This window comes from Microcoleus sp. AR_TQ3_B6 (assembly GCF_036702785.1).
Lineage (GTDB): Bacteria > Cyanobacteriota > Cyanobacteriia > Cyanobacteriales > Microcoleaceae > Microcoleus.
Genome location: NZ_JAUBVJ010000004.1, coordinates 1 through 94,872, shown reverse-complemented (window position 1 = coordinate 94,872; position 94,872 = coordinate 1). Strand labels below are relative to the sequence as shown.

General features: G+C 45.4%; 77 protein-coding genes and 2 pseudogenes. 44 read left to right on the top strand and 35 right to left on the bottom strand.

Translation table 11 applies throughout. The features are described from left to right. The first annotated feature begins 485 nt into the window (after window positions 1-485). Both tnpC and QUB56_RS37100 read left to right on the top strand, forming a co-directional pair. Window positions 486-1,964 (top strand): IS66 family transposase, encoded by a 1,479-nt coding sequence (gene tnpC, locus QUB56_RS03645; protein ID WP_332953250.1) that lies wholly within the window; start codon window positions 486-488, stop codon window positions 1,962-1,964. Window positions 1,965-2,344: 380 nt separating this feature from the next. Further along, window positions 2,345-3,790, top strand: a pseudogene (locus QUB56_RS37100) (IS5 family transposase). A gap of 108 nt (window positions 3,791-3,898) precedes the next feature. Here the strand turns inward: QUB56_RS37100 and QUB56_RS03630 are convergent. Beyond that, window positions 3,899-4,099 (bottom strand): mechanosensitive ion channel domain-containing protein, encoded by a 201-nt coding sequence (locus QUB56_RS03630; protein WP_332953245.1) that lies wholly within the window; start codon window positions 4,097-4,099, stop codon window positions 3,899-3,901. Between the two features lie 772 nt (window positions 4,100-4,871). Here QUB56_RS03630 and ahcY point away from each other — a divergent pair. From ahcY to QUB56_RS03610, 4 genes are all read left to right on the top strand, one after another. Beyond that, on the top strand, window positions 4,872-6,149 hold the full coding sequence (gene ahcY, locus QUB56_RS03625; RefSeq protein ID WP_332953244.1) for an adenosylhomocysteinase: 1,278 nt from the start codon (window positions 4,872-4,874) through the stop codon (window positions 6,147-6,149). 200 nt (window positions 6,150-6,349) lie between these two features. After that, complete coding sequence (locus QUB56_RS03620) at window positions 6,350-6,964, top strand: DedA family protein (protein WP_332953243.1); 615 nt, start codon at window positions 6,350-6,352, stop codon at window positions 6,962-6,964. Window positions 6,965-7,407: 443 nt separating this feature from the next. Then, window positions 7,408-8,832 carry an NADP-dependent isocitrate dehydrogenase gene (locus QUB56_RS03615; RefSeq protein WP_332953241.1) on the top strand — a complete coding sequence of 475 codons (1,425 nt, stop codon included), beginning with the start codon at window positions 7,408-7,410 and terminating at the stop codon, window positions 8,830-8,832. A gap of 250 nt (window positions 8,833-9,082) precedes the next feature. Next, window positions 9,083-10,420, top strand: a complete 1,338-nt coding sequence (locus QUB56_RS03610) for a glycosyltransferase family 4 protein (RefSeq protein ID WP_332953240.1) — start codon at window positions 9,083-9,085, stop codon at window positions 10,418-10,420. 20 nt (window positions 10,421-10,440) lie between these two features. On the opposite strand, the gene QUB56_RS03605 is transcribed toward QUB56_RS03610, so the two are convergent. Beyond that, complete coding sequence (locus QUB56_RS03605) at window positions 10,441-11,055, bottom strand: glutathione S-transferase N-terminal domain-containing protein (RefSeq protein ID WP_332953239.1); 615 nt, start codon at window positions 11,053-11,055, stop codon at window positions 10,441-10,443. A 69-nt stretch (window positions 11,056-11,124) separates the two neighbouring features. Here QUB56_RS03605 and QUB56_RS03600 point away from each other — a divergent pair, with 69 nt between their 5' ends. Then, a complete protein-coding gene (locus QUB56_RS03600; protein ID WP_332953238.1) occupies window positions 11,125-11,517 on the top strand; it encodes a DUF2358 domain-containing protein in 393 nt (130 codons plus the stop codon). A gap of 300 nt (window positions 11,518-11,817) precedes the next feature. Continuing rightward, a complete protein-coding gene (locus QUB56_RS03595) occupies window positions 11,818-12,990 on the top strand; it encodes a TRC40/GET3/ArsA family transport-energizing ATPase (protein ID WP_332953235.1) in 1,173 nt (390 codons plus the stop codon). Between the two features lie 336 nt (window positions 12,991-13,326). Here QUB56_RS03595 and QUB56_RS03590 read toward each other — a convergent pair whose 3' ends face one another. The 6 genes from QUB56_RS03590 to QUB56_RS03565 all read right to left on the bottom strand — a co-directional run bounded on the left by QUB56_RS03590 (window position 13,327) and on the right by QUB56_RS03565 (window position 21,667). After that, entirely contained in the window at window positions 13,327-13,620 is a 294-nt protein-coding gene (locus tag QUB56_RS03590; protein ID WP_332953233.1) for a hypothetical protein, read from the bottom strand. Then, window positions 13,610-13,906, bottom strand: coding sequence for a BrnT family toxin (locus tag QUB56_RS03585; RefSeq protein ID WP_332953231.1), 297 nt, complete (start codon window positions 13,904-13,906; stop codon window positions 13,610-13,612). The genes QUB56_RS03590 and QUB56_RS03585 overlap by 11 nt, the downstream gene beginning before the upstream one ends. A 128-nt stretch (window positions 13,907-14,034) precedes the next feature. Then, window positions 14,035-15,099: a hypothetical protein gene (locus tag QUB56_RS03580; RefSeq protein WP_332953230.1), complete on the bottom strand. Its 1,065-nt coding sequence runs from the start codon at window positions 15,097-15,099 to the stop codon at window positions 14,035-14,037. 96 nt (window positions 15,100-15,195) lie between these two features. Further along, window positions 15,196-17,490 carry a DNA phosphorothioation-associated putative methyltransferase gene (locus QUB56_RS03575; RefSeq protein WP_332953228.1) on the bottom strand — a complete coding sequence of 765 codons (2,295 nt, stop codon included), beginning with the start codon at window positions 17,488-17,490 and terminating at the stop codon, window positions 15,196-15,198. A gap of 206 nt (window positions 17,491-17,696) precedes the next feature. Next, a complete protein-coding gene (locus tag QUB56_RS03570; protein WP_332953226.1) occupies window positions 17,697-21,113 on the bottom strand; it encodes a response regulator in 3,417 nt (1,138 codons plus the stop codon). A gap of 122 nt (window positions 21,114-21,235) precedes the next feature. Continuing rightward, window positions 21,236-21,667 (bottom strand): response regulator, encoded by a 432-nt coding sequence (locus tag QUB56_RS03565; RefSeq protein WP_332953224.1) that lies wholly within the window; start codon window positions 21,665-21,667, stop codon window positions 21,236-21,238. 402 nt (window positions 21,668-22,069) lie between these two features. On the opposite strand from QUB56_RS03565, the gene purC reads away from it, so the two are divergent. From purC to fabZ, 7 genes and pseudogenes are all read left to right on the top strand, one after another. Continuing rightward, window positions 22,070-22,807 carry a phosphoribosylaminoimidazolesuccinocarboxamide synthase gene (gene purC, locus QUB56_RS03560; protein WP_332953223.1) on the top strand — a complete coding sequence of 246 codons (738 nt, stop codon included), beginning with the start codon at window positions 22,070-22,072 and terminating at the stop codon, window positions 22,805-22,807. A 216-nt stretch (window positions 22,808-23,023) separates the two neighbouring features. After that, window positions 23,024-23,698: pseudogene (locus tag QUB56_RS37095) on the top strand (hypothetical protein); the annotation flags it as partial. A gap of 107 nt (window positions 23,699-23,805) precedes the next feature. Beyond that, complete coding sequence (locus QUB56_RS03550) at window positions 23,806-25,077, top strand: transposase (protein WP_332953221.1); 1,272 nt, start codon at window positions 23,806-23,808, stop codon at window positions 25,075-25,077. A gap of 43 nt (window positions 25,078-25,120) precedes the next feature. After that, on the top strand, window positions 25,121-25,312 hold the full coding sequence (locus tag QUB56_RS03545; protein ID WP_332953219.1) for a zinc ribbon domain-containing protein: 192 nt from the start codon (window positions 25,121-25,123) through the stop codon (window positions 25,310-25,312). 267 nt (window positions 25,313-25,579) lie between these two features. Then, window positions 25,580-27,961 (top strand): BamA/TamA family outer membrane protein, encoded by a 2,382-nt coding sequence (locus QUB56_RS03540; RefSeq protein WP_332953218.1) that lies wholly within the window; start codon window positions 25,580-25,582, stop codon window positions 27,959-27,961. Window positions 27,962-28,303: 342 nt separating this feature from the next. Then, on the top strand, window positions 28,304-29,158 hold the full coding sequence (gene lpxC, locus QUB56_RS03535; protein WP_332953217.1) for a UDP-3-O-acyl-N-acetylglucosamine deacetylase: 855 nt from the start codon (window positions 28,304-28,306) through the stop codon (window positions 29,156-29,158). Between the two features lie 96 nt (window positions 29,159-29,254). Beyond that, window positions 29,255-29,776, top strand: a complete 522-nt coding sequence (gene fabZ, locus QUB56_RS03530; protein ID WP_332953216.1) for a 3-hydroxyacyl-ACP dehydratase FabZ — start codon at window positions 29,255-29,257, stop codon at window positions 29,774-29,776. Between the two features lie 59 nt (window positions 29,777-29,835). Here fabZ and QUB56_RS03525 read toward each other — a convergent pair whose 3' ends face one another. Beyond that, window positions 29,836-29,973 (bottom strand): hypothetical protein, encoded by a 138-nt coding sequence (locus tag QUB56_RS03525; RefSeq protein WP_332953214.1) that lies wholly within the window; start codon window positions 29,971-29,973, stop codon window positions 29,836-29,838. Here QUB56_RS03525 and lpxA point away from each other — a divergent pair, their 5' ends adjacent. The 4 genes from lpxA to QUB56_RS03505 are packed head-to-tail and all read left to right on the top strand — an operon-like array spanning window position 29,974 to window position 33,880. Continuing rightward, on the top strand, window positions 29,974-30,768 hold the full coding sequence (lpxA, locus tag QUB56_RS03520) for an acyl-ACP--UDP-N-acetylglucosamine O-acyltransferase (RefSeq protein ID WP_332953213.1): 795 nt from the start codon (window positions 29,974-29,976) through the stop codon (window positions 30,766-30,768). A gap of 41 nt (window positions 30,769-30,809) precedes the next feature. Continuing rightward, window positions 30,810-31,412, top strand: a complete 603-nt coding sequence (locus QUB56_RS03515; RefSeq protein WP_332953212.1) for a Uma2 family endonuclease — start codon at window positions 30,810-30,812, stop codon at window positions 31,410-31,412. A gap of 9 nt (window positions 31,413-31,421) precedes the next feature. Further along, entirely contained in the window at window positions 31,422-32,594 is a 1,173-nt protein-coding gene (lpxB, locus tag QUB56_RS03510; protein ID WP_332953211.1) for a lipid-A-disaccharide synthase, read from the top strand. Window positions 32,595-32,617: 23 nt separating this feature from the next. Further along, window positions 32,618-33,880 carry a DNA cytosine methyltransferase gene (locus QUB56_RS03505; RefSeq protein ID WP_332953210.1) on the top strand — a complete coding sequence of 421 codons (1,263 nt, stop codon included), beginning with the start codon at window positions 32,618-32,620 and terminating at the stop codon, window positions 33,878-33,880. Between the two features lie 258 nt (window positions 33,881-34,138). Here the strand turns inward: QUB56_RS03505 and QUB56_RS37090 are convergent, their stop codons facing one another. After that, window positions 34,139-34,234 carry a hypothetical protein gene (locus QUB56_RS37090; protein WP_445243305.1) on the bottom strand — a complete coding sequence of 32 codons (96 nt, stop codon included), beginning with the start codon at window positions 34,232-34,234 and terminating at the stop codon, window positions 34,139-34,141. 368 nt (window positions 34,235-34,602) lie between these two features. On the opposite strand from QUB56_RS37090, the gene QUB56_RS03500 reads away from it, so the two are divergent. Together QUB56_RS03500 and QUB56_RS03495 are read left to right on the top strand one after the other, a co-directional pair. After that, window positions 34,603-34,947 (top strand): phospholipid-binding protein, encoded by a 345-nt coding sequence (locus QUB56_RS03500; RefSeq protein ID WP_332953208.1) that lies wholly within the window; start codon window positions 34,603-34,605, stop codon window positions 34,945-34,947. Window positions 34,948-35,189: 242 nt separating this feature from the next. After that, window positions 35,190-35,561: a DUF4278 domain-containing protein gene (locus QUB56_RS03495; protein ID WP_332953207.1), complete on the top strand. Its 372-nt coding sequence runs from the start codon at window positions 35,190-35,192 to the stop codon at window positions 35,559-35,561. A 110-nt stretch (window positions 35,562-35,671) separates the two neighbouring features. Here QUB56_RS03495 and QUB56_RS03490 read toward each other — a convergent pair whose 3' ends face one another. Continuing rightward, a complete protein-coding gene (locus QUB56_RS03490; RefSeq protein ID WP_332953206.1) occupies window positions 35,672-35,944 on the bottom strand; it encodes a hypothetical protein in 273 nt (90 codons plus the stop codon). A 259-nt stretch (window positions 35,945-36,203) separates the two neighbouring features. Between QUB56_RS03490 and QUB56_RS03485 the strand changes: the two genes are divergently transcribed. Both QUB56_RS03485 and QUB56_RS03480 read left to right on the top strand, forming a co-directional pair. Further along, window positions 36,204-39,251 carry an NACHT C-terminal alpha/beta 1 domain-containing protein gene (locus QUB56_RS03485; protein ID WP_332953205.1) on the top strand — a complete coding sequence of 1,016 codons (3,048 nt, stop codon included), beginning with the start codon at window positions 36,204-36,206 and terminating at the stop codon, window positions 39,249-39,251. 99 nt (window positions 39,252-39,350) lie between these two features. Then, window positions 39,351-39,596, top strand: coding sequence for a DUF433 domain-containing protein (locus tag QUB56_RS03480; RefSeq protein ID WP_445243304.1), 246 nt, complete (start codon window positions 39,351-39,353; stop codon window positions 39,594-39,596). A 12-nt stretch (window positions 39,597-39,608) separates the two neighbouring features. Here QUB56_RS03480 and QUB56_RS03475 read toward each other — a convergent pair whose 3' ends face one another. The 3 genes from QUB56_RS03475 to QUB56_RS03465 form a co-directional block, all read right to left on the bottom strand. After that, window positions 39,609-41,756: an RtcB family protein gene (locus tag QUB56_RS03475; protein ID WP_332953204.1), complete on the bottom strand. Its 2,148-nt coding sequence runs from the start codon at window positions 41,754-41,756 to the stop codon at window positions 39,609-39,611. Window positions 41,757-42,255: 499 nt separating this feature from the next. Further along, window positions 42,256-45,483, bottom strand: a complete 3,228-nt coding sequence (locus QUB56_RS03470; protein WP_332953201.1) for an efflux RND transporter permease subunit — start codon at window positions 45,481-45,483, stop codon at window positions 42,256-42,258. Between the two features lie 384 nt (window positions 45,484-45,867). Further along, window positions 45,868-46,470: a thioredoxin family protein gene (locus QUB56_RS03465; RefSeq protein WP_332953200.1), complete on the bottom strand. Its 603-nt coding sequence runs from the start codon at window positions 46,468-46,470 to the stop codon at window positions 45,868-45,870. Between the two features lie 177 nt (window positions 46,471-46,647). Between QUB56_RS03465 and QUB56_RS03460 the strand changes: the two genes are divergently transcribed. Both QUB56_RS03460 and QUB56_RS03455 read left to right on the top strand, forming a co-directional pair. Then, window positions 46,648-47,052 (top strand): NIL domain-containing protein, encoded by a 405-nt coding sequence (locus tag QUB56_RS03460; RefSeq protein ID WP_332953198.1) that lies wholly within the window; start codon window positions 46,648-46,650, stop codon window positions 47,050-47,052. Window positions 47,053-47,115: 63 nt separating this feature from the next. After that, window positions 47,116-47,559: a hypothetical protein gene (locus QUB56_RS03455; RefSeq protein ID WP_332953196.1), complete on the top strand. Its 444-nt coding sequence runs from the start codon at window positions 47,116-47,118 to the stop codon at window positions 47,557-47,559. A 938-nt stretch (window positions 47,560-48,497) separates the two neighbouring features. Here QUB56_RS03455 and QUB56_RS03450 read toward each other — a convergent pair. From QUB56_RS03450 to QUB56_RS03430, 5 genes are all read right to left on the bottom strand, one after another. Continuing rightward, complete coding sequence (locus tag QUB56_RS03450) at window positions 48,498-49,049, bottom strand: shikimate kinase (protein WP_332953195.1); 552 nt, start codon at window positions 49,047-49,049, stop codon at window positions 48,498-48,500. Window positions 49,050-49,071: 22 nt separating this feature from the next. After that, on the bottom strand, window positions 49,072-49,956 hold the full coding sequence (locus tag QUB56_RS03445) for a LapA family protein (protein ID WP_332953194.1): 885 nt from the start codon (window positions 49,954-49,956) through the stop codon (window positions 49,072-49,074). Window positions 49,957-50,014: 58 nt separating this feature from the next. After that, entirely contained in the window at window positions 50,015-50,632 is a 618-nt protein-coding gene (locus QUB56_RS03440; RefSeq protein ID WP_332953192.1) for a flavin prenyltransferase UbiX, read from the bottom strand. 404 nt (window positions 50,633-51,036) lie between these two features. Continuing rightward, the gene (locus QUB56_RS03435) at window positions 51,037-53,403 is read right to left on the bottom strand and encodes a ribonuclease R family protein (protein ID WP_332953190.1); all 2,367 of its coding nucleotides are present in this window, start codon (window positions 53,401-53,403) and stop codon (window positions 51,037-51,039) included. A 499-nt stretch (window positions 53,404-53,902) separates the two neighbouring features. Then, a complete protein-coding gene (locus QUB56_RS03430; RefSeq protein ID WP_332953189.1) occupies window positions 53,903-54,079 on the bottom strand; it encodes a hypothetical protein in 177 nt (58 codons plus the stop codon). A gap of 200 nt (window positions 54,080-54,279) precedes the next feature. Here QUB56_RS03430 and QUB56_RS03425 point away from each other — a divergent pair, with 200 nt between their 5' ends. Then, window positions 54,280-55,251 (top strand): hypothetical protein, encoded by a 972-nt coding sequence (locus tag QUB56_RS03425; protein ID WP_332953188.1) that lies wholly within the window; start codon window positions 54,280-54,282, stop codon window positions 55,249-55,251. Window positions 55,252-55,498: 247 nt separating this feature from the next. Here QUB56_RS03425 and clpP read toward each other — a convergent pair whose 3' ends face one another. Next, a complete protein-coding gene (gene clpP / locus QUB56_RS03420; RefSeq protein ID WP_332953187.1) occupies window positions 55,499-56,107 on the bottom strand; it encodes an ATP-dependent Clp endopeptidase proteolytic subunit ClpP in 609 nt (202 codons plus the stop codon). 130 nt (window positions 56,108-56,237) lie between these two features. Between clpP and QUB56_RS03415 the strand changes: the two genes are divergently transcribed. Then, on the top strand, window positions 56,238-56,372 hold the full coding sequence (locus QUB56_RS03415) for a hypothetical protein (RefSeq protein WP_332953185.1): 135 nt from the start codon (window positions 56,238-56,240) through the stop codon (window positions 56,370-56,372). Between the two features lie 2 nt (window positions 56,373-56,374). Here the strand turns inward: QUB56_RS03415 and QUB56_RS37085 are convergent, their stop codons facing one another. Both QUB56_RS37085 and QUB56_RS03410 read right to left on the bottom strand, forming a co-directional pair. Then, entirely contained in the window at window positions 56,375-56,482 is a 108-nt protein-coding gene (locus tag QUB56_RS37085; protein WP_445243303.1) for a DUF433 domain-containing protein, read from the bottom strand. Then, window positions 56,479-56,697 (bottom strand): hypothetical protein, encoded by a 219-nt coding sequence (locus QUB56_RS03410; protein WP_332953184.1) that lies wholly within the window; start codon window positions 56,695-56,697, stop codon window positions 56,479-56,481. Before QUB56_RS03410 ends, QUB56_RS37085 begins: the two co-directional genes overlap by 4 nt. A 182-nt stretch (window positions 56,698-56,879) precedes the next feature. Here QUB56_RS03410 and QUB56_RS03405 point away from each other — a divergent pair, with 182 nt between their 5' ends. Both QUB56_RS03405 and QUB56_RS03400 read left to right on the top strand, forming a co-directional pair. Next, window positions 56,880-57,128: a hypothetical protein gene (locus QUB56_RS03405; protein WP_332953182.1), complete on the top strand. Its 249-nt coding sequence runs from the start codon at window positions 56,880-56,882 to the stop codon at window positions 57,126-57,128. An 888-nt stretch (window positions 57,129-58,016) separates the two neighbouring features. After that, window positions 58,017-58,610 (top strand): hypothetical protein, encoded by a 594-nt coding sequence (locus tag QUB56_RS03400; protein WP_332953180.1) that lies wholly within the window; start codon window positions 58,017-58,019, stop codon window positions 58,608-58,610. Between the two features lie 10 nt (window positions 58,611-58,620). Here the strand turns inward: QUB56_RS03400 and QUB56_RS03395 are convergent, their stop codons facing one another. From QUB56_RS03395 to QUB56_RS03380, 4 genes are all read right to left on the bottom strand, one after another. Beyond that, the gene (locus tag QUB56_RS03395) at window positions 58,621-60,186 is read right to left on the bottom strand and encodes a nuclease-related domain-containing protein (RefSeq protein ID WP_332953179.1); all 1,566 of its coding nucleotides are present in this window, start codon (window positions 60,184-60,186) and stop codon (window positions 58,621-58,623) included. Between the two features lie 240 nt (window positions 60,187-60,426). Next, a complete protein-coding gene (locus QUB56_RS03390; protein ID WP_332953178.1) occupies window positions 60,427-61,641 on the bottom strand; it encodes a heparan-alpha-glucosaminide N-acetyltransferase domain-containing protein in 1,215 nt (404 codons plus the stop codon). 96 nt (window positions 61,642-61,737) lie between these two features. Continuing rightward, entirely contained in the window at window positions 61,738-63,150 is a 1,413-nt protein-coding gene (locus QUB56_RS03385) for an adenylate/guanylate cyclase domain-containing protein (protein WP_332953176.1), read from the bottom strand. Between the two features lie 48 nt (window positions 63,151-63,198). Continuing rightward, entirely contained in the window at window positions 63,199-68,712 is a 5,514-nt protein-coding gene (locus QUB56_RS03380) for an ATP-binding sensor histidine kinase (RefSeq protein ID WP_332953174.1), read from the bottom strand. Window positions 68,713-69,225: 513 nt separating this feature from the next. On the opposite strand from QUB56_RS03380, the gene QUB56_RS03375 reads away from it, so the two are divergent. From QUB56_RS03375 to QUB56_RS03360, 4 genes are all read left to right on the top strand, one after another. After that, window positions 69,226-70,107, top strand: coding sequence for a Cof-type HAD-IIB family hydrolase (locus QUB56_RS03375; RefSeq protein WP_332953173.1), 882 nt, complete (start codon window positions 69,226-69,228; stop codon window positions 70,105-70,107). Between the two features lie 468 nt (window positions 70,108-70,575). Continuing rightward, the gene (locus QUB56_RS03370) at window positions 70,576-70,755 is read left to right on the top strand and encodes a hypothetical protein (RefSeq protein ID WP_332953171.1); all 180 of its coding nucleotides are present in this window, start codon (window positions 70,576-70,578) and stop codon (window positions 70,753-70,755) included. A gap of 165 nt (window positions 70,756-70,920) precedes the next feature. Beyond that, window positions 70,921-71,736 (top strand): transposase, encoded by an 816-nt coding sequence (locus QUB56_RS03365; protein WP_332953170.1) that lies wholly within the window; start codon window positions 70,921-70,923, stop codon window positions 71,734-71,736. After that, window positions 71,726-72,082: a transposase gene (locus QUB56_RS03360; protein WP_332953167.1), complete on the top strand. Its 357-nt coding sequence runs from the start codon at window positions 71,726-71,728 to the stop codon at window positions 72,080-72,082. Before QUB56_RS03365 ends, QUB56_RS03360 begins: the two co-directional genes overlap by 11 nt. Window positions 72,083-72,171: 89 nt before the next feature. Here the strand turns inward: QUB56_RS03360 and QUB56_RS03355 are convergent, their stop codons facing one another. The 5 genes from QUB56_RS03355 to QUB56_RS03335 form a co-directional block, all read right to left on the bottom strand. Next, entirely contained in the window at window positions 72,172-73,062 is an 891-nt protein-coding gene (locus QUB56_RS03355) for an alpha/beta fold hydrolase (RefSeq protein ID WP_332953164.1), read from the bottom strand. Between the two features lie 242 nt (window positions 73,063-73,304). Beyond that, window positions 73,305-73,430 (bottom strand): hypothetical protein, encoded by a 126-nt coding sequence (locus QUB56_RS03350; protein ID WP_332953161.1) that lies wholly within the window; start codon window positions 73,428-73,430, stop codon window positions 73,305-73,307. Between the two features lie 17 nt (window positions 73,431-73,447). Further along, the gene (locus QUB56_RS03345; protein ID WP_332953158.1) at window positions 73,448-75,475 is read right to left on the bottom strand and encodes an adenylate/guanylate cyclase domain-containing protein; all 2,028 of its coding nucleotides are present in this window, start codon (window positions 75,473-75,475) and stop codon (window positions 73,448-73,450) included. Next, window positions 75,441-80,138, bottom strand: a complete 4,698-nt coding sequence (locus QUB56_RS03340) for a response regulator (protein ID WP_332953155.1) — start codon at window positions 80,136-80,138, stop codon at window positions 75,441-75,443. Before QUB56_RS03340 ends, QUB56_RS03345 begins: the two co-directional genes overlap by 35 nt. Before the next feature lie 684 nt (window positions 80,139-80,822). Beyond that, on the bottom strand, window positions 80,823-81,332 hold the full coding sequence (locus QUB56_RS03335; protein ID WP_332953154.1) for a hypothetical protein: 510 nt from the start codon (window positions 81,330-81,332) through the stop codon (window positions 80,823-80,825). An 80-nt stretch (window positions 81,333-81,412) separates the two neighbouring features. On the opposite strand from QUB56_RS03335, the gene QUB56_RS03330 reads away from it, so the two are divergent. The 8 genes from QUB56_RS03330 (at window position 81,413) to QUB56_RS03295 (ending at window position 87,300) form a co-directional block, all read left to right on the top strand. After that, window positions 81,413-82,330 carry a histone deacetylase gene (locus QUB56_RS03330; protein ID WP_332953152.1) on the top strand — a complete coding sequence of 306 codons (918 nt, stop codon included), beginning with the start codon at window positions 81,413-81,415 and terminating at the stop codon, window positions 82,328-82,330. A 271-nt stretch (window positions 82,331-82,601) separates the two neighbouring features. Continuing rightward, window positions 82,602-83,747, top strand: a complete 1,146-nt coding sequence (locus QUB56_RS03325) for a glycosyltransferase (RefSeq protein ID WP_332953150.1) — start codon at window positions 82,602-82,604, stop codon at window positions 83,745-83,747. An 86-nt stretch (window positions 83,748-83,833) separates the two neighbouring features. Further along, window positions 83,834-84,844, top strand: coding sequence for a glycosyltransferase family 2 protein (locus tag QUB56_RS03320; protein WP_332953146.1), 1,011 nt, complete (start codon window positions 83,834-83,836; stop codon window positions 84,842-84,844). Between the two features lie 196 nt (window positions 84,845-85,040). Continuing rightward, window positions 85,041-85,622: a serine acetyltransferase gene (locus QUB56_RS03315; RefSeq protein WP_332953144.1), complete on the top strand. Its 582-nt coding sequence runs from the start codon at window positions 85,041-85,043 to the stop codon at window positions 85,620-85,622. Beyond that, window positions 85,615-85,845, top strand: coding sequence for a hypothetical protein (locus QUB56_RS03310; RefSeq protein ID WP_332953142.1), 231 nt, complete (start codon window positions 85,615-85,617; stop codon window positions 85,843-85,845). Before QUB56_RS03315 ends, QUB56_RS03310 begins: the two co-directional genes overlap by 8 nt. A 28-nt stretch (window positions 85,846-85,873) precedes the next feature. Then, on the top strand, window positions 85,874-86,278 hold the full coding sequence (locus QUB56_RS03305; RefSeq protein WP_332953140.1) for a hypothetical protein: 405 nt from the start codon (window positions 85,874-85,876) through the stop codon (window positions 86,276-86,278). Between the two features lie 188 nt (window positions 86,279-86,466). Next, a complete protein-coding gene (locus QUB56_RS03300; protein ID WP_332953137.1) occupies window positions 86,467-86,982 on the top strand; it encodes a serine acetyltransferase in 516 nt (171 codons plus the stop codon). A gap of 99 nt (window positions 86,983-87,081) precedes the next feature. After that, the gene (locus QUB56_RS03295) at window positions 87,082-87,300 is read left to right on the top strand and encodes a hypothetical protein (RefSeq protein WP_332953134.1); all 219 of its coding nucleotides are present in this window, start codon (window positions 87,082-87,084) and stop codon (window positions 87,298-87,300) included. Between the two features lie 300 nt (window positions 87,301-87,600). On the opposite strand, the gene QUB56_RS03290 is transcribed toward QUB56_RS03295, so the two are convergent. Continuing rightward, window positions 87,601-88,026, bottom strand: coding sequence for a glycosyltransferase family 4 protein (locus QUB56_RS03290; RefSeq protein WP_332953132.1), 426 nt, complete (start codon window positions 88,024-88,026; stop codon window positions 87,601-87,603). A gap of 991 nt (window positions 88,027-89,017) precedes the next feature. Here QUB56_RS03290 and QUB56_RS03285 point away from each other — a divergent pair. The 3 genes from QUB56_RS03285 (at window position 89,018) to QUB56_RS03275 (ending at window position 91,534) form a co-directional block, all read left to right on the top strand. After that, window positions 89,018-89,371, top strand: coding sequence for a hypothetical protein (locus tag QUB56_RS03285; RefSeq protein WP_332953131.1), 354 nt, complete (start codon window positions 89,018-89,020; stop codon window positions 89,369-89,371). A gap of 914 nt (window positions 89,372-90,285) precedes the next feature. After that, the gene (locus QUB56_RS03280; RefSeq protein ID WP_332953129.1) at window positions 90,286-91,062 is read left to right on the top strand and encodes a hypothetical protein; all 777 of its coding nucleotides are present in this window, start codon (window positions 90,286-90,288) and stop codon (window positions 91,060-91,062) included. After that, a complete protein-coding gene (locus tag QUB56_RS03275) occupies window positions 91,007-91,534 on the top strand; it encodes a glycosyltransferase family 4 protein (protein ID WP_332953127.1) in 528 nt (175 codons plus the stop codon). The genes QUB56_RS03280 and QUB56_RS03275 overlap by 56 nt, the downstream gene beginning before the upstream one ends. Window positions 91,535-91,693: 159 nt before the next feature. Here QUB56_RS03275 and QUB56_RS03270 read toward each other — a convergent pair whose 3' ends face one another. The 3 genes from QUB56_RS03270 to QUB56_RS03260 form a co-directional block, all read right to left on the bottom strand. Further along, window positions 91,694-92,047 carry a DUF1257 domain-containing protein gene (locus tag QUB56_RS03270; RefSeq protein ID WP_006635781.1) on the bottom strand — a complete coding sequence of 118 codons (354 nt, stop codon included), beginning with the start codon at window positions 92,045-92,047 and terminating at the stop codon, window positions 91,694-91,696. Between the two features lie 130 nt (window positions 92,048-92,177). Beyond that, a complete protein-coding gene (gene ycf46 / locus QUB56_RS03265; protein WP_172188738.1) occupies window positions 92,178-93,698 on the bottom strand; it encodes a stress-responsive protein Ycf46 in 1,521 nt (506 codons plus the stop codon). Window positions 93,699-93,817: 119 nt separating this feature from the next. Further along, a complete protein-coding gene (locus QUB56_RS03260; RefSeq protein ID WP_332953124.1) occupies window positions 93,818-94,168 on the bottom strand; it encodes a hypothetical protein in 351 nt (116 codons plus the stop codon). Window positions 94,169-94,872 lie beyond the last annotated feature (704 nt).

The following is a 94,872-nucleotide window of genomic DNA, read 5'->3' as shown; positions in this document are numbered from 1 at the left end:
CTCTTCCCCTCTTCCCCTCTCCCACTCTCCCACTCTCCCACTCTCCCACTCTCCCACTCTCCCACTCTTCCCCTCTCCCAACTCAAAATTCAAAACTCACTCACGGTCAAGTGTTCGTGAGTACAAAGTCACAGGTACGGGTTGACGAATTTTCATCTCTGCCCGGACGCAGGCTACTTTAATCGCCACCACAGCCCTGGTTTTTGTCCGTCGCACCTGTGGTTGCGGCAGCGTCCAATAGCGAACAATAAGATGCAAAGAACCATCGTTAAGGCCTAAAGTATCAACTTCTGGAGTTGGTTACGAAAAAACGCCTTCGACTTCGGAAATAGCTTTAACCAAGGGTAACTGCTCACCGCAACTGCGTTGCGGTATTGCAAAAGAGACCAATGAGTAAGCGTCAGAATGCTGCGCGATCGAACAGGGAGTAAGTGTACTTTCGGTTTCGATGGCCAAACAGGGAAAGATTAGAGTATATTACTCTCATGGTCACAACTGCCACAGCGATAAGTTCACCAGCCGAAACCACCGTCGCCTGCGCTCGACAGATGGCGGCAACAGTGCTGATGATTGGAGAGTGGTTGTTGAAGCAACAACAGCAGCTCAAAGAGCAACAACGCCTGATTGAAGCACAGCAACAAGAGATTGAACAGTTAAAAGAAGCGCTCTCCAAGCTGAAAAACCGCACCTCATCAAACAGTTCGCTCCCCCCATCAGCAGACCAACTCAAAAAACCCAGCGACAAAAGCAAGCGGAAAAAAGCAAAAAAACGCGGTCCCAAATATAACCATCCTGGAAAGACCCGCAATGGATTTGGTGAGCCTGACAAGATCGTAGAGCTGGCACTAGAAACCTGCCCGATGTGTCATGCCACAGTAGAACCAGCTCGAGCAGCGCCCCGGAAAGTCCAACAAGTGGCCGAATTGGTAGAGCAACCAGTAGAAATCAGAGAATACCGTCGCCCCTTGTGCCAGTGCGCCGATTGCGGTTGGTCAGGATACTCTCAATTACCGCCAGGAGTAAGAGAAGGATTTAGCTACGGCGGCAGGTTATGTAGCGTGGTTGGTTGGTTGGGATATGGGGGTAACTTACCCTGGAGAAAACAAGAATATTTTGTGGAACACGTGTTGGGAGTACCGATGTCTCAAGGCAGTTTAGCCAAAATGCAGCGCTACTTTATCGATTGTTTGCAGCCAATTTATCAGCAGTGGCTGACTTACGTGCAACAGCCTGGTGTGCGTTGCGTTGATGAAACCACATACTGTATCGATGGGATCAAGTATTGGTTGTGGGTAGCCAGCAGCGATCGGGTTTGCGTACTACTATTAGCTCCGACTCGTAGCAGTGCTCAACTCAAACAGTTATGGGGAGAAAACTTTGAAGGTATTCTCAGCAGTGATTGTTTCAGTGCTTACAACCCCCAGTCGGCAGCAGCAAAACAGAAATGTTTAACCCACCTAGAACGAGATTTGGAAGCACTAAAACTGAGTCGTTTTGAGGGCAATCAGCTATTAGCTGAGGCAGTCGGAGAAATTTTAGCTACTGCCAGAACCCGATATCGCCAGTATCATGTTGGTCAATTGAGTCGGGAAGCGATGGCAGCAGAACGTTTGGTACTGGAAGCCAAATTGCTTAAGATCTTGACTGATGCGCCGATTAACGGTTGGCCTGCCGATGCCCAACGATTAGCCAAGCGGATTCAACGTTATTGGACAGAGTGGTTTACTTTTTTAAATTATCCAGAAGTTAAACCTGACAATAATGATGCCGAAAGAGCTTTACGCCCGGTAGTCGTGCATCGGAAAGTAACAGGAGGAGCGCGCAGTGATTGGGGTGGTCAATTAGTAGCTCAAATGTTTAGCTTTCTCGAAACAGTCCGATTGCAAGGAGCAGAAGCTATCGCTCAACTTTATCAATTACTGTGTTTGGCTGGTCGCAGCCCTCCTGGCTTACAGTTCAACTGAACGCTTAATTTCTGGCTGGTGATGCGACTGATTTCACCTGGGTCTCTATTTTTCCTGTGGAAAATTCCTCTCTGCTACCAAACTAGCAAGTGGGGTCATCACCATTGATGGCTGTATTTGCGATACCGCAACGCAGTTGCGGTGAGCAGTTACAACCAAGGTTTAAATTGCTAGGGAAGGTCGGTATCGGACGCTAAAATTAAAGGCAGGTCTGTTCGCCTGTGTGCCATGGCTGTGAGTACCCGCACTGAATTGGTAAATAGCGATTGCTGAATCAGTTGTTCAATTAAACACTCTATGGGTGGTCTGAGCAAAAAAAGGTGTACGAGTGTAAGAAAAACAGCTAAAACAGCTTCGGAACCCTTGCATCACCGCGCGCGGTGTACAGAAAATCTGAGCTTGCTCCCCCTCACCCTCCGACTTTGAACTGCCTTTTGGAGGGAAGTTGTCAGCAGATAACCGTTGGCTAAAGATGGCCCCAGTAATACCGTGGCCAGAATTTGAATCAGAATATGCTGAAAACTTCCCCACAGAAATCGGTGCACCAGCTTTCATCATTTAGGATGGCGTTAGGGGCATTCATCATTAAGGAAAAATTAGAAATGGTCTCAGCAAGAAACAGTATAACAAATCCGGGAAAACCCCTATCAGCAATACTTTATCGGTCAATCAACCTAAAGTAATGAACTCGCATTTGACCCATCACCCCGCTGTTCACTTTCGACAGGCGTTTCAGTGCGAACCTAATTAATAAAGTGAACGAACGAATGGTGAATAAAATGTCCGAAATCACCGCATGCCAACCAAAAAAAGGATTCGGACGCAACAAATGAGTCACACTATCGAGAAAAATTCATTATAGATGCGACCTGCGCCCCAGCATAGCCACCGCTATCCCACCGAGTTAGGACTATTAAACCTTGCCAGACTTGACGCCGAAAAATTTATAGACATCCTCTATAAAAATAGAAAAGCGAAATTTCATAAAAAAATAAGAATCGGCATTAATCTAGCAATAATTGACTACTTAGTAGTAGCAAAACAAAGACTATACTCCCGAAACAAAAGAATAAAATTGATTCACCAACAACTCTAATATATCAAAAGAAACTTAGCTCATATTGAACAGCTACTAGAGTTAAGTGCCACCCGATAAAGTGTGAATAAAAAGCAATATAAACCCCTACTATTCGTCGCCGGAGTCTATCACCAAGAGCAGGAATTTTTTGAAAATAAAAAAAAGAGCATAGAGGATAAAATAGTAAGTTTAAGCCAACCCCACATCCGTTCCTATGTCGCGAGGAAAAGCCGGAAAAACCGTAGAGTTTGGAGTTAAACAAGAGCGCGGTTTGCTCGATCGGGATATGTATTTTTAGACCGGATGAGCTGGGATAATTTTAACGAATCAGGAGACCTAAAAGCACAAATAGAAGCCTCGGAATGCTTTCACGGGATACTATTCAGAGTCAGTTCATGCCGCTCGGATCTATAGGACAAGAAAAAACCGCGTCTAGTGTCAAGAAAGAGGAATTAGGAGCAGTGAGCCACCTTGGAGAGGATGAGGAATGCAATTTGTCAGAAAGTTTGGGTAATGTAAACGCAGATTTAATCTCGATCGCGTGATGGCAAAACTTGATAATACTTCACAAACCTCTATTGCTATTGCTTTTTTTTTAGTCATGAACCTTTCTACCAGGCTGCGCCGGTTTTTTTGTGGGTTTTTATGCCGCTCGGGGAAAACAACACTTGTTTTTGGGTTGACGATCGTCAAAAATTATAAGTGGGGCAACTCGCTGCTGCCAAAACTGATCTTTAACTCTGCTTGAATTAGCCATCGGTCCTGCTTTTGGTTTTCCATAACTTATTCTGCCAGCCCTAAATACGATCGCATTCGGCACGAGACCTCGCTCTCCCCGAGCGGTCAAAATTTGAGTTTAACGCATCGAAATCTTTTCAACAGTAGCTTCAAAGCCTTCTACAAATATCTGATCGGCCAATAGAAACGGTTCGTGCAACAGCAGCAATATTCCCGCTAAAAAGTTTTTGAAGATGTCTTGGAATGCGAAACAAATAGCTACTGAAACCACTCCTAACAAACCGATGATATCTCCCAAACCCAAAGCCGGGAACGCCATCACGGAGGCGCTCGAACTGCCAGCGGCCCAAGTGAGAGTTTGGGCGTTGCTTAATCAGGGTATGAAAAAAATAAGTTGAAAATCCAGAAGCTTTGTGGGTACTGGTTTCTATGACTGGCATATTTAGCCTTTCATACCGTAAATCAGCAACGCCAGAGTTTGAACCTCCCCACCTCTAAAGCCGGGGGATTCTTGCCCACCTTCAAGGCGACAAGGAGAAATTCAAATATCCCTCTACTCACTCAAAGAACTCTCGTTCTCCCGGATCGTATACTTTATTCCTTCCTTCATTTTTAAAGATTGAACGATCCGTACTCTGCCATTATTTGCCCTTTAACTATTGCGACTCAAGTCGGATTAGTCCGTTGCCGGCATTGCTCGCCCTCTAGGATATTTCTATGCGCTCTTATGTTATTCCTACTTAATTAGCACAGTCCTATTTTACCATGCCGCTCTTCCCTTTTACTGTGGCTAAAGGCACCAATCGGCTTATCCCCATGTCGGTAGCTCGGGGCTTGCGTCTCACTTTTAGGTCAAATAATTCCAAAAGGCCACGCTAACACAAAAGATTGAGCTCGATCGCCCGACAAGAATGTTTTACTCTCACTGTGCGGGTAAGTCCATCGACTCGTTCGCAAATTGGTCGAACACAATCTAAATTTAAGATTAGCACCGCGAAGGCCCCCGATCGAGTAAAATCACAGCACTTGCCCGCCGATGACTTAATCTGCTAAAACTAACAAAGTTTGATAATTTCTCAGAAATAACATACATGGTTGCTACACCCGTCAAGATTAAACACGAAGTCAAAGACTTGTCCCTCGCCCCGTTGGGAAAGCAACGCATCGAGTGGGCCGGCCGGGAAATGCCCGTTTTGCGGCAAATTCAAGAACGCTTCGCTAAAGAAAAGCCTTTCGCTGGCATTCGCTTGGCTGCTTGCTGCCACGTAACCACAGAAACCGCTCATTTGGCTATCGCCATCAAACTCGGGGGTGGGGACGCCGTACTGATCGCCAGCAACCCCTTGAGCACTCAAGATGACGTAGCGGCTTGCTTAGTTGAAGACTACGGCATTTCCGTCTTCGCCCTCAAAGGAGAAGACGCGGCTACCTACGAACGTCACGTCTACACAGCCCTAGACCACCGCCCCAATATTATCATCGACGACGGCAGCGACGTGGTAGCGGCCCTGATCCAGCACCGCCCGAACCAAATTTCCGACTTAATCGGAACTACCGAAGAAACTACCACAGGCATCGTCCGCCTGCGGGCAATGTTGAAAGATGGCGTGCTGACTTTCCCCGCAATGAACGTCAACGACGCCGACACCAAGCACTTCTTCGACAACCGCTACGGCACCGGTCAATCTACCCTAGACGGCATTATCCGCGCTACCAATATTTTGTTAGCCGGTAAAAATATTGTGGTTGCCGGTTACGGTTGGTGCGGCAAAGGCACGGCACTACGGGCCCGCGGCATGGGCGCTAACGTAATTGTCACCGAAATCGATCCGATTCGGGCGATCGAAGCAGTGATGGACGGTTTCCGCGTCATGCCGATGGACGAAGCAGCAACAGTCGGAGATGTATTCATTACCGTTACCGGCAACAAACACGTCATTCGTGCCGAACATTTCGAGACCATGAAAGACGGCGCAATTGTTTGCAATTCCGGTCACTTCGACATTGAGATTGACCTCAAATCCCTCGGCGCAAAAAGCACCGACGTGAAAACAGTCCGGTCTTTCACTCAAGAATATCACCTCAATAATGGCAAGTCGGTTATTGTGTTGGGCGAAGGTCGTTTGATCAACTTGGCAGCAGCCGAAGGACACCCCAGCGCCGTGATGGATATGAGCTTTGCTAACCAAGCTTTAGCCTGCGAATATCTAGTTACGAACAAAGGCAAACTAGAGCCTGGTATTCACTCAATCCCCGTGGAAGTTGACAAAGAAATTGCCCGTCTAAAATTGGAAGCAATGGGTATTTACATTGATACCTTGACTGCCGAACAAATTGAGTACACAAACTCTTGGACTTCGGGCACTTAATCATCGTTTTTCGTTCCCGGGCTCTGCCTGGGAATATTCTCGTTTATCATTCCCGGGTTCTGCCTGGGAATGAATACCACGAGGCTCTGCCTCCTGTATTTGGAGTCGAGGCAGAGCCTCTACATATGCCTTCCCAGGCTCTGCCTGAGAACGAGCAAAAACGAGAAAAATACAAAGTAAATATTACCTATTGAATCAAAATGGTTGAATGGATAACTAACACAATGCAGTCGATGGGCTATCTCGGCATTGGGCTGTTGATGTTTTTAGAAAATCTTTTCCCGCCCATACCCTCAGAATTGATTATGCCGCTGGCAGGATTCACGGTATTCAAGGGCGGAATGGAGTTTTTACCTGCGATCGCAGCAGGAGTAATCGGTACAGTTCTGGGGGCACTTCCCTGGTACTATGCCGGTAAATTATTGAGCGAAGAACGCTTGAGGAATTTAGCCGACAAATACGGCAAGTGGATCACTGTATCGGGCGCCGATATTGACAAAGCGAATAGATGGTTTAACAGACACGGCAACAAAGCCGTGTTTTTATGTCGCCTCGTACCGGGAGTTCGCACCCTGATTTCCCTGCCCGCTGGCATCAACAATATGCCTTTAATTCCTTTTTTACTTTACTCAACAGGCGGCACTCTTTTGTGGGTGAGTTTCCTGACTTTTGCCGGATTTAAACTCGGGGAAAATTATCGACTTGTAGAGGAGTATCTGGATCCGGTTTCCAAAATAGTTGTGGTGACTATTGTCATTTGGTTTATTTTATGGGTGGTCAAAAAGAATATGCAGAAGGAAAAATATCGCAAATAAATCCAAATTTTGTGAAAATAATCTGCGTTGCTTCGCGTTCATCTGCAGCGAAAATCACCATTTTGACCCGCCCAAAAACGAATACAAGTTTCCTAGAGGAGTCGTGAGCGGCCCCAAGTTTTAGACCCGAGTTCAAGGTCCCAGATGAATCGGTGGAGTAAATCTCAAAACTCAAATCTTAAATTTCAAATCCACTGACTCGCTTCCAGCATCTTCCCAACATTAGGGCTGAAAGATAGAGATTCATATTTGATAGAAACTTCTGCTATCTTTGCTACTTTTTTAAAGTTACTTTGAAATTTACGATCGCCCAAAAGTCACAGTGACGGCCAGCCTCACGCCCCAAAATCAAACTTAAATTTATACAAATATTTAGGATTTGTTGAGGTTTAGGCAGATAATCGTGGCAAAATAGGGAACATTGCTATCCGCGCTGTTAAGATATGTACGAAAAAATTGTAGCCCCGACAACTGGTTCTAAAATTACTTTCAAAGATGGTTCGCCGATCGTCCCCGATGACCCGATTATTCCCTTCATTCGCGGTGACGGTACCGGTGTGGACTTGTGGCCAGCATCCCAGAAAGTCATGGATGCTGCGGTAGAAACAGCTTACGGCGGCAAGCGGAAAATTAACTGGTTTAAGATTTATGTAGGCGACGAAGCTTGCGATGTCTACGGTACTTACCAATATTTGCCGCAGGATTCCTTAGACGCCATCAAAGAATACGGAGTCGCCATCAAAGGGCCGCTGACAACCCCAATCGGGGGCGGCATTCGATCGCTCAACGTAGCTTTGCGGCAAATCTTTGACCTTTACGCCTGCGTGCGGCCCTGCAAATATTATGCTGGAACACCATCGCTGCACAAAACTCCTGAACTGCTAGACGTAATTATTTACCGGGAAAATACAGAAGATATTTACCTGGGAATTGAATGGCCCAAAGGCAGCGAAATCGGCAACAAATTAATAGAATTACTCAATAATGAGTTAATTCCGGCAACACCAGAACACGGGAAAAAACAAATTCGTCTCGATTCGGGAATAGGAATTAAACCAATTAGCAAAAGCGGTTCTCAACGTTTAGTGCGGCGCGCCCTCGCCCACGCTTTGCGGTTGCCGAAAGACAAGCAGCAAGTGACTTTGGTGCACAAAGGCAACATCATGAAATACACCGAAGGAGCTTTCCGAGATTGGGGTTACGAGCTAGCAACTACCGAATATCGCGATCGGTGCGTGACTGAAAGAGAGTCTTGGATTCTAGGCAACAAAGAACAAAATCCCGACATTAGCTTAGAAGATAATGCCCGCCAAATAGACCCGGGATACGATGCTTTGACTCCCGAAAAACAAGCCAAAATTCGTCAAGAAGTCGCAGACGTTTTGTTTGAAATTTGGGCCACTCACGGCAGCGGTCAGTGGAAAGAAAAAATTATGGTCAACGACAGAATTGCTGATAGTATTTTTCAACAAATTCAAACTCGACCTGGCGAATATTCGATTTTGGCGACCATGAATTTGAACGGGGATTATTTGTCCGATGCGGCGGCAGCAATTGTCGGCGGATTGGGCATGGGTCCCGGCGCGAATATTGGTGATGAATGTGCAGTTTTTGAGGCAACTCACGGCACTGCACCGAAACACGCCGGTTTAGATAAAGTCAATCCTGGCTCTTTGATTTTGTCCGGGGTGATGATGTTAGAATACATGGGATGGCAGGAAGCTGCCGATTTGATTAAGAAGGGTTTGGGAGCGGCAATTTCTAACGGTGAAGTTACCTACGATTTGGCCAGGTTGATGGAGCCCCCGGTACCGGAGTTGAAGTGTTCAGAGTTTGCGGAGGCAATTATTAAGCATTTCGCGGATTGAGTTCCTCGGTCCGCCAAAAATTGCGTGATGGAAGCAGATAAGAAAATCATTCCAATCCTGAATCAGCAGTAGCTTTAAAACAACACCGCGCTCTTCTATGTATTGGTACACTTGCCAAAATAGGGATAGCGGTGTTATAAAGTTCTTGAGTCTCATAGCAATGCTCACTCGGTAACAATTATTTAGGGTAGGCAAGCAAGGGGGCAACCGCAGGGAAGTTCTCCTAAACCTATATATATCATCGCGAATTATGACAAATTGTACAGATACTGGAATTTTTATGAAAAACCCAGAGAAAATTGATAAAATGCGAGTTTTGATTCTGGCGGATGTTTGCAATCCTGAGTGGCCTTCTTTACCAGTGGTTGGATATAAATTTGGGCGTGCGATCAGCCATTATGTTAATGCTACGGTTGTTACTCAAATTAGGAATAAACCAAATATCGATCGAGCCGGAATGGGTAACGCTAAAGTAGTTTATATAGATACAGAAAATATTGCTGCTCCCATTCAAAAGCTATCTGATTTACTTACCGGTGGCTCAGAAAAATCCTGGACTATTAGGGTAGCGCTGGGTTATTTCAGCTATCTCGCCTTTGAATGGGAAGTATGGCAGCGCTACAAGCAAGAGTTGCAAAGCGGGCATTTCGATGTCGTTCACCGGATTACCCCGATGTCGCCCACGCAGCCAAGTCCTATGGCAGCTTGGAGTCCTATTCCTTTTTTGCTAGGGCCTCTCAACGGCGGGCTGCCTTGGCCGAAAGCTTTCACAACTGAGTTGAAGCGGGAACGCGAGTGGTTGACGTATGTGCGAAATGCTTACAGGTTAATGCCTTTTTACCGCTCTACTTATGAACGTTCCGCAGGAATTTTGGCGGCATTCGATCACACGATCGTAGAATTGCCAGCCTCAGCGAGAGCGAAGACAATTAATTATGCCGAAGTTGGCATCGATCCCGAATTGTTTAAGCTGCCCGAACGCTCTAGCAGCGAACAAGTGACGGTACTGTTTGTCGGCAGGCTAGTTCCCTATAAATTGCCAGAAGTTGTCATTCGCGCTTTCGCTAACAGTTCGATTTTGCAGCAGCATAAATTAGCGATTGTTGGCGACGGACCCGAACGTCCTAGACTAGAACAATTAATCGCAGAACAAAATTTAGGCAACTGCGTTAAACTTTTAGGTCAAAAAAACCAAACTGAAGTGGGAGAATTGATGCGCCAAGCTGAGATTTTTGCTTTTCCCTCGATTCGCGAACTGGGTGCTGGCGTTGTGGTTGAGGCAATGGCCTGCGGTATGGCTTGTGTTGTAGTTGACTACGGCGGACCCGGTGCCCTGGTAGGGCCCGATCGGGGGATTAAAGTTCCTCTCGGTAATTTAGACACACTGGTCAAAAATTTTACCGCAGAACTCGAACAGCTGGTCGCCGATCGCGATCGTGTTGCACGGCTGGGCCTTGCAGCCCACAATTACGCCATGAATCACTATTCCTGGGATGTTAAAGCTCAGCAGATCCTGCAAGTTTATCAATGGTTAGCAAGTCATGGCACTGTCAAACCGGATTTTGAGCTACAGTCAAATACCTTGTGACCGCTCCTCAAGTTTAATTCTCAGTTAGGACTTGCGCCAACTGCCATGCCGCGCTCAACGGCGGGACGCTTCTGCAAGGTTTCTACCCAACGTTTGAGGTGGGGGTGGTTGTCGAGGGTTAATCCTTGAAATTCGTAAATAGCAACCCACGGATAGGTAGCAATGTCGGCGATGGAATAGTCGCCGCAGATGTATTCGTGTTTTGCTAGTTGAGTGTCTAATACTCCGTAGAGCCGCAAGGTTTCTTTTTCGTAGCGCCCAATGGCATAGGGAATTTGTTCGGGTGCAAAGCGTTTGAAATGGTTGAGCTGACCAAACATTGGGCCGACGCTGGCCATTTGAAACATCAGCCACTCCATAACTTGAAAGTATTTTTGTTTGTCGGTGGGCAGAAATCTGCCTGCTTTTTCCGCTAGATATATCAGGATGGCCCCTGACTCGAAGACGGTGATGCCGTTATCTCGATCGACTATGGCCGGAATTTTGCTGTTGGGGTTGATGGCTATGAATTCTGGGCTAAATTGCTCGTTTTTTGTGATGTCGATGACGTGCACCCTGTAGGGTAAACCTATTTCTTCGAGCATGATCGAGACTTTGCGGCCGTTCGGTGTGGTAAAAGTGTAGAGGTCGATCATAAGTTGTCCGCCTTTTCTCAAGCAAGTATAAACTATATTATAATGATTTAAGGCAAATAGCTAATCATAATGGATATTATTGAAATTCTCAAACACGATTATCAACGATTTCCTGAAAATCAGACTTACAGCATTTACGCAAAAGAGGTTTATTTTGAAGACCCAGTGAATCGATTTACAGGAGTCGAACGCTACCAACAAATGATCGGGTTTATGGGGACTTTTTTTAAAGAAATTAAACTCGACTTGCACAACATTTCCCAGTCGGGAGATACTATAGAAACTCGCTGGACTCTGAGCTGGATCGCACCGCTACCTTGGAAACCGAAAATGGCGATCGCCGGTAGGAGCGAACTTAAAGTCAACAGTGATGATTTAATTGTTTCTCACATCGATTACTGGAACTGTTCGCGGTTGGATGTGCTCAAACAACTCGTATTTCCCGTGAAAACTAATGTTTGACAATTGTTCTTAGGTTTTTTAGCAATAAAAAATAGTGTTTCAAGAGCGAGATCCCTTTTTAAACCGCAGATATTAGCAGATAAACACAGATGAACGCTGATGGATTTTTAGGTCTCGCAATTGATATCTGAGATAAATAATTTTAACTGATCTTGACATGGCAGCAATTTCCTGGCTCGCGGGAAATGTGCTGGGCTCAGCGGTGGGCGATCGCCCCAATTAATTCCCCCAGTAAATTAATTTTCGTTACATAACGTTACAATATAGGAGTAAACTATTTTCAGGCGAGCTAAACAATCAATGCGCTTAATATTAATGACCGGAAAAGGCGGCGTCGGCAAAACCTCCGTAGCCGCTGCGACTGGGCTGCGGTGTGCCGAATTGGGATACAAAACCCTAGTGTTGAGCACAGATCCCGCTCACTCTTTAGCCGACAGCTTCGATATGGAACTCGGGCACGATTCGCGGCTGGTGAAACCGAATTTGTGGGGAGCAGAATTAGACGCTCTCAGGGAATTAGAAGGCAATTGGGGAGCCGTTAAGCGCTACATTACTCAAGTCTTGCGAGCGCAGGGGCTCGAAGGGGTGCAAGCTGAAGAATTAGCCATCTTGCCAGGAATGGATGAAATCTTCGGTTTAGTGCGAATGAAGCGCCATTACGACGAAGGCGAATTTGATGTTTTAATTATCGATTCTGCTCCGACTGGCACTGCATTGAGACTGCTCAGTTTGCCGGAAGTTGGCGGCTGGTACATGAGAAAATTTTACAAGCCGCTGCAAGGCATATCAGCCGCTCTTAGACCTTTAGTTGAACCTATTTTTAGACCAATTGCGGGTTTTTCTTTACCAGACAAAGAGGTGATGGATGCACCTTACGAGTTTTACGAACAAATCGAAGCTTTGGAAAAGGTTTTAACTGACAATACTGTCACTTCGGTAAGGTTAGTTACTAATCCCGAAAAAATGGTAATTAAAGAGTCTCTGCGCGCTCATGCCTATTTGAGTTTGTACAATGTAGCCACTGATTTAGTAGTAGCTAACCGAATTATTCCCGCAGAAGTAACTGACCCATTTTTTAAACGGTGGAAAGAAAGCCAGGAGCAGTACCGTCAGGAAATTCACTCAGATTTCCTGCCGCTGCCAGTTAAGGAGGTGCCACTTTATTCTGAAGAAATGTGCGGTTTGGCAGCTTTGGAACGGTTGAAAGAAACGCTTTACAAAGACGAAGATCCAAGTCAAGTTTATTACAAAGAAAATACGATTAAGATCGTCCAGGAAAACAATCAATATAGTCTTGAACTGTATTTGCCCGGAATTGCTAAGGATCAGATCCAGTTGAGCAAAACGGGAGATGAGTTGAATGTTCGGATTGGGAATCACCGCCGTAATTTGGTGTTGCCGCAAGCTTTAGCGGCGCTGCAACCTTCGGGGGCGAAGATGGAGGAGGATTATTTGAAGATTAAGTTTGCTTAACAAGACTTACGCACTATCAACCTAAAAAACCCGGTTTCTAGCAAAAATCGTGGATAATCCCTTGAAATATTCACGCAGAAACCGGATTTTTTGCCCCCGTGCAGGTATTGAGCTATTCAGCAGACTTACGCCATTCTTGTCCAAGGCGAACGGCTTCGTCAAAAGTAGGATGGTTGCGTCTGCGTTTATGAGACAGTGACTTTTGTAATGGTATCAATTCCGATTTCTGAATGATTTAACCGCAGAGGGCGCAGAGGGCGCAGAGTCTGCCGAAAAGAGAGATGAATAATTCCAATGTCAACGGATTTGATATGAGATGCTGCTGGCTAGAGACAATTAACAGGACTCAGCACGAAGGACTTCGTTTAATGCCTCATCAATCACTGCTTCGCTGACACCTCGACGCTTCAAACTTGCTACTAAGGCTGTTACTGTCTCGCTCTCAAATCGTTCTAAATCAACGCGCAAACCTTGACCGATATAAGCACGAATTAATGGCTGATAACCCGAAAAACCCAACAATGGTGCCACTTTCTTTAGATCTTCCACAACATCTTCGGGCATACGGATCGTCACGCTAGTCATTGGACGGTTGCGGTCTAATCTCTGCTTTAATGCTTCAACCTTCATACTCTGCCCTCTCCTGACGAGTTGCTTTACGTGCTGAAATAATCCGAATGAGATTCTCTTCACGCTCAATGTGAACCACATAAAGTAGATTCCACCGACTATCTAGTCCAATCACAGCATCACGCGCTTCCTCATTGCGGCTGGCATCAACGACAACTAGAAATGGGTCGAAGAAGACTTCAGCAGCTTGTTGAAAAGTAACCCCATCATGATTTATGGGATTGATCCGCGCTTTTCCGTCATCCCATACAAAGGTAATGCCATTGAACACGAAGTATACATTCATGCTCCCTAGTATAGATAAAATGTATTTATAATGTCAATACGTTATTCACAAAAAACGATCGTTTTCAAATCTAGACGCAAAGACTTTGCACGTCGGCTGCAACCGAATTGTTAGTGCATATACGCATTTTATGATTCTTGGAAACCAATAAATTTCCGCAAATCCTCCAGAATCCCTGGGAGTTTTTCTTGATCTCGCAGTTCCCAATTGCTGACTCGAAACACTTGCCAATTTTCTCTGCGTAGCTTTCTATCCTCCTTTAATCGCTTTGAATAGGATTGTTCGTCGGCGCGCCATATTGATTGCTGCTTTACTGCATAGTGGCTGATATCAGCTACTAGAATCACGTATCTCTTACTATTCCAAAACGCTACAAAATCAACTCGATAAAGTTCATCTCCATGTGTTCCCGCAATAGAACGAAGATTTCTTTTAGGTTGAGAGTGCCATTGAATCCACGCTTGAGGAATTAATACAGGTACATCCTTATTTCCCATGTCAAATCTTTTTGCATATGCTAAAAAAAAATCCTTTTCATATTGAGTTTGATTCATGTCTCTCAGAGCTTTCTTGAATACTTCATTTGTTGAATTATCAAGACCGTAAAATGCCTCTAGCATTCTAAAGCTAAAGTTTGGGTATACCTTTTCTGTCAATAATCCAAGTCCATCCTGTAGCTCATATTTTAATGTTTGTCTTTCCTTTTCAGCAGTAATGGAAAAGTCAGGCTTCAAAATTCCAAATGGCATTCCAGCAGGAAATTGATATGCAAACAAGTCTTCACCAAAAAATGAGCCTATATAGGTAATTTTATTATCTTCTACCACGAATCCAAGTTCTTCACAAAAAGATGAAAGAAGGCTCTTTGATTCAGGCGATAAGTCGTGCAGTTGTAGAACATATTCAAGCAATTTAAAAATTTTTTGAACTGTGTCTACATTCTGCCAATCACCTGAATTATAGAGTTTATCAACTAATCCACGACGTGTTTCATTTGAAACGGTAATCTCATGATTTACAGTAAAACCGAAGCGTGAAAAAATACCTTCAATATCCTTGAGCTTGAAGTGCTCTGCACAGAAATCTTTGAACTGAATTTTGAGAGCTTTTAATAAAACATTGGGATTTTCCAGCATCTGCAAGTCTGTCTGTTGGGAAATCATAGAAATTTTAGCAATATAAAATTCTCCCACTATTGTAGCGTATCTTTGCGAGCGCAACAAGCCTATCTACTCAATTTAATATATCTGAGCATCTTCGCTACGGTTCCCATTTATTTCGGTTCCCTCTTATTTCGCCTCCTCTGCGCCATCTGTGCCCTCTGCGGTTTGTTCAATCTTTCCTGCATTCAGCTCAGTTTTTTTCTGCTGGCGTTCCGACGCTGCTTTTTGCAGCATTTTCAACTTTTCTGGGTCAGAATTCGATCGCCAAAACAACTTATGATCCTTAATTTTAACGCAATTTTCCTCCAAACACTTCACCCATTCTCGATGTTTCTTAACTGCGCCACGATCTAGAATCCCTAACTTTTCTTCTTGGCGGGTGAGTTTTGCAAACTTTTCGTAATGGGGATAACTAGCAGTAACAAAAGCTTCTTTCCTCACTAAAATTGGCGGGTTGTACAAATCAGAATAGTCTTGATAGCTCACAGAAAGGTCGCGCAAATCTATGTGCATAGAAGTGTGAAGGGCTGGATGCGGGTTAGTGTCAAAATCGGGATAAAATAAATAGGAAATTTTAGGTTTGTGAGCGTGAAATTTGATGATTGTAGCGCCGTCAAGCCTGCCAATCGTGCGGTTGGCGCAGCCTTCGTAGAGCCGCAGCAAAGGGTCAAGTTCTTCTAATGCAGAGACGTGCACTGAAAGGGAACCGTGCTGTTTGTAGCCGATCGCACTATCTTCGCAGCAGTCAGCCACAATATCGGGTTTGCTCAGACTGTAAAGCATTAAATCTGCCAAAGTGCAAGCTTTTTGATAATTGTCAAACAAACCTTTGATGTCGTTGCGGATTTGAGCCGGGAGCCGGCGGATTGAAGGCCGATCGCCCAAACCGTTGAGAGCGAGATATACCAGCAAATCTTGGCGGCGCTTGTCGGCGATTTTCTCCCAATCATCCGCATCCGTTGCTTGCAAAATCACCCTCCAAGCGCGATTAAAACTGTGAAATTCCTCCTTAATCGCCGATTCTTCCGCTAGTTCGCCTTTAACCGGAAGGCGGCCTCGATCGCTCACAAAAGCCATCAAAGGAGCCAGCATCTCCGCATAATCCTCAAACCGCTTAACTTGCGATCGCACTCTGGGAGTCGATAAGCGCGATCGAAACCGAGAAGCACGAAAACCTTCACCCTCCGCTGCATCCCGAAATACAAAATAAATCCCCAAAGCTACAGGAATCGCATCAACACTCAAAACTTGGTCGATATAAATCTTTAACTCTTCCTGTTCGTAATACTTCTGAAAAGTATTCCGAGAAGTAATCACCCCATCCCCGTAAGCAATTTGACCTTGTTGGCGCGAGTCAATCAAAACCTGAGCCGCTACAACTAATAATTTTTTAGTCAATCCCCAAGCATTCAGCAAAGCTTCTCGGCGTTCCGCCAAAGATTCAATCACATTAATCACGTAACCAATATTCACAATATCTGCACAAATTCGGGGAGTATCCGGCTGATAGTATGGGTCCCAACCCGAAACCGCATAACCTTCTTGTGCAATATATTTAATATCCCCGCCGTAACCGCAACCGTAATCAAAAAAAGTCGCCCCGTCGAGCGCTAAATCCGCTTCTAAAACCAGACGCAAAGGTTTAGAAAGCGAGTTGCGTACCATCGCAGCTTTGTGTCGCTCGATTTTAGGAAGTGAAAGATCGCTATTGTCTTGTTTCAAACGCTCGACAACAGCATGATCTTGAATTTCCACACCGCAATATCCCAAATATTTGAGCCAACCCTCGCGAGTGCCGATAACGCTAGTATTGTCAAGCAGTCCCCACTTTTCCTCGCAGCGAGTTAGTCTAGCAAACTTTTCGTAATTGGGATAATCCGCAGCTACAAAAGTTTCCTTGCGGTGCAAAACCGGCGGATTTTCGCTGTTGCTGTAATCGAAATATTTAACTTCCCCTGTTTCCAGATTAATTTGGATGCTAGTTTGCAAAGCAGGGTGAGCATCTGTGTCAAAATCAGGGTAAAAAAGATAAGATATTTTAGGTTGATGGAGTGAAAATTTAACTAAAGTTGCTTCATCAATATTTTCGAGAGGGCGTCTGGCACAATTTTCGTAGATTCCGAGGACTGGGTTGAGTGCTTGCAAAGCCGAAACATGAACGTAAAAAGCCGTAGGTAATTTTTTCCCCACCTTGCTTTCTCGACAGCAGCGAGCCACTTTTGCCACCAGATTGTCAACACAAAAATTATTCATTTCCTCGGGTGAGTACGGCACATCCTTTACAGTATCTTGGTCAGAACTAGCCTCGTTTTCATACAATAAAACTTCCCGAGCAAAACTCATCAAAGGCGTTAGCAGTTTTTCATCATTTTCTAATGAATCGCTATCTAAAATAGTGTTTGTACTGGTATCGTAATTCATAGCTAAATTAATTATTTTTTTAATTAACCGCAGAGAACGCAGAGGACACGGAGTGAAGAAACAAACAAAATTTATCTATAATTTCTATATGTAGGATGCATACTCCGTACCGTACCCCTTTATTTCTTAGTTTCTTAGAGAGGGACTTCGTTTTTGTAAGGGCGATTTTAAGGGCAGACTAATATCGACTACGAGCGAGTAAGATATTAACCAAACATTCGAGTTTCCACAAATTCTTGAACCCGAGCTAAATGACGGGACAAACTCACTAATATGTTCTCAACCCTCTCAATCTTTGACAACTCCACCCCTGGTGGTTCAGATTGAAAGCCTCGCGCTTGATTCTCCAATTGTGTGGCCAAATCCGACATCAGAGCAACTCCCACATTAGCAGAAGTTCCCTTGAGACGGTGTGCTTGATATTCCACAGCTTGCCAATCTTTAGCTTCTACGGCTCTTTTGGCAGCAGCCACATCAGTTTGCGCGTCTGCCACAAAAGCTTGCAATAGTCGCTCGGGCAATTTAATATTAACTCGTCCGAGTTGCTCTAATCTGCTCTTGTCGAACAGTCCGTCACAGTCTCTATGTTCCCAAGTTTGAAGTGTGCTCGCCCTTGGTGTCGGCACAGCTACAACCTGCGCTTTTTCCCCAACTTCTGTATAATTTGTTGCTAATTGAGATTTGTTTTCCGAATTAATACTTTTAACTGCATCCTTATTTTCACACTGAACATTCCGGGCTTCATACTTTTTCAGCGCCGCGGCCAAGGCATCTAAATCTACAGGTTTGCTGAGATAATCGTCCATCCCCGCCGCCAGACACTTTTCTCGTTCCCCCGGCATAGCATGAGCAGTTAAAGCCATCACAAAAGTATGGCGATCGCTTCCTTCGATTTCCCTCAACTTTTGCGCCGTTTTGTAACCGTCAAGTACCGGCATTTGACAGTCCATCAGCACTAAATCATAGCTTTTTTTGGCCAGCAAATCCAGCGCTTGTTGACCGTTGACCACGCAGTCAGCCTGATAGCCTAAAACTGCCAACTGTTCGACAAGAACTTGCTGATTGATCGGGTGGTCTTCCGCCAGCAAAATTCTCAGAGATGAGGGCGAATTGGGAGTAACATATTGAGATTTAACTGCTGGCAATTGGCAAGTATTAGCAGCCTCCAAGGTCCCAGAATGTCCCGTTCCCTTAACCGGCGCCAGCATTGCCTCAAGCAGGCGGCTAGGCCGCACCGGCTCGATCACATACCCGTTAAAACCCCGACTGCAAAGCGCTTCCGCCTTCGGCTGTTCCCGCAAAGCAGTCATGGCGATTAACGAGCCAACTGCCGAGGTCGATCGCACTTTTCTCGCAAATTCCTCCGCATCCAACTCTGGCAGCTGCAAGTCCACAAGCACCGCATCGCAGCTTTTTTCCCCCTCCCCCGAATCCTGAGAAATCCCGTCCTGGGCCTTGTTCAACCAACTCAAAGCCTCAGCAGCAGTTTCTGCCTCGTCGCAGCGGGCACCCCAACTTTGAGCGAGCGATCGCACTGCTGCCCTCCTCAAAGCGCTTCCAGAGACTACTAACAGCTTCTTTCCTGCAAGTTCGGGCTCTTGAGGCTCAACTTGCAACTGTTTTTCCAAAGGTACAGTAAACCAAAAAGTCGAACCGCTGCCTAGCAAACTGCGAACCCCAATCTCGCCTCCCATCATGTCCACTAACTGCTTGCAAATAGCCAAACCCAAACCCGTTCCGCCGTAAGGCCTAGTAAGAGAATCGTCTACCTGAGAAAAAGATTGGAACAGCTTGGTTTGCCCTTCTGCGGAAATTCCAATGCCAGTATCCCGCACCGAAAAGAGCAATCTTGCTTCAGGTCTGCCGTCTGCCAGTCGGTTGCCCTGTTTCACAGTTACGTGAACTAGAACTTGACCGCGATCGGTAAATTTTATGGCATTCCCCGCCAAATTCAGCAAAACTTGCTTCAATCTGCCAGAGTCGCCCACCAACTTTCTCGGCACCGAACTGTCAACTAAAATATTCAATTCTATACCTTTTTCCTCTGCCAAATGCGCTATCATTTCTATCACCGATTCAACGCAGCTATCCAAATCAAAATCCGCCTTTTCCAGCCGCATTTCTCCAGCTTCAATCTTAGAGAAATCGAGGATATCATTAATAACGTTCAGCAAATGTTCAGCACTTCGGTAAATAGTCTGAGCGCACTCCTGCTGTTTCGGTTCCAGAGTAGCGCGCAGCAGCAATTGAGCCATTGCCAAAACCCCATTCATCGGAGTGCGAATTTCGTGACTCATGTTCGCCAAGAATTGCGACTTCACCCGGCTGGCTTCTAAGGCTGTTTCCCGCGCTTCCACCAACTCATTAATCTTGTCGGCAACCATCACAATTCCCCCGACTTTTTCGTCGGGACCGTACCAGGGGTGAGCAGCCCACCGCAGGTACAGAACAGATCCGTCTGCTCGTTCCCAGGCATCTTCGCTCACAGATACTACCTGACCTTTGAGCGCTTCTTGGTACATTACTTTCCAGCGATTCGGCGTATCTGGAAACAATTCGTAATGGCTGAGATTGTTGAGGGAGGGCAACTTCAAATTAAATTGACTAACCCATTTTTTAGAGTTAGCCATGTAGCGCATTTGTGTATCGAACATCGCCATTGCTACAGGCACGCAAGTAATAATTTGTCTCAGTTGCTGCCGTTCCCTTTCCAGAGCATATTCCGCCTGTTTGCGCTCAGTAATGTCGCTAATCATACCAGCCATCCGCAGCGGTTCTCCCTGATAATTCCGCTGAGCTTTTCCCTGAGAAGTGCAGTAGCGGTAAAAACCGGAAGAGTGCAGCAGGCGAAATTCTACATTATAGTCTATTTCTTGTTCCAAATGAGCGGCGATCGCCCGGACTATGCCCTCCTTGTCCTCGGGGTGCAGGCGGTCGTAGAGAGCTTCCATAGTCCTGCCAAATTGATCTCGCGACAAACCGATAATTTCCAAAAGGCGATCGTTCCAATAAACCTCATTTTTACTTAAATCCCAATCCCAAATTCCGTCGTTCACTCCCTCTAAAACTAACCTGTACCGTTCCTCACTTTCCTTAAGTTTTTGACTGGTATGAAAAGCCTGAGATTCGGCGCGGTAAATGCGAATGGCATTGTACATACTGCGGGACAAACTCTCGGGAGAAAGCTTGCTTTTAGCGATATAATCAGAAGCTCCAGCCTTCATCAATTCCACAGCAATTTGTTCGTCGCCTTGACCTGTGAGCACAATTAAGGGAACTTTCAGCCCAGCTTCCCGTACATTTTGAACCAAACTCAGTCCGTCTCCGTCCGGCAATCCGTAGTCGAGGAATACGCAGTCAAATTTGCACTCAAATATCTGATTTAATAGCAGCCCCTTTTCTGTCTCCTCAACCTCCCTTAAATGTTGAGATTTATTTTGTTTGCAGAGTTTCGCGATCGGCTGGGTAGAATTTTTGCTGATCGAGAGTTTTGCCAGGGCATCGGCGCAGTCTTCTGCTTCAGTAATTTCTACCGAAACGCCAGCAGACTTTAGCGAGCGTTTGACCGCCATCCGATCGACAGCATCGTCATCAACAATCAGAATTTTGATAAGTTTGTCCATAACAACAGAATTGTGGATTACTCCGAAAAAGCTGCATCCTAGAAAAAGTAATTAAAATAAATGCACCGCTGAAAAATCACCAAAGCCACCTTGAAACTTTTTCTGTTAAATTTTATCTTAATTTAGGGAATTTCGCTCAGCATCCAGTATCTGTTGAGGGTAGCCATAACTTCCACGAAGTTAGAAAAAGTGACAGGTTTAAGAATATAGCCGGCTACATTCAAATTATAAGCATTTACTTTATCTCTATCTTCATTAGAAGTGGTGAGGACGATCACCGGAATCGACCTCAAACATTCATCCAGTCGCAATTCTTGCAAAAACTCGATCCCGCTCATTTTCGGCATATTCAAGTCCAGGAGAATTAACCGGCGCGCTTGAGGCATTGCAGGCTCAATTTTTCCTTCACCACGCAATATAGCTAGAGCTTCTAATCCGTTTGCAGCAATGTAGAGGGGGTTGACGATGTTATTTTTTTTGAACGCTCGCCGGACGTTCATCACATCAACCTCATCATCTTCTACCAAGAGGATATGAATTTTTTTGTCTTCCATAAATCAGCCACTTTGCAGATGTTTTTTAAGCGCCCGTCTCCTTCGCTAGGTTTAATCAGCACCTATCGCGAACCCAGCAGGTTTAATCTCTATTGTCCTTTGTAAAGAATCATTTCTGCCTCACCCGATGGCGGTATCTACCTGCAGGCGTACTGGCCCGTCATTCGATTTTAGATTTTAGATTTTAGATTTTGGATTGACCCCACGGATAAATTCGGGGGCTTGAGGATTTTAGATTTTAGATTTTGGATTGATTCCACGGATAAATCTGGGGGCTTGTACGACCTTTGAAATTCTTGGTCAGGGGCATAAGCGGGACAGCCGAGAGCCAAAAACTCGCCAATAACGCCCTCACAGAGGTACTGTAAAATCTAAAACTCATCTACCTTATTATTCATCGCCATGTCAGCCGATCGCAAACTCTACGAAGGCAAAGCCAAAATCCTCTACTCCACCGAAGACAGCGAAATTTTGCTGACCCACTTCAAAGACGACGCCACAGCCTTTAACGCCCAGAAACGCGGCAGCATCGTCGGCAAAGGCGAAATCAACTGCGCCGTATCCGCCCACCTGTTTCGGATGCTAGAAGCCAAAGGCATTCCCACCCACTTTATCGACACGCCGGCCCCCAACCAAATGCGAGTCTGTCGCGTCCAAATCTTGCCCTTGGAAGTGGTAGTCAGAAATATTGCCGCCGGCAGTCTTTGCAAGCAAACCGGCCTCGCCCTAGGCACAATTGTCAATCCGCCGCTGGTCGAATTTTATTACAAAAACGACGATTTGGGAGACCCGCTGCTGACCCGCGGCCGACTCGAGTTAATGCAGCTAGCCACCCCCGAACAAGTAGACCAACTAGAACTCGCCGCCCGCGAAATTAACGAAATACTCAAAGAATTTTTCACCGAGTGCGGCATCACCCTAGTAGACTTCAAACTAGAATTCGGTATCGACCAACATCAAAATCTGATCCTCGCCGACGAAATCAGTCCCGACACCTGCCGCCTCTGGGACAACGCAGAAACCGACCCCGACGCCCGTGTGATGGACAAAGACCGATTCCGCCGCGACTTGGGATCGGTGGAAACCGCTTACCAACAAGTTCTCCAACGGGTTCTAGCTCATAAAGTTGAGAGGCATTAACAATGCGCTACTAAAAGAATGGAGTCAGAGCCTCGCACTAAGCGGGCGACTTCAATTAATTTATTTATATCCTATGATGATTGGGGTATCATAGGATATCTATAGCAATCCTTGCAGGAGTTGTAAATTTTTTACCCCACCCCAGCCCTTCCCTTAGTAAGGCGAGGGAGTAAGAAATTCACAAATGATTTAGGAGGGCTATAATGACCAAGTAAAATGATTGTATTAGAAGTCAAAAGTTACGCAAAACCTGAGCATTTTAAAGCAGTTGGCGAAGCGCTCAGAATTTGTCAATTCATTCGCCACAAATCGATTCGGTTAGGGATTGAGGGTGATGTGAAGTCTTGGTTCGATCTTTCTAAATACTGTGCTATGGCAATCCTTGCAGGAGTTGTAAATTTTTTACCCCACCCCAGCCCTCCCCGAACTCGCGGTCCGGGAGTAAGAAATTCACAAATGATGCGAGGAGCGCTATATTTGGGTTAAAGAATTTGACGAATGCTAATAAATTAGGTGCAATGGCACGACAAGCCTGTGCAGAAAGAGCATGGGCTTCGATATCGCGATTCTATGAAAATGTTAAAAAAGGAGTTAAAGGTAGAAAAGTAGGTTTCCCGAAATTTCAACAAGAGTGTCGAAGCGTTGAGTATAAAACAAATTCAGGTAAGCTAGCGGACGATCGTAAATCAATAACATTTACCGATAAGTGCGGAATCGGTCGATTAAAAATGAAAGGTACTCGCGACGGGTGATACAATCTTTCGTCAAATCAAGCGGGTGAGATTAGTTAAACGTGCTGATGGATACTCGGCTCAATTCTGCATTTCGGTAGACCCTATAGAAAGTATGCCAGCGACGGGAACCACGATCGGTCTTGACGTGGGATTGAAGGTATTGTGAAACTTCGTTAAGTTTGTAAGCATCAATAAACAATAGTAGTATCATATTATCATAGTAGTCGAGTAAAAAACACATGAGTTAAAGGATGGAAACCTTAAATGCAACTAGCAGAGAGGCACATCATTAAATCTACAGAACATCGTTTCGCGGAAATTGATGAATTAGCTTTTAAATCCAAGAATCTCTACAATGCTGCCACCTACGTCATTCGTCAGAGCTTTATTTATGGATGGGGTTACATCAACTACAATGAAATGAATCGTTTGATGAAATATCATCAAGCATACAAGGCTTTACCAGCTAAAGTCAGCCAACAAATATTGATGATATTGGACAAGAATTGGAAATCGTTTTTTGAAGCAGTCAAAGCTTATAAAGCTGATGACTCTAAATTCACTGGTCGCCCAAAACTGCCGAAGTATAAGGATAAAGCCAAGGGTCGTAATATTCTTATCTATACGATTCAGGCAATTAGCAGAAAGCAATTGAAAAAAGGAATTATCAAGCTTTCGGGTACGGAAATTTTGATAAACACCAAAGTAAATCCCGATCGAATTTGCCAAGTTAGGTTGGTTCCCAAATGTGATTCGTATGTAATTGAGGTAATTTATGATGAACCGGAGTCCACCGTCAGTAACGATATTTTGGCAGCTAGTATTGATTTAGGACTGAATAATTTAGTGGCGTTAACTTCAAATCAGCCGGGTTTCATCCCTCTGTTGATTAACGGGCGACCATTAAAATCGATTAACCAGTTCTACAACAAACGCTCTTCACACTTACAATTTCAGTTAAAAGGAAGTCGCAAAAGTTCGCCCCGCATTCAGCGCTTAACTCGCTGTCGCAACCAAAAAGTCGATAATTACTTGCATCATACCAGTCGCCTGATTGTCGATCATTTGGTCGCCCAAAAAATTGGAATCTTAGTAATTGGCAAAAATGCACAATGGAAAACCGAGATTGATTTAGGAAAGCAAACCAACCAAAACTTCGTCAGTATTCCTCACGCTCGACTGATTGAGATGTTGGAATATAAAGCTCGATTGGTTGGAGTTAAGGTGATCGTGCAAGAGGAATCTTACACATCTAAATCAAATTTTTTGAATCTAGACCCGATTCCTGTGTACGGGCATACTGGCGCTGATGATATGGTATTTAGCGGTAAACGAATCAAGAGAGGTTTGTACAAGACATCGGTCGGTCAATTAATTAACTCCGATGTGAATGGCGCCTACAACATTTTGAGAAAAGCAATCCCAAATGCGTTTAGCAATGGGATAGAGAGCTGCGTAGTTCAGCCGAGGCGGGTCAATCCGCTCAAAGTAAAAGTGAAGGGGGAGGGACTTGATGCCTCCCATGTCATGTCATAAATGACTATGCTTTTGCCAGCTATTTGGTAGAATCACGATCGCCGTGAATCCTGCTTGTACAAGCCCAGAATCTAGTAGTTGTGGGACGATCGTTAATCAGAGGCTGTCCGCCCGATCGCATATATGTAAGTGCGGTTGTGAGATGGACACAGATCAAAACGTCGCAATTAACATCCTCGCATTGCGGGATAGGTACGGTAGGGCATACCGGAACCTTGCTACAACGGTAGCGTAAACGCTTAGGGAGATGGGATAAAGCTAGTTAAGTGCGGCAGCGCTCTTAATTTAAGTCCGGTCGCTGAACTAAGAATCCTCACGCCTTGGGGCCCAGGAGTGTCATAATTGCACAGTTTGTTGCCATTATTCCCGCGTCAGCACTCAGCAGTCAACAGTCATCAGTTAGTGGGAGATAGCTAATTGACCCGACTTAATGACTAATGACTAATGACTGATGACTGATTGACTAATGTGGTGTGTGGATTGCCTAAAAAAGTGAACAAAAATGCGCTTATCTGCTGTATTGGTGGCAGTTTTTACTGCCTCAGCAACATTCGGGTTATCAAATTCTGCTTCCGGCCAAACATCATACTCTGAATCAGCAGAGGAAACTTTGGCCGCCGTTACCCCCGCCCCGCCGATCGAATTACCCGATCGCCCCATTCGAGAATTAACCCAAAATCCTCCTCAAAACCGCAAAGCCGCTAAAACCAGCAAAGGGGAAGCCCTAAAAATAGCGGAGGCACCTGACAGAGGAGAAAACGACCGCAAACCCCGAGACGGATTCACAGACACGCCCTCCCCGGTTTCGCCTTCGGAGCTTCAACTCAAACCCGAGCTAGCATCCAACCCCTCCCCTGCCTCTAGCAGCCAAAACGCCCTGCCAGAGGCGCAAATGGGCAGCCCGCTCCCCCCCGAGCCATCGGCTGTAACGCCCGCCTGGATCGCAGCAGAGCTAGGGAAACCAGATGAATCCGGGGCGATCGCTCAAAACGCCCAAGTTACCCCCAGACCGGCCCCGACGAGACCGCCGGCTAACACCGTTCCCCCATTGCCCCCTGGCACAGCACCGCAGCCCAGACAAACCCCCGCACCCGCCGGGGCGGCAGAACCGCAAGTGCTAGTTGCAGAAGTTACCGTCACCGGGGCGACGGCAGACTTGGAACGCGAGATTTACCGAGTCATCACCACCCAACCGGGACGCACGACCAACCGCAGCCAACTGCAACAAGACATCAACGCCATTTTTGCCACGGGCTTTTTCAGAAACGTGCGGGCAGTACCGGAAGACACCCCGTTGGGCGTCCGGGTGACTTTTATTGTGCAGGCAAATCCGGTGCTGCGGGGAGTGACAATCACCGGCCAGCAAGTGCTGCCCCAAAGCGTAATTGACGAAAGCTTCCGCGATCAGTACGGCAAAATTCTCAACCTCCGCCGCTTTGAGGAGGGTGTGAAAAAAATTAATGCGTGGTATCAAGAGAACGGCTATGTTTTGGGCCAAATCACTGATGCCCCGCAAGTAGCAGACGACGGTACAGTCACCCTGGTAGTGGCAGAAGGCCAGATCGAATCCGTTGATGTCCGCTTCCTGAACAAGGAGGGAGAGTCAACGGATGCCACGGGTCAGCCGATCGGAGGCAACACCCGCCGCTTTGTCATCACCCGTGAAGTAGAACTCAAGCCCGGAGACATCTTTAACCGCACCAAGGCGGAAAGAGATTTGAGACGGGTGTTTGGTTTGGGAATTTTTGAAGACGTGCGGCTTGCCTTGGAACCGGGAACCACGGACCCCCGCAAGGCAAGGGTAATTGTCAACGTCATCGAGAAAAATACTGGTTCTCTGGCTGCAGGTGCGGGTTTGAGTTCCGCGACGGGTTTGTTCGGTACGGTGAGTTACCAGCAACAAAACTTGGGCGGTAGAAACCAGAAATTGGGGGCTGAAGTACAAATCGGGGAACGCCAAACGCTGTTTGACCTGAGTTTTACTGACCCCTGGATTGCCGGCGATCCTTACCGCACTTCTTTCACTGCTAATGTTTTTAGAAGGCGATCGATCAGCGTGATTTTTGACGGCGGCGAACAGGAAGTCAGATTGCCCAACGACGATCGACCCCGCATCGTCCGCACCGGTGCCGGTATCAATTTCACCCGTCCCCTGTCGCGCAATCCTTTTGCCGATTCTGAGTGGACTGCTTCAGTCGGCTTGCAGTACCAGCGAGTCTCCATTACCGATCGCAAAGGGCGTCGGGAATCCCGGGACGAACTAGGCAACCTGTTAAGTTTTAGCGATTCGGGCTCCGACGACTTGACAACACTGCAAGCAGGTGTTGTGCGCGATCGGCGCAACGACCCCCTGCGCCCCACTAGCGGTTCCCTGCTCAGGTTTGGGATGGAACAATCGATTCCTGTAGGTTCCGGCAACATCCTGTTAAACCGCCTGCGGGCCAGCTACAGCTTTTACCTACCAGTCAAGTACACTAACTTTACCCCCGGCCCTCAAACCCTGGCATTCAGTTTTAGAGGCGGCACCGTATTCGGAGATTTGCCTCCCTACGAAGCCTTTGCGTTGGGCGGCGCCAACTCGGTGCGCGGATACGACGAAGGCGACATGGGAGCAGGCCGCAGCTTCCTAGAAGCCAGCGTTGAGTACCGTTTCCCGATTGTTTCTTTTCTCGGCGGAGCGCTATTTTTGGATGCTGGCACCGACTTGGGCACGGGGAAAGATGTCCCGGGCGATCCTGCCGGTATCCGGGGAAAGCCGGGTAGCGGTTACGGTTACGGCCTCGGCGTGCGGATTCAATCTCCTTTAGGACCGATCCGCATCGATTACGGTATCAACGACACCGGCGACAATCAAATTCACTTTGGGATTGGTGAGCGATTCTAATTAAAGTTGACTGTTGACTGTTGACTGTTGACTGTTGACTGTTGAACGTTGACATTAGTTAGGGGGTAATTGGTAATTGGTAATTGGTAATGGGTAATTGCTAATTACTAATTCTCCCAATCTCCCCTCTCCCACTCTTCCCTCAAACCTCTTCCCTCTTCCTTCGGTCAAGTGTCAACCCTTCTCTAAGCGAGCCGGCAAGCTGTCAACAGTCAACAGTCAACTCGGACCTCTTCCTTCTTCCTTCGGTCAAGTGTCAACCCTTCTCTAAGCGAGCCGGCAAGCTGTCAACAGTCAACAGTCAACAGTCAACAGTCAACAGTCAACTGTTCCTTCTTCCAAATGACTCAACATACCTTAAAATCTGAATTTGAACTGTCGGGAATCGGTTTGCACAGCGGCGAACAAACTCGCGTCCGAGTTTTGCCTGCAGAGGTTGGGGAAGGCCGCTATTTTGTCAGAATAGACTTGCCCGGTACTCCGATAATTCCTGCAAAAATTGAGGCGGTTTGTCAGACTGCACTTTCCACTGAACTGGCAGGTATTGATGCTCAAATTCGCACGGTAGAGCATCTATTAGCCGCTTTGGCGGGGATGGGAGCGGATAATGCTCGAATTGAGGTTGATGGGCCGGAAGTGCCGCTGCTGGACGGTTCAGCTCAGGTATGGGTAGAGGCGATCGCCCATACCGGCTTAGTTCCTCAAGAATCGAAGCAAGACCCCACTCCCTCCGGCGTACTAGAACAGCCGATTTGGGTGCGTCACGGGGATGCTTTTGCAGCGGCTTTACCGTCAGCGGAAACTCGGTTTAGTTACGGAATTGATTTTGAGGAACAGGCGATCGGCAATCAATGGTACAGTTGGTCGCCAGAGGCAGAAAGTTTTGCGACGGCGATCGCCCCAGCCCGCACTTTTGGACTTGCTCGCCAAGTTGACCAATTGCGACAAGCAGGTTTGATCAAAGGTGGTACCCTAGAAAACGCCCTAGTCTGCGATCGCTCCGGCTGGCTTAACCCGCCCTTGAGATTTGCAAACGAACCTGTGCGCCATAAAATCCTAGACTTAGTAGGCGACCTCAGTCTGCTAGGAACTTGGCCAAAAGCTCACTACTTGGCTTACAAAGCCAGTCACAATCTGCACGTCCAACTTGCCCAAGTCCTGAAATCGGAAGCTCTAGCTACGCTAGAGAAAAGTTAGGAAAAAACAGGTTATCGGTTAAGATTTCATCTTCCTTCTTCCTTCTTCCTTCTTCCTTCTTCCTTCTACCATACTACACTCAAAAGTCTTCAAGTAATGTCCACGCTGACTGAAGTTAACACCCTCAATACTGCTAATTCTGAATCCGTTCCCACCGAAAACGGTCAGGATTCTCCAGCGGTTAAATCTACTTTTACTCTCGAAGAAATTCAGAAATTATTGCCTCATCGCTATCCTTTTGCACTGGTTGACAAGATTGTTGATTACGTGCAGTCCGAGAAGGCTGTAGGAATTAAAAATGTGACTTTCAACGAACCACATTTTCAAGGGCATTTTCCCGGAAGGCCCATTATGCCTGGCGTATTAATTGTCGAAGCGATGGCTCAAGTTGGCGGTATTGTTCTCGCTCAGTTGCCCGACATCGAGCAAGGATTGTGGATGTTTACCGGAATTGATAAAGTCAAGTTCCGCCGTCAGGTTGTACCGGGCGATCAGTTGCTGATGACTGTAGAATTGCTGTGGGTAAAACGCCGTCGCTTTGCAAAAATCCAGGCTCTGGCGGAAGTAGACGGACAAAAAGTTTGTGAAGGAGAATTGACGTTTTCGATGGTAGATTAAATTGGGGAATTGGTAAGAGTTTGCGGGTAATTGTGAGTTGTGATTTTTGAGTTTTGAACTTAACTGAAAACCGCAAAGCGTTGCGAGGAACCAAGCAATCTTAAAATTAAAAATTTTCCTTCTTCCCTCTTCCTTCTTCCTTCTTCCTTCTTCCTTCTTCCTTCTTCCTTCCCACTTACCAGCAAAAAAACAGACAAATGCTTACTTTGATTCACCCAACTGCTGTGATTCATCCCGGTGCTGAACTTCACCCGACTGTAGAAGTGGGAGCTTATGCTGTAATTGGGGAAAGAGTGAAAATCGGGCCGGAAACTAAGATTGGCGCTCATGCAATTATCGACGGGCTAACAGAAATAGGCGCTCGAAATCAAATTTTCCCCGGTGCGGCGATTGGTTTGGAACCTCAAGATTTGAAATACGAGGGTTCTGCGACTAGGGTGAAAATTGGCGACAGCAATCTGATTCGGGAATACGTGACAATTAACCGCGCTACAGGAGCGGGTGAAAGCACGACAATTGGCAATCATAATCTATTGATGGCTTATGTTCATGTAGGACACAATTGCGCGATCGCCGATCGAGTAATTATCGCCAATGCTGTAGCCTTAGCCGGACACGTTAAAATCGAGTCTCAAGCCCGATTGAGCGGTGTTCTGGGCGTTCACCAGTTTGTCCACATCGGCCGCTTGTCTATGGTGGGCGGCTTGAGCAGGATCGATCGAGACGTACCTCCTTATATGCTAGTCGAGGGGAATCCTTCGAGAGTGCGAGCAATTAACAAAGTAGGTCTCGAACGCGCCGGTTTTACCCCAGAAGATTTGCTAGTTTTGAAGAAAACTTTTCGTATTCTATACCGTTCTGGCTACACTCTCAATCAAGCTTTGGAACACTTGGATTTGTTACCAGAAAACGCCCACTTGCAGCACCTGCGGAGATTTGTGCAGCAGTCTGTAACCACAGGGCGGCGCGGTTTGATTCCAGGCAAGAAATAAATGAGGTAGAATAAACTTATGAACTAAGCGACTGTTGCTCTATGAATGTATATACTTCAGTCAAATCTACATCCCCTGAAACAGAACAAGATGGCTGCATTAGGTTCTCAGGTGTTAGTTGGCAGCAATTTCAAGGGATAGAAGCAGCTTTTAAAGATGTCAGAGGTGTGAAATTTTTCTATCTCGATCGAATACTGCAAATTATCACTGTCTCGCCCGAACACGAAATAATCAAGAAAACTCTCTGTATGCTCTTAGAGGCATATATGAGAGCAAATGGGATTCGATTTTACGGCAAGGGCGGCCCGACTCTGGGTGACAGAGAATTAGGCGGTAGAAAAGAGCCGGATGATTCCTATGATATAGGAACCAAAAAAATAGTCCCAGATATTGCTATTGAAGTGGTAATTACCAGTGGCGGGATAAATACTCTAGAGTTCTACAAAAGATTGGGCGTTCGGGAAGTCTGGTTTTGGCAAAATAGTCAGTTATCTCTCTATTACTTAAGAGGTGAAAATTATGAGCAGGTGGCCCGGAGTACATTCCTTCCCGAGCTCGACTTAGAATTACTCCTACGCTGTGCTAATATGCCAGATCAATATGATGCTGTTACTGAGTTATTAGCAAACATCTCACCTGTTTAAAGTTAGAATATGAAAATTTTTATCAGCACTGGTGAGGTTTCGGGCGATTTGCAAGGAGCTTTGTTAGTTGCAGCCTTAAAACGTCACGCTGTCGCCGCTGGTTTGGAGTTAGAAATAACAGGATTGGGCGGTCACCGTATGGCGGAAGCTGGTGCTACTATTTTAGGCGATACTGTGGGTATTGGTTCTATGGGCATTATAGAATCTATACCCTATATTTTGCCAACGATCAAAGTTCAGGAAAAAGCTAAAAAATATCTCAAAAACTTCCCCCCCGATGCGGTTGTATTGATTGATTATTTGACTCCAAATCTCGGTATTGGCAGCTACATCCGCCGCTGTTTGCCGGGTTTGCCGGTGGTTTGGTACATCGCACCTCAAGAATGGGTTTGGTCTATTTCTCCTCGCAATACTGAGCTGATTGTCAATATTTGCGACAAACTTTTGGCAATTTTCCCGGAAGAAGCTTGTTATTTTCGGGAAAAAGGAGCTGAAGTGAGTTGGGTTGGTCATCCTTTGGTGGATAGAATGCAATCTGCGCCCAGCCGGGAAGTGGCCCGCAAAACTTTGGGAATTGTGCCGGAAAAGGTGTCGATCGCCCTAATTCCCGCTTCCAGACACCAAGAGCTCAAGTACCTGATGCCGGTCATATTTGAGGCCGCTCAAATTATTCAAGCTAAATTGCCGGAAGTTCATTTTTGGATTCCCCTTGCTAATCAAGCTTTCCGCAGCCAAATCGAACAGGCGATCGAGAATTACGGTTTGCGGGCTACTTTGTTAGAAAATCAAACTCTGGAAATCTTGGCTGCTGCCGATCTGGCCATCACTAAATCTGGTACTGTTAATCTGGAGCTAGCTTTGCTCGACGTTCCGCAAGTTGTCGCCTACCGCGTCAGTCCGATTACGGCGATTATTGCTCGCTACGTGCTGAAATTTTCGATTCCTTTTATGTCTCCGCCCAATTTGGTGCAAATGAAGCCGATCGTCCCTGAGTTGCTGCAAGACGACGCTACTGCGGAAAATATAGTGAACCATGCACTGGAATTGCTGCAAAATGCCGATCGGCGCCAGCAAACTTTGGCAGGCTATCGGGAAATGCGCGAAAGTCTCGGAGATGTGGGCGTGTGCGATCGCGCGGCTGCGGAAATAATGAAAAATGTTAAATTAAATAGAGCAAATTAAAGCAACTTTGTTATTGAAATGTTATGCCAAGCAATCGGAAAAAGCGACCGATCGCTGTTGATTTATTTGCAGGCGCGGGCGGCATGACACTGGGCTTTGAACAAGCAGGTTTTGACGTACTTGCCTCAGTCGAAATTGATCCAGTCCACTGCGCGACACACCTGTTTAATTTCCCGATGTGTTCTATTTTGTGCCAAGATGTCGCACAGCTTCGCGGATCGGAAATTCGCAAAAAATCGGCGATCGGGCGGCGCGAGATAGACGTAGTAATCAGCGGTTCGCCCTGTCAAGGATTCTCGATGATGGGCAAGCGCGATGTGGACGACCCGCGAAATTCTCTAATCTTTCACTTTCAGCGCTTAGTTTTGGAGCTAAAACCCAAGTTTTTCGTAATGGAAAATGTGCCGGGAATTGCCTCAGGAGAACACAAAGAACTCCTGAATATTTTAATTAACTCTTTTCTGGAAGCAGGCTATCAAGTAGAAGAAAACTATCAAGTTCTCAACGCCCTTAACTACGGAGTGCCGCAAGCTCGCAAACGATTGTTTCTGATTGGCTGCAAAAAAGATTATGAGCTGCCCAAATACCCTCAGCCAACTACTATACTGCCTAAAACTAAAGTTCCTAAACGCTATAAAAAAGTTAATTTACCTGCTGTCCCGACAGTTTGGGATGCGATTGGAGATTTGCCGGAAGTGGAAAACTACAGCGAGTTGCTGCACCGAGATTGGGTAGTCGCGGAGTACGGAAAGAGCAGCACTTATGCGAGTATAATGCGCGGAATCGAAGGTTTGGATGATGATTATTCCTACGATCGCGAGTACGATCGACAAATCCTCTCTTGTAGTTTGCGAACTAAACATTCTCAGGAATGTATGGAAAGGTTTCAGGCTGCCAAACACGGCGAAAAAGAGCCGATCAGCCGTTTTTACAAGCTGCATCCCGAGGGAGTTTGCAACACTCTCAGGGCCGGAACCGACAGGGCGAGGGGGGCTTATACTTCGCCGAGACCGATTCACCCGATCGCCCCTCGGTGCATTACAGTCAGAGAAGCTGCGCGGCTGCATTCCTATCCTGACTGGTTTAGATTTCACGTCACAAAATGGCACGGTTTTCGCCAAGTCGGAAATTCTGTACCGCCGCGATTGGCGAAAGTTGTAGCAGCGCAGATTATTAGCGCTTTGGGCGTGACAGCAATTAAGCCGAGTCTCAAGCTGACATGGGGAGATGATTCGTTGCTTAAACTGAATTGGTCGGAAGCAGAACAATATTATCTAAAAAGTTAAGAATTAGATTTAATTATCTGTAATTGGGAATTGGTAAATACAGCCAATTCCACGTTGATAAGGTACATCAGTCAAGGGATCGAGCGCTTACGGGAAACGGCACTGCCGTGTCCTCTATCGAAAGCTATGTACCTCACTTACCTAAAAAATGCTGTAAGTAGTGATTTTTGCCTTTCATCTGCTTATACACAGCGGGTTAGATCAAATCGGATCGCTACTTCTACAGGACTACCCCGAAGTAAGCGCGGGCCGCCCTTTCTATATCATTTGGGACAAATCAATGACCGGCACGAGATGTCCCCGGTAGTTAAACAAACCGGAAAGGTATTCCTGCCCGCTGTGCAGTTTTTTCAAGGTGAGAGTGGGAACTACTTTGACCAAGAATTTCAAAGGTGGTACCCGCCACGTGATTTATCCGTGGAATCAATCCCAAATCGCAAATCTAAAATCCTCAAGAAAGAGCATTTATCCGTGGGGTCAATCTAAAATCTAAAATCTAAAATCTAAAATCGATTGACTGCGCGCCTGCTATCTCCGGCGTTGCGATCGTCCTATACATCAAATAGGAACATCAACATCTGGATACCATTAAAAATTTTAGATTGTGAAAGTTTTCCGGCAAAACATTTTGATAAATTTCGCTGAGTTTTGCAACAATTACCAGTCTTGGGGAATTCTAGAGCTATCTTGGAAAAAGTGTATTTTCAGGAGACTCAAATACTATGGGTTGGTTTAAAAGACTGTTCGGACTCGAAAAGCCTCAAGAGCAGGCTCAACCGATGGCACAAGTAGTACAGGAAGCAGCCCAATCGCAATCCATCGATCCTGCTAAAGTCGGCCCCGAGGGAGTTTTTGACGAAAGCGGCTTGGCGAAGCGGGTTGCTTTAGCTTTTGACAGCGATCCAGAAGTTGCGGATATCGATACTGTTTGGGTTGCTCAGCTCAGCAGCACGGTTGTTCTCAAGGGTCAAGTTGCGAGTCAGGAAATTCTCGACAAGTTGGTGGCGATCGCCTCTGCTGAAGAAGGCGCAACCAACGTGCAAACCGATCAGGTGACAGTCGGGTAGTTCTTCCCAAGCGAAGCAGGTTCGCGCAGGGTGCGGCTCGAAGCAGTCAAAAGCTCGATTAAACCCGCTGCGGCGGGTTTTTTCCTGCCGTCTCCCCCTCACAATATTAATTTTTGTAAAAAAAACGGATTCATCTGAAAAAACAGTATAATTGAATACAGAAACTAAAAAAGTTTTAGCTAGGAAAACCCAAGCTGACCTGACTGCCCTTTTTATCTCCATACATATAAGGATCAAAAAATATGAAACTCACTTATCGCGGCGCAAACTACGAGTACGACATTCCGACCGTCGATATGGTTGAAGGCGAAGTTGCGGGCAAATATCGGGGTCAAAACTGGAACTATCGCTATCCGAGACACATTCCCCACCCCAAAAAATACGGCGGCACAAACTATACCAGAAAGGGAGATTCTCAAGCTGGCGATCGGGATGTCGCAGCAGCTAGCGACCCAGCGGCGGTTAAATCTTACCTAACAGGTGTGGAAGTGGCGCAAGTGCACCGGGCGAATATTTGCAATATTCTCGATCGAAGAAAGCAAGCAGCCCAAGCCAATGGCGATGAAAGACTGCTGCGCTTGCTAGAAATTGAGTCGAGACAGATGGTTTGTTAGAGAAAAGCTTCAGAAAACAAAGCGTTTGTCAAGAGGGGGAAATCGAGTTAAGCTCAATTTCCCCCTTTTGATGCTGTTTGTGCGATCGATCTTGCACCCTCGAAGCGCTATCAATCGTCGGGATTTTGGGCTGTGCGCTCTTTTTTAATGCGATCGATCTCATCAAAACTCTTTTGGGTGCGGCGGGTTTTGACGATTAACTCTATAGCTTGAGTAATCATCGACGGGATAACATCGAGGACGGGTTTACCTGAATTCACATCGAGATTGCCCTTGATGCCGATAATGATGGCTTGTGTGACAAATGCGATCTCTATAACTCGCCCCACAAACTTTTGACGATTGTCTTGATTTTTTCCGCTTTTTGTAATCCGGTTAAACATATTTTGTGTATCTCTGAAGGTCATGATTCAGTGATACTGAAGTGTAGAGGTTGAAATTAAGGCAGTTCAGTTCAGATATTAAGTTCCCTGTTCTGATATCTTGCTACGTTCGCCATCAAGTCCGAAATATTTTTAGTCCACTTAAGTGGACTTTCGCTATTAGCCAGGGGTTTAAACCCCTGGCGGGCTTTCAGACTGGCGGGCGATCGGTGCGATCGGTTAATGTATTGATATCTACAATGGTATTGAGCTACTACCGATGAAGGAAACCCGCAAACGTGGTATTCGCGCAACGGAAGAAGGACGAAAAAAACTCACAACGGCCAAAGCTGCTAAACGCAACCATAACGACAAAGTTTGGACTTATTTGGACATCGCCACAGCAGCGGAAGTGAACGAAACAACCGTTAAGCGGTTTTTCCGGGGAGAAGCGGTAGATAGAGAGTCTGCAATTTCGATTTGCAAAGCTTTAGGTTTGGAAGTAACAGATATAGTCGATGCAAACGACTTAAACCCACCTACATCGAAACTCACACCAACAGAAATCGACTGGCGCGATATCTGCGACAAAGTTGTAGCAACTCAACAACTCCGCCGTCAAGCAACAGCACAACAATATGAATTAAATATTTACGTTCCCTTGGGATTAATGGAACGTCCCAAAACACCAAACCCCATACCAAACCCCACAGGCGAAGAGTCACGCCAGAAAGAACCAGAACTGCAAATCGTCCAAACTTATAAAGATGAGGCTTTTTTCCAGAAAGTGATTGCCGAAAATCGCACCGAAAAAGGCAAGCATATCGCGATCGTTGGCGAACCGGGTGCGGGGAAAACTACGCTGTTGGGAGAATTGGCGGAACGGTTGCCGAAAAATTCCCCGGATTTTCCGATTTGTATTCGACTGGCAGATTTACGGGAAAGCACCATTGAAGATTATTTACTCGATAATTGGCTGAAAAAAGCGCTATATTTTATCGATGCTGATGCGGAAAATGTAACGCCAGGAATCAGAAAAGCTCTCAAACAACTTTTCTGTCAAGGTAAAGTGTGGTTGCTGCTTGATGCCGTGGATGAAATGGCGGCGGAATCCCCCGTGCAGGCGTTGGCGAAAATTCGGGAACAACTGACAGACTGGGTGGGTAAGGCGCGGGTGGTGCTAACTTGCCGTTTGAATGTTTGGGATGCGGCGATTAGCAATACCCTGACAAGTTTTGATACTTATAAAACTTTGGAATTTGAACCGGATGATGTGGATGAGTTTATTCGCCAGTGGTTTGAGGAGGCGAGTCAGGATGAGAAACGGCGCAATTCTGACAATGAAAATTTTTGGCGAGAACAGGGAAAACGCTTAACAAGACAGTTAAAAGAACCGGGAAAAGAGCGAATCAAAGAACTGGTACGCAATCCCCTGCGGTTGTCGATGTTGTGTCAGTCTTGGTGCGTACCCGAACAGGAATTGCCCGAAACGAAGGCGGCACTTTACGAGCAGTTTACTACTTATTTTTTTGAGTGGAAACAAGAGGAATTTCAGAAAAAGCACCGAGTATTAAAGGAAACGGATAAAAAACAGATTCAACAAGCTTTGGCAAAGTTGGCTTTAGCGGCAATGGAAAGCGCCAATCGGTTTCGGATTGAGCAAGAATTTGCGATCGAGCAAATGGGGGAAGAGTGGTTTGATTTAGCGGATGAATTGGGATGGTTGGTTTTAGTTGACAGGGATACGCGCACCAAAAAGCCTGTTTATGCTTTCTACCATCCCACGTTTCAGGAATATTTTGCTGCTTGTGCAATTGCGGATTGGCACTTTTTCTTAAATCATGTGCCGGAGAATCCGAAGCAGGGTATTTACCGCATTTTTGAGAAGCAGTGGAAAGAGGTGATTTTGCTGTGGTTGGGGCGAGGCGAGATAGAACCAAAGCCGAAACAGGAATTTATTGATGCTCTGGTCAAGTTTGAGGATGGGTGTGGATGTTTTTATAATTATCAGGCATTTTTAATGGCAGCTAAAGGAATAGCCGAATTTGACAACTATGACTCAGCATTAGAGATTATCAAACAAATTGTTCAGTGGAGCTTTGGTTATTTAAGTGTTGAACTTAATCAATGGCTCACAGATGTTTATCCTCAGATTAGAGATGCTGCGAAGCAAATACTACGAGAAATTAATCATTCTCTTGTAATTCCGCAGTTAATAAACTTACTCAATACTCCGAATGAATATCGTTGTATTGAAGTAGCTGATAGTTTAGGCAAAGTTGTTCCTGGACATCCAAAAGCAGTTGAAAGTTTAATTAACTTAATCAAAACCTGTTCTATTCCAGGTGTTCGTATGAAAGCGGTTATTGTGTTGGCAAATATTGGCAAGGATAATCAGGAAACAATTACCCATCTGGTTGATCTCATACATAGTAGTCCCGATGATCCGCTTGTTCGTAGTATTGCTGCTCAGTGTGTGGGAAAAATTGATTCTAACCATCCCGATGCAATTTTATTGACGGTTACTGTACCTAACTCTTTTGAAGAGTCTTCGGAATCAAAAAAAATGGAAACGAACTCTGAAGATAAAATCAAATCATTAATTAGTCAGATTTGCACGACTTCTGATGAACCAATTAATTTTGAGGTGATTCAAGATTTAAGGCATATAATTAAATTGCATCTAAAATCAGCAGTGTCAGCTTTAAAAGAAGCCCTACCTGTTCAATTGAACGATGAGAAAGATTTTAAGCTTCACAAAATTTGCTGGGAATTCCTCTGGCAATGCTCTGAAAATCTATCTTACCCCGACTTCTATCAAGCTTGGCATCCAGACACCCTTACCGACTCCGCAACAGCAAGCCTCAACTTAGCAAACTTACCCCAAATCCTTGCCGAAGCCATTAACGATCGACCCGATCTATGCAGCAAAGTAAAACTAATTTGCATCGACACTCACCAATTCATCGACCCGGATAACCCCGCCCAAGAAATTTACGATGAAATTCTAAATCAAAATTGTCCAGAGTGGCAGAATGGGTATCCAGATACAATGCAAAAACTCAAACTCTATTGGAATTCCCTGCGCCGCCAAAGCGAAATTCCCCTGTTTTTCATCTGCTACGATTCCACCGCACTCTCAGCCACGCCCACAGGATTTAACGATTCATTTCTGAAAGCTTTAAGCAAATTCGATCGCGCGATTTGTGTGGTGTGCGAACAAGGAAATATTCCCTTGCCAACTTTTTCACCCAGCCAACCCGATTTAGTCGCTGCTGTTGTAGCATGGATTCGGCGAAGTATACTAGAAAATAGACATCCTATTTAAGAGCCGATCGACAAACCAGAAACCAGGACACTTACAAAGACCGAGTATAAATATATAGAACTGAACGAAGACAATGTTCCCATCATAGCCGGAACTACGATGAAAGTCGTTGAATTAGTCGAATCTCAGATAGCTTATGGTGGGAGTCCAGCAGAATTACACCTCAATCATCGCTACTTAACTATGAGCCAAATTCTTTCTGCCTTAGCTTATTATTGGGATGGCAAACAAGAACTCGATGCAGAAATCAAGCGACGAAAAGAGTATGTTAAACAGGCAGAAATTGAAGCTGGCGAATCTCCTTTTGCTGCTAGACTACGTGCTCAAGGGCTATTGCCTTTATAGCTTCCCTTAAATTCAACCCTTGACACAAACCACCTGCTTCAAAGTCGCCACAACTTCCACCAAATCCGACTGCTGACTCATCACCTCATCAATCGGCTTATAAGCCCCCGGAATTTCATCTAAAAATTGCTCATCTTTCCGGCACTCAACCCCCTCAGTCTGCCGCACAAAATCATCGAGAGTGAATACATTCTTCGCTTGAGTGCGAGACATCAAGCGCCCCGCACCGTGAGCACAAGAACAGTAACTTTCAACATTACCTTTACCCTTAACAATGAAAGACTTCGCCCCCATCGAGCCCGGAATAATCCCGTAATCCTCAACATCCGCGCGCACGGCACCCTTGCGAGTCACATACACATCTTCGCCAAAATGCACCTCTTTTTCCGCGTAATTGTGGTGGCAATTCACCTCTAATAACGGCTTAACAGATTTGCCGCCCGCGACGTGCTTTTCCACAATTCGCTTAAACCGATTCATCATTACATCGCGATTAAAACGAGCATAATCTTGCGCCCACTGCAAATCATGCCAGTAAGCCGCAAACTCCCGCGTACCCGCTACAAAATAAGCCAAATCTTTGTCAGCCAGATTAATTTCTGCCAGTTTAGCTAAATCTTTAGCAGTCTCGATGTGCTGCTGTGCGAGCAAATTTCCAATGCCGCGAGAACCGGAATGCAGCATCAGCCAAACAAAGTTTTCAGTATCAACGCAAACCTCAATAAAATGATTGCCGCCGCCGAGGGAGCCCATTTGTTTTAAGGCTTTATTCTTTTGATGCTGCACACCTTGATGAAGTTCCTTAAACTCCCCCCATCCTTGCCAGTTGGTGACTGTTTTTTCTACTTCTTTATTTTCTGCAAATCCCACAGGAATCGCCGCTTCGATATCGAGTCTAATTTGTTTGAGTTTGCCTTCTAATTTGTGGGCGGTGAAAGGCATTTTCACAGCCATCATACCGCAGTTATGGACAAATACTCCTGCAGTTAACGCAAAGTTGCCGTATTCGGGAACTGTTAGGCAATAGACATCTTCCTTTTCAACTAAAGGAATAATATCAACTACTTTGTGGTTGTAGCCGTGCTGATTTTTCCGATGATTGTGAAGCCCGATAGGAGTTTTAATTTGATCTCCACAAGTCTCACAAGTGTATAGCCGATTAGCAATTTCTTTACTCTTTGCTTTCCCCTTTTCACTCTGATTGTAATTAATTAGATACTGCTTTCCTCGTTCGCCATTCCCTGCAACTGACTCTCTGAAGTGTTGGGGATTTTTCTCCATATACTTAAGAATATTTTTCGTGCCGCGTTCTGCATAATATCTGTGTCCGTCTGAGGTTTGAGCTTTATCAGCTAGGGCTTGCTTTCTTTTCTGTTCAAATTCCAGGGATTGCCAATAGGTGTTTCTATCAACCAATGAGCGGTGATAGGCTGAGTGGTCATTATTACCCATGAATTCTAAATTTTCTGGTCTATTATCTGCGGTATCAAAGTTTTTGTGATGAATCACTGTTCTCTGATTGGGGAAAGATGGTATGTCTCCTAACAAACCAGAACGAGCAATCATCCAATGAGCTTTCTGCCATCTACCGGAATAGTTTTGCTGTACTAAGGTATACCCATCCTTATCTAGTTTGGAATAAAAGGGCATCAAAGAGGTTCCAGTTGTCAAATCCCGCGCTTCTCGGTATTCACCATTCCGCAACATGAATTGATGATCGGGAGTGCATTTGATTTCTTCTCCATTATCCAGTACCACTTTAACCAGTGCGGCATTGTTTCTAGTTAATTTGGCTGTAGCCTTAGCAGCAACAATTCGGCCTGTTTCTGTACAGGAGTAGATAAAAAATTCTTTTTGACTCCTAGCCAGTTCTCCGATCGCATAAGATTTGCCATCAACTAGAGGAATTTGTGTATCATCAGTAAAGCAGCCAATATCCACGCCCACCGCAGCCGGAATAATCGCTTCTTTTGTGGCAATTACTGAACCGACTAAAGCACCTTTGCCTAAATGTACGTCGGGCATTAGTGCGACGTGTTTGAATACAAAGGGCAAAGATGCTACGTTTGCGGTCATCTTGGTTTCTTTTTCGCCGAGGGCGTGATTTGCCCAAGATAATACTGGTTTTGGGGCTGATATGTCTAATTTTTCGTAGGGCATTTTTGTTTAAGTTTGTTTTGCCAGTTTTTTGTGTAGTATTTATTGTAACATAAAATGTTTCGGATGTCAAACACACTAATTCTCGTAGGGTGCGTCAGTCGGGAATTTCTTTTGGGAGTCATAGAATGTTTAATGACGCACCTTACCCACTAATTCTTGCCGCGTCAACTTCACCTCAAATGCAGTAGCGGTATTGTTGGTAAATCCGACACTCCGACAGGGAATGAATTCCCTGTCTCATAGCTAAAGTCCTCTGAAAGAGGACTAAAATCGATTGCCCTTCCCGTCAAAATCTACAGTCGGTTTTAACCGACTTTCGCTTTGAGGCAGGGGTTTAAACCCCTGCCTGTCTCATAGCTAAAGTCCTCTGAAAGAGGACTAAAATCGATCGCCCTTCCCGTCAAAATCTACAGTCGGTTTTAACCGACTTTCGCTTTGAGGCAGGGGTTTAAACCCCTGCCGGATTGCGTCGAAGTGCGTAAAAAGCTGACACTACATTTTACAAATTCGGAGTCTTTCTCGCCGCCTTCTGCACGGGAATAGCAACCGTCTGCGGCTTCTTCTTCGCTGCAAACATCCCAAAGAAATCGTGCAGCAAAATATAGAAACAGGGAATAATAAACAGCGTCAGCAGCGTCGCCAGCGACAAACCGGAAAACACCACCACACCCAAAGGTTGCAGAAACTCCGAACCCTCTCCAATTCCCAAAGCTAGGGGAAACAAACCCAAAACTGTAGTAATAGTTGTCATCAAAATCGGTCGCAAGCGCTGAGGTGCCGCCCTGAGAATTGCTGTAGTGCGATCGACCTTTTCCTCTTCCAGAATTTGGTTCGCCAACTCGATCATAATGATGCCGTTATTCACCACAATTCCCACTAGCAAAATTGCACCGATCATCACCGTCGCACCGATCGCAGTTTTGGTCACATAAAGCCCGAATATACCCGCAGCCAATGCCAGCGGCACTGTCAGCAAAATCACCAGCGGGTCAACCAAGGAATTGTACTGCACCGCCATCGCTACAAACACTAAAAAAGTCGCCAACCCGCCCAAAAGTTTTAGAGAAGTTTGCAATTGCTGATTAGTTTCAGCAGCCGAACTCGGCACAATGCTTACTCCTGGCGGCAACTTCATTTCTGATAAAACTGCATCGACTTGCTGGACAGCATCGCCGAGACTTGCACCCTTATTCAAGTTTCCGACAACTAAGAAAACTTGCCGCTGGTTGAGACGCTGAATTTCTCCTGGTGCTTTGCCGATCGTAATATTGGCCACATCGCTTAAACGGACGATGCTGTTATTGCCGCCAGATAAGGGAATTTGTCCGAGTTGGGAAGTATTTTTTACAGAAGTGCGATCGAACTGCACCCGCACATCTACCAAACGGTTTCCCCGCTGCAATTGAGTCGGAACAGCACCTTCAATTGCTGTCTGAATCGTCTCCCCAATGTCTTGGGCCGTCAGCCCGTACACCGCAGCCTTTTCCCAGTCTGGACGAATTTGCACTTCTGACTGCGCCGGGTCTGCCTCCGGCCGAAACCGGGCTAATTTTACCTTCTCATCTAATTCTTTTAATATCTGACTGCCTGCTTGCTGCAATACTTCTTCAGTTGGCCCCTGAACTATCACATCAATTTCGCCGCCCCGCACTGGGGAATTAGTTAAAACTAAACCCCTAATCGATTCTGGAACTAGCCGGAGGCGAGTTCCTTTAGGAACGTCAAGTTTCTTGAATTCCTCAGTCATTCTTTCCGTAAAAGCGATAGTATTCGTACCTGGTTTTAGCGTGATTGTGCTGCTTCCCCTGAGCAAATTTTCCACTGTATTGTTGCCGAAAAGCAGCCCTCCCGCTGTCGTTAAAGTGTAGGCTGTTTCTGGCTGTGCGAGCAGAAGTTTATCGGCGGCGGCAACCACTTTTTGATTTGTTTCCAAGTTAGTACCCGGAGGAAACGAAGCAAATAATCGAGCTTGACTTGTATTAACTCTCGGCAAAATCTCTTGGGGAATTTGACCTGCCATCACCCAAGTGCCGCCGCCTAAAATGACAAAAGCGACTGCAATGATAATTAACCGCAAACCCAGGACTTTTGACAGCATTGAACCGTAGGCACGCGTACCGTTTTCAAAGCCGCGGTTAAAATGTTTTATCGGCCCGAACTGATTGATACCGCTGGAATAAGAGATTCCCATCAAGCGAGAAGTCAGCATCGGCACTACAGTTAAAGCTACTAACAGAGACGCCGCTACTGCAAAGCTAATTGTCAATATTAATTCGTTAAATAGCAGCGAAAAGAAGCCGCCAATCAGCAAAAATGGCAGCACTGATACTAAGTTCGCTGCTGTTGAGGCAACCATTGCTGATTCTACTTCTTCACTCCGCAATACTGACTCTTCTATTGTGCGTTCTTTTCGATCTTTGATTCTGCCTTTTTTCAGATGAGGGTTGCTGTCTAGACCGACTACTATATTTTCTAAAATAACTACGCTGGTGTCGATCGCCTGACCGATTCCTAACGCTAAACCGCCTAAACTAAACAAGTTCAGCGACAAGCCGAACAGCCGCATTAAAATAATGGCTGCTAGAGTACACAGGGGAATAGTCAGAGAGATAATCAGGGTTTGTCTCAGGGAACCTAAAAAGAACAAAACTGCGATCGCGGCGAGGACTGCGCCGGAAACTCCCGAATTGGTCACATCGGCTAAGGAATTGCGGATAAATCGGGATTCGTCTAAGGTCGTAACTACGGTCATGTCTGCCGAAATTAAGCCTGACTCCTGCATTTCTTTGATGCGATTTTTTACTCCGTCTACAACAGTAATGGTGTTGGCGTCCGGCTGTTTCAAGATGCTAATTTTAACGGCTGGTTTTTGATTGAGAAAAACTTTGACTCGCTGTTCTTCTGTACCGTCATTTACTTTTGCAAAATCGCGCAGGTAAACTCGTTTGGGCGGGTTAGAACCAGATACTTGAAAGGAAAGATTGGCGATTTCTGTCGCATTTTTAAAGCGGCCGATTGTGCGCGCCAGCGGTTCGTTTGATTCTTGCCGCAGCCGGCCGCCGGAAGTGTCTAAATTGCGCTCGCGCAAAGCATTAAAAACGTCGTTAAGATTAACTCCTAAACTTTGCAGCCGATTCAGGTCAATATTAACTTGAATTTCTTCTTGAACGCCGCCGGAAATGTCAACGGAAGCTACTCCGGGAATCACGTTTATTTCCCTGGCCAATTCTTCATCGGCAAATACCCGCAAATCTACCCCTTGGCGCGAGTCTGAAGTCAGGGCAAATTCGTAAACCGGCTGTTGAGAAGGGTCAAATTTAAACAGATTTGGCGATTCAACTGTATCGGGAAGTCGGTTGCGAATGCGGTTGACGGAGGCTGTAGCGTCGTTGAGGGCTTGGTCAATATCGCCGCCCGGTTTAAAGAATAAATCGACGCTGACTTGTCCTTCGCGAGTGCGGGAGAAAACTTGCGTGACTCCTTCTGTTGCGGAAAGTCCTTGTTCGAGGGGGCGGGTAATTTCGTCAACGGCGACTTCTGGGGAGACTCCGGGGGCGTCTAAGCGCACGCTGATGCGGGGATAGGTGATGGAGGGCAGCAAGTCAACGGGCAGTTGGGTTATGTAGAAAATGCCCACGACTATAATGGCAAGTGTCAGCATGAGGGTGCCGATGTGGCGGCGAATCGCGGTCGCGCTAATGCTGAATCCGGGTTTATCGGCGGTCATTGGATTTTAGATTTTAGATTTTAGATTTTAGATTTTAGAATTGAAAAGTTTACCCAGTCAGTCAGATTAATTCTTGTAGGGTGCCCAGCGTCTTAAATTTCTCTGGGGGGTGAGAGAATATCTACTGACGCACCTTACGAGGAGTATAATAAATCTTAATAAATTTTCCCAAAAGTTTTTGTGAATATTTCTTTAGAGGTAGTCGATCGCCCAAAATAGACAGCGAGAGAAGTTGCCAGGGGCTTTTGAATCTCTGTAAGTTATCGCAATCAGGAACAGGCAAGATGCCTGTTCCTAAAGTCTTCTTCCCTTTTCCCTCTTCCTTCTTCCTTCTTCCTTCTTTCTTCTTCCTTCTTCCTTCTTCCTTCTTCCTTCTTCCTTCTTTTACTGTACTTGACTGCCGTGGGCGCGGGGGTCGGAGCTACTTGTTTTCACAGGTCCTGTGGGGGGAGTAAAATTAGAAATTTGACCGCCAGCTTGGACGTGGGGCAGAGGTTTTCCTGCAATTAAAGCTTCTAAGTTATCTTCCATAATACTGCGCGGCATTTCGCCCATCGTTTCAGCAACGGCGCTGCCTTTATCGTTCAAATAGACAAAGTGCGGAATGCCGTCTACTCGATATTTTGTGATTTCTGGCAGCCATTTGTCATTGTCTACATTCAGCATTACAAAATTCAGCGGTTCGGCATATTTCTGTTTGATTTCGCTCAGATCGTTAGCCATTGCCTGACAGCTAGTACACCAATTAGCGTAAAATTCCATCAGCGTCGGCTTGCCGTTTGCTAAAGCTGTTTCTAGGGGTGCGGAGGTTTTTGCCATTTCGGTGAGGGTAGTTGTCGGCGTTTGAGTTCGCACCCCGAAGAATAGGGATATTGAAAGGGCGATCGCTGCTAACACGATCAATAAGTTTCTGAGGCGCGTGGCTACTTTTGTTTCGGGATTTTTGGCGGCGGGGGCGACTGTTGAGTTGGGCGAATTCTGGGTCATAAAATAGATTGCTGTTTTATTTCTAGGTTTTTATTGTTAATAATAAATTAAGATTATACCACATTTTGAGATAATCAGACCAATCTCACAAAAATTTTTGAAGAGCCCAGAATTAGACCAAGTGCGCTAAAACATAAGATAACAAAGATTGTTTGTAAATTACCGAGGACTTGCAGGGTGAAAAAACGGGTAACACTGACGTTTCCGCAACGATCGATCCAAATGCCTGTCACCTATCGACTCGCAAAGGATTTTAATGTGGCAGCCAACATTATCCGCGCTCAGGTGGCTCCGAACCAAGTGGGCAAACTGGTGCTAGAGTTATCAGGGGACATCGACCAACTAGAAGCCGCGATCGACTGGATGCGATCGCAAAACATCAGCGTTTCCCTAGCCAGCCGGGAAATACTCATAGACGAAGATATCTGCGTTCACTGCGGTTTGTGTACGGGCGTTTGCCCGACCGAAGCCTTGACCCTTGACGCAGAAAGCTTTAAACTAAGTTTTGCTCGATCGCGGTGTATCGTGTGCGAGCAGTGCATCCCTACCTGTCCCGTGCAAGCTATTTCTACTAACCTCTAGGCCCTGTACAAACTCATCGGGATCGTCATCTTTTTTTCCTGGTTCTCCTAAATTTGCCATCGGATGAAAAAAAACTCTTGGGTTTCCCTAACTCTACTTTTTGTTACTTATTTCACCTTTGGCTGGAAATTATCTGAGTTTGATGTTCCCCCGCACCTGACTTGGTTTTTAGCCCTAGCTTCAATTTTTGTGTTGGCTATCGTTTTGTCATTCCCGATGAGAAACACAAAAGCCTTAGTTAGGGGATGGTTTTCGAGTGATATGGGTGCTTTTCTTTCTATTATTGTAGGAGCTTTTCTGGCAGTGGTAATAGTTGCCTGGCTGCACCTTTTTGCTACTTGTTTACTCTTAATTTCAGCCGCAGCTTTGGCAAGACTCGATATTCAAATATCTGGTGGGAAAAATTGGCGGGCTTTTGTAATATTAACTACCATTTCTTTAGCAGGTGTGGCGTTGGGCGGAGCGATCGAGTTTTGGTTAAAAACCGGCAGGCTGGTATTCTCTTAATTGCGAAGGGGAAATTCACCCAACCAAATTCTACAACTCGCAACGGATATTTAGCAGAAAACTATCAGATCGCCCCTCAATAAATACAGCTCATTTTTTTTCAATCCCCCACCCCCGGATTAATGCCCCGTTCCGCGCCGCAATCATAGCAGTTTTCAAGCCTGGTGAGGTAAAGCTTGTCAATGGTCGATTCCCCGTTGCGCGTTACTAATTCCCAATTACCAATTACCGACAAACCTGGAGTGGAACTAAAAACCGCTATGGCAGTATTGAGGTGTAGCGACTGTTGCTCAAAATGTTATTTGCAAGATCCCGCAACTCAGGCAGCCAAAAACTCGATCGCAATAAAAAAGCAGCTTTAGAGAGCTGCTCGTCAGAATGCATGAGGTATTGTTTTTAGAATAGGACAGGTTGAATTCGATCGGTGCTGGGTTACATTTTTTGATACGGGAAAGTTGATGAGTGAATGGACGATCGTAAAATCGTCACATAGGAGGATAGCATCAATGCTAAATTTCCCGACAATCAAGTTAGCGTTTAACTGTCCTTGCGCCCTACAGCCCGTCAGCGGTGGGGCCATTTTATTTTTAGGGAGAACTCAATAGCCGACTTTAACGCATCAGACGAGTCTGCCATTAGTTTTTGTAGAAAATCTCCGCATCGCCACATCCTCATACTTATAAAACTTACGCATCGCATCCACTCAAACCCGGTTGATTCCCAAACATGGGGCGGTTAAACGGACACACGAGCGGCAAAAACCACTATTTTTAGCGAAGTCCTACGATTTTAGATTTTAGATTTTAGATTTTAGATTTTGGGAATGACTGAGGAAGCTTGTGGTTTGGATCTTGCGTCTGTTTGTATTATTTTTTGGAACTGATATCAAAAGTCCTTAGAAACCTGTTATTTTCTCAGAAACCCGGTTTGTGAATGTATCAATTGAGCTCGGGCGCGGTTTCTGGTTTGATAACTTTTTTGATTTCCTCGATCGCCCGACGCGCCACTTCTTCAGGTTTTTCGCCTCCACGAATGCAAACTCGGACATCTGCTTGAGTGTAGAAACGCTCTCGCTCGTTCAAAAGGCTTTGCAGCTTAGATTTGAGCTCCCCCTCCCGCAGTAGGGGTCGAGCGGTGTCCGAACCGAGTCTAGCGTACAGTTGATCTACAGGGACATCCAGCCAAACCACTACACCGTAGTGCAAGTAACCCCAATTCATCGATCGCCCCACAATGCCGCCGCCGGTAGCCACGACCGAATTTTTATAAGCAGACAACTCACCGAGCACTTTAGTTTCCAGTTCCCGAAAAGCATCTTCCCCTTCTCGATCGAAAATCTCAGCAATTGACTGATTAGCAACTCGAACAATTAGTTCATCAGTATCAAAAAAACGGTATTTTAATGTTTTTGCCAAAAGCCGCCCCACCGTTGTTTTTCCCGCACCCATCATCCCAACGAGATAGATATTCGCTCCCCTCAACAAATCCACCGCCAAATCCTCCCATATTTTTCTATTTTTTCAGGTTAATCGAGCCGCCACTGGAGCTATCGTCCTCCTCAAACTCATCATCCTCATCCAATCCCCAATCATCCTCTGTTTCTGCACTAGGATTTTTCGGTACTCCATCGGCGGGGTTAGGTATCGCCTCTTGCGGGGGAACAATCACCCGATAGTCTGCATCGTATACAGACTCAGTTTGCCCCACCCCAGACTGGTTTGGATCTCGATAGCCGTAAGAGTATACCGAGCCAGCCCAAGACTGGCTTTTGGGTTCCTGTTTAGCTTCGTAATCCCTCGGATTTGCCCCTGCAACGTCATTTACCCCAGGCTCGGCGGAAAAATCGCGATCGTCCCCCCAATCATCATCGCCGTCTTGAGAGCCGGATTTTGAGCCATCAGAAACCCAATCGTCCTCATCATCTGCCGTTTGATAAGTCCCCGATTGAGCGTAATCCTTGACCGCATCCGGGTTCGGAGTTTCTTGGTAGAAAGTCCGGGCACTGTAACCCGCCGACGTGCCGTACTCACTTCGGTAGGAACCAGCAGCCTGAGTTTGACTATTTTCCCTATTCAAAGCCGGGTCAATTTCCTGTTTTCTAGGAGGGGGAGGTGGCGTGTAAGGCGTTCTGCTGTCCTCTGGGAAAGTATCGGGACGGCTGCGACTCGATCGGCCGGTGCGGTCTCGCGTTGCAGATAGATAATTTGAAAAAGCGAGCAAACCAGAAATCAATAAAGATGTGAGAGCTCCCACCGCCATGCTCAGCAAAATCCAGATAGATAAGGGCACAGCAGGCGATCGAACACCCAAAAACACCAGCGATAAAGCCGGCTCCACATTTTGCAGGGCAAAAATAGTTAGCCCTACCACAATCACTAGCAAAAAAACAGGACGCATATCAAATTTTAATTTGTAAATGACTAATGACTAATAACTAATGACTAATGACTAATTATTAATCCTCTTCCTTCCAGCGTTTGAGAGGAACGCAATCAACCCCCAACTGGTCTAAAGCGCGAGCCACCACAAAGTCTACCAAATCTTCAATAGTTTGCGGATTGTGATACCAAGCGGGAATCGCTGGCACAATTCTAGCTCCAGCTTCTGCCAAGGTAGTCAAATTCCGCAAGTGAATCAAGCTAAAAGGCGTTTCCCGAGGCACAAGTACCAATTTTCTCCCTTCCTTGAGTTGAACGTCGGCCGCTCTTTCGAGCAAATCCGAGCTCAAGCCAGCCGCCAACTTGCCTAGTGTACTCATGCTACAGGGAATAATCATCATCCCTTGGGTGCGAAACGAGCCACTAGCAATATTAGCACCGACATCTTGCCACGGATGACACCGGAGTTTACCTGCTGTGGGTACTCCTGCTTGTTCCCGCCAGAATTCCTCTTGCAGAGTCGGTTCTGCAGGCATTCGGATGTTCTGTTCGCTTTGCCAAACCATGTAAGTAGACTTAGAAGCGACCAGTTCAATAGCTCGATCGGCCTCCAAGAGAAACTTCAGAGTTCGCACCGCATAAATCAGTCCTGATGCACCGGTAACTCCTACAATGAGGGGGTAGTTATTCGTCATTAGTTATTTGTTAGTTGACGGCTGACTGTTGTTAGTAATTAGTTGTTATATCAAATCTGTTAGCATCGGAATTCTTCATTTATCTCTTCTCTTAATCTGCGTGTATCAGCGTCAATCCCTTGTCATCTGCGGTCCGACAAATTCTCTTTTTTTCACCGCAGATACAGGCAGATTAACACAGATTAACGCAGATAAATTATATAAATTCAGGTTGCACCGTCCGTGATTGTTGAGTTTTGACTGGATTTGATGCCCGACGATGCTACCGGATTGGATATTAGCCCTTAATTATTTTTTGATGATTGCTGAGTATAGTTGGCAGCCAACTTATTAATACTTAGTTGCTAGATCGTGACAACTAAGTATTGATAAAAGTTAACTGTCAACTGTCAACTGTCAGCTAACTATTCATCATCATCAAAAGCTTGGCTGCCACCACCAACTGCAACTAAATCAATTTGCTGGCGGTAGTAGTCAACACTCTTGACTTGAACTTCTACCCGATCGCCCAAACGGTACTGATTGCGGTTTTTGCGGCCCACCAGAGTTTGCTGGCGCGATCGATATTCGTACCAGTCATCCTTCAGCGAAGAAACGTGCACCAATCCCTCAACACGCAAGATGTCGCTCTCGGGCGGCCGCACCTCAATTTCCACAAAGAAACCGTAAGACTGCACGCCAGTAATCAAACCCTGGAAAGTTTGACCGGTGCGTTCTTTCATCAATCCGGTTTTCTTCAATCCCTGCAAATCGCTTTCAGCGTCTTCAGCAACTCTTTCGCGTTCGGTTAGGTGTACTACTACCGATGCAAACTCAGTCTCAAATTCGTGGTGCAAGTCTGGGGGGAGAACGTTCCAAGTAATTTGACCGTGACAGGAGGAATGGTGCAAGTCAACTTTTTCCTTAGCCCGTGTTGTGCGGCTGCTGCGGCCTTGCTCGAACACCGCTTGCAACACCCGCAGCACCAGCAAATCGGCGTAGCGGGAAAGCGGCGAAGTGCAGCGCGTGTAACCCTCTGACAGCGCCAAACCGAAGTGCGGCTTGGGAGTTGTGCTGTAAACAGCGGGCTTCATGGTGTCCTCTAGCAGATAGGTGAGAACTCTTTCGGACTTGAGCCCGGCAAACTGCTGGGTAAATCGCTGAAAGTCAAAGGGCAGAACTTCTTCTTCGCTTTCGAGATACAGTTCGCCTCCGAGGTTGTTCGAGAGTTTGATGAACTCTTGAATGTCTGCCGGGTCTGGCATCGGCTGGACGCGGTAGATTGCTGGGACTCCCAAGGCTTGCAGGTGAGTGGCGACAGCTTGGTTGGCGAGTACAACCAACTCGGAGACCGCCGACTGGGCGGGGGGAGCGACTGCAAAAGCTCCTAATTCGCCTTCGTCGTCGAAGTGAGAGTTAGCGTCGGGCAAATTTAGTTCAAAAGCTCCCCGCTTGAGCCTTGCCTGTCTGGCAGCCTTTGAGGCCGCCCCTATTTGATCGAGGAAAGGACGGAGGGCGGAGGATAAAGGGTGCTCTTGGGCCTCGCCTGGTTCGAGAATTGCTTGAGCTTGCTGGTAGGTGAGGTGGTAGTCAATTTGAATGACGCTGGTTTGAATTTCGTATTCTAGGAGTTCTCCTGATTCGTCTACGGTGAGCAGTATGCTGAAGGCCAGCCGTTCGGTATCTGGCAGCAGAGAGCAGCGCTCGTTGAGGATTTCTGGCAGTACGGCGATGATTTTTTCTCCCAGATGGGCGGCAGTGCCTCGCTTGCGGGCTTCGCGGTCGATCGGGGTTTCTGGCTGTACGTACTCGGCGGCGTCGCTGATGTGGATTCCTACTTGCCAGCCGCCGGACTTCAGGGTTTCGATCGACAAAGCGCGTTCCACTGGCGGATCGGACAGGAATGATGTCGGGTCAAACTCGTTTTCGGCTGCTCCTTCGGAGAGATTTTCCTCCTGGGCTTGGGCCGCATCGTTTTCGCTGTTGGTTGTTGCCGGTTCGTTTTTGCTGAAGGTAACAGTCAGGATGTTACGCAAGTCTAGCCGTTTTTTGATGTCGGTTTTTTTGACTTTGCTGGGCAAATTTTCTGCTGCTTTGATGACGGCGGCGGGGAAGGATCGCGGCAAGTCGTGTTTGCAGCATACGATGTCGAGGTCGTCAGCGGCTTCGGCGTCGGAACCGAGTACCTGTACGACTTTGCCGACTGGTCGATGGGTGCCGAGGGGGTAGCGTTTGACTTCGACGTGTACTAGGTGGTCGATCGCCTCTTGGAGATTTGTGCCGTTTGGGAGCAAGTCTAGTTCAAACAGCAGGCGATCGTCCAGGGGGATTGCTCTGTAGCTGAGGCGGCCGGTGGGAGTGGATGTTTGCTTGACTCGCGCCAGTACCGAGGGGTTGGCGCGTTCGAGGATGAGCATGACTTCGCCTTCGGGCGAGCGGCGGCGGCTACCTTCTTTGATGATTTTGACTAAGACTCGATCGCCATTCCAAGCTGTCGAGAGGTGACTTTCCCGCACGTAAACGTCTTCTGAGCCTTCAGCGTCTTGAATAGCAAAGCAAAATCCTTTGCTCGAACAGCGCAGTTTTGCTTCTACTACGTCGTCTTCAGCTACTCGGCGATAGCGGCCTTTGTCTTTGACTAATATGCCAATTTTCTCTAGAGCTTCTAATGCGATTTGAAGTTTGAGTTGACTGGTGGCGTCGTTGCAGTCGAGTTTTTTCTCCAATGCTTTAGGGGCCACTAATTTGTCTTCTGTAAAATTTGCCAGCAGTGCAGCGATAGAAAATTCCATGTAGCGATCGATCCTCTTGTTTCCAGCAATTAGTCTTATTTTGGCGAAATCAGCCGCACCCCCTCGGGCCGGAAGCTGTGCCTGCTTCCCAACAACTGCACGGGTTAATAGGTGGAGACGCGAGCACAGCCACCTTGTTTGAGCGCGAGGATTTTTTGATATTCTCTCCCGACACCGGCTTCGTGCTAATTGTCTGCTGTCTGTCTTGAACTGACTGCTGACGGTTCAGAAAACAGTCCCGCACGCTATTACCCAATACAATTTTTTAGCGTTGGTTTGTTTGCTTTTAGGTCAGCAGCGCCGAGCACTTCGCGAATTAGAAAGCCCCTGTCGGTTCTTAAAAGATGGCTCGATACTGAAAGCAATGGCTTGAGTCGAGGATGAGCAGATGGAGAGATTGAGAGCGAGAAAATTTGCATTTCTTCCTTCTGCCTTGTTCCTTCTGCCTTGTTCCTTCTTCCTTTTGAAGTGCCTCTTGCCTCTTGCTTTAGCAAAGAATTTACCGGATCGAGGCAAAATTGCTAGTACCTCGCTGCTGCGATGCCCCTGTTTTTTGCACGCGATCTGCCCTTGCGGACGGAGGTGCAACGAGCGGGTCGGGAGCAATCTGTGCTGTAGAAAGTGCAAGGTACACAAAACCGGAGACTTTTACTACTTTTGCTAGTTGCTGTGTCATCTCCTATAGGTAGAAATGACGCCCGATGCTTGTTAGCTTAAACCGCTGGATGTGGGATGGGGTTTAGTGGCGTGAAAGGTTGCGCGGATGACTCACCTTTAATTTATTGTATGTTGAATAGGTGCTTTCAGAAAATTGTTTTCTTAGGGCTGTACTACACTTAAGTCATAAGCCCCTTCTGGTTTCGGGGTCAAAAAATTATGTTTGCTGAATTTCGCGCCCTTTATCCCGCTGGACAGTTAATCTGTGAGTTGCTGACTGTTCATCACGGTAAGTTTGTTGTTCGCTGTCTGGTTCAGGTTGACGGCCAAACTCTTGCTACGGCTATGTCTGCTGCTGAGTCTGTTGAGGATGCTGAAGACCGCGCCCGGTTGCGAGCGATCGCTGTCCTCGGATTTGCTGCGCCCGATCGTCCCAGCGCCAGTGTTTCTCCCGCTCCGGTTGCTCCGGTTGCTCCGGTTGCTCCGGTTGCTCCGGTTGCTGCTGTTCCCGTTCCCCCGACCGATGCTGTTCCCGTTCCGCTTGGGCCTGCTCTTGCTCCTCTTCCTGTTCTAGAAATGCCTGTTGCCGACAAATTGCCCTTACCACATCCCAGCAATTTTGTCAAGACGGAAGCGAAATTAAATGAAGAGCCGATCGCACCTGTAGCGGAACCGCTGCCGCCAACGGTCGATCGGGCGGAGGCTACTGGATTTGTACCGAAGCAGTTAGACTCGGACGCTTGGCTTTCTTCCAGCTACGGCGAACCGATCGCCCAACTGGATGTGCCGACTGCTAGCCAAAGTGAACTGCTACAGGGTGCGGCCCAAGTCAGGGAATTGCAACCGATCGCGGTGGGAATCCCGAGCGATGCGATCGAGGATAATTCTGATACGATCGCCCATATAGAGGCAATCCTCAGGCGCTTGAAATGGACTAAGAAACAAGAAACTGACTGTCTCGAACACAATTACGGCAAGTCGTCCCAGAGAGAGCTTTCTAGCGAACAGTTGGTGGACTTCCTAGAATATCTGGAAATCTACAGCAGAACCACTGAGGAAATCCAGCGGTTGAAGTGGACTCCCAGCCAAGGAAAAGATTATCTCAAACAAGGTTATGGCAAAGAAGCGCGCCATTTCTTAAATCAAGAAGAATTGCTCGACTTCCTGCAATATCTCGAATCTTTGCCTTAGTAATTATGTAGGGTGATCCGTGGGCACCCTACAGAAACGGGTTTCTAAGTGTTGTGTTTTTTTGAAAAAAAGCTACATATAGCAGTTTTCAATTCTATGAAATACAGTAGTGACACCGGGCACGGCGCCGTGTCCAGCGCCCGATATCTGTAATTAATTCACTCAACTGAAAACTGCTATATGACCGTTAAAAATTAAAAATCAAAAATGAAGAATATTTCCCCATTTTTGATTTTTAACTTTTCATTTAGACGACAGCGGCGATCGGTCTGCTGGCAGAAGGACGGCGATCGATCACTTGATCGACTAATCCGTAGTCCTTTGCTTCTTCAGCAGACATGAAGAAATCCCGTTCGGTATCTTCTTCAATCCGGGAAAGCGGCTGACCGGTATGGTTGGCAAGATGTTCGTTCAGGCGGCGTTTGTGGTACAAAATCTCTTTGGCCTGAATTTCAATATCGGTTGCTTGGCCTTGAGCTCCGCCTAGAGGTTGGTGGATCATAATCCGGGAGTGAGGCAAACTCATCCGCTTGCCTTTAGCGCCGGCACTCAACAGAAAAGCGCCCATGCTGGCTGCTAAACCGAGACAAATAGTGCAAATGTCGGGGCGGATGTGGTTCATCGTGTCAAAAATGCCCATACCTGCTGTTACCGAACCCCCTGGGGAGTTGATATAGAGGTAAATATCTTTCTCCGGATCTTCGGCGTCTAAAAATAGCAATTGGGCAACGATCAGGTTAGCCAAGTCTGAGTCAACCTGTTGGCCCAAGAAGACGATGCGATCGCGCAGGAGTCGCGAGTAAAGGTCAAAAGCGCGTTCGCCGCGACCGGATTGTTCTATAACTGTTGGGATCATTGACGCCTGCCTGCCTATTACGTATCTTTTTTTAATTTTAGCGATTTGGGTTCATTTATAGTTAGGGAGGGGTGGCGCGCGATCGAGAAATCGGCAAAATCCTTTAGCTGGGCGGGGTTGGGGCGGTAATTTGTGGAAGTTGTGGCGGGGATGCGATCGGAAATCCGATCCAAGCGCGATCGAGGTTGAGGAAGTCGACATCAATCAACGTTGTTATGTGGCGATCGTATCATTGCCAGAACTCAAATCGCTCGATCGGCGCTGACACTAGGAAAATGGTCTAGAAACTCCGCAGGGCGAATCACCAGCTTCGAGACAATCAAGCAGAGTTTTCATCGGGACCCGAGTGCCGATGACACAAGATTTCCCCCTCAAATGTCGGGGTCGTTATGAACGATAGTAGCTGCGTATTGCAAAGAAAAGGTTGTGACATCAAGACAATCTTCCTCAGTCCAGGTATCACTTGGCTCGACTAGAGCGAGATTTGGCTGTGATAACTCGTTGAGGATAAGAGTTGCCCAGCGCAGCGGCTCTGTTAGTAATAAAGTGCGGACAACTTGGATATAGATTTCTTGAGCAGTGGTCGGCATAATACATCATCCTGCCTTGAAATTTAACCTAAACTGGTGTTCCGATCGGAAGATCGATCGCCCTTATCTCATATCATTAGAAGTGCGATCGGCAATCCTTCCGTTAATGCCCTCCGCCGTTCTGGATTTGCCGTGACCCATTGAATGAATTGCTCATCGGTAACATTAAGTCAATCAAACTAATGAATAAAGATTTTTGGATTGAACATCTCAAGAAAAAAGAAGTTTTTGAAAGAGCCTATGTCTATGCTATTTACTACCAAATCAAAGAAGATGCCTACTGCAACTTTATTGAAATAACTTACTACCGACAAAATAAAAAAAACTATTTAAAGAAATTAAAATTTCTCTTAAATATCCCAGTTTATATGAACCCGAAACAGCATTTTCATTTTATCTGCCCAAATCAGATATGTTCTTCAGGAGAATGATATACACTCCCTTCAAAGACTTAGTAATCAAATTTATTTTTGTATCTGTCTTAGCTGAATTATTGGATTTTATGTTTGTTCGGAATTGCTTTTCACATCGTTTTGATAGAAAGTTTGAAAAAAATCAGAAATCCAAGGGATATTTATATAAGCCTTACTATGAAGGATTTAAAGAATTTATAGCTTGGCAATTAGCCCAAGTCGAAAATAGCAGTTGTCTGCTTAAAACAGACATTTCATCTTTTTACGATTCTATATCTCATGAATATCTCCTGTCAGCAATTTCCCGAAAACTCAACATAAGTAATGAAAGTCATTTTATAATTCTCTTTAGTAAGACGTTGAAATTCACAAGTTGTTACAATTCAATAGTGGATGGAAAATTATGTGAAACATACAATACCCAAGGTATACCGATCGGCAATTCAGCCGAAGGCTTTATAGCCAACCAATATATTACTACATGAAGTTGAGGAAGCCTTATTTAATTTAGGTGTAAAATTTGGCAGATATGTAGATGATTTTCGCTTTTTTTTTACCAACAATAAAAATGAATCATTAAAAGCTTTAATAATTTTACAAGAATTTCTGCTAAAAATAGGACTAAATTTAAATACTTCCAAAACCCAAATTATAGAAGCTCAAGAAAAAATCATTGAATTCATCAAACATTCAAATAGAAGTGGAGTTTATGGAAGGCCGTGTGAAGAAGAGGATTATCCTCAAAATAAGCCCGAAAAAAAGCTAGATAAAACCCAAATTATTAAAGAAATTGATCCTCAAAAAGCAAGCAACCAATATGAGAAATTATATTTTTCAAAATATCCCAAAAAAGTTCTAAAAATAGACGATTTTGATGAAGATAAAGCAGAAAAATTCTGTATTTTTATGAATAAAATTAAACTGAATGCAAAATTAGAAAATCAAACATTTACTAAGCAGATGGAATGTTTGTATATATTGTCCAAAAAGTACCCAAAATATTGGAAGAGTTACTCTTGGTTGTTTGTAAAATTTATAGCACTAGATTATAGTAATGATATTCAAAAAATCAGCTTTCAATATCTTTTTAAAGTATTTGATGATAAAGATGTTAATATTTTTATCAAAACTATAATTATTCATCACCTGGTTAAGCCACGAAAGGGGGCGCTAACCTATATAGAAAGAATAGGGATAAATACAAAACTCAGAAATAGAATTATTGAACATATAACTAAGCTAATGAAAATTAGTTGTATCGCATTGCAGTTGAATTGTCTATATGCTTACTATCTGATTTTCAGAAGAGATGGCGATCATGGACATTTGCAAGACTTTGTCTCTCATAACTTAAAACGTCCAATACCAAAACCGATCCAACAGGCTGTTTATCAGATAGGAACTTTATATGAAAATCATTCTCCCCGGTTAGCTTCTTTTGAAGAGATTTTGGAAGAGAGTGAAATAGAATATGAATCTGAAGGCTTGAATTCTCAGTAAAATTCCAATCTTAAAAGTCAATATCTCGATCGGGAGGTTCATAAACAACAAGAAAGCTTTTTGCTCTTGTTGCTCCAACATATCTGTCTGCGATATCCCAATTGCTTGGTATCAATTTCTTTTCTTTTTCAAAAAATAACATGATAACATCACTTTCCAAGCCCTTATACATCCCTATATTAGACCACTGAATAGTATTTTTATCTTTATTAAATGAATAGGGTTTAAGCTCAAAACGATCGATATGCGAATATTGTGAAAGTATGGACTTAGATGATAAATACATATCAGTTAATATGACAATCTGATTGGGGGAAACATGATGATTATTCACTAGATTGGTAATATCTTCTTCTAAGAAAATAAATATGTCGTCTGTATCTTCATATACCCGAGACTCTACATCTATTCCTTTCATTAAGGAACTCTTTATTGCATGAGTACAGGAGACAAATGGCTCTGCATATTTGAATATTTTGTCAGTATTTCGACAATTTTTATCTAAAACAGTCGGGTGTACTTGAAGGGCAAATTTATTTGCATTTTTTGAAATTTTTTGATTACTATCTTGGAAAATGTAGAATATCCCATCATCTGGAATCAACTTTTTCAAATAATTAGTTTCCTTAAACTCAAAATCTTGTCCTTCATCAAGGATAATTGCTGTAAAGTCAAATGTTAACTGAGATTTTCTTGGGTATATTTCTTCAAAACTCGAAACTATACAGTACCCACTTTTAATTTCATCTTGTAAAGAAGCAGCGAGATAAAGGGAAAGGTTATTAGATTTACAAATTACAAGTGTTTTAACCAGATGTTGGCATAACCTTCTTGCTTTTTCTATTGCCAACTGAGTCTTCCCTGAACCAGCACAGCCCAGAACAATACACTGAAGATGGAACGACAAATTATTCAAGATATCGAATTGCTGTTCTGTTAATTGAAGAATTTCTTGGTTGTTTTCACCAATATCATTAGCAATATATTTTTTTAACACTGTACTGGGAAATATGAGGTTAATGATTGAATCTGTCCGCTGCTCTCCAAGTTTTATAAAAACTTTCTCTGCTTTATAGTAGTAATCGAAAACAGAAAATATCCAGCCACTAATATTTCCTAACTGAGGACGTAAAAGTAATATTTCTTGAGGTGCTTCAGAGGGTAGATTGTTTACCACGTCATCAATATCAGGAAAAGCCACACAATGTCCAATACAAAAATCTTTATTTTCAAATTCGTTGTATTTATTGAGAAACTTCAAAAATCTAAACTTAATTTGTTTGGCTTGTTCAAAAGGAGATATCTTCATCTTGTCTTTGTTCTGATACCAAGCCATGTTTACGGGATCGTAGCTTATCTTCCCTCCTTTAGCTTCTACTATAAGAATACCTCTATCGGGATGAATAATGATGAAGTCAGCTTCCCTATCTTCAATGACATATCCGATGTGCTGCCAGCAGGCTCCATGAAAAACAACGTAATCATCACTCAGATTTTTTTCAAAAATTTGGAAGAGAGTCTTTTCTGCGTAGCTCTGAGTTCTTGATGATAATTTTTTAGGAATCATTCTTGCCATAACTATTCACCTCTTCTCTTTTTAAATGACTACTACTTTGTTGATAAGTTTTTATATACTAGTTGGAGGATAACTTTTATGGGTGTATATTACTGCAAAAGGCTTTTGTATGTCAAGCCCCACTAACTACTACTTGCCATAGGAAGTCTGCCTTTCAAGTATCTGGCACCTGGCACACTCCGATTTAAGTAGATCGGGCGTTACCCATAAAAGAGTTATATCCACTACATACCAAACTACTCAAATTTTAATCGCCCAACCACGGCGGTACATTCCATACAAAATTAACCACCAAAATAAGACCGCAGTCACGGCAAACGCTAGGGAACCATTCAGCGGCCCCGCCCACGGTACAAACCAGTTTTCATAAATCCAAGTGTAGGTAGTTGGAGCAGTTTCCCCGCTGCCGATATGAGTTTTTAAGAGAATTCTGGCGACAATACCAGAAGCGACAAACAGGAAAATTGCATTCAATCCCATGATTTCAAACGGCCTCCCCCATTGCCAACCTCGCACTTCAATTGTTTCGTAGCAAGCTGCTAGCAATAGCAAGGCCCAACCAGCAGTAAAAACTACATAAGAACTTGTCCAAAGTTGTTTGTTGATCGGAAATAAAAATCCCCACAAGTGGCCGATTACCACGCAACTGAGGCCGCAGATTGCTAAGTTGATACTGGTGCGGGTTTTGATTGGCTGTACTCGCAGCCATTCTCCGGTAAAGTAGCCGATCAGGACTGTGACAACTGCGGGTAAGGTACTCAACAATCCTTCCGGGTCGAAGGGGCCGCCTTTGTACAGGTGTTGGCTACCGAGAATTAGCCGATCGACATATCCTCCTAAATTTCCTTCTGGCGTGAGGGCGCCGGCAGTGTACCCCCCTACAGCAAATGCGGTTAATGCACCCCAATAGCCCAAAAGCACGGCAACAGCGAGCAGTTTTTGATGGCGGGGGGAAAGGTTGAGAATGGCGATCGCACTGATAAAATAAGCTAAGCTGATGCGCTGCAATACTCCCATGATGCGGATTTTACCGAAGTTTTCCACGGGGGCGCTGTTGAGAAGTACGTCAAGGGCGATCGAAGATGTATTTAGCAGCAATCCTAATATAAATAGAATCGCAGCGCGGCGCGCAATTCGCCAGTAAATATTTGAAGCAGGAAGCAGGAAGCAGGAAGCAGGTTTTTTATCAGCGTTTTTTTGTGCCTCTGTTTCTAACAACTGGGATTTGGCGGCGCCGGATTTTTTAGCAGTTTGAGTGTATTTTGACAGCGAGAAAGACATCGCGCAGCCAACGATAAACAGGAAAAAGGGAAATACTAAGTCTGTCGGCGTACAGCCGTGCCATTCTGCGTGTTCTAGCGGCGGATACACCTGTTCCCAACTGCCTGGGTTGTTCACTAGAATCATCGAGGCGATCGCAATTCCGCGAAAAACATCAAGGGATTTTAAGCGCATGGGGGAGAAGGGAGAAGATAGAAGGAAGAGGTTCGAGGGAAGAAATAAAAACTACTAATTATCAATAATAAATTACCCATTACCCATTACCCTTAACTAAATTTCAATTTCTTCCAGAGTCATAATTAGTGCATTCTTCATCAATATACCGCAGCGTTCTGCATAAAAAGATGCTGCCTTATCAGACTTGTTGACTTGCAATACGCGCCGAAACATTCGCCTTGCTTGCGCGAATTGCTGCTGGTAGTATAAAAAAATTCCCTGTTCAAAATAAGTTTGAGTTTGTGATTTTAGGTCGATCATTGTCTCCGAGTCGCCGTCGTAAATTTCAAAGACACCAACAGGTGTTTTTTTTCCTTTTACTTGAACGCGATCGAGAAACCGGCACTTGTAATGTTGAGGATCGTCTAGCCGGCAAAGGGTTTGCACGCTAGCTACAATACCAACTCCATAAAGCTTTGTCAATCCTTCCACACGGGAAGCTAAATTAACGGCATCAGAAATCACCGTACTTTCCATTCGTTCCGCTTCGCCAATCGTACCTAACATTAAAGTCCCCGTATGCAAACCAATGCCGAGTGCAATAGGTTGATAGCCGCTATTTTGCCTATGTATGTTATAAATTTTAACTTGGTGCTGCATCTCAATTGCTGCTTGCACAGCATCTTCAGCCCTGTTAGGAAACAAAGCCATAATCCCGTCACCAATGTATTTATCGATAAAACCATTGTACTGACGGATAACTGGGCCAACTCGGCTTAAGTAAGAGTTGATAAAATCAAAGTTTTGTTGGGGAGACATACTTTCTGAAAGACTTGTAAATGAGCGAATGTCTGCAAACATAATCGTCATTTCTGCCTGTACAGAGTCTCCCAATCTCGCATCAACAATGCTTTCTATTTTAAGAAATCTTAAAAATTCGCGGGGGACAAAGCGGGCGGAAGCTGCTGCAATTTTTTCGAGTTCGCTTTTGCTGGCTTCGATTTGAGTCAGGGAGCGAAATGCTCTCAGTGCTGTTACTACCGTCGTAAATAACTTTTTGTTTGTCAGTTCTGTTTTAGTTTTGTAATCGTTAATATCGTAGCTGACAATTACTACATCTTCTGGGACTTGTCCCGGCTGTCCAGTGCGTAAAATAATCCGCACTATCTGATTGTCTAAAATATCGCGGATGTATTTTACTACTTCCAAGCCTGCCTCTTCTGTTTCCATAACTACATCGAGTAAAATCAATGCTATATCTGGATGGGCTTGGATCATTTCTTTGGCTTCTTTGCCTGAGTAAGCGCTAATAAATGTGATGAGCTTGTTTTCAAATGTAAAGTCTTTTAAGGCTAGTTTTGTAATATTGTGAATTTCTATTTCATCGTCTACAATTAATATTTTCCAACTGGCTTCTATCGGCTTTTCTTCCACCTCGTCTTCTTCGGCAAATATTAATTCATCGTCGCCCGCCGCTGTTAATTCGTCATCGCCCCCAGCCAACAGGTTTTTACTAGTTTGTGACATTTATCATCCTCCTAAATACAACTTATATTTATGCTGGCTGTATAATAACTAATTGCTCATTTTAGCGGGAAATTCAATTATAAATCTTGTGCCTTTTTGGGCTTGACTTTCACAGCGAATAGTGCCTTTTAGTTTTTGAGTAACAAGGTTATAAATAATGTGCATTCCCAATCCCGTGCCGCCCTGAGCTCTTTTGGTAGTAAAAAACGGTTCAAAAATTTTACTGAGATTTTCTGGGGCAATTCCTTTGCCGTTATCGGCATATTCAAATATTAGGCGATCGCCCTGTAGTTGGAAATCAAAGGTCAGAATTCCTGCGTCTTCTCTATCGTAAGCGTGAATTAGGGAATTCAAGACCAGATTTGTCACAATTTGACACAGCACTCCTGGGTAACTGTTGAGTACAATATTTTCATCGCACTTAATCTCTATTTTGTGTTTAGTTCTTTTGAGTTTGGCACTTAAGGATATCAAAATTTCCTCTAGATAGTTTTTTAAGTTAAACGTTCGTTTTAATTCGCTCGACTGATCTACTGCCACTTCTTTAAAACTGTGAATCAATTCTGCCGCCCGGGTCAGGTTGGATAAGATCATATTACTGCTTTGCATGGCGGTATCCAGAAACTTTTCTAACTCAGAGCGTTTAATTTGGCCATTGGTGTAAAGCTCAACAAATTTTGTGACTTTTTCAGCGAGCAGGGAGGCGGCGGTGATGCCGATGCCGATGGGAGTATTGATTTCGTGGGCAACACCTGCAACCAACCCTCCGAGGGCGGCCATTTTTTCCGATTCTACCAATTTATTTTGGGCGGATTTTAAGTGCTCTAAAGTTTGGGAGAGAGCGGAGGTACGCTGCTGTACTAAATTTTCTAGATTCTGATTGAATTGGTGCAAATTGGCGTAAAGTTGGGCGTTTTCGATCGAGATAGAAATTTGAGAAGACAGCAGTTTTAATATTTCTAACCGATCTGGGGTAAAAGCGCCTGTAGTCAGATTGTTTTCTAAATATATAATGCCGCTGAGTTTGCCTTGATGGATTAAAGGAGTGCAAAGAATTGATTTAGGTTGAACACCATTGATATAGGGTGTGCGAGTAAATTGTCCTTCGCGGGCGGCATCGTTTAAAACTACGCTTTCCTGGGTACGAATGACGTAGTTGACAACTGCAACTGCCAGCAAAGTTACTTCTCGATCCTCGGCTCCAAAATCTATAGGAATTGATTGCATGACAGTAACGCTATCGACATCTACAGATCCTGATGCTTCAATCACCCATTGACCGTCTTTTTCTAGTATTAAAAAGCCTGTTTGCCCCCCGGCATTTTCAATAACAATCTTCATCAGTTTTGCCAGCAGTTTGTCTAGAACTATTTCGCCAGCCAAGGTTTGCGATGCTTTCACTGCTGTTGTCAAGTCTAGCACGCCTGAACTGTCGCTCGTAGTGGAAGCGCTACTGGTAGATTTGTGAGTTTCGATATTAGTTGAAATCGAGGCTGAAGTTAGCAACTTCGAGTATTTTGATTCTAAATGCGCTGCTTTGGCTTTTGCTCCCCAGCGCTGATAGCAATAATGCGCCTCTGTCAAGTAAGTTTTAGCGATTTTTGATCGTCCTATGGATAGATAAAATGCTCCGGCTAATTCTGCTGCAAGTGCTTGTACCTGTATGTATCCGTTTTCTTGTGCGCCTTGAATTGCGCAGTCGTAATATTCCATTGCACTCACAATGTTGCCCAAGACTCGCTCTTTTTCTGCGGCGATCAAGTCGCATTTGTGCTGAAGGTTCATCGGGGCAAAAAACGCTTTTTTTTGCAGGTTTTTTAGGTGACCTGTCGCGTAATAAAGATGCTCTTCTTGTTCTTCCTTCGTTGCAGATGGATATGCTGCTAGTCGCGCCAGAGCATCGTAAAAATGGAATTCAGGAACATTAATAAAGCCCACAATTCCGTCTAAATAAACTTCAGCTTGCGCTGCATTTTCTAGCGCTTGCTCGATATTTCCAAATAAATACGCTAATATTAATTTTTGTAAATAAAAGTGCTGGAGTCCTACCCGATCGTTAACTTTTAACAGCAGTGGCAACAATTTTTCTTCGCTGTAAGCTTCACCTAATAAAATTTCAGAAGTTGCTAAGTTTCCCATTAATTGCAAAACTGTTTGCCAATATATTTGATTCCAAGTCAATACCGTTTCTTGCTTGAGTTGAGACAGCAAATGGTTATAATTTGCCATTTTTTGTTTGAGTTGTGGCAATTCTTGACCGATGAAATACAAAGAGTGACAAATATTTACTGCAGAATATCCGATACCTTCTAAATCACCATTTTCTAGCGCGCTTTGATAGGCTTCCTCTAACAGCGGTAAAGTGTCTTTAACGTGATGCTTGCCGTGCATCCAAATGAATGCTACTAAATTAAGCGTCTTGCTTTTAAACTCTACAGCATTTAATTTAGCGAGCAAATCTAAAGCTAATTGCCCGAAGCGGTCTGCCGAGTCAAGATCTCTAAATATTCCTTTTAAAATAGCTCCGTAATGAGCATAACCGAAGGCTGAAAAAGCAGAATTTCCGTAGTTAATAGATAAATTAACTTGCTCACATACAATCAGGGGCAGCAGCAAAGGTTCAACTATAAGCGTAGCTGAAAACATACTGGAAAGCACGCGCATTGTTGCTAATTTGCGCGGATTTATCACGATCGGCAAGTTAATTAAATCTTCTATATTTTTTTCGGTAAAATAAGCGGCGGTTTGGGTCAATGCTTCCTCAATGTGGAGGGGACTAGGCGCTTCGGGAAAGTTTATTCCTAACATTTTTAGTGCTTGCCGACCAATTTTTACCGATTTTTGGAGTTGGGTTTGCATCGCACAAGCTGTGATTCTGATTTCAAAAACTTTGATTTTATCTAGTTCATTTTTTGCGTGTTGCAGGACAATTTCTGCCCATTTTTCCATTTGTTCAAACTCCGTATTCAGGTAAGCTGCTTCTGCCGCTGACTCGTAGAGTGCAAGAGTTAATTCGTAGTCAGTTTGCCAACTTTCCGGGGGAAGCAGTTCAATACCTGCGGTTAAATATTTGACGGCGAGTTCGTAAGCTCCACTTGCTTTTGCTTGGCGGCCTGCCATTAAATTTAATTGGCACAATTGAAATATTTCTAATTCACTGCTGATGATTTCTTTGCCTGCATTTAGTTGGTTAACAGTCTCAAAAATCTGCTTTTCTAATTGCTCTGGATGGGCACTTTGCAGCAGATATCTGCCGATTTTGAGATGAATTTCTTGTTTGTGAGAGTCGGATATTAAAGCGTAAGCTGCTTGCTGCACTCGCTCGTGCAAAAATTTGTAAGTCGCACCAGCAGCATCACCAACTGGTAGGGACAGTTCATCTGTAAAGTCTCTAGATATTTGGTCTATTAATTCTGTGTTGGCTGCTAGTGCAATCGGAATTTTGTAGGCGTTATTTACGGGCAAAATCAGGCCGGACTGAAGTGCTTCCCAGAGGTCGGTTGCTGCGGAAGCTAGAGGTTTTTCGCTGATAGTCGAGAGAATTCCTAAATCAAATTTGTTGCCGATACAAGCAGCTAATTTGAGCATTTCTTGGGTATTCTCTGAAAGTTTATGAATGTTGTCTATCATTAATTCTACAACATTGTCAGTTATTCCCATTTCTTTTATTTGCTCGATATCCCACTGCCACTCGCCTTTGGGTTGGCATTTGTTCACAAATCGTTCTGGGATTTTTTGGGTACAGTCAGAATGATTAGGTTCGGTTCGCTCGACGGAATTTTGCGATGGTTTAAATTTAAACAGGAGCAATTTTTTTGAGTAAAGAGACTTCATAAATTGACTCAAAAAAAATGGATTTCCTGCGGTTTGTTTGAAGAGCAATTCTGCTAAAGTTAGCGACTTTTCTGGTGCGCAGTTCAGAGTGTCGGCAACGAATTGATTGACGCTGTTAATATCTAAAGGCGAAAGGGCGATCGCGCTCACAGTCACGCCTGCTTGGGAAATTGCTTCTGCAGTCAGCATTACGGGATGATTTGCATCTACTTCCTGTTCTCGATAGGCTCCAATTATTAATAAGCATTGAATTTCGAGGTCAGTTGCTAGCAGTTGTATTAACTTGAGTGATGCTGAATCGACCCACTGCAAATTGTCGAGGAATATTACCAGCGGGTGTTTTTTTTGAGTAAAGACGCGGATAAATTTTTGAAATACTAAATTAAAGCGATTTTGAGATTCATTTGCTCCTAAATCTGGCACTGGGGGTTGCGGCCCGACAATCAGTTCTACTTCGGGAATAACGTCAATAATTACTTGGCAGTGGCCGCCGAGGGCCTTTAATATTTTTTCTCTCCAAACTTGGAGTTGGGTGGCAGTTTCTGTGAGGATTTGCCGCAACAATTCTTGAAAAGCTTGGAGCAAAAAACCGTAGGGAATATCGCGCTTAAATTGCTCAAATTTGCTGTCAATAAAATACCCGTTTTCCTGCACTATCGGCTTAAAGAGTTCATAGGCTAAGCAGGATTTGCCCAGACCGGCAGAACCGGAAATCAGGACGATTTCTGTATTTCCTCGCCTGATGCGATCGAAGGTACTCAGCAGCAGATTAACTTCGGCTTCTCGCCCGTAAAGTTTTTGGGAAATTTGCAGGTGACTTAATTGATCTTGCTCGCCGAGGGTGATGTGAGAAATTTCGCCCGTTGTTTGGAGTTGAGCAAGAAAATTTTCTAAGTCCCACGCAAGTCCGAAAGCACTTTGATACCTATCTTCGGCGGTTTTTGCTAAGAGTTTCATTACGAGATCGGAAACGACTTGAGGAATCTCGCCGATTTCTGCTTGATTGATTCTACTTTCTATTTTCTGCTTTCTCTTCTTATAAGGAGAAACTGGCTTTTTGGCAATATGGCAGTGTACTAATTCCATTGGATCGATCGCATAAAAAGGCAATTCGCCGCACAGCATTTCATAAAAAGTGACGCCTAAAGAATAAAAATCGGTACGGTAGTCGATCGCCCGATTCATGCGTCCGGTTTGTTCGGGAGACATATAGGCGAGGGTTCCTTCGAGTAAATTGGGATGGCTGAGGGCTTGATTTTCGCCTGGTAGCAGCGAGGCGATCGCAAAATCAGCAATTTTGATATCTCCTGTCTCGATATTGACAATAATATTGCTGGGTTTAATATCTTTGTGGATGATGTGGTGTTCGTGGAGTTGCCCGATAGTTTCTGCTAGTTTTATGCCAATCTGCAGAAATTGTTGTAACTCTAGCTGGTTGTTGCTGAGAAAGTCTTTTAGAGAAATGCCGCCAAAATCTTCTAACACTAAAACCGGAAAGTGATTGTATTTTTCTATTTTGTAAAGCTTGAATGTTCCTGGTAAATTCAAACTTTTAAGGATTTCGGATTCGTGCAGGAGTTGAGCTATTTGCGCTGGGGTAGGGTAGGGCGACGTGAGAGTTTTGAGGATAACGGGTTTTTGTTCCTTAAGCTGCATCCCTCGATAAATAGCTGCGTGAGAGTTTGTATAAAGTTCTCTGTCAATGCGGTATCCCGGAATGGTAATCATAACGATTTTAGATTTTAGATTTTAGATTGAAGATTGAAGATTGAAAATTGAAGTTTTGAGATTTGAGATTGAAAATTTGAAATTTTCGATTGAAGATTTGAGATTTGAGATTTGAGATTGAAGAAGTGAAAATGAATGATGACATAATGGTTTAGATATGGCCTCCAGTTGCAGGATTTTATGAAAGTGGTCTACTTAAGTAAGTGGGAATACATAACGCAGGTAGAGGGCGGTTATTACGCCAGTTTACGGGCGGCTCTTAGGGATATTAAGTAAGTGGTTGCAAATAAACATTAGATGGGTCGGGCGGGTTTTGTAGCAGTATGCTGGCTTGTATCTTGTGATATTAGCTAAACCCGCCCCTCCGGGCCCATCCTCGCTCTTATTGATTTTGGCGCTTACTTACTTATATATATCTTAGTCTTCAAAAAATCCTAAGGCACACTTTGCTATCCCGGCAGTGCCAAAATAAACTGGTGCGTGCAAATCAACAGCTAAAATCTAAAAACAATCATGCAGAATATAACTGCCTCAAATCCAGCGACTGCGGCCGATCGCGCTTTTGGCACCGCAGAGATTAAACTACTGGTACTAGATATCGACGGCACGATCGCAGGTTTGTCAAATGACATCCGAGAATCCGTCAAGCAGGCAATTTTGGCTGCAGAGTCGCGGGGAGTGAAAGTGGCCATCGCTACGGGCAGGATGTACCGATCGGCTTTGCGTTTTCACCGCGACATCGGCTCAACATTGCCGCTGATTTGCTACCAGGGCGCCTGGATTCAAGATCCGGCTACTCAAAAGCGGCTCAGGCATTTGCCGCTATCGAAACAAACTGCTCTGCGACTGTTAGATTCTTTGGAAGAACCGCATTTGCGATCGCTCCTTTCGATCCATTTCTACATTGACGACAAACTTTACGTGCCGGAAATTACCGAAGCTACCCGACTTTATGCCGAACGATCGGGCATTGAACCAATTGTGATTAAAGATTTGCGGCGAGATATTCCGGGGGAACCGACGAAAGTTTTAGCTTTGTGCCAGAATCCCGAGGTACTCGACGGCTTGCTCAGCAGTATGCGGCTGCGCTACACGCCTGCGGAGCTTTATTTGACTCGATCGGTTGCTACTTTTTTTGAAGCTACGCATCCTTTGGCGAATAAGGGAGAGGCCGTGCAGTATTTAGCGGAGGAATTTTTGGGTTGGCAGGCGGCGAACGTGATGGCGATCGGCGACAATTTTAATGATCTAGAAATGATTGCCTACGCGGGTGTGGGCGTGGCGATGGGCAATGCTCCTGATGGCGTGAAGGCTAGTGCTAATTGGGTGGCGCCGGATGTGGAGGAAGACGGGGTGGCTGCTGCGATCGAACATTTTGTTTTGGGCGATCGTTGATATTTCTAGCACAAATACTGCAGGGGCGGGTTTGCCGACATCTGGAAAAAATCTAGATAAATCCGCCCCGACTCATCCACTCTTTACTATATAACTGTCTAGTTTTGAGTTCTCTGCAATCAAGTTTTGATTAGAAAAAAAAATCCACACTTTCGGATTTTTTGAGTTCAAGTCCAGTCAATTACTTTTTTTGCAGCATCAGAAGATTGATTTAACGAACCGCTTTCGACGCGTTAGCGAAGCGGCGCGTTAGCGCTAGAACGCTAAGGAAGAAATGAAGAAGGCGGGGCGGGCTTACAGATATTCTGGATGTGAATTATAGATAATTTAAAACTCTTAAAAATGCCTTTCAACAGAAAAAGCACCGACGACTGGCCGTGTTTCGTCTCGGTGCTTCTTCTGGTTCGCTCCTCACACGTCCATCAATATAGCTGACTCACTCAATTGTGTCAATACTTTTTACAAAAATTGTTTTTTGAGTCGGCTGCTGCGGGCGGGCCGGTGCGGTGGAGTGAGGCAAAACTTTTGCACTGCAAGGGTTTGACTCGATCGCCCAAGGGGGGCATCGAGCGGAAAAATTTTACCTATCACAGCAAGAAGGCTCACACTGTACCTGTATGGTCAGTGCCCTTGATGAATTGCGCGTGAGGCTTCCGGTGAGCGTCAGCCTCACCGTTGACGACAGTCCTCTGACCAATGCGATAGCGAGGTTCTCTGACAGGTCAGGTCCCAAACGAGCAAAATATTTGTTGTGAGTTGACATATTTTTAATTTAGGTTACCATGAATATGTAAACACGGTAAGGTCGATGCCATGTACAGAGCACTGAAAATCAGAATTTATCCTACCGACGAGCAGGAATCCTACTTGGCTCAATGTTTTGGCAATACTCGATGGTTGTGGAATTATATGCTCAATGCCACTACTACCGCGTATAAAGAAACTAGGAAAGATCTTGTCTTCGCTGCGACGGACAAGTTGCTTCCTGGTTTGAAAAAGAAATATGAATGGTTAGGACTGGCTTATAGTCAGGTCTTACAACGAGTAACATTCAATCTTTCAAGCGCGTTTGTAAACTTTTTTGAAGGAGGGGCTAATTTTCCTAGATTCAAATCTAAACATGGTAAGCAATCGCTCCAATATCCCCAAAATGTGAAACTAATGCCACAGGATTCTGTAATCAAGTTTCCTGGTAATTTGGGGTTAATGAAAACCGTGTTTCACCAAGACATTCCTGATGCTAAATTCACGACTGTAACAAGATCGAGAAATTCAGATGGTAGGTATTATGCTTCTATTCTTTTTAACCAAGAAGATACGGCCGTAGTCGCAATTAGAGAAGCTATCGGTGTGGATTTGGGGTTGAAAAACTTTGCTATAACTTCAGAGGGTTCAAAATACAACCTACCTAAGAAGCAATTGGCTAAGCTAGAAAGGAATAGAAAACGCAAACAAAAGAAATTAGCCCAAAAGACGGGTAAAACATCTAACAAGCGTCGCAAAGCTAAACTTTTGGTTGCCAAAGTCTATAGTAAAACAGCTAGAGTAAGGGAAGACTTTCTCGCGCGTGCTATCTCGCAAGATAGCACACGAAAACCAAGTTATTTGTGTAGAAGATTTGGGAGTTAAAAATCTGGTTAAAAATCCCAACTTGGCAAAAGCAATATCAGACCAAGCATGGGGAATTTTTCTAACCATGCTTAAGTACAAAGCCGAAAGATTGGGTCACACATACCAAGAAATAGGGCGGTTTTTCCCATCTTCTCAACTTTGTAGCGAGACTATACTACCAATCCCAATACTGCAAAAAGGATGTGATTCATTGGGTGTAAGACTTGTAGATTTTCCTCACTGTCTGCATCAGCATGATAGAGATATCAACGCTGCAAAAAATATTAAAAACGAAGGCTTGCGAGTTTTGGCGTTAGGAACTAGCGCTTCTGCCCTTGGAGGGGAGGTAAGACCAAAGTCATGACTGACGTAAAAAATCCATGAAGGCTGAGGCAATCCCCGTTGAATTGGGAAGCCCACACCCTATCTGTACTCAGATGGGTGTTGGGTAGTTCACTTCACTTCCACCAGCCAGTCCAAAATCAGAGCGTTGACTTCACTGGGCCGCTCGTCGTGGGGACAGTGGCCCGTGTTGGGAATTGAAACAAATTTCACTGGTTTACCCTTGGCGGCCAATTGTTGATAAATCTGGCTGCCGGCGATGGGGGTCCAGGGGTCGTCTGCGCCCCAAAGTACCAATAACGGGCGATCGACTTTGGGCAGCAGTTCTGAGGGTTGAGGGCCTGCTGGGGCTGTGAGTATGGAGGCAAACACTTGTTGAGCTCCGGGCTCGCAGGAGGGGGCGTGCAGGAGTTCTACGAGTTCGTCGGTGATGGCTTCGTGGTTGCTGTAGACTTGGCGCAGGGTGTTGCGGATGCGGTGTTTTTGGCGGATGTTGTTGAATACAAACGGGCCGATCAGGGGCGATCGAACTAATTTACTAAAACTCCCCATCACTACTCGCAGCGGGAAATTCAGTTCCTCCGGCCGGTGGTTGAGCCCGCCAGCACAGTTGATTAAGACACCGCCGGCTGATATTTCTGGATGGTTGGCGACTACCATCAAACTCAGCAAAGCGCCGATCGAATTCCCGACAAATACAGCCGGTTCCTGTACCAGATCCGCCGAGAAATCTGTCAGCAATTCTTCCCACAATTCCAGAGTGTAATCTAGGGCTGGTTTGGCGGAAGCACCGAATCCCAGCAAGTCCAGAGCAAATACACGATAGCCGCCGGCCGCGAGTACGGGGATATTTTGCCGCCAATGTCCGATCGAAGCCCCAAATCCGTGAATCAAGATCACAGGGCGGCCGGTTCCTTGGACGGTATATTGGATTTTGTGACCTTTCCAAGTCCAAATTAGCTTTTCAAAACTCGTTGCAGATACTAATTGTTGTGCTGTCACGGCTCTCAATGTAAATTTTCGTTAACTTATTTTATCATAGCAGCACAAACCCCCTCCCGGGCGGACTAGGAGTTATAGCCTTTCTCAAATAGATGAGGTACAAGTTGAGATTTTAGATTTTAGATTTTAGATTTTAGATTGGGGGATTGGGGAATTGTTAATTAATTCGTGAATACCTCATCTTTCCGAGAACCGCTATACACCCCAAAAGAACATTGAACTCTTGAGAATTGTGCAAGATATCAGGTTAAATAAATAAACATACTTCCTTCTTTCTTCCCCCTTCTTCCTTCTTCCTGACATCCGTTAAATCCGTTACAGAATCCGTTGCCGAACTTCCTTCTTCCTTCCCGATTACCGATTCCCAATTCCCAATTCCTAATTTTTACTTTTTTTCTAGCAACCAATAAGTCATCATATTCCCCTTACCTTTTACCGGAATCACGCCTCGCCTCTCAAACAAATACTTATCTTTCAAAAGCTCATAAGTAACATCAGTAACTTGAATTCTGCCGGCATTCCCCGTAGCTTCCATCCTCGCCGCTACATTCACCGTATCTCCCCACAAATCATAGGTGAACTTGCTCACACCAATTACTCCCGCCACCACCGGCCCGGAATTGATGCCGACGCGAATTGCCAGTTTTTCCCCTGTGTCGGCGGACAACTTTGCTATTTTTGCCTGCATTCCCAGGGCCATTTGGGCGATCGCCTCGGCGTGGTCATCTCTCGGCATAGGCAATCCCCCGACTACCATGTAAGCATCGCCAATAGTCTTAATTTTCTCCACACCGTACTTTTCAGCTAACTGGTCGAAGTGGGAAAAAATTACGTTCAAGCGCTTTACCAACTCCGTCGGAGACATTCTAGCAGACAACTCAGTAAAGCCAACAATATCAGCAAATAAAACACTTACCTCGCCAAAACTGTCGGCAATTGTACTTTGCTGCGCCTTCAAGCGTTCTGCTATTGGTTTGGGCAAAATATTTAACAGCAACTTCTCGCTTTGTTCCTGTTGAACTTTGAGCGCTTCTTGCGCTAATTTGCGCTCAGTAATGTCAGAAACAGTACCCTCATAGTAGAGCAGCTCACCTTTTGCATCTCGAACAGCCCGGACATTTTCTGACACCCAAATCCGGCGCCCGTCTTTGCGGCATACCATAGATTCAAACCCCGAAACGGCATTGTTAGCCTCCATAGCAGCCACGAATTCGAGGCGGCGTTCCGCGTCAACGTACAGTTGCTGAGAAATATTTTTAATGTCGGACATCAGTTCTTCTGGCGAGTCGTAACCGTACAATTTTGCCAAAGCTGGATTAGCGCTGATATAGCCTCCTGAAGGTGTGCTTTGAAAAATGCCTGCAATCGCATTTTCTACAATGCTGTGATATTTCTCTTGAGCAATGCGCAGCAATTCTTCTGCTTGTTTGCGCTGAATCAAAGAACCTAATTGAGTGGCGACTGCATTAAAAATGTCTATAAATCGCGCGTCTTTCCGACAAGACGCAATCTTAAAAAAAACTAGCACTGCCAATACTTCATCGCCTACCAAAATCGGCACGCCAAAACCCGCTTTAAATCCGATTTCTAGTGCTATTTCACTTTGAAGAAAATCCGGGTAGCCCTGGGAAATATCTTCTACCCATTCCGGTTGCTTGGATGCCCAAACTCGTCCCGGTAGCCCTATATTCCTGGCAAATGTCAGTTGTTCGCTTTGGCTGCGGAACGAATCCATCCCCGCGTTGCTGGCATACCAGCCCGGGGCAGATTGCAGCACAGTTCCTTCTGCATCGGGAATCCAAGCTTCTCCTACATCCCATCGGATTGTTTTGCCAACTTGGTGCAGAATTACTTCTAAAGCTGAGTGAAAGTCTACAGCTTCGCCGATCGCCCGCGTAGTTTCCAGCAAAAACCGGATTGATTCTTCAGCCCGCTGCCGTTCTGCGATTTCTTGCTGCAATCTAGAATTGCGATCGTGCAGTTCCCTAGCTTGCAGTTGCAGTTGGGATTGCAGCAAACGAAGCGAAAGTTGGTTTTGGACGCGGGCTAAGACTTCTTCTATTTGAAACGGCTTAGTAATATAATCTACTCCTCCTACTTCAAAAGCTTTAACTTTTTCCATCACGTCATCTAGCGCACTAATAAAAATTACCGGAATATCTTTAGTTTTTTCACTTAACTTTAACTTCTCACAAACTTGATAGCCGTTCATTTTCGGCATATTAATATCTAGTAAAATTAGATCCGGAGGAGATATTTCCGCCCCTTGCAGAGCCAGTTGTCCGTTAATAGCCTTTCTGACATGATACCCGTAACAGGTCAGCATAGTGGATAAAAGTCGCAAGTTGTCCGGCATATCGTCAACGATCAGAATGTCTTTAGGTTCTGCTGGTAATGGAAGGTCGTTCATCATAATATAATTGAGTTAAATCTATAATGATATCTATCCGAAAATTATCGACTAAATCTGTTAAAGCCTTAGCGAGATTTGCCTTAGTTTCGGGAATTTGCTCGATGAGTTCGAGGATGCGGTTGTCGTCAACGCAGAGTGCTGCTCGGTGCAACTCGATTACCCAGTCTGCGGGCATTACACTCAAATCCTCGGTGGTCAAACTTTTAAGCAACCTCGGTGCACAAAAAGAAGTAGAGGAGTTTTCTTCCTCATAAATATAACGCAGGTTCAGGTGCTCCGCGATCTTTTCAAAGAGTACCTCTTCCCGAAACGGTTTATAGATCAAATCGTTACAACCAGCAGACAAAATTCTCTGCCGCTGCTCGTCAAAAGCACTAGCCGTCAGGGCAATAATTATTGTTTCTCTACCTTCTAGAGTTTGCTTGATCTGTCTTGTCGCTTCGTACCCATCCATCACTGGCATCAGCATATCCATTAAGATCAGGTGCGGCTTCCAACTTGACTGCAAAGCAATTCCTTCTTGACCGTTAGTTGCTTCGCGGACGTCAAATCCCAGCGGTACGAGGAGCTTAACCAGCAGTTGGCGATTTTCCGCTACATCTTCAACTATTAATATCCGATAAGTTTGTTGTCCGGCTTCTAAAGCAATAACTTGTTTAACCGCCGATTTTTCTGGTTCGTCACTTTCTGTTACTAAGTTAACGTAGATATTAAATCTGAAAGTTGTGCCTTTATCGATTTGACTTTCAACAGCAATATCACCTCCCATAATCCGGACAAACTGTTGGCTGATCGGCAATCCGAGACCAGTTCCCTGCATTGATTTGCGACCTGTTTCGGTTTGTACGAAGGGCTTGAATAATGTAGAGATTTCCGAGGGGGAAATGCCGGACCCAGTGTCGGCAATTTCAAAATACAATTGGGATTTGTTTTCTGATGTGGCGTTTTTTTCTACTTGGCTGCTGACGCGCAAAGTCACGGTTCCCTGTTGAGTAAATTTAATCGCATTGCCGAGCAGATTAATTAAAACTTGCCGCAATTTAGCTTCGTCTGTTTGAATGTAATCCGGCAAATAGTCGGTAGTTTCAAAAATTAGGCGCAAACCTTTTGAGTTGGCTTTTAGTTCCAGCATTTCTTTGATACTGTTGAGAAGGTTGTAGAGATTGAAGCGGCTTTCATTCATGGTTATTTGACCTGCTTCTATTTTGGACATTGACAAAACATCATTGATCAGTTCCAGCAAATGTTCGCCGCTGCGGTTGATAATTTCTATGTATTCTTTTTGTTCTTCCGTGATAGCACTATTGCGAGCCATGACTTGAGAAAAACCGAGAATGGCGTTGAGAGGCGTGCGGAGTTCGTGGCTCATGGCAGCGAGAAATTGGCTTTTAGCGCGGTTGGCAACTTCGGCGTTTTCTTTGGATTTCCTCAGTTCCATTGACTGCCTTTGAGTGCGGGCGAGCAATTCCGCTTGCTGTAATGCTACTCCTAGCTGGGTGCTTACATCAACTGCAACGTTGATTTCAGCTTCGCTCCACTGGCGGGAACCTGAATTTTGATAGGATCCTAGTAATCCCCAGAGCTTTTTGCCGGAAAAAATTGGCACAATAATGTAGGATTTAGCTTGAAATTTTTCGAGCAATTGGATGTAACAATTCTCGAAGCCCTGCTTGTAAATGTCTGGGACACAAAGGTAAGGTGTACCTCTGCTGTAGGCTCCGCCTTTGGTTTCTTGCAAATAGGTATCGCATACTCGTGAGGTGCTATCTAAGTTGGGAACGGCGCAAAGTTCGCTGTCTAAAGCGCCGTCAGTAAAGTGAGAATCGATCTCCTGTTCTTGGACTAAAGAAACCCACTTGGGGTCACGGGATTCGGCTACAAATTCGCCGCTCCAGTCTGGATTGAAACGATAAATGGCGACTCGATCGCACTTCATGGTTTGGCGCACTTCTCGGGTTGTGGCCTGAAAAATTTCTCGGATATCTAAAGTCTGCCGCATTCTTTCAATGATGCGGGCGATCGCTCTTTGTCGTAAAGCACTTTCTTGCAGTTCGGTTTCTGCTTGCTTGCGTTCTGTAATATCTACAGCCATTAATGCAATGCCGATCGCTGTACCGTTATCATCAATTAGCTGAGTATTGTACCACTCGCAGGTGATAATTCTACCGTCTTTGGTTTTATTTTCGGAAGTGCCGCTGGAGTTGGCGTTCGGGCCGTGATTGAAAATCTCAGAGACTTGCTGGTGGTAGCTTTCAGGTACGATCAAATCGGAGGCGACTCGACCTATCGCTTCTTGCTCGCTGTAGCCAAAAATAGTAACTGCCGCGGGATTCCAAGTGATAATTTCTAAATTGAGGTTTAACTCGATAACTGCGATCGGCGTTTGCTGCAATAAAAATGAGATTCTTTGCTGCGATGCTAGCAGTTTCTCTTCGGCTAATTTGCGGTCTGTGATGTCATTAGCGGTGCCGAGAACTTGTTTGGGTCTACCATCAGTTGTTCTGACAAATACTGTATCCCAACTGTGCATCCACCGCCATTCACCGTTTTTGTGTTTCATTCGGTATTGACATTCAATGACATCGCCGTCTTTGGCTTGCTCCAATTTTTGAACCCTTGCCAAAAAGTCTGACAAATCCTCGGGGTTGAGCAGGGTGGACATGATTGCTTGACCCATATCTTGTATTTCTCCGGCGGTGTATCCGAGCATCGTCGAAATTTGCCGGTTGCTGTAGACATTCCGCTGTTCAATTACATCGTAAACGTACAATAAGTTGGGATTGAAATCGGCGATCGCTTGAATGAAGTGCTGGCTTTCTCTGAGTGCGGATTCGGTTTGTTTGCGAAGGCTAATATCTCGCCCTACGATAATCACTGAATCTGGAGTAAGCGGAGAAACTTTAGCGTCGATGCAAACTTCGCGCTCTCCGAGATTCAAGCTATATTCAATATTGATGCTTTGCTTCGTTCTTAGAACTTGTTGGATGGCATTTAATACCAAATCTGCCACAGGTTTCGGCAAGACTTCGTGGGCGGTTTTGTTAATCATCTCGCTTGGAGGTTTCACCAAAAGCGCCGTTGCTGTCGGGGCGATTTTGATGCAGCGCCCTTCTGCATTTCTCACTAAAACTGTGTCAGTCATGGCGGCAAAAATAGCCCGCAATTCTGTTTCAGATTCTTGCAGAGCTTGCTCAGCGCAGATGCGGGTGCGGATTTCTGCTTGCAGCAGTTTATTTTGCCGATCGAGCTCCTGAAGCCGGTTTTTTTCTCGCTCAATCAGTTTAGCTTGAGCGATCGCAATCCCTACTTGAGCGGCCACAGCTTCTAACAAGTCGATTTCATCGGATGTCCATGAACGGTAGCGATCGCACTGGTGCAAACAGATAGCGCCGTTTGCCCTGCCTTGGTAGTCCGTGCGAATTGCCAGCATCGATTTCAACCCAACCTTGTGGCAAATCGGTTGAACAGCCTGCAAAAGAGGGTCTGAGTAAACATTGTTGGAGGCGATCGCCCGATCTTGTATCATCATTTGTACGACGTGAGGATTGCCCCAAATTGGAACGGGTACGTTCCCAATAGATTCGCACTCCGATCCGAGATACTCTGCCGCCAGAGGAATATGGGCTTGGGGGGTAGTAACGTAAGTATGAATCAAACAGCGATTGACGCAGAATGCCTGACCGATTTGAGTTGCAGCTATTTGAAATATTTGTTCGGGCTGCAAGCTTGAGCGAATTTCTTGAGTTATTTTTGCAATCAGCAATTCTCGCTGAACTTGCCGTTCTAAAGCTGCTTTGGCTGTGGCCATTTCTATTTCTGCTTGCTTGCGATCGCTGATATCAAAAAGTACGCCATACCAAACAATATCGCCATTCTCGCGCATTTCTGGTCGAGAATTAGATTGCAGCCATTTGAGTTTCCCCGACGGCGTAACAATCCGCCATTCCCAGGCAAAAGGTTCTAAACTTCGAGCGCTAGCAGCAATTTGTTCTTCCAGATATTGTCGATCGTCGGGATGATTTTGAACTAAGCACAAATCCGGATTTTCCAATATCTCCTCACTTTCTAATTCGTAAATCTCCCGACAAGCAGAACTAATATATTCAAATTTGAAACTTCCCTCGGGCTTCTTTATAAATTGATAAATAACTCCCGGTATACTGACCGCCAATTTCTGCAACCGCGCTTGGCTTTCCCGGAGTGATTTTTCTGTCTGCTTGCGAAATTTTACCTCTCGTTGCAGTTTGGCATTCTGCTGTTTTAATTTTTTCGATAGCTGTTGTATAGTCAATTGACTTTCGATCCGCACTAAAACTTCTTCCACTTGAAAAGGCTTAGTAATGTAGTCAGCACCGCCGACTTCAAAAGCTTTGACTTTGTGAGAAATTTCATTATAACCGCTCAAGAAAATCACCGGAATTTCCCTAGTTTTTTCGTTACCCTTCAGTCTTTCGCAGACTTCGTAGCCGTTCATTTTGGGCATGGCAGTATCTAGCAAAATCAAGTCTGGGAGAACGGTGAAATTAGCATTTACCGCCATTTCTCCCGAAACCGCCCCCTGAACTTTATACCCTTCTTGCGTCAAAATATTTGATATAAACCGGAGGTGGTCAGGCAGATTATCAATAATTAAAATGTGAATATTTTCTTTTTCAAATATCATTTTTTGTCTTGCCCTTATGAATTTTCTAGTGCTAGCAGCAGAGTAATGATTTAATAGGTATAGGCATGGTATTCCCGATCAAATCATTTATCAAACCTTTTTAACCTCAGCAAACAGAGGATTAATTTTAGATCTTAGCCCAGCGACTAACGCACCTTCTATTCGTCCAACTTTTTGGCTGCTTGTTTTAAGTTCGCCACTCAAATCCACCGCATTTTTATCATATTTTATTGCAAAAATAAATTTCCTTATTCGCTGCAAAAATTAAGTATGCCGAAAAAAAATCAGGACTTAGGTACTCCAGACCAAAGAAGTCGGTTTTTTTTAACTCTGTTCCAGGGCTGCGACAAAGTATTTTCGTACATCAAACCCGGTTGATGCGTCCGGGACTGTTTGTTGGTTGACTTTAGGGTTAAAAGTCCCAGGAGGAGGGCGCCAGCTTCTTGACCTTCTGCTGCCACCTTACCTTCAAAGGGTTTTAGCAGAGATACAGCCCGCTACGGTTGCCAGACGCGAAGCAACCGGATTTTTACTGTTACCCCCGGCTGCAACGCGTCTTTTCGTGAAAAAACCCGGTTGCTTCGCACCCCCGCGTCAGTCTTAAGATATTTATAGGTAACTAAGAGTATAGATCGACCAGCCCGCACTTAATGCCAACTGTATCAACTCTTTTCTCAGTCTTTTCTATGCCAGCAATTCCTTAAGCTTAGCAAAATTTTCATCGCTGAGGGAGATTTTAATTTCCAGTTCTCGGTCAGCCTCCCACAGCAGCAGAATATTATCTCCCCCCAAAGCGATTTCGGGATTGTTCAATTCAAGTGTTTGATATTTAACTTCGGGAAATCCTACGCAAATTACCATTTCAGATTCTAACTGAGGATAGATGTACAATTGCTGTAGCAGGTTGTCTAGTTCTAGTTTCTGAACAGTGTTGTTACGTTGGACAGGAGAACCGCGTTTGTACCAATAGAGAGTATCCTCACGAATTTCTGGATTGACTATCACAAATGTTTCGTCAAAACGCTGGGGGTGCCAGTGAATTTCGCTGAGACCGCCGATTTGCGGAATCAGTCGCTCTACCCAGCTAATTTCTTTGCCGTTGAGGTTTCTCCACCACTGACTGATATTATCGAGGCTGTCAGCATTTTCGGGGTTGTTGCTGCCGGGCTGCCAGACAGTTTTTAGTGGTTGCATATAATACAGGTTCTCCAGAGAATTTAAATTTGAGATGGCAGGCTTTTCATTGGTGATTCATTCGTTCTACAATAATCTTAATGGACTTACCAATTATTTACCACGAAGATTACGTTGCACCCCTGCCACCGGATCACCGCTTCCCGATGGCAAAGTTTCGGATGCTTTACCAGATGCTGCTCGCGGACGGGGTAGCAGATAAATCGCAATTTCACGCTCCCGAACTTGGCCCTCAAGAATGGATTGAATTAGTCCACGACCACGGCTACGTTCAAGCTTACTGCAACGGGACCCTCGATGACAAAGCGATGCGGCGAATTGGTCTGCCTTGGAGTCGGGCCCTTGCTAATCGCACTTGCACTGCGGTTGCAGGGACTGTACTAACTGCCAAGCTCGCTTTAGAATGCGGTTTGGCTTGCAATACAGCAGGGGGGACTCATCACGCTTTTCCTAATTTTGGGTCTGGTTTTTGTATTTTTAATGATTTGGCGATCGCCTCTCGCGTTTTGCAAAAAATTGGTTTAGTTCGCAAAGTTTTAATTGTCGATTTAGACGTGCACCAAGGAGACGGAACTGCCGTGATTTTCCAAGATGACAGCAGTGTTTTTACTTTCTCGATGCACTGCGAGGTTAATTTTCCCGGCACTAAACAAAAGGGCGATTTAGATGTACCTTTGCCTGTCGGTATGGAGGACGACGAATATTTACAAACCTTGGATAAATTCTTACCAAATTTACTTTCAAATGTCAAACCAGATTTAGTTTTGTACGATGCCGGAGTAGACCCTCATCACGGTGACAAACTGGGAAAGTTAGCTTTAACTGATACGGGGTTATTTCGCCGGGAAATGCAAGTTTTATCTACTTGTTTGGCCGGGGGTTATCCAGTTGCCTGTGTGATAGGCGGTGGGTATTCCGATGACATGAATGGGTTAGTTTATCGACATTCACTCCTGCACCGAGCCGCAAGCCAAGCGTACAGGCAGTACCGACTTTGATGCAGAGCGGCGAGATTTAAAATTGACTTCAGTATTGTTTGGCGATATGATTGCGTGTTAAGGGTATCAATTAATACTAAAAACTGGCTAAAGTGGCCTTAAAATAGATATATTGCATTCAATCAGCATGTATTTTATGGAATCCAACTCGTTAAAGATCGGGGAAGATGCGGCCAAAAAACCGACTTTGATGCCGAGCGACAAGCGCTACCTGCTAGTCCTCAACATCAAGTCCTTCTAGGACTCCAAAGGCAGCAGGTATCTCGATTTAATGTGGGCTAAAGACCTAAGTCAACACTTCAAGTATTTGAAAAACTTCACGCTAGCATCTCCGGGCGTGCGAGAAACCCCCCCAGAAAATACAATAAAGGTGGATTCGGAACCATCATTTGCTGATGCTAAATTTATTGACCTTCCCGGACCAAATAGCTTGGCCAAAGCAATATTGCTGCTGCCGGCAACGGTTGCCAAGCTTTGGGGCGCGATCGCATCTTCAGATATCGTACATAGCAGCGTAGCAGGCTGGCCGATTCCGATGGCATGGTTAGTGACGCCAATAGTCCTGATACAGCGGAAACCATACCTGCTCCTAGTCGAGTCCGCACCGTGGCGGCTGATACCGGGCACCCCTGCCAGCATTAAAGCCAAAATTCAAGCTTACATACACGAAACATTCAATCGCTGGTGCATCAACAGCGCCGACTTGATAATCTTTACACAGGCAGAATACCAGCAAAGTTTATTAAAAAAACAACACAAACAAAGTCACCTAATTCATGCTTCGTGGATAGATGAAGAAAATATTCTTTCGGAAGCAGAGGCGACAAAAATATGGCACGAAAAACTGTCTGCCTCGCCCAAACAGCTAAAAATTCTATTTGCGGGCAGATTGCATCCAGAAAAAGGCCTGTTAGTTCTCCTAGAAGCAATGAAAATCTTGGACGAGGAAAACATTGCCGTCAAGCTGGACATACTAGGTGAAGGCAAACTGTTAAGCAAGTGCCAAGCAGCCAGCAAGGCGATGCAAAAATCGGTACAGATCGAACTTTTGGGGACTATTCCTTACGGGAGAGAATTTTTCGGGCGGCTGCAACAATATCATGCTGTTGTGGTTCCCAGCACCTCAGACGAACAGCCCAGAATAGTATACGATGCTTATTCCCAGGCCGTATCGGTACTGGCAAACAACACAGCCGGACTCCGCGACTGCATCGAAAACGGCATCACAGGCTCGATCGGTAATTGCAATGACCCCGTTGCTTTAGCAAACTTGCTCAAACAGTGGGGAGAAAACTTGAACCTACTTCAAAATATGGGCATGGCAGGTCTGAAACAGTCTCGCAGCCTGACTCACGAAGAAATGCACCGGCAGCGGTGGCAGCTTTTGTTAATTATGTTGGAGCAATCAAAAAACTAGGCGATACCTGCACTCCGGGCGATCGCTCCAGCTTGCTAGATGGGTACAAAGTGAGCTAAAAAGTTGTTAAACAAACAACCGCACTTATGTCCAATTCCAGCGAACCCAATCACCCGTATCCACTCCTGGTTGTCATTGTTAACTACCGAACCTCTAGTTTGACAATTGACTGCTTGCGCTCTCTAGTTAGCGAAGTGCAATCCCTGCCGGGTATGCGGGTTGCAGTTGCCGACAATGCTTCAGGCGACGGTTCCGCCGAACAAATACCAGCCGCGATCGCAAAAGAAGGCTGGAGTGAATGGGCGTCCTTCGTTCCCCTAGACCGCAACGGCGGATTTGCCTTCGGCAACAACGCCCTCATCCGTCCCGTCTTGCAATCCACCAATCCCCCCCCTTACTTCCTGCTGCTCAACCCAGACACCATAGTTCGCCCCGGCGCCCTCAAAGCCCTCGTCGATTTCATGGACACTCATCCCGACGCCGGCATCGCCGGCAGCCGCTTGGAAGATCCCGACGGTACTCCCCAGGAGTCAGCGTTTCGGTTTCACACCCTAGCCAGCGAGTTAGATTTCGGCTGGCGTTTTAGCCCTGTGTCGAAGTTATTGAAAAACTGGACCGTAGCGCCTCCTATTTCCCAAGAAATCTGCCAGACTGATTGGGTAGCGGGAGCCAGCATGATCGTTCGTCGCGAAGTATTTGAAAAGATTGGCTTGATGGATGAAGCTTATTTCATGTACTGCGAAGAAATGGACTTTTGCCTGCAAGCTTACAAAGCTGGCTGGAGTTGCTGGTATGTACCTGAAAGTCGCGTTGTCCACCTAGTCGGTCAAAGCTCAGGCGTCACTGACACCAAAAAGCCCGCCAAGCGACTGCCGACCTATTGGTTTGATTCCCGGCGTAGGTACTTTGTCAAAAACTACGGCTTGGTTTACGCAGCATTAACTGATGTATCCTGGGCTTCGGGTTTTGCAGCCTGGAGGGTGCGCCGCGTACTTCAAGGCAAACCCGATGGCGATCCACCAAAATTCCTCAGGGATTTTATATTGAACAGTGTATTTTTTAAGGGCGGTAAGATAGAAAAATCCAAAAACTTTTAAAGGGAGTTGGTAAATCCGTCAAAGCCAAATAAACCAGGTTAACCTAGGCAAGCAAAATATTTTCGCTCGGCAACCTAGAAATTAGTATTCTCGATCGATAAAACTGGGTAAATCCTTCCTCAAAAACCCGCTCGACCAATTAATATAGTGGGCATCGAGCAATAGAGTAAACAACAAATAGTGTGAATTAGAGCTTATGGTAACTGAGCAAAACTTAATCACCAGTGAAAATCAAGTAGAAACCCCCGCCCTGGGACTGTGGCAGCAAATTAAAGAAGACTGGATTGCTCATGGTCGGGATTGGACAAAACCGGGATTTCGTGCCGTAGCAGTTCAACGCTTCGGTGCCTGGAGAATGAAAGTTGAACCCAAGCTACTGCGGGCTCCTTTGAGCATTCTTTATCGATCGCTCTACCGCAAAATCCGCAATACTTACGGGATAGACTTGCCGTACACTGTGAAGCTCGGCCGCCGGGTGGTGATTGAACATCAGAGCGCTATTATCATCCACGGATATTGTACGATCGGCGACGACTGCATTATCCGCCAAGGTGTAACCTTGGGAAACCGCTATTTGGACAAACCGCTAGAATCGCCTCAATTGGGCGATCGGGTCAACGTCGGCGCCGGCGCAAAAATCCTCGGCAAAGTCAACTTGGGAGACGATGTAAATATCGGCGCCAATGCTGTAGTTTTATCAGATGTTCCAGCAGGCAAAACAGCAGTGGGCATACCCGCCAAGATTCTTGCATTTACTAATAACCACGAAAATGCTTAAATCAACCGTTGAGAAAATCCTCCGCCACCTGGCGATGCCATGCGGCAAGTTCCCCGGCCTCTACATCAAATTCTGGAACCCCAGTTCCGAAGAATACACCGAATTTCTCGGCCGCCACGGCAACTTGTACGCGATCGGCTCTAATTGCAGCATCCTGCAGTGCACCGTGTTTACAGATACCCTAGGTCCGCATCGGCAACAACGTCCACTTCTCCTCCTGTAACCCGATCTGCCACGACGGCTCGATCGCCGTGCTTAACCAAGCTGAGAACATTAAACTAGAGGCCGTAGGCAAGATAGACATCCGCGACAACGTATTTATCCGCTACGGGGCGATCCTCCTCCCTAATGTCACCATCAGCTCAAAAGCGCTCGTCGGCGCCGGTGCAGTCGTCACCAAAGATGTCGCCGAGGGCGATATAGTTGCCGCCGTCCCCGCCAGACGGATCGGCCGCGTCGAAGACTTAGTGAAAAAATTGCAAGCCCAAACTCAAAGCCTGCCCTGGGCCGATTTAATTAACAGTCGCGAGGGCGGCTTCGACCACGCCATCGAACCCGAGCTCGTAGAGTTGCGAGTGTCGCACTTCTACGGCAATACACCAACTTCAACTGTGGCGCGATCGGGGGCTTTGCCACTACCAACTTTTAACAATTAACGCTAGAATCTTAGATTGAAAATTCAATTAAAACAAACAGAGATCTTAGGGTAAACTTTCTCTGTTATCTCAACCAAGTTAACTTTGTGGAGATTCAAGCAATCTCCATACAGAGGTTAGAGAGTCATTTTAAGGTAAACTGCACAAATAGACACAATTGTCTACATAATTAAAAAATTGCACAAATAATGGTTGAGTCAATCACTAAGCCAATGATTTCTGCTACAGAAGCAGACTGGAGCCGCGAACAAGCTGACAAGTGGTGGGAGCCTAGTCGCCAACTGCTCAAATGTATCCGCAACTATCAAAAGTGGCAGCAGCAGGGTGGGATTTTAGGCTATTTTTTATGCAGTTGGAACATCATTCAGTATCGATTCTGGAGCGTTGTAACTGCAACAGACATCCCTTTAAACTGCCAAATACAAGGAGGACTGCTGCTGCCTCATCCTAATGGCATTGTCATTCATCCAAGTGCTTCCATTGGCCCTAACTGTCTGATTCTTCAACAGGTGACAATTGTTGCTGATGTCAAAATCGGCGGTCACGTCGATATTGGTGCAGGAGCGAAAATTATTCGCTCCGTAACGATCGGCGATCATGCTTTGATTGGTGCCAATGCTGTGGTGATTTGTGACGTGCCACCAGGTGCAACCGCAGTAGGAATACCGGCAAAAATAATCGCCAAAAAAACCCAGGAACTCTGAAAAAATAATTCTCGCAATCGCAGAAAAATTATGAAATTAGCTCGAATTTTATTAAAGTATAAAAGGAACTGCTCAGTAGTCCAATTCAACAGGTAAAACTTGAAACAAATTGGATTAGTGGCGATCGCCGTCGCCGATGCCCTCGTCACCAAAGATGTCGCCGAGGGCGGTTTGTTGGCGGCGTCCCCGCCTCGCCTCACGCCGGGGTCTTCGACGAGAGTGAAAAAATTGCCAGCCCAAACTCAAACTCTACCCAAGGGCGATTTAATTAACAGTCGCGACGGCAGCTTCGACCCCGAAATGGAACCCCAGCTATAGCCTTTCTCAGATAGATGAGGTACAAGTTTAGATTTTAGATTTTAGATTTTAGATTTTAGATTGGGCGATTGGGGAATTGTTAATTAATTGGTGAATACCTCATCTTTCCGAGAACCGCTATAGTACAGTTGCGAGTGTAGGATTTCTACCGCAACACATCAACTCCAACTGCGGTGCGATCGGCTTTGGCACAACCAAATTTTAACAAATAAGGCCTTGATTTTGCATTGAAAATTCAACAAAAGCCCGCGGCTTTCAGTCGTAGGAGCCTCCAAAACCTCAAATTTTTTCCCTCACTTTTCACGGTGGTTTCAATCTTTCGAGTACCAACTCAGCACGCCGCCGCGCAACTTTTTCCCACGTAAATTCCTGTGCCCGCTCGCGGGCAGAGTCACTCATCCGAAGCCGCAACTCGGCACAACCAGCTAGTTGTTGCAAGCCCGTCACTAGCGCTTCTTCATCATAGGGCGAAACAATTATGCCATCTTTGCCATCTCGGGCAATGCGGCCCGCTCCCATAGGGGAGGTTAGAACTGGCAAACCGTGAGCCATAGCTTCATAAGTAACCATCGGACCGCCTTGTTCGAGACTGGGAAAGGCAAAAAAGTCACCTTCGCGATAAGCAAAGGCAATATCGCTGGTGTAATCCCTATGAATTACATCTGATCGTGCTAAAATTCTGCTGCAACTTTCAGCAATTGCTGGCTCCATACTTCCGCAAAGCATTAGTCTGCCTTTAATTCCCGCTTTTTCTCAAGCCCGCAACAGCAAATGAGCTCCTTTTCTGACGCAAACGCTGCCCACAAAAAAAACAGTAATCGTGTCTGATAGTGGCTTGTCGCTCAAAAAATGCGGCAAGGGCTTGGTAGACCACCTGTCAATACGGTTCAGTTAACGCTGTCCGACGAATTTAACCTCACGATTTTATGGGAAATACAGGCATCTTTTAGAAGTCAAGTTGCTCTTAACTGAACCGTATTGGACCACCTGTCACTGGTAAGGAGCAGTTTATGTTCGGGAACTCCCGCTCCCCTAAAAGATTTTTTTACCTCGGGACTCGGACAAAAAATGAAATCAGCCAAACTAATTTCTTCCTCCTCTTGCTGAATCATATCAGCAGTAATTTTGTGTTGGGGAGCGATTCCCAAGCGGCTAGAAGCATCATCAATAATAAATTTTGCCTGCTTTGTATAGCAGTTGATGCGCTCCCCAAAAAATCGGTTTGCTCTGCTGCTTCACTTTCCTAAAGGTTTCGATGGAAGTGTTAGGTCACAAATAAATTGCATCAAAATCCTTGAGATCTCTGAGGAAAAGCTTTTCTGTAATATCTCTAGGCCAGTCAGTGCTGCGGTAATACAGCCATTTGAGGTATCTGGGTACAGCTTCCACAAGATTCGGTCTGCGACATGATGGAGCGCAATTGGAACCATGCGGACTTGAAAGTCAGGGTAATCCCACTGTTGGCAGAGTGAAAAAAATATATGGCTGGCTGCCTCATCGCTACAGTAAATTGTGAACAAAGAACTTAAATTAACCCTTTTTGACCAAGATCGAATCAAAATGATGGGTGTGGCTTAATACAAAATAAGCTAGAGACAGTTTAACACCGAAAACCGCAGCTCCATAGAAGTTACAATATAAAGATATTGCGAACTTACCTTGAGTGCCGCTAAAATATTAAAATAACAGCTCGCGAGTGGAATTTAAGAGGTAAGACTTGAAACAATTTGGATTAGTGGCGATGGGACGCAATGAAGGCTCACGGCTTCGCCAGTGCTTAATGGAGGCGATCGGACAAGTTGCCTGGGTCGTCTATGTTGATTCTGGCTCAACAGACGGTAGCCTAAAGTTATCCCGGTCGATCGGAGCCGATAAACTTGAACTCGACTTACAGCACTTTGCGAGCAAACCCGCCACAATAAGTAGCTCTCTAAATAGGCTCAAAAAACAAACCACAATGATTCAACCTATTGAGAGCATTTTCATCAGTAATAAAATTAACAGCCATAGTAATACCTTCATCAAGAGCATCCCAGGTACGAGTTTTAGCAGAACGAAGAATTTATTTTAACTTTGACCAACATAACTCGATGGGCCATAAATCAGGCGAGTAGGTCGGTAAAATTTTTCCTCTATTAGCCAACAGATTCAATTAAAGCTTTTGTAGTTTCAGCATAATGTACAGGTAAATCATCCATGACTACAAGTGTTCCAATCCACAACTAAGGTAGTAATATTTTATCGAAAGATACTAAAAAATTAGCTGTGTTCACCCTCCCTACAAAAGTCATAGTGGCAATTACGCCGACCTCACTCATAGCTCCAATTAAAGTGATGTTTTTGCCTTTATTCCCTGGGCGGTTATAATAGACTATGGCTCCACCGAACAGCACCTACCATAGTTTGGTGTCATAGCCAGATTTACACCTTTTTCATCAATGAATACGAGGTTTTTGATGTCTATAGTATCTAGCCAACGCCTAAATTCATAGCACAAATTTTGTACTCTTTCTGTAGCTTGCTCACTCTAAATAAAGTTTTTTTTACGCCTTAATTTTAAGGGGTTAAGAGTGCGAGACAAACTTGATATACTTACTTCTATGCCTGCTCTTTTATTTCAAGAGTGAATCTCTCGCAAATATATATCACGAGTGATCTGTCACCATTATCTTTAACAATTCTTCGTCTTTACCTTTAAGCTTCGAGCGGCGACCCCCTCAAGAGAGTCCTGGCAACTATCTGGACCGTCTCTCGATACCGACGCAAAAAGTTACGTAGGAAAGATCAACTGACTTTAAATCGTTTTGCTAACTCTCTTGGTGTGCCTTCAAAGTTTTGCCACGCACTTAGTATCTTCTGTCGTAAGTCAATAGAATATGCTGCCATCTCTAAATAATGTCCTTTTTTTAAATCTTTAAAATTTACCCTCTTTGTGGCGGGTTTGATCTCAAATTGCTGTAAATCCAGTTGGATCCAAAACAAGTTATGCGAATTGTAATTGTTGCTCAGAATGCCTCAACTAAATTCGGTGGCGAGGCCTTGCTGCCGCTGAACTACTTCAGCATACTTCGATCGCGCCAAATAGAAACCTTGTTAGTAATTCACGCACGCACACAGGCTGAACTAAAAGCTTTGTTGCCGGCGCTCGGGCGATCGAATGCACTTTCCGACACTTGGCTGCACCGGCTGCTTAAAAATTGCGGGCGATTTATCCCTGCAAGAGTTAATGAATTTACTTTTGGGCTGCTCAGTCACCTGTACACCCAAGTGCTACAGCGTCGTATTGTCGGGCGGCTGGTGAGCGAACAGCAGATTGATGTGGTACACGAACCGACACCAGTCTCGGCAACAGTTCCTTGGTTGATGTTCGGATTGGGGGTGTCGGTAGTTATCGGACCGCTGAACACGGCGGTTAAATTTCCTCTGGCTTTTCGATCGCGCCAAAATCCCACCATTGATATTTTAATCGCGATCGCTCACCAGTGCGTCGATTTCTTCAATGGTCTTTTGCCCGGTCAAATAAAAGCCGAGACGGTGTTAGTGGCAAACGATCGCACGCAGCAGGCACGCACGGCCCAAGTGCCGGGTAAAATTATTGAACTTGTGGAAAACGGCGTGGATTTCTCGGTGTGGCGATCGGACTCTAGCTTATCCAAAGCAGGGACCAGGCAGGTTCATTTTATTTTTTTTGGGGCGGCTTCTCGACTTGAAAGCTGTAGACTTTGTGCTGGAAGCTTTCGCCGCCGTCGTCGCTCAAACTGATGCTGTCTTGGAAATCATCGGCGATGGCGACCTCCGAGGGGAACTCGAAGCTCAAACAGCTTGTTTAGGCATCGACAGCAGCGTTGTATTTAGTGGCTGGCTGTCTCAGCAGCAGTGCGCTATCAAACTGCAACAAGCTGATGCACTGGTGCTGCGGAGTTTGCGGGAGGGTGGAGGGGCAGTGGTGCTGAAGGCAATGGCCGTGGCGCTGCCCGTCATAGCAACCAACTGGGGCGGTTCAGGGGATTATCTGAATTCCCGTGGCGGTATTTTAGTAAAACCAGCTTCTAAAGAAGGCTTTGTCAATGGACTGACAGATGGGATGCTGAAGCTTGCCCAGCCGCCTGAATTGCCGCAGAGTATGGGTAGCGCTGGAGGGGAGCGCGTTCGGGAGCATTTTGACTGGGAACGGAAAGTCGATCGAATAGTTGAAATTTATCAACAATCGATCGACACTTGCCCGAAGCCTTAGGTAGCCAACCATTAAAGCAGCAGCTTTCATGTGGAGAGCTGCTGCTTGGGGGTGCTAAAAAAGTATGTGGCGGCCCAAAAACCCCACTCTACATCCTAGCTAGCTAAAAACGGGTTAACCCGTTTGGTTAACCCGCCAGCTTGGGAACGCGCAAAGCGATTAATTTTGCACTACCAGCTTGACGTTGGCGTTTTGCAAACCGCGCTGCTTGACTGCTGCCAAGGTCTTGTTAACTGCGTACTTCTGGTTGATGGAGTTGATTAACTCAGTTTGATTGTGCTTTTTGGCGACGCCCCAGAGGTCGGCAATCAGGTCAAAGGAACCATCGCTATTGCGAGACCAACCCAGGTCATATTCGCCTTCCAGAATCGCCACGATGTCGGAGCGAACGCGCTGACCATTATAGCCACGAACATCAGCTTCTGACTTGACTGAAATGCCCAAGTCGCGCAGCGATGCTTTCAGGATTTCGGCATCGGTGATTTTGGTACGCAGAGTGCTAAAGTGAGACATTGGATTTCCTCCTAATAAAACTGAGAGAGAAACAACAACGGTCTGGATTTAACGGTGCCGCTGGGCGGCTCTTCAATCGAACTGCTAGCTGTTGCTAGCCTTTGCTCCTGTTTGGACCAGGAGAAAGCTTTTAGAATTCCATTCGCTGGTATTCAGCGACGGAAGACGCAGCGGGCCGTGCACGCTGTCTAGCCCAATCTCGCAGGGCGGTGACCTGTTCGGTCATTGTTTTAGACAGTGGCATTGTGGATTTAATGGCCGCGATGATGTCGAGCTGCGTAAACTCTCGATCTTGAGCGAAGGCTTCGTACATGGCTGCTACTAGCGCTTGCTCAATCTCTGCACCTGAAAAGCCGTCGGAAACGTTGGAAAGTTGCTCTAAATCGAAGCGAGTAATTTCCCGACGCCGCTTTGAGAGGTGAATCTTAAATATATCTTGGCGTTCTTCTTTGGTAGGCAGGTCAACAAAGAAGAGTTCGTCGAACCGGCCTTTCCTCAAGAATTCTCCCGGCAACCGCTCGATTCGGTTGGCTGTTGCCATTACGAAGACTGGGGAAGTCTTTTCTTGCATCCAAGTGAGGAAGGAACCGAAAATCCGGCTGGAGGTGCCTCCGTCTGAGTCGGCAGAACCAGTGCCTCCTGCAAAGGCTTTGTCTAGTTCGTCGATGAAGAGGATGGCTGGAGAGATTGATTCTGCTGTTTTGAGGGCGTTGCGGAGGTTGGCTTCCGATCGACCCACCATCGATCCGTCGTAGACTCTACCCATATCTAGCCTCAGCAGGGGCAGTCCCCAGAGGCGGGAGGTGGTCTTGGCAATCAGCGATTTTCCGCATCCGGGTACGCCGAGAATTAACATCCCTTTTGGTTGGGGCAGACCGTATTCTCTCGCCCTTTCTGTAAAGGCGTTGGAACGCTGCCTGAGCCACCTTTTGAGTTCTTCTAAACCCCCGACTGCATCCAGCGTTTCGTCTTCTTCGATGAACTCTAGAATGCCGTTGCGTCGAATTAATTGCTTTTTCTCCGACAGAACGATGTCTACTTCTTCTTCTGTTAGGCGCCCCGTAGAAACTTGGGCTTTGCGATAAACTTTTTCAGCTTCGTCCTTGGTCAATCCCAAGGCTGCTTTTAAAAGCTTTTCTCGCGCTTCTGTGGTAATTCGTCGCGATTTCGTTTGCTCCAACTGACCAGACAATACTTGGTTGAGTTCCTTCATGTCTGGGAGCGCGAAGTCTAATACCACTACTTCCTTTTCTAGCTCGATCGGTATTTGCTGCAAAGGAGACATCAGTATAATTGTCTTTTGGGTTCCTTTGAAGTTGGCGATCGCATCGCGCAACCACCTCGTTACCGGAGGAGAATCTATAAAAGGATGCAGATCTTTGAAAATGTAGATGCTAGCGTTACTGTTGGGTTCTCGCTGCCTGATCACCCATTCAATTGCTGCCTCTGGCGAGACGGTGTTGTGCTGGGTGGTGGTGCGGGGTTGACCGTACTCCACAATGCCGTGAGTTACAGTCCAGATAAATACTCGTCGCTGTGGTTTGGCTTGAGCTATTGTCGATATTGCTTGCTCACACCGCTCTTCCTCGGATGTCACGAGGTAGATCAGAGGATATTGAGCTTGGATTAGAATACTGATCTCTTCTTGCATAGTCCTCGACCCACTAGAGACGGTGCTATCTTTGCTGAATCTCAATGCTGCCCTTCGCCCTCTTAGTGAAAATTTCAGTGAAAATTTCAGTTCTAGCTTTTTGGGGAAGCAAGGCATTCTTAGCAGGGAACCAATTCTTCCTCTCCCGGTTTGGCTGTGCTGGCGCTGACGCCCGACACCTGCTTTACTGGAAGATCCTGCTCAGCCAATACGCTTGGCTGACTTGTTATGGATGCCAGTTCTCCATCTCGCATTACTACTGAACCCGTGCATTCTGGACAGTTGTATACCCGATGGGTTTGTCCGTAGGAGGCTTCTACTTCATCAACCAGTTCGGGATTTCCTAGGTAGAAGACAATTGCCCTTTCTGCAATTGATGACATCGGTTCTGTTTCGACTGCGGCTCGGATTTTGAGCTGACGATGCAGTTCTGGTGGAAGATACAATGTAACTTTTTGCTTTTCTTGCATATGACAGTGAATTGACTTACCCGGGTATGTATATCAGATTAGCCGCTTCATTCTTTGCTGTCAAGCCTCTATGCTGCTTTAGCGTCATCTTGTAATATTTCGTTACACTTGACGTAAATCTGGGGCAGTTAACAACGGAAAAGTAAGGGGTGTAGCTGCTGAGGCATCGGCGCAGCGGCAGGTATGGGTAGCGTCAAGGACGATCGACCAACTATAAAATATGAACAATAGATATATAGGACTAAGGCCAACAAATCCTTTGAGCCGCCATCTCGGGTAAGGTGCGCCATAAACACCCAGCCCGCTCATGAGTGGTGAAGAAGTTCCCCAAACGCTTGAAATGTCATAGCGGGCGATCGATAAATCTTCTTCATAAGATAGACTACTGGCAATAAATAATATCTATTGCCAATACCCAACGGCTACAAAGACGTAAACACGTTGATTGCACTCATGAGCGGGCTGGCCATAAGCACCCAGCCCGCTCATGAGTGGCTCAAAGGTTAGGCTAAAAGTCCCTCAAACGCTTGAAAGCTCGTAGTTTGTGGGGTGCTATTGGGCGCACCGGTTGAGTTTGTAGAGTGCGGCGCCAGCACCGCTGGACTCAGTAAGCAACGAGGTTACTAACTTAGCGCGTTTTTATTGTTAAACCAAGCTCACCGAAGGATCGCGAATTAAATAACTTACAATTTTAATTATTATTG

What these genes read in the sequence shown, in the direction of transcription:
- QUB56_RS03390 (WP_332953178.1), bottom strand. Translation starts at nt 61,641, where the DNA reads ATGCGCTTAAAATCCCTTGATGTTTTTCGCGGAATTGCGATCGCCTCG.
- QUB56_RS03280 (WP_332953129.1), top strand. Translation starts at nt 90,286, where the DNA reads ATGCGAATTGTAATTGTTGCTCAGAATGCCTCAACTAAATTCGGTGGC.
- QUB56_RS03500 (WP_332953208.1), top strand. Translation starts at nt 34,603, where the DNA reads ATGGGTTGGTTTAAAAGACTGTTCGGACTCGAAAAGCCTCAAGAGCAG.
- QUB56_RS03425 (WP_332953188.1), top strand. Translation starts at nt 54,280, where the DNA reads ATGTTTGCTGAATTTCGCGCCCTTTATCCCGCTGGACAGTTAATCTGT.
- QUB56_RS03540 (WP_332953218.1), top strand. Translation starts at nt 25,580, where the DNA reads ATGCGCTTATCTGCTGTATTGGTGGCAGTTTTTACTGCCTCAGCAACA.
- QUB56_RS03495 (WP_332953207.1), top strand. Translation starts at nt 35,190, where the DNA reads ATGAAACTCACTTATCGCGGCGCAAACTACGAGTACGACATTCCGACC.
- QUB56_RS03315 (WP_332953144.1), top strand. Translation starts at nt 85,041, where the DNA reads ATGGTAACTGAGCAAAACTTAATCACCAGTGAAAATCAAGTAGAAACC.
- QUB56_RS03615 (WP_332953241.1), top strand. Translation starts at nt 7,408, where the DNA reads ATGTACGAAAAAATTGTAGCCCCGACAACTGGTTCTAAAATTACTTTC.
- QUB56_RS03595 (WP_332953235.1), top strand. Translation starts at nt 11,818, where the DNA reads ATGCGCTTAATATTAATGACCGGAAAAGGCGGCGTCGGCAAAACCTCC.
- QUB56_RS03365 (WP_332953170.1), top strand. Translation starts at nt 70,921, where the DNA reads ATGTACAGAGCACTGAAAATCAGAATTTATCCTACCGACGAGCAGGAA.
- QUB56_RS03485 (WP_332953205.1), top strand. Translation starts at nt 36,204, where the DNA reads ATGAAGGAAACCCGCAAACGTGGTATTCGCGCAACGGAAGAAGGACGA.
- QUB56_RS03465 (WP_332953200.1), bottom strand. Translation starts at nt 46,470, where the DNA reads ATGACCCAGAATTCGCCCAACTCAACAGTCGCCCCCGCCGCCAAAAAT.
- QUB56_RS03570 (WP_332953226.1), bottom strand. Translation starts at nt 21,113, where the DNA reads ATGGACAAACTTATCAAAATTCTGATTGTTGATGACGATGCTGTCGAT.
- QUB56_RS03260 (WP_332953124.1), bottom strand. Translation starts at nt 94,168, where the DNA reads ATGCAAGAAAAGCAAAAAGTTACATTGTATCTTCCACCAGAACTGCAT.
- QUB56_RS03380 (WP_332953174.1), bottom strand. Translation starts at nt 68,712, where the DNA reads ATGATTACCATTCCGGGATACCGCATTGACAGAGAACTTTATACAAAC.
- ahcY (WP_332953244.1), top strand. Translation starts at nt 4,872, where the DNA reads ATGGTTGCTACACCCGTCAAGATTAAACACGAAGTCAAAGACTTGTCC.
- QUB56_RS03455 (WP_332953196.1), top strand. Translation starts at nt 47,116, where the DNA reads ATGAAAAAAAACTCTTGGGTTTCCCTAACTCTACTTTTTGTTACTTAT.
- QUB56_RS03345 (WP_332953158.1), bottom strand. Translation starts at nt 75,475, where the DNA reads ATGATGAACGACCTTCCATTACCAGCAGAACCTAAAGACATTCTGATC.
- lpxA (WP_332953213.1), top strand. Translation starts at nt 29,974, where the DNA reads ATGCTTACTTTGATTCACCCAACTGCTGTGATTCATCCCGGTGCTGAA.
- QUB56_RS03575 (WP_332953228.1), bottom strand. Translation starts at nt 17,490, where the DNA reads ATGAATTACGATACCAGTACAAACACTATTTTAGATAGCGATTCATTA.
- QUB56_RS03440 (WP_332953192.1), bottom strand. Translation starts at nt 50,632, where the DNA reads ATGACGAATAACTACCCCCTCATTGTAGGAGTTACCGGTGCATCAGGA.
- QUB56_RS03515 (WP_332953212.1), top strand. Translation starts at nt 30,810, where the DNA reads ATGAATGTATATACTTCAGTCAAATCTACATCCCCTGAAACAGAACAA.
- QUB56_RS03325 (WP_332953150.1), top strand. Translation starts at nt 82,602, where the DNA reads ATGTGGGCTAAAGACCTAAGTCAACACTTCAAGTATTTGAAAAACTTC.
- QUB56_RS03480 (WP_445243304.1), top strand. Translation starts at nt 39,351, where the DNA reads ATGAAAGTCGTTGAATTAGTCGAATCTCAGATAGCTTATGGTGGGAGT.
- QUB56_RS03375 (WP_332953173.1), top strand. Translation starts at nt 69,226, where the DNA reads ATGCAGAATATAACTGCCTCAAATCCAGCGACTGCGGCCGATCGCGCT.
- QUB56_RS03290 (WP_332953132.1), bottom strand. Translation starts at nt 88,026, where the DNA reads ATGCTTTGCGGAAGTATGGAGCCAGCAATTGCTGAAAGTTGCAGCAGA.
- QUB56_RS03585 (WP_332953231.1), bottom strand. Translation starts at nt 13,906, where the DNA reads ATGAATGTATACTTCGTGTTCAATGGCATTACCTTTGTATGGGATGAC.
- purC (WP_332953223.1), top strand. Translation starts at nt 22,070, where the DNA reads ATGTCAGCCGATCGCAAACTCTACGAAGGCAAAGCCAAAATCCTCTAC.
- QUB56_RS03565 (WP_332953224.1), bottom strand. Translation starts at nt 21,667, where the DNA reads ATGGAAGACAAAAAAATTCATATCCTCTTGGTAGAAGATGATGAGGTT.
- ycf46 (WP_172188738.1), bottom strand. Translation starts at nt 93,698, where the DNA reads ATGCAAGAAGAGATCAGTATTCTAATCCAAGCTCAATATCCTCTGATC.
- QUB56_RS03400 (WP_332953180.1), top strand. Translation starts at nt 58,017, where the DNA reads ATGAATAAAATTAAACTGAATGCAAAATTAGAAAATCAAACATTTACT.
- lpxB (WP_332953211.1), top strand. Translation starts at nt 31,422, where the DNA reads ATGAAAATTTTTATCAGCACTGGTGAGGTTTCGGGCGATTTGCAAGGA.
- QUB56_RS03590 (WP_332953233.1), bottom strand. Translation starts at nt 13,620, where the DNA reads ATGAAGGTTGAAGCATTAAAGCAGAGATTAGACCGCAACCGTCCAATG.
- QUB56_RS03620 (WP_332953243.1), top strand. Translation starts at nt 6,350, where the DNA reads ATGGTTGAATGGATAACTAACACAATGCAGTCGATGGGCTATCTCGGC.
- QUB56_RS03300 (WP_332953137.1), top strand. Translation starts at nt 86,467, where the DNA reads ATGGTTGAGTCAATCACTAAGCCAATGATTTCTGCTACAGAAGCAGAC.
- QUB56_RS03550 (WP_332953221.1), top strand. Translation starts at nt 23,806, where the DNA reads ATGCAACTAGCAGAGAGGCACATCATTAAATCTACAGAACATCGTTTC.
- QUB56_RS03600 (WP_332953238.1), top strand. Translation starts at nt 11,125, where the DNA reads ATGGATATTATTGAAATTCTCAAACACGATTATCAACGATTTCCTGAA.
- QUB56_RS03330 (WP_332953152.1), top strand. Translation starts at nt 81,413, where the DNA reads ATGGACTTACCAATTATTTACCACGAAGATTACGTTGCACCCCTGCCA.
- clpP (WP_332953187.1), bottom strand. Translation starts at nt 56,107, where the DNA reads ATGATCCCAACAGTTATAGAACAATCCGGTCGCGGCGAACGCGCTTTT.
- tnpC (WP_332953250.1), top strand. Translation starts at nt 486, where the DNA reads ATGGTCACAACTGCCACAGCGATAAGTTCACCAGCCGAAACCACCGTC.
- QUB56_RS03470 (WP_332953201.1), bottom strand. Translation starts at nt 45,483, where the DNA reads ATGACCGCCGATAAACCCGGATTCAGCATTAGCGCGACCGCGATTCGC.
- QUB56_RS03610 (WP_332953240.1), top strand. Translation starts at nt 9,083, where the DNA reads ATGACAAATTGTACAGATACTGGAATTTTTATGAAAAACCCAGAGAAA.
- QUB56_RS03490 (WP_332953206.1), bottom strand. Translation starts at nt 35,944, where the DNA reads ATGTTTAACCGGATTACAAAAAGCGGAAAAAATCAAGACAATCGTCAA.
- QUB56_RS03270 (WP_006635781.1), bottom strand. Translation starts at nt 92,047, where the DNA reads ATGTCTCACTTTAGCACTCTGCGTACCAAAATCACCGATGCCGAAATC.
- QUB56_RS03340 (WP_332953155.1), bottom strand. Translation starts at nt 80,138, where the DNA reads ATGATATTTGAAAAAGAAAATATTCACATTTTAATTATTGATAATCTG.
- QUB56_RS03430 (WP_332953189.1), bottom strand. Translation starts at nt 54,079, where the DNA reads ATGACACAGCAACTAGCAAAAGTAGTAAAAGTCTCCGGTTTTGTGTAC.
- QUB56_RS03405 (WP_332953182.1), top strand. Translation starts at nt 56,880, where the DNA reads ATGAATAAAGATTTTTGGATTGAACATCTCAAGAAAAAAGAAGTTTTT.
- QUB56_RS03630 (WP_332953245.1), bottom strand. Translation starts at nt 4,099, where the DNA reads ATGGCGTTCCCGGCTTTGGGTTTGGGAGATATCATCGGTTTGTTAGGA.
- QUB56_RS03395 (WP_332953179.1), bottom strand. Translation starts at nt 60,186, where the DNA reads ATGGCAAGAATGATTCCTAAAAAATTATCATCAAGAACTCAGAGCTAC.
- QUB56_RS03475 (WP_332953204.1), bottom strand. Translation starts at nt 41,756, where the DNA reads ATGCCCTACGAAAAATTAGACATATCAGCCCCAAAACCAGTATTATCT.
- QUB56_RS03410 (WP_332953184.1), bottom strand. Translation starts at nt 56,697, where the DNA reads ATGCCGACCACTGCTCAAGAAATCTATATCCAAGTTGTCCGCACTTTA.
- QUB56_RS03605 (WP_332953239.1), bottom strand. Translation starts at nt 11,055, where the DNA reads ATGATCGACCTCTACACTTTTACCACACCGAACGGCCGCAAAGTCTCG.
- QUB56_RS03320 (WP_332953146.1), top strand. Translation starts at nt 83,834, where the DNA reads ATGTCCAATTCCAGCGAACCCAATCACCCGTATCCACTCCTGGTTGTC.
- QUB56_RS03335 (WP_332953154.1), bottom strand. Translation starts at nt 81,332, where the DNA reads ATGCAACCACTAAAAACTGTCTGGCAGCCCGGCAGCAACAACCCCGAA.
- QUB56_RS03505 (WP_332953210.1), top strand. Translation starts at nt 32,618, where the DNA reads ATGCCAAGCAATCGGAAAAAGCGACCGATCGCTGTTGATTTATTTGCA.
- QUB56_RS03435 (WP_332953190.1), bottom strand. Translation starts at nt 53,403, where the DNA reads ATGGAATTTTCTATCGCTGCACTGCTGGCAAATTTTACAGAAGACAAA.
- QUB56_RS03385 (WP_332953176.1), bottom strand. Translation starts at nt 63,150, where the DNA reads ATGTCACAAACTAGTAAAAACCTGTTGGCTGGGGGCGATGACGAATTA.
- lpxC (WP_332953217.1), top strand. Translation starts at nt 28,304, where the DNA reads ATGACTCAACATACCTTAAAATCTGAATTTGAACTGTCGGGAATCGGT.
- fabZ (WP_332953216.1), top strand. Translation starts at nt 29,255, where the DNA reads ATGTCCACGCTGACTGAAGTTAACACCCTCAATACTGCTAATTCTGAA.
- QUB56_RS03310 (WP_332953142.1), top strand. Translation starts at nt 85,615, where the DNA reads ATGCTTAAATCAACCGTTGAGAAAATCCTCCGCCACCTGGCGATGCCA.
- QUB56_RS03445 (WP_332953194.1), bottom strand. Translation starts at nt 49,956, where the DNA reads ATGCGTCCTGTTTTTTTGCTAGTGATTGTGGTAGGGCTAACTATTTTT.